General features: G+C 41.5%; 96 protein-coding genes, 7 tRNA genes, 3 rRNA genes and 4 pseudogenes (2 of these 110 running past the window's edge). 50 read left to right on the top strand and 60 right to left on the bottom strand.

Going from position 1 to position 115,343, the window contains the following annotated elements; genetic code table 11:
- The 5 genes from AC4PG5_RS11975 to gldH form a co-directional block, all read left to right on the top strand.
- Positions 1-1,606, top strand: the 3' portion of a protein-coding gene (locus tag AC4PG5_RS11975) for a M60 family metallopeptidase (RefSeq protein ID WP_492029101.1). Its footprint begins 1,172 nt before the window's first position; 1,606 of the gene's 2,778 nt are visible here — the last part of the coding sequence; its start codon lies off the left edge, out of view; its stop codon occupies positions 1,604-1,606.
- Between the two features lie 176 nt (positions 1,607-1,782).
- Positions 1,783-2,736, top strand: coding sequence for a methylenetetrahydrofolate reductase [NAD(P)H] (metF, locus tag AC4PG5_RS11970; RefSeq protein ID WP_492029100.1), 954 nt, complete (start codon positions 1,783-1,785; stop codon positions 2,734-2,736).
- An 18-nt stretch (positions 2,737-2,754) separates the two neighbouring features.
- Entirely contained in the window at positions 2,755-3,879 is a 1,125-nt protein-coding gene (locus tag AC4PG5_RS11965; RefSeq protein WP_492029099.1) for a DNA polymerase III subunit, read from the top strand.
- 36 nt (positions 3,880-3,915) lie between these two features.
- Entirely contained in the window at positions 3,916-5,319 is a 1,404-nt protein-coding gene (locus AC4PG5_RS11960) for a PSP1 domain-containing protein (protein WP_492029098.1), read from the top strand.
- Positions 5,300-5,770, top strand: coding sequence for a gliding motility lipoprotein GldH (gene gldH / locus AC4PG5_RS11955; protein WP_492030755.1), 471 nt, complete (start codon positions 5,300-5,302; stop codon positions 5,768-5,770). The genes AC4PG5_RS11960 and gldH overlap by 20 nt, the downstream gene beginning before the upstream one ends.
- Before the next feature lie 2 nt (positions 5,771-5,772).
- Here gldH and rodA read toward each other — a convergent pair whose 3' ends face one another.
- From rodA to AC4PG5_RS11860, 19 genes are all read right to left on the bottom strand, one after another.
- Complete coding sequence (gene rodA / locus AC4PG5_RS11950) at positions 5,773-7,230, bottom strand: rod shape-determining protein RodA (protein WP_492029097.1); 1,458 nt, start codon at positions 7,228-7,230, stop codon at positions 5,773-5,775.
- Complete coding sequence (gene mrdA / locus AC4PG5_RS11945; protein WP_492029096.1) at positions 7,211-9,064, bottom strand: penicillin-binding protein 2; 1,854 nt, start codon at positions 9,062-9,064, stop codon at positions 7,211-7,213. The genes rodA and mrdA overlap by 20 nt, the downstream gene beginning before the upstream one ends.
- 1 nt (position 9,065) lies before the next feature.
- Positions 9,066-9,563, bottom strand: coding sequence for a rod shape-determining protein MreD (mreD, locus tag AC4PG5_RS11940; protein ID WP_492029095.1), 498 nt, complete (start codon positions 9,561-9,563; stop codon positions 9,066-9,068).
- Entirely contained in the window at positions 9,563-10,405 is an 843-nt protein-coding gene (gene mreC, locus AC4PG5_RS11935; RefSeq protein ID WP_492029094.1) for a rod shape-determining protein MreC, read from the bottom strand. The genes mreD and mreC overlap by 1 nt, the downstream gene beginning before the upstream one ends.
- Positions 10,406-10,503: 98 nt before the next feature.
- A complete protein-coding gene (locus AC4PG5_RS11930; RefSeq protein ID WP_492029093.1) occupies positions 10,504-11,526 on the bottom strand; it encodes a rod shape-determining protein in 1,023 nt (340 codons plus the stop codon).
- Between the two features lie 104 nt (positions 11,527-11,630).
- Positions 11,631-13,154 (bottom strand): bifunctional phosphoribosylaminoimidazolecarboxamide formyltransferase/IMP cyclohydrolase, encoded by a 1,524-nt coding sequence (gene purH, locus AC4PG5_RS11925; RefSeq protein WP_492029092.1) that lies wholly within the window; start codon positions 13,152-13,154, stop codon positions 11,631-11,633.
- 146 nt (positions 13,155-13,300) lie between these two features.
- Positions 13,301-15,337: a M13 family metallopeptidase gene (locus AC4PG5_RS11920; RefSeq protein ID WP_492029091.1), complete on the bottom strand. Its 2,037-nt coding sequence runs from the start codon at positions 15,335-15,337 to the stop codon at positions 13,301-13,303.
- Positions 15,338-15,346: 9 nt separating this feature from the next.
- Positions 15,347-17,311, bottom strand: a complete 1,965-nt coding sequence (abc-f, locus tag AC4PG5_RS11915; RefSeq protein ID WP_492029090.1) for a ribosomal protection-like ABC-F family protein — start codon at positions 17,309-17,311, stop codon at positions 15,347-15,349.
- 215 nt (positions 17,312-17,526) lie between these two features.
- On the bottom strand, positions 17,527-18,210 hold the full coding sequence (locus AC4PG5_RS11910) for an energy transducer TonB (RefSeq protein ID WP_492029089.1): 684 nt from the start codon (positions 18,208-18,210) through the stop codon (positions 17,527-17,529).
- Between the two features lie 274 nt (positions 18,211-18,484).
- Positions 18,485-18,643, bottom strand: a complete 159-nt coding sequence (locus AC4PG5_RS11905; protein WP_492029088.1) for a hypothetical protein — start codon at positions 18,641-18,643, stop codon at positions 18,485-18,487.
- Positions 18,640-18,804, bottom strand: a complete 165-nt coding sequence (locus AC4PG5_RS11900; protein WP_492029087.1) for a hypothetical protein — start codon at positions 18,802-18,804, stop codon at positions 18,640-18,642. Before AC4PG5_RS11900 ends, AC4PG5_RS11905 begins: the two co-directional genes overlap by 4 nt.
- A 336-nt stretch (positions 18,805-19,140) precedes the next feature.
- Positions 19,141-20,046 carry an IS3 family transposase gene (locus AC4PG5_RS11895; RefSeq protein WP_492030658.1) on the bottom strand — a complete coding sequence of 302 codons (906 nt, stop codon included), beginning with the start codon at positions 20,044-20,046 and terminating at the stop codon, positions 19,141-19,143.
- Positions 20,047-20,093: 47 nt separating this feature from the next.
- Positions 20,094-20,483: a transposase gene (locus tag AC4PG5_RS11890; RefSeq protein ID WP_492029086.1), complete on the bottom strand. Its 390-nt coding sequence runs from the start codon at positions 20,481-20,483 to the stop codon at positions 20,094-20,096.
- A gap of 368 nt (positions 20,484-20,851) precedes the next feature.
- Entirely contained in the window at positions 20,852-21,754 is a 903-nt protein-coding gene (locus tag AC4PG5_RS11885; RefSeq protein WP_492029085.1) for a glycosyltransferase family protein, read from the bottom strand.
- A gap of 147 nt (positions 21,755-21,901) precedes the next feature.
- Positions 21,902-24,193 (bottom strand): translocation and assembly module lipoprotein TamL, encoded by a 2,292-nt coding sequence (tamL, locus tag AC4PG5_RS11880; protein ID WP_492030754.1) that lies wholly within the window; start codon positions 24,191-24,193, stop codon positions 21,902-21,904.
- Between the two features lie 97 nt (positions 24,194-24,290).
- On the bottom strand, positions 24,291-28,796 hold the full coding sequence (locus AC4PG5_RS11875) for a translocation/assembly module TamB domain-containing protein (RefSeq protein ID WP_492029084.1): 4,506 nt from the start codon (positions 28,794-28,796) through the stop codon (positions 24,291-24,293).
- Positions 28,797-28,923: 127 nt separating this feature from the next.
- The gene (locus AC4PG5_RS11870; RefSeq protein WP_492030753.1) at positions 28,924-30,267 is read right to left on the bottom strand and encodes an MATE family efflux transporter; all 1,344 of its coding nucleotides are present in this window, start codon (positions 30,265-30,267) and stop codon (positions 28,924-28,926) included.
- 32 nt (positions 30,268-30,299) lie between these two features.
- The gene (locus AC4PG5_RS11865) at positions 30,300-31,535 is read right to left on the bottom strand and encodes a M16 family metallopeptidase (protein ID WP_492029083.1); all 1,236 of its coding nucleotides are present in this window, start codon (positions 31,533-31,535) and stop codon (positions 30,300-30,302) included.
- A gap of 6 nt (positions 31,536-31,541) precedes the next feature.
- On the bottom strand, positions 31,542-32,381 hold the full coding sequence (locus AC4PG5_RS11860) for a peptidylprolyl isomerase (protein ID WP_492029082.1): 840 nt from the start codon (positions 32,379-32,381) through the stop codon (positions 31,542-31,544).
- 223 nt (positions 32,382-32,604) lie between these two features.
- Between AC4PG5_RS11860 and AC4PG5_RS11855 the strand changes: the two genes are divergently transcribed.
- Positions 32,605-32,970 (top strand): BlaI/MecI/CopY family transcriptional regulator, encoded by a 366-nt coding sequence (locus AC4PG5_RS11855; RefSeq protein ID WP_492029081.1) that lies wholly within the window; start codon positions 32,605-32,607, stop codon positions 32,968-32,970.
- Between the two features lie 14 nt (positions 32,971-32,984).
- Entirely contained in the window at positions 32,985-34,709 is a 1,725-nt protein-coding gene (locus tag AC4PG5_RS11850) for a TonB family protein (protein ID WP_492029080.1), read from the top strand.
- A gap of 87 nt (positions 34,710-34,796) precedes the next feature.
- Here AC4PG5_RS11850 and AC4PG5_RS11845 read toward each other — a convergent pair whose 3' ends face one another.
- The 3 genes from AC4PG5_RS11845 to AC4PG5_RS11835 are packed head-to-tail and all read right to left on the bottom strand — an operon-like array spanning position 34,797 to position 36,824.
- A complete protein-coding gene (locus tag AC4PG5_RS11845; RefSeq protein ID WP_492029079.1) occupies positions 34,797-35,468 on the bottom strand; it encodes an RluA family pseudouridine synthase in 672 nt (223 codons plus the stop codon).
- Between the two features lie 7 nt (positions 35,469-35,475).
- Entirely contained in the window at positions 35,476-36,222 is a 747-nt protein-coding gene (gene fabG, locus AC4PG5_RS11840; RefSeq protein ID WP_492029078.1) for a 3-oxoacyl-[acyl-carrier-protein] reductase, read from the bottom strand.
- 11 nt (positions 36,223-36,233) lie between these two features.
- Positions 36,234-36,824 carry a TetR/AcrR family transcriptional regulator gene (locus tag AC4PG5_RS11835; RefSeq protein ID WP_492029077.1) on the bottom strand — a complete coding sequence of 197 codons (591 nt, stop codon included), beginning with the start codon at positions 36,822-36,824 and terminating at the stop codon, positions 36,234-36,236.
- A gap of 232 nt (positions 36,825-37,056) precedes the next feature.
- On the opposite strand from AC4PG5_RS11835, the gene AC4PG5_RS11830 reads away from it, so the two are divergent.
- The 4 genes from AC4PG5_RS11830 (at position 37,057) to AC4PG5_RS11815 (ending at position 38,152) form a co-directional block, all read left to right on the top strand.
- A tRNA-Met gene (locus tag AC4PG5_RS11830) sits at positions 37,057-37,129 on the top strand.
- Positions 37,130-37,268: 139 nt separating this feature from the next.
- Entirely contained in the window at positions 37,269-37,553 is a 285-nt protein-coding gene (locus AC4PG5_RS11825) for an ISAon1 family transposase N-terminal region protein (protein WP_492029076.1), read from the top strand.
- Positions 37,554-37,756: 203 nt separating this feature from the next.
- A complete protein-coding gene (locus AC4PG5_RS11820) occupies positions 37,757-37,885 on the top strand; it encodes a hypothetical protein (protein ID WP_492029075.1) in 129 nt (42 codons plus the stop codon).
- A 12-nt stretch (positions 37,886-37,897) separates the two neighbouring features.
- On the top strand, positions 37,898-38,152 hold the full coding sequence (locus AC4PG5_RS11815; RefSeq protein ID WP_492029074.1) for a transposase: 255 nt from the start codon (positions 37,898-37,900) through the stop codon (positions 38,150-38,152).
- 233 nt (positions 38,153-38,385) lie between these two features.
- Here AC4PG5_RS11815 and rrf read toward each other — a convergent pair.
- The 5 genes from rrf to AC4PG5_RS11790 all read right to left on the bottom strand — a co-directional run bounded on the left by rrf (position 38,386) and on the right by AC4PG5_RS11790 (position 43,443).
- Positions 38,386-38,496 (bottom strand): 5S ribosomal RNA (gene rrf / locus AC4PG5_RS11810).
- Between the two features lie 80 nt (positions 38,497-38,576).
- Positions 38,577-41,458: ribosomal RNA gene (locus AC4PG5_RS11805) — 23S ribosomal RNA — on the bottom strand.
- A 126-nt stretch (positions 41,459-41,584) separates the two neighbouring features.
- Positions 41,585-41,658, bottom strand: a tRNA-Ala gene (locus AC4PG5_RS11800).
- Positions 41,659-41,702: 44 nt separating this feature from the next.
- Positions 41,703-41,776 (bottom strand) — tRNA-Ile (locus AC4PG5_RS11795).
- Positions 41,777-41,919: 143 nt separating this feature from the next.
- Positions 41,920-43,443: ribosomal RNA gene (locus AC4PG5_RS11790) — 16S ribosomal RNA — on the bottom strand.
- Together the 16S, 23S and 5S rRNA genes with 2 tRNA genes alongside form the textbook arrangement of a ribosomal RNA operon.
- Positions 43,444-44,570: 1,127 nt before the next feature.
- Here AC4PG5_RS11790 and AC4PG5_RS11785 point away from each other — a divergent pair.
- The 3 genes and pseudogenes from AC4PG5_RS11785 to AC4PG5_RS11775 form a co-directional block, all read left to right on the top strand.
- Positions 44,571-46,211: pseudogene (locus AC4PG5_RS11785) on the top strand (FAD-dependent oxidoreductase); the annotation flags it as partial.
- An 81-nt stretch (positions 46,212-46,292) separates the two neighbouring features.
- Positions 46,293-47,006, top strand: a pseudogene (locus tag AC4PG5_RS11780) (DsrE/DsrF/DrsH-like family protein); the annotation flags it as partial.
- Between the two features lie 12 nt (positions 47,007-47,018).
- Complete coding sequence (locus tag AC4PG5_RS11775) at positions 47,019-47,372, top strand: transcriptional regulator, SarA/Rot family (RefSeq protein ID WP_492029073.1); 354 nt, start codon at positions 47,019-47,021, stop codon at positions 47,370-47,372.
- 89 nt (positions 47,373-47,461) lie between these two features.
- Here AC4PG5_RS11775 and AC4PG5_RS11770 read toward each other — a convergent pair whose 3' ends face one another.
- The 4 genes from AC4PG5_RS11770 to AC4PG5_RS11755 are packed head-to-tail and all read right to left on the bottom strand — an operon-like array spanning position 47,462 to position 53,506.
- Entirely contained in the window at positions 47,462-48,766 is a 1,305-nt protein-coding gene (locus AC4PG5_RS11770) for a S28 family serine protease (protein ID WP_492029072.1), read from the bottom strand.
- A 24-nt stretch (positions 48,767-48,790) separates the two neighbouring features.
- Entirely contained in the window at positions 48,791-51,859 is a 3,069-nt protein-coding gene (locus tag AC4PG5_RS11765) for a serine hydrolase domain-containing protein (RefSeq protein WP_492029071.1), read from the bottom strand.
- Complete coding sequence (locus AC4PG5_RS11760; RefSeq protein WP_492029070.1) at positions 51,856-52,689, bottom strand: bifunctional metallophosphatase/5'-nucleotidase; 834 nt, start codon at positions 52,687-52,689, stop codon at positions 51,856-51,858. Before AC4PG5_RS11760 ends, AC4PG5_RS11765 begins: the two co-directional genes overlap by 4 nt.
- A gap of 28 nt (positions 52,690-52,717) precedes the next feature.
- Positions 52,718-53,506, bottom strand: coding sequence for a 5'-nucleotidase C-terminal domain-containing protein (locus AC4PG5_RS11755; RefSeq protein ID WP_492029069.1), 789 nt, complete (start codon positions 53,504-53,506; stop codon positions 52,718-52,720).
- Between the two features lie 264 nt (positions 53,507-53,770).
- Between AC4PG5_RS11755 and rplS the strand changes: the two genes are divergently transcribed.
- The gene (rplS, locus tag AC4PG5_RS11750) at positions 53,771-54,124 is read left to right on the top strand and encodes a 50S ribosomal protein L19 (protein ID WP_492029068.1); all 354 of its coding nucleotides are present in this window, start codon (positions 53,771-53,773) and stop codon (positions 54,122-54,124) included.
- Positions 54,125-54,254: 130 nt separating this feature from the next.
- Here rplS and AC4PG5_RS11745 read toward each other — a convergent pair whose 3' ends face one another.
- Positions 54,255-55,229, bottom strand: coding sequence for an ROK family protein (locus tag AC4PG5_RS11745; protein ID WP_492029067.1), 975 nt, complete (start codon positions 55,227-55,229; stop codon positions 54,255-54,257).
- A 175-nt stretch (positions 55,230-55,404) separates the two neighbouring features.
- Here AC4PG5_RS11745 and AC4PG5_RS11740 point away from each other — a divergent pair, with 175 nt between their 5' ends.
- The 6 genes and pseudogenes from AC4PG5_RS11740 to msrA form a co-directional block, all read left to right on the top strand.
- Entirely contained in the window at positions 55,405-56,121 is a 717-nt protein-coding gene (locus tag AC4PG5_RS11740; RefSeq protein WP_492029066.1) for an ABC transporter ATP-binding protein, read from the top strand.
- A gap of 53 nt (positions 56,122-56,174) precedes the next feature.
- A complete protein-coding gene (locus AC4PG5_RS11735; RefSeq protein WP_492029065.1) occupies positions 56,175-57,434 on the top strand; it encodes an ABC transporter permease in 1,260 nt (419 codons plus the stop codon).
- A gap of 4 nt (positions 57,435-57,438) precedes the next feature.
- Entirely contained in the window at positions 57,439-58,680 is a 1,242-nt protein-coding gene (locus AC4PG5_RS11730) for an ABC transporter permease (RefSeq protein ID WP_492029064.1), read from the top strand.
- Positions 58,681-58,746: 66 nt separating this feature from the next.
- Positions 58,747-59,844, top strand: a complete 1,098-nt coding sequence (locus AC4PG5_RS11725) for an efflux RND transporter periplasmic adaptor subunit (RefSeq protein ID WP_492029063.1) — start codon at positions 58,747-58,749, stop codon at positions 59,842-59,844.
- An 11-nt stretch (positions 59,845-59,855) separates the two neighbouring features.
- A complete protein-coding gene (locus AC4PG5_RS11720) occupies positions 59,856-61,190 on the top strand; it encodes a TolC family protein (RefSeq protein WP_492029062.1) in 1,335 nt (444 codons plus the stop codon).
- 158 nt (positions 61,191-61,348) lie between these two features.
- A pseudogene (gene msrA / locus AC4PG5_RS11715) lies at positions 61,349-61,864 on the top strand (peptide-methionine (S)-S-oxide reductase MsrA); the annotation flags it as partial.
- Between the two features lie 152 nt (positions 61,865-62,016).
- On the opposite strand, the gene AC4PG5_RS11710 reads toward msrA, so the two are convergent.
- Positions 62,017-62,475: a DUF3836 domain-containing protein gene (locus tag AC4PG5_RS11710; RefSeq protein WP_492029061.1), complete on the bottom strand. Its 459-nt coding sequence runs from the start codon at positions 62,473-62,475 to the stop codon at positions 62,017-62,019.
- Between the two features lie 204 nt (positions 62,476-62,679).
- Between AC4PG5_RS11710 and AC4PG5_RS11705 the strand changes: the two genes are divergently transcribed.
- Positions 62,680-64,635, top strand: a complete 1,956-nt coding sequence (locus AC4PG5_RS11705; protein ID WP_492029060.1) for a transglycosylase domain-containing protein — start codon at positions 62,680-62,682, stop codon at positions 64,633-64,635.
- A 17-nt stretch (positions 64,636-64,652) separates the two neighbouring features.
- Here the strand turns inward: AC4PG5_RS11705 and AC4PG5_RS11700 are convergent, their stop codons facing one another.
- From AC4PG5_RS11700 to AC4PG5_RS11690, 3 genes are all read right to left on the bottom strand, one after another.
- The gene (locus AC4PG5_RS11700) at positions 64,653-65,558 is read right to left on the bottom strand and encodes a hypothetical protein (protein WP_492029059.1); all 906 of its coding nucleotides are present in this window, start codon (positions 65,556-65,558) and stop codon (positions 64,653-64,655) included.
- 91 nt (positions 65,559-65,649) lie between these two features.
- A complete protein-coding gene (locus tag AC4PG5_RS11695) occupies positions 65,650-65,967 on the bottom strand; it encodes an outer membrane protein assembly factor BamE domain-containing protein (RefSeq protein ID WP_492029058.1) in 318 nt (105 codons plus the stop codon).
- Between the two features lie 105 nt (positions 65,968-66,072).
- On the bottom strand, positions 66,073-66,906 hold the full coding sequence (locus AC4PG5_RS11690; protein ID WP_492029057.1) for a CvfB family protein: 834 nt from the start codon (positions 66,904-66,906) through the stop codon (positions 66,073-66,075).
- A 339-nt stretch (positions 66,907-67,245) separates the two neighbouring features.
- Here AC4PG5_RS11690 and AC4PG5_RS11685 point away from each other — a divergent pair.
- The 7 genes from AC4PG5_RS11685 to AC4PG5_RS11655 all read left to right on the top strand — a co-directional run bounded on the left by AC4PG5_RS11685 (position 67,246) and on the right by AC4PG5_RS11655 (position 72,616).
- Positions 67,246-67,318, top strand: a tRNA-Phe gene (locus AC4PG5_RS11685).
- A gap of 17 nt (positions 67,319-67,335) precedes the next feature.
- Positions 67,336-67,411, top strand: a tRNA-Pro gene (locus AC4PG5_RS11680).
- A 740-nt stretch (positions 67,412-68,151) separates the two neighbouring features.
- Positions 68,152-68,625 (top strand): arginine repressor, encoded by a 474-nt coding sequence (argR, locus tag AC4PG5_RS11675; protein ID WP_492029056.1) that lies wholly within the window; start codon positions 68,152-68,154, stop codon positions 68,623-68,625.
- Positions 68,626-68,650: 25 nt separating this feature from the next.
- Positions 68,651-69,229, top strand: coding sequence for a GNAT family N-acetyltransferase (locus tag AC4PG5_RS11670; RefSeq protein WP_492029055.1), 579 nt, complete (start codon positions 68,651-68,653; stop codon positions 69,227-69,229).
- A 12-nt stretch (positions 69,230-69,241) separates the two neighbouring features.
- The gene (locus AC4PG5_RS11665) at positions 69,242-70,447 is read left to right on the top strand and encodes an argininosuccinate synthase (RefSeq protein ID WP_492029054.1); all 1,206 of its coding nucleotides are present in this window, start codon (positions 69,242-69,244) and stop codon (positions 70,445-70,447) included.
- On the top strand, positions 70,444-71,412 hold the full coding sequence (gene argC, locus AC4PG5_RS11660; protein WP_492029053.1) for an N-acetyl-gamma-glutamyl-phosphate reductase: 969 nt from the start codon (positions 70,444-70,446) through the stop codon (positions 71,410-71,412). The genes AC4PG5_RS11665 and argC overlap by 4 nt, the downstream gene beginning before the upstream one ends.
- 82 nt (positions 71,413-71,494) lie before the next feature.
- On the top strand, positions 71,495-72,616 hold the full coding sequence (locus AC4PG5_RS11655; RefSeq protein ID WP_492029052.1) for an aspartate aminotransferase family protein: 1,122 nt from the start codon (positions 71,495-71,497) through the stop codon (positions 72,614-72,616).
- An 88-nt stretch (positions 72,617-72,704) separates the two neighbouring features.
- Here the strand turns inward: AC4PG5_RS11655 and AC4PG5_RS11650 are convergent, their stop codons facing one another.
- Together AC4PG5_RS11650 and AC4PG5_RS11645 are read right to left on the bottom strand one after the other, a co-directional pair.
- The gene (locus AC4PG5_RS11650) at positions 72,705-73,781 is read right to left on the bottom strand and encodes a TIGR04133 family radical SAM/SPASM protein (RefSeq protein ID WP_492029051.1); all 1,077 of its coding nucleotides are present in this window, start codon (positions 73,779-73,781) and stop codon (positions 72,705-72,707) included.
- Complete coding sequence (locus tag AC4PG5_RS11645; RefSeq protein ID WP_492029050.1) at positions 73,778-74,239, bottom strand: radical SAM-associated putative lipoprotein; 462 nt, start codon at positions 74,237-74,239, stop codon at positions 73,778-73,780. Before AC4PG5_RS11645 ends, AC4PG5_RS11650 begins: the two co-directional genes overlap by 4 nt.
- Positions 74,240-74,775: 536 nt before the next feature.
- Between AC4PG5_RS11645 and proC the strand changes: the two genes are divergently transcribed.
- The 3 genes from proC (at position 74,776) to AC4PG5_RS11630 (ending at position 77,837) form a co-directional block, all read left to right on the top strand.
- Positions 74,776-75,546 carry a pyrroline-5-carboxylate reductase gene (gene proC / locus AC4PG5_RS11640; RefSeq protein WP_492029049.1) on the top strand — a complete coding sequence of 257 codons (771 nt, stop codon included), beginning with the start codon at positions 74,776-74,778 and terminating at the stop codon, positions 75,544-75,546.
- A 71-nt stretch (positions 75,547-75,617) separates the two neighbouring features.
- A complete protein-coding gene (locus AC4PG5_RS11635; protein ID WP_492029048.1) occupies positions 75,618-76,172 on the top strand; it encodes a helix-turn-helix domain-containing protein in 555 nt (184 codons plus the stop codon).
- Positions 76,173-76,181: 9 nt separating this feature from the next.
- Positions 76,182-77,837, top strand: coding sequence for an AMP-binding protein (locus tag AC4PG5_RS11630; protein ID WP_492029047.1), 1,656 nt, complete (start codon positions 76,182-76,184; stop codon positions 77,835-77,837).
- 239 nt (positions 77,838-78,076) lie between these two features.
- On the opposite strand, the gene AC4PG5_RS11625 is transcribed toward AC4PG5_RS11630, so the two are convergent.
- On the bottom strand, positions 78,077-78,580 hold the full coding sequence (locus tag AC4PG5_RS11625) for a hypothetical protein (protein ID WP_492029046.1): 504 nt from the start codon (positions 78,578-78,580) through the stop codon (positions 78,077-78,079).
- Positions 78,581-79,279: 699 nt separating this feature from the next.
- Between AC4PG5_RS11625 and AC4PG5_RS11620 the strand changes: the two are divergent.
- A pseudogene (locus AC4PG5_RS11620) lies at positions 79,280-79,411 on the top strand (transposase); the annotation flags it as partial.
- Between the two features lie 121 nt (positions 79,412-79,532).
- On the opposite strand, the gene AC4PG5_RS11615 reads toward AC4PG5_RS11620, so the two are convergent.
- The 7 genes from AC4PG5_RS11615 to prmC form a co-directional block, all read right to left on the bottom strand.
- A tRNA-Leu gene (locus AC4PG5_RS11615) sits at positions 79,533-79,617 on the bottom strand.
- 15 nt (positions 79,618-79,632) lie between these two features.
- Positions 79,633-79,705, bottom strand: a tRNA-Gly gene (locus AC4PG5_RS11610).
- A gap of 160 nt (positions 79,706-79,865) precedes the next feature.
- Positions 79,866-81,206 (bottom strand): argininosuccinate lyase, encoded by a 1,341-nt coding sequence (gene argH / locus AC4PG5_RS11605; RefSeq protein WP_492029045.1) that lies wholly within the window; start codon positions 81,204-81,206, stop codon positions 79,866-79,868.
- 18 nt (positions 81,207-81,224) lie between these two features.
- Complete coding sequence (locus AC4PG5_RS11600; protein ID WP_492029044.1) at positions 81,225-81,635, bottom strand: SRPBCC family protein; 411 nt, start codon at positions 81,633-81,635, stop codon at positions 81,225-81,227.
- Between the two features lie 87 nt (positions 81,636-81,722).
- The gene (gene pyrE, locus AC4PG5_RS11595; RefSeq protein WP_492029043.1) at positions 81,723-82,361 is read right to left on the bottom strand and encodes an orotate phosphoribosyltransferase; all 639 of its coding nucleotides are present in this window, start codon (positions 82,359-82,361) and stop codon (positions 81,723-81,725) included.
- A gap of 78 nt (positions 82,362-82,439) precedes the next feature.
- The gene (locus AC4PG5_RS11590) at positions 82,440-82,919 is read right to left on the bottom strand and encodes a regulatory protein RecX (protein WP_492029042.1); all 480 of its coding nucleotides are present in this window, start codon (positions 82,917-82,919) and stop codon (positions 82,440-82,442) included.
- 7 nt (positions 82,920-82,926) lie between these two features.
- Positions 82,927-83,763: a peptide chain release factor N(5)-glutamine methyltransferase gene (gene prmC, locus AC4PG5_RS11585; protein ID WP_492029041.1), complete on the bottom strand. Its 837-nt coding sequence runs from the start codon at positions 83,761-83,763 to the stop codon at positions 82,927-82,929.
- A 50-nt stretch (positions 83,764-83,813) separates the two neighbouring features.
- On the opposite strand from prmC, the gene ribD reads away from it, so the two are divergent.
- The 11 genes from ribD (at position 83,814) to AC4PG5_RS11530 (ending at position 95,832) form a co-directional block, all read left to right on the top strand.
- The gene (ribD, locus tag AC4PG5_RS11580) at positions 83,814-84,860 is read left to right on the top strand and encodes a bifunctional diaminohydroxyphosphoribosylaminopyrimidine deaminase/5-amino-6-(5-phosphoribosylamino)uracil reductase RibD (protein ID WP_492029040.1); all 1,047 of its coding nucleotides are present in this window, start codon (positions 83,814-83,816) and stop codon (positions 84,858-84,860) included.
- A 139-nt stretch (positions 84,861-84,999) separates the two neighbouring features.
- Positions 85,000-86,355 (top strand): BamI family beta-barrel-assembly machinery protein, encoded by a 1,356-nt coding sequence (gene bamI / locus AC4PG5_RS11575; RefSeq protein WP_492029039.1) that lies wholly within the window; start codon positions 85,000-85,002, stop codon positions 86,353-86,355.
- Positions 86,356-86,385: 30 nt separating this feature from the next.
- Positions 86,386-87,120, top strand: a complete 735-nt coding sequence (locus tag AC4PG5_RS11570) for an isoprenyl transferase (RefSeq protein ID WP_492029038.1) — start codon at positions 86,386-86,388, stop codon at positions 87,118-87,120.
- A gap of 27 nt (positions 87,121-87,147) precedes the next feature.
- Positions 87,148-89,793: a BamA/OMP85 family outer membrane protein gene (locus AC4PG5_RS11565; protein ID WP_492029037.1), complete on the top strand. Its 2,646-nt coding sequence runs from the start codon at positions 87,148-87,150 to the stop codon at positions 89,791-89,793.
- A 26-nt stretch (positions 89,794-89,819) separates the two neighbouring features.
- Complete coding sequence (locus AC4PG5_RS11560) at positions 89,820-90,335, top strand: OmpH/Skp family outer membrane protein (RefSeq protein ID WP_492029036.1); 516 nt, start codon at positions 89,820-89,822, stop codon at positions 90,333-90,335.
- A 62-nt stretch (positions 90,336-90,397) separates the two neighbouring features.
- Positions 90,398-90,913, top strand: a complete 516-nt coding sequence (locus AC4PG5_RS11555) for an OmpH/Skp family outer membrane protein (protein ID WP_492029035.1) — start codon at positions 90,398-90,400, stop codon at positions 90,911-90,913.
- A gap of 150 nt (positions 90,914-91,063) precedes the next feature.
- Entirely contained in the window at positions 91,064-91,912 is an 849-nt protein-coding gene (gene murI, locus AC4PG5_RS11550) for a glutamate racemase (RefSeq protein WP_492029034.1), read from the top strand.
- A gap of 64 nt (positions 91,913-91,976) precedes the next feature.
- Positions 91,977-92,201, top strand: a complete 225-nt coding sequence (locus AC4PG5_RS11545) for a DUF2007-related protein (protein ID WP_492029033.1) — start codon at positions 91,977-91,979, stop codon at positions 92,199-92,201.
- Positions 92,202-92,377: 176 nt separating this feature from the next.
- Complete coding sequence (proB, locus tag AC4PG5_RS11540) at positions 92,378-93,463, top strand: glutamate 5-kinase (protein ID WP_492029032.1); 1,086 nt, start codon at positions 92,378-92,380, stop codon at positions 93,461-93,463.
- 131 nt (positions 93,464-93,594) lie between these two features.
- A complete protein-coding gene (locus AC4PG5_RS11535) occupies positions 93,595-94,848 on the top strand; it encodes a glutamate-5-semialdehyde dehydrogenase (RefSeq protein ID WP_492029031.1) in 1,254 nt (417 codons plus the stop codon).
- Positions 94,849-94,875: 27 nt separating this feature from the next.
- Complete coding sequence (locus AC4PG5_RS11530) at positions 94,876-95,832, top strand: Rossmann-fold NAD(P)-binding domain-containing protein (RefSeq protein ID WP_492029030.1); 957 nt, start codon at positions 94,876-94,878, stop codon at positions 95,830-95,832.
- A gap of 82 nt (positions 95,833-95,914) precedes the next feature.
- Here the strand turns inward: AC4PG5_RS11530 and AC4PG5_RS11525 are convergent, their stop codons facing one another.
- The 6 genes from AC4PG5_RS11525 to rpmH form a co-directional block, all read right to left on the bottom strand.
- A complete protein-coding gene (locus tag AC4PG5_RS11525; RefSeq protein ID WP_492029029.1) occupies positions 95,915-96,613 on the bottom strand; it encodes a NigD1/NigD2 family lipoprotein in 699 nt (232 codons plus the stop codon).
- Complete coding sequence (locus tag AC4PG5_RS11520; protein WP_492029028.1) at positions 96,610-97,758, bottom strand: acyltransferase; 1,149 nt, start codon at positions 97,756-97,758, stop codon at positions 96,610-96,612. The genes AC4PG5_RS11525 and AC4PG5_RS11520 overlap by 4 nt, the downstream gene beginning before the upstream one ends.
- A gap of 12 nt (positions 97,759-97,770) precedes the next feature.
- Entirely contained in the window at positions 97,771-98,748 is a 978-nt protein-coding gene (locus tag AC4PG5_RS11515) for a D-alanine--D-alanine ligase (protein WP_492029027.1), read from the bottom strand.
- The gene (locus tag AC4PG5_RS11510) at positions 98,745-99,815 is read right to left on the bottom strand and encodes an RluA family pseudouridine synthase (RefSeq protein WP_492029026.1); all 1,071 of its coding nucleotides are present in this window, start codon (positions 99,813-99,815) and stop codon (positions 98,745-98,747) included. Before AC4PG5_RS11510 ends, AC4PG5_RS11515 begins: the two co-directional genes overlap by 4 nt.
- A gap of 29 nt (positions 99,816-99,844) precedes the next feature.
- Positions 99,845-100,507, bottom strand: coding sequence for a PASTA domain-containing protein (locus AC4PG5_RS11505; protein WP_492029025.1), 663 nt, complete (start codon positions 100,505-100,507; stop codon positions 99,845-99,847).
- Between the two features lie 154 nt (positions 100,508-100,661).
- Positions 100,662-100,823, bottom strand: coding sequence for a 50S ribosomal protein L34 (rpmH, locus tag AC4PG5_RS11500; protein ID WP_492029024.1), 162 nt, complete (start codon positions 100,821-100,823; stop codon positions 100,662-100,664).
- A 189-nt stretch (positions 100,824-101,012) separates the two neighbouring features.
- Here rpmH and efp point away from each other — a divergent pair, with 189 nt between their 5' ends.
- Positions 101,013-101,579: an elongation factor P gene (gene efp / locus AC4PG5_RS11495; RefSeq protein WP_492029023.1), complete on the top strand. Its 567-nt coding sequence runs from the start codon at positions 101,013-101,015 to the stop codon at positions 101,577-101,579.
- 176 nt (positions 101,580-101,755) lie between these two features.
- Entirely contained in the window at positions 101,756-103,156 is a 1,401-nt protein-coding gene (locus AC4PG5_RS11490; protein ID WP_492029022.1) for an alkaline phosphatase, read from the top strand.
- A 724-nt stretch (positions 103,157-103,880) separates the two neighbouring features.
- On the opposite strand, the gene AC4PG5_RS11485 is transcribed toward AC4PG5_RS11490, so the two are convergent.
- The 6 genes from AC4PG5_RS11485 to pta form a co-directional block, all read right to left on the bottom strand.
- Positions 103,881-104,648 carry a UDP-2,3-diacylglucosamine diphosphatase gene (locus tag AC4PG5_RS11485; RefSeq protein ID WP_492029021.1) on the bottom strand — a complete coding sequence of 256 codons (768 nt, stop codon included), beginning with the start codon at positions 104,646-104,648 and terminating at the stop codon, positions 103,881-103,883.
- A gap of 58 nt (positions 104,649-104,706) precedes the next feature.
- The gene (locus AC4PG5_RS11480) at positions 104,707-105,018 is read right to left on the bottom strand and encodes an iron-sulfur cluster assembly protein (protein WP_492030752.1); all 312 of its coding nucleotides are present in this window, start codon (positions 105,016-105,018) and stop codon (positions 104,707-104,709) included.
- A gap of 46 nt (positions 105,019-105,064) precedes the next feature.
- Positions 105,065-105,760: a RadC family protein gene (gene radC, locus AC4PG5_RS11475; protein WP_492029020.1), complete on the bottom strand. Its 696-nt coding sequence runs from the start codon at positions 105,758-105,760 to the stop codon at positions 105,065-105,067.
- A gap of 56 nt (positions 105,761-105,816) precedes the next feature.
- A complete protein-coding gene (locus AC4PG5_RS11470; protein ID WP_492029019.1) occupies positions 105,817-106,806 on the bottom strand; it encodes a glycosyltransferase family 2 protein in 990 nt (329 codons plus the stop codon).
- 203 nt (positions 106,807-107,009) lie between these two features.
- A complete protein-coding gene (locus tag AC4PG5_RS11465; RefSeq protein WP_492029018.1) occupies positions 107,010-108,215 on the bottom strand; it encodes an acetate kinase in 1,206 nt (401 codons plus the stop codon).
- A 19-nt stretch (positions 108,216-108,234) separates the two neighbouring features.
- Positions 108,235-109,254: a phosphate acetyltransferase gene (gene pta, locus AC4PG5_RS11460; protein ID WP_492029017.1), complete on the bottom strand. Its 1,020-nt coding sequence runs from the start codon at positions 109,252-109,254 to the stop codon at positions 108,235-108,237.
- A 193-nt stretch (positions 109,255-109,447) separates the two neighbouring features.
- Here pta and AC4PG5_RS11455 point away from each other — a divergent pair, with 193 nt between their 5' ends.
- Genes AC4PG5_RS11455 through AC4PG5_RS11440 form a run of 4 tightly spaced genes read left to right on the top strand, consistent with a single transcriptional unit; the run spans position 109,448 to position 112,465 of the window.
- Positions 109,448-109,786, top strand: a complete 339-nt coding sequence (locus AC4PG5_RS11455) for a CidA/LrgA family protein (RefSeq protein ID WP_492029016.1) — start codon at positions 109,448-109,450, stop codon at positions 109,784-109,786.
- A complete protein-coding gene (locus AC4PG5_RS11450; RefSeq protein ID WP_492029015.1) occupies positions 109,783-110,478 on the top strand; it encodes an LrgB family protein in 696 nt (231 codons plus the stop codon). The genes AC4PG5_RS11455 and AC4PG5_RS11450 overlap by 4 nt, the downstream gene beginning before the upstream one ends.
- A gap of 49 nt (positions 110,479-110,527) precedes the next feature.
- Positions 110,528-111,433: a DUF2156 domain-containing protein gene (locus AC4PG5_RS11445; protein ID WP_492029014.1), complete on the top strand. Its 906-nt coding sequence runs from the start codon at positions 110,528-110,530 to the stop codon at positions 111,431-111,433.
- A gap of 24 nt (positions 111,434-111,457) precedes the next feature.
- Positions 111,458-112,465, top strand: coding sequence for a GNAT family N-acetyltransferase (locus AC4PG5_RS11440; RefSeq protein ID WP_492029013.1), 1,008 nt, complete (start codon positions 111,458-111,460; stop codon positions 112,463-112,465).
- A gap of 118 nt (positions 112,466-112,583) precedes the next feature.
- On the opposite strand, the gene AC4PG5_RS11435 is transcribed toward AC4PG5_RS11440, so the two are convergent.
- Together AC4PG5_RS11435 and AC4PG5_RS11430 are read right to left on the bottom strand one after the other, a co-directional pair.
- Positions 112,584-113,903 carry a TldD/PmbA family protein gene (locus AC4PG5_RS11435; RefSeq protein ID WP_492029012.1) on the bottom strand — a complete coding sequence of 440 codons (1,320 nt, stop codon included), beginning with the start codon at positions 113,901-113,903 and terminating at the stop codon, positions 112,584-112,586.
- A gap of 28 nt (positions 113,904-113,931) precedes the next feature.
- Positions 113,932-115,343, bottom strand: partial view of a TldD/PmbA family protein gene (locus AC4PG5_RS11430; RefSeq protein WP_492029011.1) — the 3' portion only. Its footprint extends 136 nt past the window's final position; the window shows 1,412 of its 1,548 coding nt (coding positions 137-1,548); the start codon falls outside the window, past its right edge; the stop codon is at positions 113,932-113,934.

Raw genomic sequence — 115,343 nt, 5'->3', positions numbered from 1 at the left:
CGACATTGAAAAGTGTCAATCGGCTTTCTTTAAAAACATGGCTTATTACATGTTCCAAGGAAAGTATCCAAAAGCATTTAGAATAGAATCTTACAAAGCATACCCATCACCAGATATACAATCGGCGACCAACAAGACCAACCCTTACAATCTTTTAGATAACCCGACAGGCATCTACGTTGAAGCAAATGATGAACTGATTGTACTCGCCGGAGAAACCCATGGAAGAGCTATCAGCATACGTGTTCAGAATCTTGATCTTCCTGGAGGAGACGGTTTTGGCGGCGATTCATATGCCCTAAAAGAAGGTACGAATAAGATTAGTATACGTAACAAAGGCTTGGTCTATGTCATGTACCACACTCTGAGCCTAGAAGAGAGCGAAGTGGCTCAACCGATCACCCTTCATTTTGCCACTGGGAAGGTAAATGGCTATTTCGATCGAAGCAAACACTCGGCAAGCGACTGGAATGAGTTGTTGAACCAAACCTGCTGTCCCTATTTTGATGTATTAGGGCAATATGCACACCTAACATTCCCGGTAAATAGTTTCAAAACTTACACTAAGAACGGAGTAAATCTTATCGATACCTACGACGAGGTTGTCAGATACGAAATGGAATTTATGGGATTGTTCAAATACAACAAAGTATTCAAGAATCGGATGTATCTACATGTGATGTACCACTCTTATATGTATGCTTCACCCTATCATACAGCATACAACGCCAACACAATGAATTCCATCTGTGACGAAACGAAATTAAGAGCCGGCGAAGTTTGGGGACCGGCACATGAGATCGGACATTGTAATCAAACACGTCCGGGATTAAAATGGCACAGTACGACCGAAGTAACTAACAACATTCTGTCCATGGCTGTACAAACTCATTTCTGCGATAAATATGGTTCGAAGTATATCCGCTTAAGAGATGAGAATATGGGAGAATACAACGACCGGTATGAGAAAGCAATGACTCTACAATTTGTCAACAAACAACCCGATGCTATACGCCCGGATGTTTTCTGCCGACTAGTAACCTTATGGCAACTTCAACTCTATTTTGCTCAAGTCAAAGGACAGACAGATTTCTATAAAGATTTATACGAACTCATCCGTACAGAAAATAATCTAGCCACACCGAGAGAGAATCAATTGGAATTTACAGTTCGAGCAAGCAAGATTGCCCGAACAGATCTAACGGATTTCTTCGATAAATGGGGCTACTACCTACCAATCGACAGAGACATCGATGATTACGGCACAAAGCGCATGACTATCACAGAGGCTCAAATCGAACAGACAAAGAATAAAATAAAGAACTTGAACTTGCCCAAGCCTGATGCGGCTATCGAATATTTGTCGGAGCATAATCTTGCTTGCTATAAAGATAAGCAGAATGTACAAGCGGGAACTGCTTCTCGGAACGGACAAACATTAACCATGAATAATTGGAATCATGTAACTGCATACGAGGTATACAATGGCGATCAGCTCGTTTTCGTTTCCAATCGTCATCAGTTTACCATAAGCACCACTTGGGAAGCTAATTACAAAGTCTATGCCGTATCCTACAAAGGAGACAAAACATTAGTGACTTTCTAAAAGCAACCCTCTGTTGATCAAAAGCTCCGCATGTTATTATCATGCGGAGCTTTTAGGTTTATAATTAATAGTCTGTTTACAAAGAATGATTTTAAATAATTAAGGTAAAATCGTTCTTTTTTCGTATTTTTGTCGCAAAAGGCATATTATCACCAGACGAAACAACGCAAAAAAGAATGAAAGTAATAGATCTTATACATAGCACGCAACACACAGCGTTCTCATTTGAAATACTACCTCCATTAAAAGGGACCAGCATAGAAAAACTGTATCAAACGATTGATGCGCTAAGAGAATTCGACCCTAAGTACATCAATATTACGACCCATCGGAGCGAATATATGTATAGAGACCTTGGTGATGGGTTGTTTCAGCGCAATCGACTCCGTAGACGTCCGGGAACAGTTGCGGTAGCTGCAGCCATTCAAAACAAATATGACATTACAGTAGTACCGCACATCCTATGTAGCGGGTTCAGTCGGGAAGAGACAGAATATGTATTGCTCGACTTACAATTCTTAAACATCACCGATCTATTGGTTCTAAGAGGCGATAAAGCGAAGCATGAATCCATATTCACTCCCGATAAGAATGGATATAGTCATGCCATTGAACTTCAAGAGCAAATCAATAACTTCAATAAAGGAATCTTTGTAGATGGTTCTGAGATGCAGATCACGCAAACACCTTTCTCATATGGTGTAGCTTGTTATCCGGAGAAACATGAAGAATCGCCCAATCTTGAATCGGATATTTATTGGCTGAAGAAGAAAGTGGAAGCCGGAGCGGAATATGCGGTCACTCAACTTTTCTACGACAATCAGAAATATTTTGAGTTTGTACGACGTGCCAGAGAAGCCGGAATCACCATTCCGATTATTCCTGGAATTAAGCCTTTTAAAAAATTATCACAAGTCAGCATGATCCCCAAAACCTTTAAGGTCGATCTTCCCGAAGACCTCATTAAAGAGATCAATAAATGCAAGACAGACAACGATGCCCAACAGGTGGGTACAGAATGGTGTATCAACCAATGCAAAGAACTCATGAAGTATGGCGTACCTAGCATTCATTTCTATACCATTTCGGCAGTAGACAGCATCAGAGAAGTGGCTAAGCAGATTTACTAAGATTTTAAACGAAATATTGTGTTTTTTAAAGATATCATCGGACAAGAAGAGATCAAGAAACGACTAATTGAAGAGGTTAACGAGAGCCGTATACCACATGCCCAACTGATTTGCGGACCAGAGGGTGTAGGAAAAATGGCTCTAGCGATAGCTTATGCGCGTTATATCTGTTGCACCAATAAAAATGAAACAGATGCTTGCGGCATTTGTCCATCCTGCGTCAAATTCAATAAGTTGGTTCACCCCGATGTACACTTTGTCTTCCCAATCATTAAAAATGCAAAATCAAAAAAGGAGGTTTGCGATGATTATCTAGCGGAATGGCGCCCATTTGTCTTAAACCATCCCTATTTTAATCTAAACAATTGGTTAAGCGAGATTAAATCGGAAAATTCTCAAGCCATCATCTATGCTAAAGAAAGTGATGAGATCATCAAAAAACTTAGTTTCAAACCTTTAGAAAGAGGTTATAAAATAACAATCATTTGGCTTCCGGAGAAAATGCACATTGCTTGTGCCAATAAGCTACTCAAGCTTTTAGAAGAGCCTCCGACTCAAACCATATTTATTCTAGTCTCAGAAGCACCCGACCTAATCTTGCCAACGATCTTAAGTCGTACACAACGGATTAACATCCGTCAGATAGAGGAAACAAATATCAGTCGAGCCTTACAAGAAAAATATCAATTAGCAGAACAAGAGAGTTTATCTGTGGCTCATCTAGCTAATGGCAATTTCATCAAGGCACTTGAGACCATTCATCTCAACGAGGAAAAACAATTATTTTTCGACCTGTTTATCAATTTGATGCGTTTATCTTACCAACGAAAAATCAAAGAGATGAAACAATGGAGCGAACAAGTCGCAGAAATGGGACGTGAGCGTCAGAAGAATTTCTTAGAGTATTGCCAACAAATGATCCGTGAAAATTTCATTTATAATTTTCGCCAAGTACAAATGGTATACATGACTCCTGACGAGCAGCAGTTTGCAACCCGCTTTGCGCCATTTATCAACGAACGGAACATTATCGGTCTGATGGATGAACTAAGTGAATGCCAAAAGCATATCGAACAAAACGTAAATGCCAAAATGGTTTTCTTCGATTTCTCACTCAAAATGATTGTTTTATTAAAAAATTAAACTATACTTGACAAATATATCAGAAAACGCATAGGAATGAAATATAAACTACATAATGGGAGTTGCGGTCTTTGTTGCAAAAGCGCTTCCCGACAAGATAATAAACTAAACACCTACGACTGGCTGGCCGACATTCCGGGAAATGCCGTTGAAAGCGATCTCGTTGAGGTGCAATTCAAAAACACGCGTAAAGGTTACTTCCGTAACAGCAATAAGATTCCTCTGGAAAAAGGGGACGTCGTTGCAGTAGAAGCAACTCCGGGACATGATATTGGAGTGGTTACGCTAACCGGACGATTGGTACCGCTTCAAATTAAAAAGGCCAACCTAAAGCCAGATACGGAAATTAAGCGAATCTACCGAAAAGTCAAACCGGTAGATATTGAGAAATACGAAGAGGCTAAAGCGAAAGAACATGACACAATGATCCGCTCTCGCCAAATTGCAGCCAGTCTCAATTTGAACATGAAAATTGGAGACGTGGAGTACCAAGGCGATGGAAATAAAGCCATTTTCTATTACATTGCCGATGAGCGCGTGGACTTCCGACAACTCATTAAGGTTCTAGCAGAAGTGTTTCGTGTTCGTATCGAGATGAAACAAATTGGCGCCCGTCAAGAAGCCGGTCGCATTGGTGGAATTGGTCCTTGTGGACGGGAACTTTGTTGTGCCACATGGATGACAAGCTTCATCTCGGTTTCAACAAGCGCCGCCCGTTACCAAGACATCTCTCTAAACCCACAAAAGTTGGCCGGACAATGCGCCAAGCTGAAGTGTTGTTTGAACTATGAGGTGGACTGTTACGTTGAAGCACAAAAACGTTTACCTTCAAGAGAAATCGAACTAGAAACCAAAGACGGCGTATTCTATTTCTTTAAAGCCGATATATTGAGCAATCAAATCACTTATTCTAGTGATAAGAATATTCCGGCCAATCTTTGTACCATAGCCGGTAAACGAGCTTTCGAGATTATCGGATTAAATAGAAAAGGCATCAGACCGGACAAACTGATAGAAGAAGAGGGTACAAAACCGGAATCTAAAAAGTCGACCGACTTATTAGAGCAAGAAAGCCTCACCCGATTTGACCGCCGTAAAAACAATCGCGAAGAGGGTAATAACCCCAATAGCAATCGCAATAAAAGGAAGAAACGCAATAATCGCCCGCAGGGAGAGAATAATCGTCCGCAGGGAGAGAACAATAAACCTCAAACAGAGGACAACAGACCTCAGACCGAGAGTAACAAGCCAATCCTTCCGAGTCAAAAGGGGAATAACAATGAGGCAAAGAATCAGCGTCCATCGAATAATAACCGGAATTATAAAAAAGGAAACGAAGAAGCTGAGAACAAACGGCCAAGCAGAAGAAATAATCGTCCACAAAACAATGGCGGTAAAAACAGACCAGAAAGAACTCAGAATAATGAGAATATTCAGTAATCTTGTCGTATGCTTATTCTTCGTCTTGACGATGATATCATGTAACAAACAAACAGTGTATCACTCTTATCAATCCCTACCCAATGACGGATGGAAAAAGAGTGATACACTCTCCTTTCAGATAGAAAATACCGATTCGATCCCTCACACTGTTCGCCTCTTTGCAGAGGTTAGGAATAAGAACAATTACCCCTACCAAAACCTATCGTTATCAGTTTATCACAATCTACAAGATTCAACCCATTGGAAACGTGATACCATCAGCTTGAATCTTACAGATAAAGCAGGCAATTGGATCGGCACGGGATGTGGCAACCTCTATCAATCGAGTAAGTTTATAGGATCGATCGTTATCTCACAGAAAGGAAATCACCGAATCAAAGTGATACATCGAATGACGGACGATCGATTGATCGGTTTAAGTGATATCGGTATAAAAGTCTCACGATAAAGTTAAAGTCGACGATCTCTTCCTGCATCAATTCTCAGGAAGATAAACAACAGAATCGTAAATCCCCATAAAGAAGAGCCTCCATAACTAAAAAAAGGAAGAGGAATACCGATCACCGGAGTAAGCCCGAGCACCATTCCTATATTAATAAATAGATGGAATAAGAAAATGCTCAATACGGAGTAACCATACACACGGCCAAACGTCGTCGGCTGTCGCTCAGCCACGACGATCAAGCGTAAAATGAGGCAGAGAAAGCCTAAAAGCACGGCAGAAGATCCAATAAAGCCCTGCTCTTCTCCAACAGTACAGAAGATAAAATCGGTATCCTGCTCAGGTACATATTTAAGTTTCGTCTGTGTTCCGTTCAAAAATCCCTTGCCGGAAAATCCGCCCGATCCGATTGCTATTTTAGACTGGTTGACATTATAGCCGGCTCCGGTCAAATCCTCTTCTAATCCCAGCAATACTTTGATACGTATTTGCTGATGAGGTTCTAATATCTTATCGAAAACATAATCACTAGAGTATAAAAAGCCGATAGAGCCAATGGCAAACAAACCAACCAGCAAATAAGCTTTTTTATGAGAGATCAACGTCAGATAGAATAGATAACCAATGGTCAGTATGCACAACACCACTTGCACAAATACCAAATTAAAAGGCACCAGATATTCAGAGATAAAATACGCTGCAATGATCACAAGTGCATTTACTCCTATAATATTACGTGCAATATCCCACTTGTTTTTATAAACCCCCACCATGGCACCTGCAAAAAACAAGATGAGCGATAAAACCACAAACTCCCCAATAGGAGTCGGCGTCTGAGCGATGTTGACTTGTCCGAAACGAATGCCAATCACAAAATAGGCCACGGCACATAATCCGGAGAAAAGGACAACTCCAGGCATTCCTTCTCGATAAAGCACTAGGAAGAAAGCGAGATAAACCAAAGCCGATCCCGTTTCTTTCTGCCCGATAATTAGAAGCATCGGAAGAAGAATCAAGAAAGCAAGCATAAAAACACTTTTTCTTTTATTGATGACGAAATTATAAGAGTTCATATATTTCGCAAGAGCCAAAGCCGTCGCAAACTTTGCAAATTCGGCCGGCTGTAGACTAACGGGCCCCATAACCAACCAGGAACGCGACCCTTTCGTATCGGGCGCAATAAAGATGGTGACTAGTAGCAAAAGGATCATGCCGGCATAAATAAAATAGGCGAACATGTCGTACATCCGGTCTTCAAGCATGAGTAAAACAAAGCCCAAGCCAAAAGAGCAAATGATCCAAACAAACTGTTTCCCGGCACGAGTTGAGAAATCTAGAAAATCACGATTTCCATAATCGTAACTCGCTCCACAGACACTAAACCACCCACCTATTATTAAAAGCAAATAGATACAAATAGTGATCCAGTCCAACCTCTTCCACAAACTAACGTTCCTTGCTATCATAAAATATCACCCTATTACTAAATTCTTCCGCTTTCGTTTCACTCTCAGGAGAAAGTTTCTTATTCAAATACTGTTCCATCATCAGCGTACCAATAGGCACTCCATATACAGCACCAAAGCCTCCGTTCTCAACATACACCGCTATAGCAATCTTAGGTTTATGCATAGGGGCAAATCCCATAAACACAGAGTGGTCGTGCCCACGGTTCTGTGCCGTTCCGGTCTTTCCGCACATCTCAACATTCGGAAGTATGGTTCCAGCCACCCGACAAGTACCACCGGTGACTGCCGATCGCATTCCCAAGACCACATCCTCATAATATTTTCTCTCGATGCCAGTGTATCTAGGCTCACGATAAAGACTATCCAATGGTGATCCCTGAATTTTTTTCACAATATGAGGCGTAATGAAATGGCCTCTGTTAGCGATCGTAGCACCTAAGTTCGCAATCTGCAATGGGGTCGTCAAAACCTCCCCTTGGCCGATCGCAATACTAATTACCGTCAACCCATTCCAATGTCCGCGATAAGCTTTATCATAGAATTGAGCATTAGGAATTAATCCTCTTTTCTCTCCCGGTAAATCAACCCCTAACTTATAACCGAAACCTTGAGCAACCATATGATCCTTCCAGACCGTGATAGCCTTTTGCGGTCGCCCATATTTCTTATCTCCAAACATTCTGAATAATCCCCAACAAAAATAAGAGTTACACGACGTCGCAATAGCCGGGATCAGTGGTAGAGGAGAAGCATGAGCATGACATCCCACCTTCAAACGCCCATATCGAAATCCATTGGAACATGAAAAAGAGGTCGAAGGCTGAATGATTCCCTCTTCCAAAAAGACCAAACCTTGCGCCGTTTTGAAAGTCGATCCGGGAGGATAAACCCCCATAAGCGCTCGGTTCAATAACGGCTTTTGAATGTCACGTTGAAGCATAAGGTGATTTTTTCCCCGTTGACGCCCAATCATTAAATGTGGATCGTAATTCGGCGAAGAAACCAAACAAAGAATCTCTCCGGTTTCCGGTTCAATAGCAACAATACTACCAATTTTATTCTTCATCAAACGTTCGCCAAGCATCTGCAGATCCACATCAAGGCTCAACGTCAGATTACGACCCGGAATTGCACGGCGATCGCACTTTCCATCCTTATAATGTCCTTGAATCCTTCCATGTGCATCTCTCAACAAGATCTCAACACCTTTCTGCCCTCTTAAATACTTCTCATACGACTTTTCAACTCCTAGCTTACCGATATAATCCCCTTGAATATAGTAATCATCATTTTCAATATCGCGAGTAGAAACCTCACCAATATCCCCTAGCGCATGAGCAGCGGCATTATAAGCATACTGTCGAATCGTACGCCGTTCAACGTAAAAGCCTCTAAACTTAAACAGCTTCTCCTGAAAAATGCCACACTCTTCAGCAGAAAGTTGCGACATAAACATCTGTTCGGTATATTTTGAATAGCCGGGATTACGCCGTCTGTCGGCCATGTCGGTCATCAGACGAATAAACTGCTCCTTCGTGATGTTCAATGATGAGCAAAGATCGAGCGTATCTAGATTTTCAATCTCCCGAGGAACAACTTTAATATCGTAGGCCGGTTGATTAAAAACCAATAGTTTCCCGTTGCGATCATAGATAGCCCCACGTGAAGGATATTGAATCTTATTTAAGAAAGCATTACTATCGGCATTCTTCTTATAATCATCGGTCAATATTTGAAGTAAAAACAAACGAGACAGATAGATCAGAACAATGGAGATGGCAATTCCGCCAACAATAAACTTTCTTTTCTCAAATCTATAATCTTTCGACATACTACTTCCTTATACTTTCAATACCCAAAATACCGACAATCGTTATTGCAGAACAAGCAATCACCCTAAGAAATAGTTGCAAACTACTTGAAAAGGAAAAAGACTCGATGCTCAACAAAATCAAGTTTTGAATACAGACAGCCGATATAATATATTTTACGAACGGCAGATTACCCATACTTTTAAAAGAGGGGACAATACTATCAAGAATATCACGCGGAGTAAATAAGCGCAATAAGAAAGGACGGATAAATGCCAAAAAAACAGTTGCAGCAGCATTCATTCCCGGGGTGTTGGAAAAGATATCGATGGTAAGCCCTAGGAAAAAAGCCCATAACATCTGTTCATGACGAGAAGTGCCCGATTCTAGTTTAAGAATAAAATAAAGATATAAAAAAGGAGTGGCATACCCCCAAAGATGAATCTGGTTTAGGATCAAGACCTGTAATAGTACCAGTCCGACAAACCAAATGATCCTATGTATATAATTGATAATCATTATTCTTGAGTTTCTTTTTCCAGTTGCTTTTGTTCGTCCTGCCCTTCTCTTCCGATCACACGAACATCGCCTAGTTTGGCAAAGTCGCTCGCTAACTTAATTTTAAGCAGATAAGATAAGCCATCATTCGAATCGCACATATCATCAATCGTCCCTACCATAATACCTGCCGGAAAGACCGTTGAATATCCGCTGGTAACCACCGTATCGCCTAAATTAAATTCAGCATGTCTAGGTAAATCTTTCAAATAAGCATAACGAGGATCAGCATTTTCCCATCTCAAATAGCCAAAATATTCACTGCCAACAATCTTACAGCTGATATTCGATTTACTATTCAGAACCGGAAGAACGACCGAATAAGAAGCAGACGTTTTATACACAATACCAATAATACCATTTCCATCAATCACACCCATCTCAGGATATATACCAGCATTTGTCCCCTTATCAAGAGTGATATAATTATTAGACAAATTAATGCTATTGTTAATAACATGCGCCTTGATTAAGTGGTAATCGGTCAACGACTTCCCTTTATAAGTCGGGATGTAAACAGAGTCGGTCGTATACTCACGCAGTCTTTGTTTCAACACCGCCATTTGTTCTTCCAGAAGCATATTCTTGTCCAACAAATCCTCATTCACCGATTTGAGATGAAAGTAAGAAGTGACCCCTCCGGAAAGTTCATAAACCGAACCGGCGACCACATTAGCCGACGTAAAGAAGACGCTCTGCTGGTAATGATTAAAACGGAATAACAAAACAAAACTGGCTACCTCTAACAAAAGAAAGAGGAACCAGTAATTGTATTTTATTAGAAAATTTAATAAATTTCGCATATCACATCAGTCAACGCATGATTACTTGATGCTAAGCCGCATCTCTTCTCCATGTAGAATAATAACAGACTGTGCTCCAATTATATTCCGACGGCCTATTATCTCATCAAGAAAGAGAAGCGATCGACATTTTTCAAAGCGACTCCTGTGCCTTTTGCCACTGCATGCAAAGGATCCTCAGCGATATGAAACGGAATATTAATTTTATCAGTCAAACGTTTGTCAAGTCCGCGAAGCAACGCTCCACCACCTGCCAAATAGATACCATTATGCACGATGTCGGCATAAAGTTCAGGAGGTGTATTCTCTAATGCACTCAAGATGGCAGTCTCAATTTTAGAGATCGATTTCTCTAAACAGTGAGCCACTTCCTGATAGCAAACCGGAACTTCCATTGGCAAAGCCGTAATACGATTAGGACCATGAACAATATAGTCATCCGGAGCATCTTCACCTAATTCAGTCAATGCCGCTCCAACATGAATCTTAATACGTTCAGCCATACGTTCGCTGACCTTAACATTATGTTGACGGCTCATATATTCTTGAATATCCGCAGTCAAGTCATCCCCGGCAATACGAATAGAGTTGTTAGAAACAATACCACCTAGAGAAATCACAGCGATCTCAGTCGATCCACCACCTATATCCACAATCATATTACCTTCAGGAGCCTCAACATCGATACCGATACCAATTGCTGCAGCCATTGGTTCGAAGATCAAGTAAACGTCCCGACCACCGGCATGTTCAGCAGAGTCACGTACTGCACGAAGTTCAACCTCCGTACTGCCTGAGGGCACCCCAATGACCATTCTAAGAGACGCTGAAAATAAATGATTACGGGTATTTACCTGTTTGATCAACCCACGCATCATCTGCTCACAAGCATAGAAATCAGCAATCACACCATCACGCAAGGGACGTATGGTCCGGATGTTTTCGTGCGTCTTTTCATGCATCATTTTAGCTTTATCACCTACGGCAATCATCTTATCCGTACGTCGATCGAGTGCAACGACAGAAGGTTCATCAACCACGATTTTCCCATTACTGATGATAATGGTATTGGCTGTACCAAGGTCCATTGCTATTTCTTGTGTAAATGAAAACAATCCCATTTAAATTAACAATTTTACAAATTATGATTTACAATAAAAATCTCTTAAAGAGGCGAACGGAAGACTCTCTGTTTAAAAGCATCCGCACCCTCCCTTATATTTAATTAATGCTTAAAGTGACGAATACCGGTAACCACCATAGCCATGCCATGCGCGTTACAATAATCGAACGACAATTCGTCTTTCACAGAGCCACCAGGTTGAATCACCGCAGTCACCCCCTCTTTATCCGCGATCTCCACACAATCAGGGAATGGGAAGAAAGCATCTGAAGCCATCACCGCACCATTCAAGTCGAATTCGAATGTTTTTGCTTTTTCAATAGCTTGTTTCAAAGCATCCACACGTGATGTTTGTCCCACGCCACTAGCCAATAGCTGTTTGTTTTTAGCCAAGACGATAGCATTCGACTTACTATTTTTCACAATCTTATTCGCAAACAACAAGTCCTGAGTTTCTTGATCGGTTGGTTCTTTTTCTGTCACCGTCTTCAAGTCAGCCACGGTCTCAATGTTCAAATCTTTGTCCTGTACCAAGACCCCGTTCAACAACGAACGATATTGTTTCTTAGGTAACTTAGCCTCTTTACGAACCAAGATGATACGATTCTTCTTTTGACCCAAGATCTCAAGAGCATCCACATCATAATCCGGTGCAATGATCACCTCAAAGAAAATCTTATTGATCTCCTCAGCAGTCGCCTTATCGATAACAGCATTAGTCACCAACACTCCTCCAAATGCAGAAACCGGGTCACCGGCTAATGCCTCTTTCCAAGCTTCAAGAATGGTTGGACGAGAAGCAAGACCACAAGCATTGTTATGTTTAAGCACCGCAAAAGTCACCTCATCGAACTCATCAATCAAATCAACAGCTGCATTAATATCCAGCAAGTTGTTGTAAGAGATCTCCTTACCATGGATCTGGTCGAACATCGCTTCCAAATCACCATAGAAGAACCCTTTTTGATGAGGATTCTCGCCATAACGCAACATTTTCTGATCGTTCATAGAACAGCGGAAGGCCGATCCTTCACCACCATCGAAATAGTTGTATATCGCAGAGTCATAATGAGAAGAAACCGCAAACGCTTCCTTAGCAAACCAACGGCGTTCTTCTACAGACGTATTTGCTCCATGCTCCATAAGCATGTCTAGCAACGGCTTATATTGGTGTTGTGAAGCCACAATCACCACATCGTTAAAATTCTTAGCAGCAGCACGAATCAATGAGATACCGCCAATATCGATCTTTTCAATAATTGCAGATTCCTCAGCTCCGGAAGCCACAGTGGCTTCAAACGGATAAAGGTCGACAATCACTAAGTCGATCTCAGGAATTTCATATTTAGCGATTTGTTGAATATCTTGTTCTAAATTACGGCGACACAAAATACCTCCGAAAACTTTTGGATGCAATGTTTTCACTCTACCTCCAAGAATAGAAGGATAAGTGGTCAAATCTTCTACAGCTTTGCAGGGATATCCCAACGACTCAATAAATTGTCGTGTACCTCCTGTCGACAAAAATTCTACTCCTTCTTCATGAAGCTTAGTGATAATCTCATCTAAGCCTTCCTTGTGATAAACAGATACCAGTGCGGTTTTTATTCTTTTAGACTCTGACATTGAATTGCTTATTAAGTATTTAAGGCACAAAGTTACGAAATTATGTTGATCACGTGCAATAAATAACCCGGTTTTAAATAAAAAAAAGCGTTAACCCATTTTTTTATGAGTTAACGCCTTTCTAAAGCCTATTGGAAGGTATTTGATTACCAAATAGAAGCCCGTTTATCTTGAGGGATAAACATCGGATCTTTATCTGTAATATTAAACGCTTCATACCAAGCATTGATGTGTGGAAGAGCACCGTCTACACGCCATTTGCCCAAGGAGTGAGGGTCAAGTTTTGTACGACGTAACACCTCTTCAGGACGGATATTTCCAGCCCAAACATTCGCATAAGCCAAGAAGAAACGTTGTTCCGGCGTAAAGCCATCGACCGTCTTCAAAGGAGCTGCTGCCATCACCTTTTTCAATGCATTGAAAGAGACCTGCAAACCACCGTGATCGGCAATATTTTCACCTAAAGTGAATCGTCCGTTAGCATGCACACCCGGAGCCACTTGAATGCTATCGAAGAAGTTCACCAATACAGAAGCACGTTCCGTGAAATTCTTAGCATCAGTAGCGGTCCACCAATCCTTCAAGTTACCATCTTTATCGTATTGACGGCCTTGATCATCAAATCCATGAGTCATTTCATGTCCGATCACCACGCCAATAGCACCATAGTTAAAGGCATCATCCGCCTTCATATCGAAGAATGGATACTGCAAGATACCTGCAGGGAAACAGATTTCGTTCGTTGTTGGGTTGTAGTAAGCATTCACCGTTTGAGGAGTCATATGCCATTCCTCCTTATCAACCGGTTGGCCAGCCTTAGCAATCATCTCGTTATATCCCCAAAGGTTAGCCCGTTCGATGTTTGCCCAATACGAGTCGTTTTTAATATCGAGTGACGAGTAGTCTTTCCATTTATCCGGATAACCGATCTTCACATGGAAAGTCGCCAATTTCTCTTGAGCTTTCAATTTGGTTTCATCGCTCATCCAAACGAGATTCTGAATACGCTCGCCCAACGATGTTTGAAGATTCTTCACCAAAGTCACCATGCGTTCTTTAGCCTCAGCAGGGAAGAACTTCTCAACATACATCTGTCCAACAGCTTCTCCCAACGAACCATCCACCGTGCCAACCGCACGTTTCCAGCGTGGTTTCATCTCTTTTGTACCCGACATCGTCTTACCATAGAATTCGAAATTCTGAGCCACAAAATCATCACTCAAGTAACCGGCAGCTTGGTCGATCAAATGCCATTGCAAGTAATATTTTTGATCTTGAAGATTAGCCGAGTTGATCACCGCACACACCTCCTTAATAAAGTCAGGTTGTCCGATATTCACCTCTTTAGCCTCTTTCAATCCGGCAGCAGTAAAGAAAGCGTCCCAATCAAACGAAGCAAACTCTTTCTTCAAGGTTGCCCTGTCTTTCTTATTATAGTTCGCATGAGGATCACGCAATTCAATTTGCGAGCGTGAAGCTTTAGCCAAACGATTCTCGATACCCATCACTGCTTTCACCGCTTTTTGAGCCGTTGCTTCATCGTATCCGGCCAAAGCAAACATCTTAGCCACGTGTTCTTGATATTTGGCACGGATTTCTTTGGTCTTCTCATCGTTCTCCAAATAATAATCACGTTCACCCATACCAAGTCCGGCTTGATAAGTCTGAATCAAGTTCATTGAGCTGTTCATGTCATCAGCAGAGATGTACATCACAAAATAAGGATAAACTCCTTTTTTATACAGTTCTGGGATCAAAGCATAAATTTCCGCTTTATCTTTTAAAGCAGCCAATTGATCCAATTCAGCTTTAATCGGTGCAGCACCCTCTTTATTCAGTGTTACACTATCCATAGCCATATTATACAAATCACCAATTTTCTGAGCCACGCTACCCGGAGCATTGTCCTTCTTTGCAGCAATTTCCTCAATCAATCCGCGCAATTGTTTTTTGTTGTTTTCGGCTAAAAGATCGAACGATCCCAAACGAGAATACTCGTCAGTTAACGGATGCGTTTTCATCCAACCGCCACAAGCATACTGATAGAAGTCAGTCCCCACAAGGGCTGTAGTGTCAAGATTAGCAAGATCGATGCCCGATGTCAACACCGCGTCTTTCTTGCTATTGCAACCTGTTGTCATAAGGCAAAGGGCAAGGATAGGTAAATACTTTGTTACTTTCATAAAATTATACTAAAATGAGTTGTTTAAATCGTCAAGTTCCAACGAGGCTGTTTCCCAATCTTCGACAATCTGATCCAGTTGTTGCTTAAACTGTTGATGTTGCTCGTAGAGCGACATATCCGATGCTCCTTCGGGAGTAGCCATTTGAGCCTCCAATGCAGCGATCTCCTCCTCCTTTTTCTCAATACTCGCTTCACAGTCGGCAATCTGTTTTTCCAATCGTCGCACCTTCTTGTTCAGCTCTTTTTGAGCCTCATAAGAGAGCTTATTGTCCGACAGATCCTTATCGGCAGCCTCTGTCGTCGCTTTCCCGGAGGGACTACCCACCGATGAGAGCGAAGGAGTTTTTTGCAGTTCATTCAAACTATCCATCTTCTTTTTCTGAAGGAACTCATAGATACCTCCCAGATGCTCGCGAACCACTCCGCCACCGAACTCATATACTTTAGTCGCAAGTCCATCTAAAAAATCACGATCGTGACTCACAATTATTACTGTTCCGTCAAATTCACGAATCGCATCCTTCAAAACATCCTTCGAGCGCAGATCCAAATGGTTGGTCGGCTCATCGAGAATCAGCAAGTTCACCGGCTCAAGCAACAGCTTGATCATGGCCAGACGCGTGCGTTCCCCACCCGAGAGCACCTTTACTTTTTTATCCGAAGCTTCCCCTCCAAACATAAATGCCCCAAGGATATCGCGAATCTTCAACCGAATATCCCCGGTTGCCACTCGGTCGATCGTATCGAACACTGTCAGATTATCATCGAGCATCTGCGCCTGATTTTGGGCAAAATAACCCATTTGCACATTATGACCGATAGTCAGCTTACCGTCGTACCCAATCTCATCCATGATACACTTCACCAAAGTCGATTTTCCTTCCCCGTTCTTACCCACGAAAGCCACCTTCTCTCCACGGTTAATGGTCAGATCGACGTTATGGAACACCACATGATCGCCATACGATTTAGCCACGTTCTCACAGATCACCGGATAATTACCACTACGGCTAGCCGGGGCAAACTTCAGACGTAAAGCCGAATTGTCCTCCTCATCAACTTCCACACGTTCGATACGCTCAAGTTGTTTGATACGACTTTGCACCTGTATGGCCTTAGTCGCTTTATAACGAAAACGTTCGATGAAATCCTCCGTATCTTGAATCTGCTTTTGCTGATTCTCGAAAGCGCGCATTTGCTGTTCACGACGTTCTTGACGAAGCACCACAAACTCATCGTACTTCACTTTATAATCATAGATCCGCCCACACGTAATTTCAATCGTACGAGTGGTCACATTATTTAGAAACGCTCTATCGTGGCTGACTAACACCACCGCATTGGCACGAGTCGACAAGAAGTTCTCCAGCCACTGAATACTCTCAATATCCAAGTGGTTGGTCGGCTCATCGAGTAAAAGTACATCGGGACGACGCAACAACAACTTCGCCAGTTCGATACGCATACGCCATCCTCCCGAAAATTCGGAAGTCGATCGGTCGAAGTCTTCACGACTAAATCCCAATCCCAACAAGGTGCGTTCAATCTCCGCTTGGAAATTCGTACCGCCCATCATCAAAAAGCGATCGTTTTCACGCGTAAAGCGATCGATCAGCTGATGATAGTCCTCTGATTCATAATCCGTCCGTTCGCTCAGCGCTTGGTTCAATCGCTCGATAGTTGCTTGCAACTCGAAGATGTGTTCAAAAGCCAGCTCAGCCTCAGCCATCACGGTACGATTATCGGCCAATACCATCACCTGAGGTAAATAACCAATCGTTATATCTTTAGGTAATGCCACCACCCCACGAGTTGGCTGTTGTAATCCGGCCAAGATCTTAAGCATCGTCGACTTTCCTGCACCATTCTTACCAACGAGTGCAATACGGTCTTTCTTGTTGATGACATAACTCACCTCATCAAAAAGCGGTGTCGCATTAAATTCTACAGTTAGTCCTTCTACTGAAATCACGTTATTTTTCTTATTTATCGTTTTCTATAAAGGTGCAAACTTACGCAAAAAAACTCGGTTATACGTACGATCGACTAAATTCGAAGCCGTTAGTCCTCGAAATGAGCCATTAAACAGTCAGTAGTCAGCTATTCAACAATCATAAGGCAACGACCAAACAATAATCGGGGGTACTCGATCACTCAAGTACCCCCGATATTCGTTAAGGATCAACATTATTGAAGTCGGAAAACGACCGGAACAGTGTATTTCACCCTTACTTTTTTACCATTTTGCATCCCAGCTTTCCACTTAGGCATCGAACGGAGAACGCGAAGAGCTTCTTTGTCTAAATAGGGATCAACGCCACGAAGAACCTCCAAATTAATGATTGAACCGTCTTTGTCGACCACAAATTGAACAATAACTTTTCCTTGCGAACCGACTTCTTGAGAAGGAGTAGGATACTTGATGTGAGTACTAAGGTACTTCAGTAAAGCAGCCGATCCACCTGGAAATTCAGGCATCTCTTGTGCGGTCACAAAGATCACATCTTCTTCAACTTTCTTCTCTTCGATAACCGGTGGAACCCAAACGACCGGACTTGCTAAGCCTTCATCTTCCGATCCGGCAACCACAGTCTCATCTACATCCAAATCATTCTTAACAATCTCGATCCATTCGGCGGGTTTAGATTCGGGTAGCGGAGGTGGTTCTAGTTTCTTCTCGGAGTAAGTCACCGGAACAAGCTCAATCTCAAAGATGGGGTCATGAGCCGACCAGCTTGTTGACGAATTCACCCCATGCTGTGTCCATTCGAACGAAACAAACATGAAGGAAAGCGCAACGACGACACCCATCAACAACCAAGAACCTCTGCGGTTCTCAATTGTAGCCTTTTTTGTCTTTTTGGCTTCCATAAAAAAAAGTTTAAGTAATTAATAATAAAAAAATGAAAGTATATATCTACTTTGCTTTTACTCTTTTTCTTCTTACTTAAATCGCTCGCTTGCTGTACTAAATATAACAATTCTTCTTATGAAAGGTGCACCTCGATTAGTTTTTTTAAGACACCAGATGTTTATTTCTTTTTCTTTAAGCCATAACAGACAAATGTATACATTTATTAACACCGTGAATAGACTTCCATCTTCAATAAAACAAGTTCAACCTGTAAATCTCAGTTTCTAAGCTTCACTCTGCAAGCTGAACGTACACAGTTCCCCCTTTTCCTTCTCCTAGAGTTATTTTTTGAATAGGATCTGCAACCTGCAACCCATAGATCGTTAAGTTGCTGATCTTCAAACCCGAATAAGTGTTGCAGATCGGTGTTGCAGATGGGTGACAGATCATTGATCTGCCACCTTTTGGATGAGTGTTTTGCGGGCCATTACCAGAGTTTCGCTGAAGTCATTCCAAGGATAAGACACCGGCTTTTTTTTTGTTTTCGAGGCAAAACTCCAAGTTTCAGAGCTTACCATTTTAGTTTTCCCCTTTTGGAAATTTATTTTCATACGTTGAAACTTTTGTTTCGTCGGTATGAAAATAAATTTTCCACCGTATGAAACTTTATTGTTCACCGCATGAAACTGACTTTTACTGAATTGAGTAGACAGTTTTTATTCTTTCAAACTTAAAAGGTAGACTGTTTTGTTTTTCCTTGCCTGATTTCATTTACAGTTTTAATCTTTAGGATCTGAAAAGCTAGACAGCTCCTTTTCTTTTACACTGGTTTTGTTTACACAATTAGATTTCAATCTCTAAAAGTATGGACAATCCAGAGCTGGGCTTGTTGTTGGGTAAGAATGAGAGGTATTCGATGTACCTCTCGTTCTTGCTCTACTGATGGTTTAAACCGTCACTAGAGCTTGTTGTTGGGTTTGCAAATCTATAAAAATGTCAGGGTTTTCAGTTACCTTTTTCTTATAAATTTTATTCTTCCACATTTTATATTGTGATCCGGATTGTTCATGTGTGCAATTTGGCGTTTGCATACCTATGCTCATATGCGGTCTCTTTTCATTATAAAAGCGTATAAATTTACCGATAAGTTCTTCTGCTTCTTTGTCATTCTTAAAACGGTCTATTCTATAAATTAATTCTTGCTTAATGATGCCGTTCATACGCTCAGCAATAGCATTGTCGGTCGGTTTGTAATCTTCCGTCATACTAATACTGATATTTCTGCATTTAAGCTCTTCTACATAAGCATTGCAGCAGTATTGACTACCGCGGTCTGAATGATGAATCAGTCCTTTGAGATCTTCTTTCCCCGTACCTTTAATTGCTTCTTGTAAAGCACCCAATGTATGAATGGCTTTAAGTGAATTAGACAATTTCCATCCGATTATTTTATGGGAATATGCATCGGTTATCAGGTGAAGATAAAGGCATCCCACTTGGGTGTCTATGTAAGTGATATCACTCACCCACAACTGATTGGGCGCACTGGGTACAAATCCACGTATGAGATTCTTATATTTATGATAACGATGATTAGAGTTGGTCGTATGACGAGTCCTGGGCACAGGAAGCATCAACCTTTTTCTACGTAATAAATAGAGGAAGCGATCTCGACCTGGCATGTTTTCCCGACCGAAAATTGAAACTAACATAATATAAAGTTTAAGGCCACCGATACCAGGGTCTTCAGTACGCTGTTCTTTGACAGCAGAAAGAATACGTTCTTGTTGACTACATTCCTCTATATAGTTGGTTTTTAGTTGATAATAAGCCTGTCTACAATGGCCAAACAGTCTACAAGCAGTACTAACGGACAGGCCATGCTGCTTGCAAAGTGTAGTTACTGCTTGGCCCCAGATTTTTTTCTGATGGGAATGCCTACTTCTTTTTCTGCTATATCAATCAAAACATTTAAAGCACGAGTTTCTAACTGAGAGTAAGCAAGAGCTTTCTCTAAAGCTTTAATGCGCTTTTCTAAAGCTTCTTTTGAATCAATAGAGGATAAATCATCCGGTTTTTTTTCGGTCATAAGCAAGTCGGTATGTAAATTGTCCAAATATACCGAATACTCTTCAATTGGGTAACTTTTTATCCAACGATTTAATAAAGCAGTACCGCAAAGAAAATACTTCTTTACAATGAAACTTTTTGACTCACAACTGCTGTAATAATCACGAAGAATAGATAACTTTTCACTCTCTGTGTAACGACGAATTTGTTGATCTCTCATAAAACACTATTTTTTAGTTACTAATAGTGTCTACCTATATCAGTTTAAGTCAAACTGAGAGCAAGACGTAAGTTAATTGTTTTTCAGCTATTTACGTAGAATTTCACTGATTTAGGTAGACCGCTTTTATTCTATCACTCTGAAAAAAGCGACTGTTTTGTTTTTCCTATCCTGATATCGTAGACACCTTTAATCCTTCATCTCTGGGAAACTAGACCGTTCTTTTTTTACACTGAAGTGGTTTACACCGTTCGATTTTCAGACCTAAAAGATAGACCTTTCCTATCCTCTATGCTGGACGGGTTAAAAAAAAGAGCATCCTCATTAGGATGCTCTTTCTCATATAATAATCAGTCTATATGATCAGATTAAAACAGTTTTGCAGGATACTCACCGGCATCTACCAAAGCCTGAATTTTATCGACTACACCTTGACGATCGGCAGCATAAGTCACGCCAAACCATTTGCTAGTCGTATCCAACACTTTCACACGTGCAGTTCCCTCATTCACCAATTTATTAACCATCAACGGAATGAAGTATTCACATTTCAAGTTCGACATATTTTCTGCCAAGAATTCTTTGAAGTACTCTTCCGAATAAGCAAAATAGTCAGGAGTGAATCCCCACATATTCATTGATACCGGAGTATTGTCGCCGATGCTTTGCATCACGCCATCCTCATCTTTGAAAGACACTTTGCCATCGATACGTTCGATCGCTGTGCGTTCAACAACAGTCGTCAAGAAACCATCGTTATTGGTTCCACAAACACCACGAGCCACCGATCCACTTTCAGAGAGGGTGTTTCCAATACGATAACCCACCATGCAGTAGTCGTTCTTCTTACCTTCCATTTCACTCAATGCAGCACCTAATACGGCGAAGCTATCACGACCATAAAAATCATCAGCATTGATCACCGCAAACGGTTCATTGATCACCTCTTTACCCATCAATACAGCATGATTTGTTCCCCATGGCTTAACGCGATCGGCCGGACAAGTAAAACCTTCTGGCAAATGATCTAATTCTTGGTAAACCAATTCCACCGGAATATGATTCTCGTATTTACTTAAAATCTTATCGCGAAAATCTTGTTCGAAATCACGACGAATAACAAAGACCACTTTGCCGAATCCTCCGCGAATAGCGTCAAAGATTGAATAATCCATAATTGTCTCACCGCTAGGACCTAGACCGTCTAATTGCTTCAAGCCACCATAACGACTGCCCATACCGGCTGCCAATACAAATAAAGTTGGTTTCATAAAAATGTATGTTTAAAGATTAGTAATTTTGTCCGCATCTCATTGCCATGCAAAAATACAAAAATTACAAATGAAAAAGGGAAATTATGTTCCATTCTTTTCCATTATCGTACAAAATGAAGAAAAGACAAGACAGCCTGATGACAATCAGAACGGATAACCAATAGCAAAATGATAACCTAGATGATTAAAGAATCCACCCGTGGCATTATAATATCCGGATCTACCCGTCGAATAAGGATAGTGCAAAGGCACTCCGACATCGAAACGGAAAACTAAGATATCCATATCGTATCGTAAACCTAAACCGGTCCCCAAAGCAATCTGTTTTGCAAAGGTTTTCATCCGCAACTGGGAATCGGGACGGTTCACATCTTTGCGCAATAGCCACACATTACCGGCATCAAGAAACGTTGCTCCCCAAAAACTCTTATAGAGTCGGAAACGATACTCCAAGTTGGCCTCAAAGCGGAAAGTTCCGGTTTCGTCCCAAAACGAAATCCGACTATCTTCGTTATGAAAGCCCCCCGGTCCGATACTTCGAACCGTGAATGCACGAATACTGTTTGCTCCTCCCACATAAAACTGTTCATTGAAAGGAGGAACGACAGAGTTACCGTAAGCAAAGATCGCTCCAACACCTACCCGAGCAGCCAAAGAGTTATTCTTATCAATATGCCGGGAATATCGCAGTTCGCTGTTCAGCTTCATAAACTGCGCAAAGGGGACTTTCCACAATTTTTTATTTTGTTCATCGAACCTCTGACCGAACAGACGATAAACGCAAGACGTCACGTTACCGGCAGAGACAATGGTCGACTGCCACCAAATGGGATGCTTCACACTACGCCGAGAAGAGTTGTCGTACGTATACGTATACTCCATGGCCGGTATAAATTGATCTTGCAGACTGATGTACAGCACCGGATTTTCATTGGCCACATCAGCAAAAGCTTGAGTATAGCTTTGCAGCACATTGAAAGTGAGTCGGAACGGCGTCACACTATGCCGACTGACACGCGTCGGTTGAAAGTCGTAAGTGGCGTTTCCTCCAAACGAGAGAAACTTATAATACTTTGCTCGGTTGAGTTGGTTCACATACACCTTAAAGGTTGTCGTTGCGGGGAAATCGTACTCCCTATCGCCAAAGCGAGGGAAGACCACTCGTGGGAAAATCAACGAACTTGAGCTACCCACTTCCCAACTGTTTAATAACGAGTTCTGCCCGTCTCCTCCCGTTTGCCATTCATACGACCCGTTCAGCTTGACATTCCAACTCTCGCCTCCACCAAACACATTGTGTTTAGTCACCCCAAACGAAAGACCCGGGCCGGTTTGGTTATTGCTTTTAGTCGTGACACTAAGAGAGAGCTCGGCATCTAGCGGTTTGTCTAAAGCGGCTCTGATCTTTAAATCGAGCGTATCACACAACGCAGCACTATCACGAGGCATATACTCTAGGTCGATCATTTTAAAGATCCCCAGTTGATTGAGTTTTTCTTGAATCCGCTCCTGTTGACGTTGGGTATACAACCGCGAACGACTATCAGCAGTCGTATTCGACTTCCGGACATACCCTTGATAGTTCAACCATCGATAAAGCATGTTGGGGCGCACTCGCAACTTATCATGATAGTAAATCTTCAAATCCTTGTACCACAAACTATCGTTAGCCGCCTCACCATTCTTACCTTCAAGAGAGAAAGACGTTTGTCCCAGATAATAAGGCTTCTGAGCCGCTGCGGGTAATCCCGGAATCGGGATCAAACGTAAGCTGACTTGTCCATTCCCCACTCGCGTGGTATCTGCCTGATATTTCATATAATCCGGACGAAAATAGAAATAACCTCTATTCCTTAAAAGTTCGCTAATCCGCTTACGCTCCTCATCCAGATCGGCAATATTGAATTGTCGTTTAGCCGTTAAATAGGAGAAGCGCCTGCCGCGATCGAGCAAACGGGCGGTTTGTGTATTAAAATGGTGGTAATAAACGGTGTCTATCACATAAGGAGTATTCATCTTGACGCGATAGATCAAAGACGCTTTTAAGCTATCTTTTCGGTCGGGCACCAGCTCATAATCGACTTCTCCGTTAAAATAGCCATAATCGTGTAATAAGTTCGTAGCGACTTTGGCTCGCACTTTGGGATTGACCGTAGAGATAAAAACCGGTGGGTTTGCCGCAAACCGGTTAAAGATCCATTTTCCGACTCCCTTTTCATAGTTCACAAAACCGGTATACATCCACATCTTAAAAGGAATCGGCAAAATCCCGAACATCTTCGTACTCGGTTCCTTATCGAGTGCAGCGCTAACTTCAGCCTCAGCAATCTGTCCGATCTTCGTATGGGTCCGGTCGGTAATGATGGTTTTCTGTCCGGTATATAAGACCTCGCCCTCAGGGAGATTTCGAGTTAATGAACATCCCATTAATCCCATCACACCTAAGACCAATATGCCCCATCTATATCCTTTCAAGAGTCGATATCCTTTATGTTTTTGTGTGTACAATGCCATACCTTTTTATCCAAATGATTTATCGTTTCTTTTTCTTCCTAAAAATAAACAATTCGCTCAGCTTGTCGAGTTTCTTACGCAAAACGACACCTACGCCGGCTTCGGTAATCTCTCCTTCCAACAAACTTTCAAAATTCTTATCGTAGAACAAACGAACGTATCGAGTGCCGGAGCCATCTAAGCGATATTCCAATGAGACATTATCAATAAACGATTCGGCCGTATTTGTTGCATTCGTTCCGGTAGAGACCTTCCCACCAAGTACAATCTGGAACCGATCATTAAAGAAACGTTGAGAATAACGGAAACTGTAATCCGTGCTCCGATTACCGGACTCCGCCTCCTGATGTTCTTCAACGCCAAACGATAGATTGGCATTCTTCAGATTACCCACCAATGAGTTAATCTGACTCGTCAAAACAGAGTTTAAGGCCGAGCCCATATTTAGATTTAAACCCTTGTTTCCGCTGTTGCCAAGGCCATTTCCCAAATAGGAGCCTGTGACCATTAAAGCAATGGCTTGCTTACCTCGCTCCTCCGCTCCCATCACGGCCAATTGGTTTTGTAACGACACATCTTCCGGAGCCTCCAAGTCGAAAGCCAAAAACAAATCGTCCAATTTCTGCTTAATCAAAACCGAGACATCAAAGCTAACCATACGCGACGGTCCGTCTTCTGTATCCGAGACAGAGGCTCTCATGCGTTCGGTTGCTTTCAAATTCAAGGTTGGATTCATGGCATTCCCGGACCATTCGACGTAACTCCCTTCATTGATCTTAAATTCTTTCAACGGGATAACCGGTAACGCATACTTGATCATTCCCCCCGAGAGTTGGTAGCGACCGGCAAGTGACAAGTCACCTTGTGGCGTATATTTCAACAAGAGATCCCCTCCGCCTTCAAGCTCGATTCGGTTACTACGATCGGCACTCAAATCGGCCCTTAATCGTACAGACGGATCGATATGCATCGTCATGGCAATATCCATTCCTCCCAAAGAAACAGAAGCTACATTTTTCAGATCTTCAGGCACGGAATCATTAAACGAGGTAAAAGTCACCAAGCTCCCCAAACGATCCTGCACCGTCAACGGCGAATCGGTCATCACATAAGTCAAGTCGGTGCTCCCCAAAACATTCATGTTTCCACGCATCTTCAAATCATCAAACGACCCTCGAATGGTCGATTTAAAATCCACCAAGACCTTGCCATAAGCTAAACTTTCACGCGTACGCTTGGCATTCAGCAGAAGATAGTTCTCCGCTAGAAGGTCAAAATGAGCCATCGGGCGACTGAGTTGGCGGAAGTCAACATACCCATCGATCGTAAATGGATTCTCCCCAACCGTATAAATGGCAAATCGGTCGAACAGCAACTTATTATTCTTCATCACGACCGGACGGTTATCGAAAGTAAACTTCGCTCCTGTCTGTCGAGAGAAGATTGAGACACTATCCAATTTAAGTTCCCCATTCAGCAAAGGTCGGTTCACATCCCCGGTGACTCCCAATTCTCCGTCGATATCTCCAGAGAATTTCACCACCTCGTTCGGCACAAGAGCATCTGCTATTGAAAGAGGGAAATGAGAGAATTGCGTACTAATGGCAATACTATCTTTCCCATACGCATTCAAAGTTAACGAGCCATCGGCGGTCATGACTTCTTCTCCTTCATGGGTCAGGTAAGTCGATAAATACTGTTTTCCGGATTCTCCAGGCAACCACGTCGCTCCTAAGGAAACGTCTCCGATGCGATGCCGTTCATAAGACAACTCATCGATGGTGGCTTCGGCAGAAAGCTGCAACGTTTTATCCGTTTGAATATAATGCATATCGGCAGAGAACAACCCGGAAACTTCCGGTAAGTAAGGTAACACCTTACTAAGCTCTCTCAGTCGGACACGTGTCAACTCCATGTTGATGTTTTGCAGAGACAAGGTATCTTCAAGAACAGAATGTGCCCTAAAGCCCATGCCTTCATCGCTCAGCATATCTATTCCGGCATAAATACGATTATTATAATGCCAATAGAGCCAGTTGTTTTTCTCTTTAAAATGAAACTTCCGAAAAGCAATAATAGGCTCTTCCGGCAACAATCTTAATAAAAGTCCCCCATGTTTTGCCTTCTTTCCGGTGAAAGGAGTCATCTTCACTCCAAGCAAAATCCCCGTTTCACCTTTGCCATTAAGATAGTTGAGCATCAATTGAGCGTCTTGACTATTAAGCTCACCGGTTAGAGTCGACCGGAACGATAATTGCGGATTCTTCGACACATTCACAACCCCGCTATACAACTGTAACTTGGTGCTATCTTGTGATAAGTTAAAGAAAATGGTATCAAGCTGCAAAGTATCGATCTGCAAACCATAAAGTCCAACTTTCCCATGAATACCCGTCTGAGCATTCAAGTTCGCTTTCAAAGACAGTTCCTTGAAACGCACCTGCCGACTTTCATAATAATGAGCCAACGGGTTACGCCTACCCACCACCACTGAGACATCCGCCGCAGGTAGTTTTTCACGAATCAACTGATGATTGAGTTGCTTATGATCCACCTGTTTCAACAATTCTTCGATCCAGAGATTGGTTTGACTGATCAAAGGCTGAACCCCTAACGGAGAATTTAATTCAGCAACCATATCACCCGACTTCAGAATAGCTTGTACCTTTTTAGAGCGAACTTCAACCATCAAGTTGAACGCAAAGTCATCTTCCAAAGGTTCACGGATCAATCCCAGAGCATATAGATTCAGTCGACGGACATTCATATTGATCTTCCCGTCGGGATAGTTATAATTTAGATGATACTCTCCATCTGAATGCATTCTCAACAACGAGTTATGGCTGTCTAATGTAAACTTCAACAGTCCGCCGGAAAGTATTCCATGGCAAGAAACATCAGAGATAGGATAAGTCTTATAATTCAAATAATTCAGCGTGCACTTGGCCTCAAGCGTCGATTTCAAATTTGTCACATCAAACCCACGCCCTTTTACCGAGGCAGATAATCCCAGTTCATAAATAGAGTCTTGAGGTAAAAAGTGATCGATCGAGAGACTATCGACGTGCAATTCAACATTGAAGCGTTCATCGTTTAGATTACAATCGGCTTGAGCCTTCAACGATCCCAGTCTTTCCTGTCCTTCAAGATTCAAAGAGAGTCGAGAGCCCTCAATTTCCAAACGAGCATGTGCTTGAATACTATCGGGAATTGCGATATCTTTTCCATCTTCCGACTCCCATAAAGGCTCTAAGAAATTCAACGTTTGCGTTTGTAATTTGAGATCCAAAAAGCCCGAACGACTGACACTATCTGCCACATGGTCAACTCTTCCCTGACCCGACAAATTAAAAGCACCCGGTAAGGTAATCTCTAAGGTTGATAGTTCCACACGGTTCAAGTCGCCTTCTGCTAGCGCCCGAATCGTTAAAGGTCGGAATGGATAAGCTGTTTTAAACGATGATGGAAGTTGTCCTTTTAAGAGGAACAGATCTTCTTTGCCAAGATAGGCCCTTACCTGAGCTCTAGCCTTTGAAAGGTAAAGCAAAGAATCCCAATTAGCTGTGGCTGCAACGTCAATTTCCGAATGCGGAGTATGTAGCTTAATCTGCGATAGTTCTATGCCGTGAGCATCCGAATGCAAACGGCCCGTTAGAGAGGTTATGCTCAATCCAGATCGTTCAAGAAGCATCAGTCGTTTAAGAGACGCATTCATTTTCCGTCCTTCAAGATTAAACGAATCAAGTTCCAGATGAATATTTTTCAAGGCAAGGTGAGAGGGGTCAAAACCGTCCATCGGCTTAGATGCAATCTTGTGATACATAGAAGAAGCATTGATCAAAAAGAGCTTCTTTAAAGAATAGGCTTGTTTCTTGAGATCAATTTTGGCTTGAAACAGCTTTGCCTTTCCAAAATGTGCCGAGGTGTTGAGAGAATCAGAAGGTAGTTGTAGGCTAAATGATACATTTTTAAGATTCATCTGCCCCAGTTCTATCTTCCAATCCAAAGGCGGCTCGGTCTTCGTTGTATCACTGGAAGTCGTATCGTTTAATAAAATGCTTAGGTGGGTGTTAGATAAGTCCAATTCATTCACAGCCACCAATCGACGAGAAAGATCGACCCCTTTGCTCGTAAAGAAGAAAGCACCAACCACGCCTTTAAGCCGAGTCTCTTTCAATAAATCATGAGAATCGACGATAGCATTAACAAGAGTCGCATTGTCAACATCGATCCGTCCCCTAAATAAAGGCAAGAGTTCAACACGCACATTAAGTTCATCTAAGGAAAGAATATTCTCCGATTGACGGGTGATTTTCACGTCATCAACCAATAAGTTCAATGGAAAGCGAAGATTAATTCGCCCGATAGCCACATCCAGACCGGTCGACTTTGAGACATAAGCAGCAACCTCCCCACGCAAATAGTTCTGCACAGGAGGAAGATAAAGCAAGATCATTGCTGTTAGAAATAACAAAATGGGGCTAATGAATAGCCAAACCAATCTCTTAATCCACTTACGTTCCATTTTGAAAACTCTGACTTAATAATGCACTACAAAATAAACAATTTATTTTATAAACTGTTGAATTGAGGTAAAGAATCTATATTAAATAGGACTTTTAGGCATAAATGGGCTCATGGGCTTCGACCAATTACTTCCGCAACTTCGTTTGTTGACGAAAGCGGAGCCAAAGCATCAATCCCGCGCTAGTAAGGCCAAAAGGAAAGGCCATCCAGATACCAACTGCCCCCCAGCCTAAAACAAAACCTCCGATATACCCAACAGGTAGCGAAATCAAAAAATAGGCGATAAAAGCAATAAACATCATGGGCTTCACATCAGAAATTCCACGGAGTGCATTCGCAAAATTAATCTGAAGCCCATCACCAAATTGATAAATCAATAAAGGAATAACCAACAACGTGACCAGTTCCTCAACCTCTCTATTATCGGTAAACCATCCTCCTAAAGAATGGCGGAGAAAAAAGATGATTAAAGATAGAACGATTCCCAAGACTAGAATCATATGAAACCCAGCATAAGCCGAACGGCGAACATTAACGATGTCCTCCTTCCCTTTATAATTACTCACTCGCACGGCAACTGCCGCTCCCATCCCGTAAAACATCATAAAGGTAAATTGCGAAATCGCGCACATGATCTGATGGGACGCCAAGGCAATAGTACCCAGCCACCCGACCATGACGGCACTTAAACTGAATGAAGCGGTTTCCATTCCCATTTGCAAGGCAACAGGCCATCCTAAGGCATGAAGTTGACGATTCACTTTCTTGGACCATCCTAAACGGTAAAAACCTATTTTATAGCGCAGAAAGCGAGGAGAACGGAAAAAGACAAGGGCAAAGACAAGTACCATAACTATTCGTGAGACGAGTGTGCTGATCCCTGCACCAAGCAGTCCCAGTTCGGGAAAACCCAATTTTCCATTGATGAGAATATAATTCCCTATAATATTCAAGCCATTACCCGCCAACAGAATCCACATGCCCGTTTGAGTATCCGTAATCCCATCAGCGAACTGTTTAAAGCCATTAAATAATAAGATAAAAACTAGAGAAGCCAATAAGACCAAATAATAAGGCTTCATCAGTGGAAGGAGTTCTGTCGGCTGCCCCAGGTTCTCAATATTTAAATAGACCACAGACATGAGTAAAGTCAACAGTAAGCCAACTCCCAAGTTGGCCACTAAACTACAACGCAAGGCTTGCCCAACCTGAGTAAATTGCCGAGCCCCATATAGTCCGCCAACAATAGGTGTCAATCCATAAGAGAAACCGGTACTAAAGATAATTGCCAGATTAAAAACATTGTTGACGAACGAAGCTGCACCTAGCTCTGCAGTACTATGATGTCCAATCATTAGAGTATCGGCAAAGCCAAGCACAATAAGTCCAACTTGCCCTACCACAATGGGAACTCCTAAAAAAAACAGCGCTTTATAATGGTTATAATAAGTCTCATAAAAAGTTCGTATCCACTTCATCATGTTCTTTCCTAACAATAATCCTATTCCGATTTTCTATAATGCAAAACGACACTATTATCGTCCTTAAAGGCTTGTTGTGCAACAACTCTCAATTGCTCAGCCGATACAGCACGATAACGCTCTACTTCTCTATCAATATCTTCCGCTTGACCAATCAACTCAAACCAAGCTAAGTTAGTGGCAACGTTCAGATAGTTTATATTACCAAATATCTGGGTCGATTCAAACTTATTCTTGACCTTCTCGAGCTCTTCCTCTCCAACAAGTTCTGTTTGTAAAAGTGCGAGTTCTCTTTTTACAGCAGTTTCTGCTTCTTCAAGTGAGACCCCCGCGGAAGGTTTGCCACAAATATGAAATAGCCCTTCATCAATACTGCCTGAGATATAAGCATCAATACTAGAAAAGATCGGTTGCTCATGCACCAAACGACGAGTCAAACGACTTGAAGTTCCATTACTTAAGATGTCCGATAAGATATCGAAGGCATAATAATCCGCATGATTCCGGTCACACATATGAAAAGCCATAAATAGAGCATCTAAAGGAACATTACGTTGAACACTCATTCGTCGCTCAACCTCTTGCATAGGCTCTTTTTCCAGACAACGGCTCACGACCTCTCGTCTCGGTATCGAACCAAACCATTTTTCAGTGAGCCTTACCGACTCTTCAAAGGTGATATTTCCTGTAACCGCCAATATCGCATTATTAGGAGCATAATGGTGAAAGAAGAACGATTTAACATCATCTAAAGTGGCATCAGCAATATGAGCAAGCTCTTTACCAATCGTTGGCCATTGATAAGGGTGTACACGATAAGCCAACGGTCGAATCAAGTGACTAACATCACCATAGGGTTGATTCAAACAACGTTGTTTAAACTCTTCCATCACTACACCGCGTTGCACATCAAGGCTCTTCTGACTAAAATCCAAACCTAACATGCGGTCGGATTCTAGCCAAAAGCCTATTTCTACATTCTGACGAGGTACAGTCAGATAGTAATTTGTAATATCATTATTTGTCCAAGCATTATTCTCACCACCAGCCAACTGCAAAGGCGTATCGTAGTCGGGAATATGAACCGAACCACCAAACATTAAGTGTTCAAACAAATGGGCAAAGCCGGTCTGCTCAGGGTGTTCGTCCCGAGCTCCAACATTATAAAGAATATTAAGAGCAACCATCTGAGTACTCTCATCTTGATAATGCACCAAGCGAAGTCCATTATTAAGAATATGCTTGTTTATCTTCATTCTATCTTAATCAATCACCGTCATTTTTAAAATCTTCACATCTTCTTCCGGGCGATCACTGCGGTCTGTTTTTACCTTCTGAATCAGATCAACAATGTCAAGTCCCTCGGTCACTTCTCCAAACACCGTGTATTCTCCATCGAGATGAGGAGTTCCTCCAACAGTGGTATAAGCTTCTATTTGCTCAGGAGTAAAATGGAATTCAGGTTGCTTAGCCGCTTCTGTTTGAGCTTCGGCAAACAACTTCTCTTGAAGTTCGTATAATCCATCTTCATCATTCGCTTTACGCATCTTATAGATCTCTTTCATGTGCTTTTGAGCAAGTGCGTTAAAGACCACATTGACTTTATTTTCATTGATTTGTTGCTCCATAGACAGTAACGTCGAGTCTTTAAAGACTTTTCCGGTCACGATATAAAACTGACAACCTGAAGATTCTTTGTTTGGATTAACGTTATCTCCTTGACGAGCTGCAGATAAAGCACCTTTCTTATGAAAATAACGTGGATAAACGAATTCAGCAGGAATAGTATACCCAACATCGCCAGAACCTAACATTTTGTCCTTAGGTGCATTTTTCGACTCAGGGTCACCAGCTTGAATCATAAAGTCCTTAATCACGCGATGAAACAACGTACCTTCATAGGTTCCTTCATTGACTAATTTAATGAAGTTATCGCGGTGCTTTGGTGTTTCATTATACAACTTAATCGTAATATCTCCCTTTGTCGTTTCTATTTTCACGACGGTCTCATTATTCATGTTTCCTCCTTTTTTTGGGCCAGATTTGCAACCTGTAAGTCCACAAACCAGCATCATTAGAATTATCAGTAATTTAGTTTTCATAGTTTTCCATTTATTCGTTTGCAAATATACACTTTTTACCCTTAATAACCTTTCTAACACCTTCTAATATAAGACAAAACCTAAAAGATGAGATGGATCTTTCAACACAATATTATTGTATTTCATTACAAACCAGCAGACTTTTAGTATAATTAACAGTCTATCTATTTGTTTATTACGAAACTTTCGTAGATTTGCGAAAAAGTCGTAAAACTATTGCATCATGGAAAAACTAACTAGACAAGAAGAAGAAGTTATGATCTGTATCTGGAAACTTAATAGTTGCGTTGTCAAAGACATTGTAGCTAAATATCCCGAACCAACCCCTCCGTATACAACGATAGCTTCTATTGTGAAAAATCTGGAACGCAAGGGATATATCAACAGCCAGCGTATCGGAAATACTTATCAATACACGGCCAACATTAAGGAGAGTGATTACAAACGTAATTACATGAGTAAAATTGTTGGCAATTACTTTGAAAATTCTTATAAAGAAATGGTGACTTTCTTTGCTAAAGACAGAAAAATATCCGCTTCTGATTTAAAAGAAATCATTGATCTGATTGAGAAAGGAAGAGAAAATTAATAAAAATAGTACATATGAGTCCAGAACTAGTTTATTTTCTAAAAGTTAACATCGGGATTATACTATTGTATGGTTTTTATCGGATGTTCCTTTATAAAGATACCTTTTTTAGTTGGAGACGTACCATCCTTATCGGCTCTCTCCTCCTCTCTTTATGCTATCCACTATTGAACATCGAAGATTGGATAAAGAATCAAGAACAAATGTCGGCAGTCGTACAAATCTATGCAACAAATATGCTTCCGGAATATGTCGTCAGTGCCAATCAGAGCTTTATAAACTGGGAATACATCACGACACATATTCCTTTCATCCTTTACGGTATCGTCACATCAATACTACTTTTAAGGTTCTTTATACAGTTCGCTAGCATTCTAAAACTGCATTTCTATTGTAAACGGACGATCATCAATGGAGTCAATGTTCATCTATTAGAGAAAGATGCCAGTCCTTTTTCCTTTTTCCATTGGATATTCATACACAAAGACTCCAAAAATCATGCTAATATCAATGAGATCCTTATACACGAACAGGCACATGCCAATCAATGCCATTCTATTGATGTCATAACTTGTGAACTCATGTCTATTTTCTTCTGGTATAATCCATTTATTTGGTTGATAAGACGTGAGATCCGCGAAAACCTAGAGTTCTTAGCAGACAACCAAGTTCTTGAGTCTGGCTATAATTCAAAGGCCTATCAATACAATCTTTTAAAACTATCTGATCATAATAAGACTGCAGTAAATTTATTAAATAATTTCAATGTATTATCCTTAAAAAAAAGAATCAAAATGATGAACAAGAAAAGAACAAAGAAGATAGGAATGACTAAGTATCTGATGTTTATTCCTATGGCAATAGCCTTAATGGTTATTAGCAATATTGAATCGGTTGCCAGAACGACCAAACATTTGACTCAAGACTTCGTGAAGGAGGTTAGCTCACCTATTTTGTCTAACGATCGTCCACAAGATAAAAACAAGCAACAATCTTCTCAACAAGACAAAGTTGTATTTGAGGTTGTGGAAGAAATGCCAATATATCCGGGAGGACAGAAGGGGTTAATGAAATATTTGGCAGAAAACATCAAATATCCAGCAACAGCTGTTGAGAAAAACATAGAAGGAAGAGTCATTGTACAATTTGTTGTTGAAAGCGATGGGCATATTAGTAACGCCAAGGTGGCTCGAAGCATAGATCCCTCTTTAGATGCAGAAGCCGTACGTGTGATCAATGCTATGAATAAATGGACTCCGGGTAAGCAAAAAGGGAAAAACGTCGCTGTCAGATACGCACTACCAATCATGTTTAGGATACCTGAAAAACAATTAAAGCAAGAAAACCCCCAAGACATTGAAAACCTAAAAAAGAGAGAAGTCGTTGTTGTTGGCTATAATGATCCTACAGCAAAACAGCCTCAGACCGTTTTTAAAGTAGTAGACAAAATGCCTCAATATCCAGGAGGTGAAGCTGAACTATTGAAGTATCTCTCGCGATCTGTTAAGTATCCAGAACTAGCCAAAAAAAACAAAGAAACAGGAACCGTTTTTGTACGAATGGTCATTGACAAAAATGGAAACCTATCAAACGTTAAAATTACAAAAAGTGCCTCTGCAGCATTAGATGCCGAAGCGGTTAGAGTAATTAGCAGCATGCCAAAATGGGAGCCAGGTACACAAAAAGGTCAAGCTGTAGCAGTAGAATATACCATACCTATATCATTCAGGTTACAGTAATCCATAAAGTTCCAAGTAACTTATTATAAACAAAAAGCTGATCCTAAAAGATCAGCTTTTTGTTTATAATTCAATCTGAATATTTTATCAAATCATATCAAAACCATTCCACAAACTATCGTTCGGGACAGGCGCTGAAACTTCAATAAGTTCTTTCGAAACAGGATGTATAAATCTCACATAACGTGCATGTAGACTAATACTACCATCTGGATTCGAACGCGAAAAGCCGTATTTTAAGTCTCCTTTAATAGGGCACCCCATCTTCGCCAATTGACACCGGATTTGATGATGTCTGCCCGTTTTCAAGTCAACCTCAAGCAAATAGTAATTTTGAGATTTTCCGATCAAGCGATAGTTCAATATAGCTTTTTTACTATTAGTTACCTCTTTATCATACGCATAACTCTTATTCTGCTTTTCATTACGAACTAAGAAATGCGTTAATTCAGCCTCAGTCTCTCTAGGAGCATTCTTCACAATAGCCCAATAAGTCTTTTTAACCTCGCTATTCTTGAACATTTCATTCAAACGAGACAGAGCTTTACTTGTCTTAGCAAAAATAACGAGTCCGCTAACAGGACGATCAAGACGATGAGTGACTCCAACAAAAACGTTCCCGGGTTTCTGATATTTATCCTTTAAATAGTCCTTAACGATATCTGCTAAAGGCTTATCGCCTGTTTTATCGCCTTGAACAATCTCCGAAGAAGCTTTATTGACTATAATGATATGATTATCTTCGTAAACGACAGTCATTCCTCGGTTACATATTCATACCACCATCAACCTGAATCACTTGACCTGATACGTAAGCTGACATTTCAGAAGCCAAGAATGTAGCAATATTAGCCACATCTTCAGGTGTACCACCACGACGCAAAGGAATTTTATTAGCCCATTCCTTCTTAACTTCTTCAGGTAATCCAGCTGTCATCTCTGTCATAATAAATCCAGGAGCAATAGCATTAGCACGAATACCACGTGAACCTAGTTCTTGTGCAATAGATTTTGCTAAAGCGATCATACCTGCTTTAGAAGCTGAATAGTTAGCCTGACCAGCATTACCATGAACACCCACAACAGATGCCATATTAATAATACTACCAGCTTTCTGACGCATCATAATCGGTGTACAAGCATGAACAAAGTTAAATGCTGATTTTAAGTTAACATTAATCACCATATCCCATTGTTGTTCACTCATACGCATCATCAAACCATCACGAGTAATACCTGCATTATTAACTAATACATCTATACGTCCAAAGTCTTTATGAATCTCACCTACAACCTTTGCAGTATCTTCAAAATTAGCAGCATTTGAAGCATAACCTTTTGCTTTTACTCCCATTGCCTCTAACTCTTTTACAGTTTGCTCAGCATTCTCATCAATTACAAGATCCGTAAATGCAATATTAGCTCCTTCAGAAGCAAATTTCAATGCAATAGCTTTACCAATACCACGAGCAGCACCAGTTACAATAGCTGTTTTTCCGTCTAATAGTTTCATACTAAAAGTTATTATTTAATAATTTTATGCAGTGCACCAAACACAATGTTTGCTACATATTCTTTTCGTTGTTCATTCTCTAAATGCGCCCCGATCTGTCCTCGAATATAAGGCACTTCGATACCTTTTAAGCAATAATGCAAAAGTTCGCCTGTCATATCAGGATCATCAATCTGAAAAACTCCCTTAGCGACACCTTCCTTCAAAACATTTTTAAACATCTGAATTTCTTTAGCATCAAACTTCTTGCGGACTTTTTCAACATGCCAAATGTCTCTAAAGAAGTTAGCCCGTAACGTCCCATTACGAAAAACGACTTCCTTTACAGCATCCAACCTCGTATAGATCAACTCCATTATTTTTTGATCGGGCAAAATATCTTTATTGGCAACCCGCTTCATGACATCCGATAGGATCTCTAGTTCAGATTCAACTACAGCCAAATAGATCTCGTCCTTGTTCTTAAAATAGGTATAAAGTGTTCTTCTACCTTTTTTAGAAGCAAGAGCAATATCATTCATAGTAGTATTTTCCACTCCCATTTTTGCAAAAAGCTGACGAGCGACATCTACTAATTTAGTTCTAGTTTTTGATACGGCCATAATCTAAAAATTGCACAATGCTGAATATTTTGAGCAAAAGTAATTCTTTTCTTGCTACCATACAAGAAAACAAAAGCTTTATTAATGTTAGTCATTACTTTGATAAAAGAAATAAAGACGTTCGACATCTTTAACCAAACAAATAGTTCCTTTTAGTCGATTAAATAACAAAATAAGCAAACGATTGTTTGTTATTAAGAAAAAAAGCATTACCTTTGCACCCATTAAACATCGCGGAGTGGAGCAGTTGGTAGCTCGTTGGGCTCATAACCCAAAGGTCGTCTGTTCGAGTCAGGCCTCCGCAACTATAAAGAGAATATGTTTTTAGAACATGTTCTCTTTTTTTATATAGTATCACTTACTTATGGATCGCTATAATTTAGGATCATACCGAAATCCTGAGGGATTTTCAATTGATAATATTTGTCTTCGCCGCAAAAACTAATGAATTACGATAGTTTCCTTCGTTTTATCTTTCCTAATGGCATGTTTGATGACTTCGAGATGATTCGTTTCAATGAGCTTTCCAATAAAGTTGAAATTTATTTTGAAAAGAAAAATAATCCTCCTGAAGAATATCAACAGGATAAGCTTGAGAGTAAAGGATTCTATGAAGAAGTTCGTATGCATGATTACCCCATGCGTGGACGCAGCTGTATTCTCTACATAAAGAAATGCAGGTGGTATAACCACACCCAAGAAAATATGTATCCTGTAACTGGTTATTAATAGCTCAAGGCACGCAAATTTCTTATGAATTTACGTCCTTTTTTTAAGCTATGGACGACTCTCTCCTAGCATCAGTTCCATAGGCCGATCACTATGGTTTAGAGGCCAATCAACTTGGATCACAGTATAAGAATCATTTGAGTAATTACAGGTGCTGAGATCAACTTCCCCATGCGAAGGATTGGATCTTGTTTGAAAAAACCATGAGGGCTCATGTGGGACTGGATGAAACAAGCCTTTCCCGTAGAGAGCTGTACACTATCCTTATCAATAAGGAAGCCAAAGGTAAGAAAGGAAGCATTATTGCCATGATTAAAGGAACATATCTGTAAACAGTCTCGACTGTGTTGCTTCAACTATCACGCAGACGTCGTTTTCAGGTTCGTGAGATCACTTTAAACATGGTCTCGAACATACATCAGATTGCCCGTGCATGTTTCCACAGAGCCAAGCAAGTGGTGGATCGTTTTCATCTACAGCAATTGGCTTTTGAAGACATACAAGAAATACTTATTAAAGCATGTTGGGAGGCTATGGATAAAGAGAATATAGAGAGATTAGCCACGCTAAAGCTCGTGAAATGCAGTACAAGCCATTAGTATTCAGAGCACAACTCGGAGGAGTCAGGGATGTGGCATTCTTCTTATTCAGATTATCTAAAATTTATGCTTAACAGGACAATCCCTCAGGATTTAGGTATGATCCACCACAAGACAAGACGGTATCAAAGGGTATTCGTGGCAACAAACGACCCAGATCGATACCAGAGAACAGCACGGCAGGGCACAAAAAAAAGACCCTTCGAAACATTACTGAATCGAAGGGTCAATCAAAATGGCGGCTACCTACTCTCCCACTGTTACGCAGTACCATCGGCGTGACGAGGCTTAACTTCTCTGTTCGGAATGGGAAGAGGTGGAACCCTCGTGCTATAACCACCTAAAAAGGTTATGACATGTGTACAGTAAAAATTTAGACTCCTAAAAAGGATAGCTAAATGGATATAACAAACAACGCGCGTTTGTAAGAAAGTGCACGGGCAATTAGTAACGCTCGGCTTTGATGTTGCCACCTTTACACCTGCGTCCTATCAACGTCATCGTCTATAACGACCCTAAGAAATCTAATCTTGTGGCCGGCTTCGTACTTAGATGCTTTCAGCACTTATCCGATCCCGACTTAGATACCCAGCGATGCACCTGGCGGCACAACTGGTAAACCAGAGGTCAGTCCAACACGGTCCTCTCGTACTAGTGTCAGAGCCACGCAAATTTCATACGCCCACGATAGATAGAGACCGAACTGTCTCACGACGTTCTGAACCCAGCTCGCGTGCCACTTTAATGGGCGAACAGCCCAACCCTTGGGACCTTCTCCAGCCCCAGGATGTGACGAGCCGACATCGAGGTGCCAAACCCCTCCGTCGATATGAGCTCTTGGGAGGGATCAGCCTGTTATCCCCGGAGTACCTTTTATCCTTTGAGCGATGTCCCTTCCATGCGGAAACACCGGATCACTATGCTCTAGTTTCCTACCTGATCGACTTGTCTGTCTCCCAGTCAAGCACCCTTATGCCATTACACTCTACGGACGGTTACCAATCGTCCTGAGGGTACCTTTAGAAGCCTCCGTTACACTTTTGGAGGCGACCACCCCAGTCAAACTACCCACCAAACAATGTCCTCGCAAAAGCGAGTTAGAACTCAAACAATCAAAGGGTCGTATTTCAACAGCGACTCCACAAATACTAGCGTACCTGCTTCAAAGTCTCCGACCTATCCTACACATCAATGGCCCAAATTCAATGTTAAGCTATAGTAAAGGTTCACGGGGTCTTTTCGTCCCATCGCGGGTAATCGGCATCTTCACCGATACTACAATTTCACTGAGCTCACGGTTGAGACAGTGTCCAGATCATTACACCATTCGTGCAGGTCGGAACTTACCCGACAAGGAATTTCGCTACCTTAGGACCGTTATAGTTACGGCCGCCGTTTACTGGGGCTTCAATTCAATGCTTCTCTTGCGATGACATCTCCTCTTAACCTTCCAGCACCGGGCAGGTGTCAGGCTGTATACTTCATCTTTCGATTTTGCACAGCCCTGTGTTTTTGTTAAACAGTTGCCTGGACCTATTCTCTGCGCCCACATCGCTGTGGGACCCTTTATCCCGAAGTTACAGGGTCAATTTGCCTAGTTCCTTAACCGTGATTCACTCAAGCGCCTGAGTATATTCAACCCAACTACGTGTGTCCGTTTACGGTACGGGTACCTCAAAGATTATGTTTAGCGGATTTTCTTGGGAGTATGGTTACATGCGCTATTGAATTGTTCCGAAGAACGCTCCATACTATCAGGTTCGACTCTCGATACGGATTTGCCTGTATCGATCAACATCTACACCCTTTAACGAACATCCGTCTGTTCGCGGCATTGTCACTCCTCCGTCCCCACGTCACTCTTAAAGGTAGTACAGGAATATTAACCTGTTCTGCCATCGGCATCACCTGTCGGCTGAGCCTTAGGACCCGACTAACCCTGATCCGATTAGCGTTGATCAGGAAACCTTAGTCTTTCGGCGAGGGGGTTTCTCACCCCCTTTATCGTTACTTATACCTACATTTGCTTTTCCACAAGCTCCAGACAAGCTTACGCTTGGCCTTCAACGCGTAGTGGAATGCTCCCCTACCGATATTTACATATCCCACAGCTTCGGTAATACACTTAATGCCCGATTATTATCCACGCCAAACTCCTCGACTAGTGAGCTGTTACGCACTCTTTAAATGAATGGCTGCTTCCAAGCCAACATCCTAGCTGTCTTAGCAATCTGACTTCGTTAGTTCAACTTAGTGTATATTTGGGGACCTTAGCTGGTGGTCCGGATTCTTCTCCTTTAGGACATGGACCTTAGCACCCATGCCCTCACTCCCGTGATTAAACTAATGCGCATTCGGAGTTTATCAAGACTTGATAGGCGGCGAAGCCCTCGCATCTTATCAGTCGCTCTACCTCACATTAGTAACTCACGAGGCTGCACCTAAATGCATTTCGGGGAGTACGAGCTATCTCCAAGTTTGATTAGCCTTTCACCCCCACCCTCAACTCATCCAGAAGCTTTTCAACGCTTATTGGTTCGGTCCTCCAGCTAGTGTTACCTAGCCTTCAACCTGGTCAAGGGTAGATCACTTGGTTTCGCGTCTACTCCTACCGACTATACGCCCTATTCAGACTCGCTTTCGCTTCGGCTGCAGATCTCAAGATCCTTAACCTGGCCGGTAAAAGTAACTCGTAGGTTCATTATGCAAAAGGCACGCCGTCACAGCATAAAGCTGCTCCGACCGCTTGTAGGCGCACGGTTTCAGGGACTATTTCACTCTTCTATTCGAAGTGCTTTTCACCTTTCCTTCACAGTACTGGTTCGCTATCGGTCTCTCGGGAGTATTTAGCCTTACCGGATGGTCCCGGCAGATTCAGACAGGATTTCACGTGTCCCGCCCTACTCAGGATACCACTAGGATCTTTTAAACTTCGAATACGCAACTATCATGCGCTATGGTTGAACTTTCCAGATCATTCTTCTCATTTAAACAGATTCCACAACGTGGTCCTACAACCCCATCACATGCCGTAACATGGATGGTTTGGGCTGTTCCCCGTTCGCTCGCCACTACTAGGGGAATCATTATTATTTTCTTTTCCTACAGGTACTAAGATGTTTCAGTTCCCTGCGTTAGCCTCCTGACATAATCAGGATGATATTTCTTCAAAATATCAGGTTGTCCCATTCGGAAATCCGCGGATCAAAGGTTATTTGCACCTACCCGCAGCTTATCGCAGCTTATCACGTCCTTCATCGCCTCCGAGAGCCAAGGCATCCGCCATGCGCCCTTATTTACTTTCTTACAAACGTTCACTGTTACTATAAAAGTAACATGCGTAAAGTTTGATATATACTTTTAGCTCTTACTAAATTTTTACTTTTTGTACAACATGTCAAAGATCGTTTTTCTTATGTCTCAAAGAAAAGGTGGAGAATAACGGATTCGAACCGTTGACCCCCTGCGTGCAAGGCAGGTGCTCTAGCCAGCTGAGCTAATCCCCCGAAGTAACAAAAAAAGAGATGGTCATCCAAATCTCGTACATCGGTAGTCCCAGGCAGAGTTGAACTGCCGACCTCTACATTATCAGTGTAGCGCTCTAACCAACTGAGCTATAGGACTGTCAGTACACTCGTGCCTAAAATAGGCCCGGCTTCTTTTTATCTCTTGTTTATCCTTATTAAAGATCTATATCTTAAATAAACAAGTACCAGTAGTACAAAAACCAAGAACCATTAATCGTCATTTGAACGGTATCGCTCCAGAAAGGAGGTGTTCCAGCCGCACCTTCCGGTACGGCTACCTTGTTACGACTTAGCCCCAATTACCAGTTTTACCCTAGGACGCTCCTTACGGTTACGTACTTCAGGTACCCCCGGCTTTCATGGCTTGACGGGCGGTGTGTACAAGGCCCGGGAACGTATTCACCGCGCCGTGGCTGATGCGCGATTACTAGCGAATCCAGCTTCATGGAGTCGGGTTGCAGACTCCAATCCGAACTGAGAGAGGTTTTGGGGATTAGCATCACGTCGCCGTGTAGCTGCCTGTTGTACCTCCCATTGTAACACGTGTGTAGCCCCGGACGTAAGGGCCGTGCTGATTTGACGTCATCCCCACCTTCCTCACATCTTACGACGGCAGTCTCTCTAGAGTCCTCAGCATGACCTGTTAGTAACTAAAGATAAGGGTTGCGCTCGTTATGGCACTTAAGCCGACACCTCACGGCACGAGCTGACGACAACCATGCAGCACCTTCACAAATGCCTTGCGGCTATAATCTTTCAACTATATTCATTTGCAATTTAAGCCCGGGTAAGGTTCCTCGCGTATCATCGAATTAAACCACATGTTCCTCCGCTTGTGCGGGCCCCCGTCAATTCCTTTGAGTTTCACCGTTGCCGGCGTACTCCCCAGGTGGAATACTTAACGCTTTCGCTTGGCCGCTTACTGTATATCGCAAACAGCGAGTATTCATCGTTTACTGTGTGGACTACCAGGGTATCTAATCCTGTTTGATACCCACACTTTCGAGCATCAGTGTCAGTAACAGTCTAGTCAGCTGCCTTCGCAATTGGAGTTCTTCGTGATATCTAAGCATTTCACCGCTACACCACGAATTCCGCTAACCTCTACTGTACTCAAGACTGACAGTATCAACTGCAATTTTACGGTTGAGCCGCAAACTTTCACAGCTGACTTACCAGCCCACCTACGCTCCCTTTAAACCCAATAAATCCGGATAACGCTCGCATCCTCCGTATTACCGCGGCTGCTGGCACGGAGTTAGCCGATGCTTATTCATAATGGTACATACAAAACACCACACGTGGCGCACTTTATTCCCATATAAAAGAAGTTTACAACCCATAGGGCAGTCATCCTTCACGCTACTTGGCTGGTTCAGACTTCCGTCCATTGACCAATATTCCTCACTGCTGCCTCCCGTAGGAGTTTGGACCGTGTCTCAGTTCCAATGTGGGGGACCTTCCTCTCAGAACCCCTATCCATCGTAGGTTTGGTGGGCCGTTACCCCGCCAACTGCCTAATGGAACGCATTCCCATCGATAACCGAAATTCTTTAATATTTTCAACATGCGAAGAAAATATACTATCGAGTATTAATCTTTCTTTCGAAAGGCTATCCCCGAGTTATCGGAAGGTTGAATACGTGTTACTCACCCGTGCGCCGGTCGCCAGCAGATTATTGCTAATCCCTGATGCCCCTCGACTTGCATGTGTTAAGCCTGTAGCTAGCGTTCATCCTGAGCCAGGATCAAACTCTTCATTGTAATAATATTGTTTGAATATTAACTCTTATATAAATAAAAGCCAATACCTTTTTAGCTCTGTTCAGGATACCGTAAAAATTTATTGACGATCTAATAATACCTAATAATAAGTATTGACGGTTCTTGTTTTTTACTTGTACTACTTGTATTGTTTATCAATATTTCAAAGAACGTGGCTTCTGATCAAATCTTCGATTCAAAAGCGGGTGCAAAGGTAAAACTCTTTAAGCAAACCACCAAACGTTTTGGAAAGTTTTTTTTCAGAATTATTTTTTCAGCAAATCTAAAATCAACACAAAGTGATCTTAAAAAAGAATATCCTCGCAACCATTAGCGATCAAACCAAAGCAACATTTCAATCAAAAGGCTTTGTCTCTCTTGCAAAGCGAATGCAAAAATAGAGCATTAAACACCAATACGCAAATACTTAGAAAAGTTTTTTGAAAGGTTTTTGAATAAAAAAACGTAATCAACTGGATAACAGATGTGTTATAAAGCATGTTTTCAAAGCAAAAAAGACAGAGGAAACAAAATCAACACAGAAAGAACACCATATAATATTACACGCACATGTACGTCTGCGGGCGAACGCGCAATTGCGGGCGAGGGCGCGAGCACACACAATAAAAATGAAGATCGAAGTGAGCCTAGATATAAGAATAGATATATTAGCATATATATGCAAACATGGACATAGATGCATTACCAATGGCCGAAACTAATATTGGGTGAGGCGAGAATAAATCTGAGGACGGACGAAAGTTTCATAAACCCTAGAAAGAACCATTTAAGCTAGAATGAATTCGATCGGCCTCCTTCGCAATTGAAGTTCAATGAACTCCAATTGCGAAGGAGGCCGAATCAAAAGACTTTTATCGTTTAACTGTAGTCAAACAATGTTTTTCTATTTAATCTATAATATTATAGACTATAAAAACAAATTATCAGCAATCAGAGGTCTGGCAAACAGACAAATAAAAAAGAACAAAAAAACAGCTAGTCAAAAAATCACACTTCAAAAAACCGACTATTAAAAATATAAAAAATGCAAAAAGTATTTTTTATTCGAATGATTTTATTTCATTTGCATTTAATTTCCAATGGAAAATATCAACAACGTTACATATATGAAAATCGTTATCATCGGAGGAGTTGCAGGAGGTGCAACGACAGCAGCAAGAATTAGACGAATGGATGAATCTGTAGAGATTATCCTTTTAGAAAAAGGGAAGTATATTTCCTACGCCAATTGTGGTTTACCTTACTATATTGGCGACGTTATCAAAGAACGAGAGAAGCTTTTTGTCCAAACCCCTCAAGCCTTCTCTACTCGCTTCAATGTTGATGTACGCACAGAAAACGAAGTTGTCTTCATCGATCGGAAAAAGAAAACAGTTTCGGTAAGAAAAGTAAGTGGACAAACCTATGAAGAATCTTATGACAAGTTGCTAATATCAACCGGAGCAACTCCAGTTCGCCCCCCCATCCCAGGAATTGAGTCTGAAGGGATCTTTACACTAAGAAATGTCTCGGACACAGACCAAATCAAAACCTACTTAAACACACATCGCTGTCAGAAAGCAGTTGTTGTTGGCGCCGGATTTATCGGGCTAGAAATGGCCGAAAACCTTCATCATCTTGGACTGGATGTTTCTATTGTTGAGATGGGAAATCAAGTCATGGCACCGATCGATTTCTCGATGGCTTCATTGATTCACCAGCATCTTATTGATAAAGGAGTGCATCTTTATCTAGAACAGACCGTAGCCTCTTTTGAGCCTAGCAATAAAAGCATAAATGTCGTTTTCAAAAGCGGCCGCTCAATCGAAGCCGACTTAATCATCCTCTCAATAGGAGTACGCCCAGAAAGCACATTAGCTCGCTCAGCCGAACTCACAATCGGCACAACAGGTGGAATATCAGTGAATAACCAGTTGCAGACATCCGATGAATCAATCTATGCCATTGGAGACGTGATTGAATACCCTCACCCGATTACAGGAAAACCTTGGTTAAACTACCTTGCAGGTCCGGCAAATCGCCAAGGCCGTATCGTAGCAGATAATATCTTAGGCGCTCAGATCAAATATGAAGGCTCTATCGGTACATCAATAGCTAAAGTTTTTGACATGACCGTAGCTTCTACCGGTTTACCTGCAAAACGCTTAAAGCAAGAAGGAATAGAGTTTGTTTCATCAACCATACATCCAAATTCACATGCCGGATATTACCCCGATGCCTTACAAATGAGCATCAAGATTACTTTTGACAAGAATACAGGTAAACTCTATGGTGCACAAATCGTAGGGTATGATGGAGCAGACAAACGCATCGACCAGTTTGCCCAAGCCATTAAGCGCCAAGGAACAATCTATGATCTGATGGAAACCGAACAAGCTTACGCACCACCATTTTCTTCAGCTAAAGATCCGGTAGCCATAGCAGCCTATGTTGCCGAAGATATCATCAAAGAAAGAGTCAAAACAATCTATTGGAGAGATATGCAGGACACCGAAAAAGAAGATAAGTTCTACCTCGACGTACGCACTCTTGAAGAATTTGAGCTTGGTTCTATTCCTGGAGCTGTAAATATCCCACTTGACGAACTTCGACAAAGAATCAACGAGATCCCCAATAATAAGATAATTTATGTATTCTGTGCTGTCGGACTAAGAGGTTATCTTGCCAGCCGAGTCCTCATGCAATCCGGCTTTAAAGATGTACGCAATCTATCCGGAGGATTAAAAACGTATAAGGCCGCCACTGCCACTCACACACCTATATCAACAGAAATGTATTCAAAATTAGAAAAAAACACAAACCCAATAGAAAGCATTGCTGCTTTCGAAATTGACGCTTGCGGCTTACAATGCCCAGGACCAATCCTCAAACTCAAAAAGACCATTGACACGCTTAACATAGGACAGCAACTTCGCATTTCGGCAACCGACCCGGGTTTTCCTAGAGACGCCGCCGCATGGTGTAAATCGACAGGCAATCATTTCATAGGACAAGAAAGTTCACAAGGAAAAACAGTCGTAACCATTGAGAAAGGTGAACCAAAATCGTGTAACTTGGTCACTTCTTGCGAAGGAAAAGGCAAAACATTCATCATGTTCAGTGACGACCTCGATAAGGCACTCGCCACATTCGTCTTAGCTAATGGTGCGGCAGCAACAGGACAAAAAGTAACAATCTTCTTTACGTTCTGGGGACTCAATGTCATCAAGAAGGTCAAAAAACCAAAAGTTAGTAAAGACATCTTCGGAAAAATGTTCGGCATGATGTTGCCTGCTCACACCAAAAAGCTTAAACTTTCAAAGATGAGCATGCTAGGCATAGGCGACAACATGATGCGTTACATCATGAAAAATAAAGGAATCGATTCTTTAGAATCCCTACGTCAACAAGCTCTGGAAAGTGGAGTTGAGTTCATCGCTTGTCAAATGTCAATGGATGTGATGGGGGTAAAAGCTGAAGAGTTATTAGATGAAGTGACTTTAGGTGGGGTAGCAACCTACATGGAACGGGCAGACGAAGCGAATATCAACCTATTCATTTAAACGAAAGGCTGTATGAAAACGATTTGTATGATGAGAGAAGTCTTCAAAGCTATTGGTGCTTTCGAAGAGGAGTTTCAACAAACCTACGATTTATCGCTCAATGAAGCCATGATTTTGTGTGCACTCAATGAGACAGGCACTCCCATGACTTCAACAGCTCTATCAAAGCGGACAGAGTTACGTCCATCGCATACCTCCAAAACGATTCGTTCACTTGAAAATAAAACCTTGATAAAACGCACACTTAGTGATACAGACAAACGACTAATGTACTTTAGTTTATCGAAAACCGGTAAGGATAAAATCGAAAACCTCAGCTTAGAGCAAGTTGAGGTGCCAGATCTTTTAAAGCCATTATTCGAATAAACGATTTCTTTAAGACAACTTCTACCCAAAAGCATGCTATTGCAAAGAATATTCCTCATCAATAGCATGCTTATTTTATATCTATCGATTTACTCCAACCACTTTGTTAACAGTTCTACAACTTCTTCCTTCATCCCGTTGGGAAGTGTCTTAATCCGAGCAAGATGGCTTCCACCCGGCTGAACATATACATGAATATTTCGCTTTCCCTTTAACCAAGTCACCCCTGCTGCCGTCCATGGGTCATTCTGTCCATAAATAAAAATCATCTTAGGGTCATTTGATTTTAAGAATTTAGTAATTTTCCGACTAAGCGTAGAATCAAAATCCATGGTTTGAAGTTTCTCTGGAAGCATCAGTCTCTGCAAGTAATTTTTTGTCGTCCTAATCGACAAGAAAGGCTTAAATGACTTGGTATCATAGCCATAATATCCAAGCTCGCGCGCCGCCTGAACAAAAAATGAAAGATTAGGATTGTCTATCTGAAAATAAGAAGGATCACTAATTGAAATGAGATGTTTAAACAAGATGCTATCAGAAGAAGCAGTCGATGGAATCTGACTTATATCAATCCCCCATTGCCAAACAGAAAATGAGTATTCTAAAACACAATAATCGAAGATTTCATCACATGACGCCCTAAATATATAACGATTCTGATTACAAAATTCCTCAAAAACAGGCATTAAAGTTGCCCTTCTCTTCAACACTTCAAGCTGAAAATTCTTAACTTTATTTCGTTCTTCAACAGCCGAAACGGATTGAATAAAAGGCTCATGACGTCCATCCTCACGAGCACGACAAAGAGGAGCCACATAAGGGACAGAAACCGCTACATCATCCGGATAAAATGTCCGATACAATAAGGCCGTTTGTCCCCCCTTACTAATACCAGTACTCACCCACTTTTTCGAATAAAGTGCCTTGAAAGCCATATTAACAGCATGCAAATCGTTTGCTGAATTTTCGGCTGTCAGATACTTCCAATCACAAGTTTTCGGAGTTGATTTCAAGAAATAACGATGTTCTACAAAAATCATATTAGCATTGAACAATCGAGAGATTTCTTCTCTATACCCCGGACGTAAAGCATAAGCCGCGCCATAACCTTCAGTGACCATTACTGTTGGTCGATCAAAATCACTATGTCCAACAATCACTCGTTGAGAAAAATGTCCTAACTCAGGATGTTTATGATCAATAGGCTGTCGGAAGTAAACCACATACTTTTCTGCAAACTCTGTGGTTTGAAGTTGTTCGACTTTTTCGACCGTAGACATAGCTTTCAACTGTTCAAGAAGAGTTTTCTCTGCTCCAAGCACATTCGACGGCTGCATGATCCATAAAAGGATCAGCAGGTTAAAAAGATTCTTTTGAAAAATGGTGTGTTTCATAATTAGTATATCATTAAATAAGGATTACTTATCGATGAGTGCATCATAAATGGTTTGCTGAATCTGTTCACGAATCTTCAAAGACATTAATTTATAATTTGTCACATTCGGATAAATCCGATTACTCAAGAAGACATAGACCAACTGATTTTCAGGATCAGCCCATGCACAAGTTCCGGTGAACCCAGTATGCCCAAAGACGGTTGTAGGTACTCCAATAGCACAAGGTCCTTTTTCAGGATTTGAACGGTCAGGATGATCAAAACCAAGGCCCCTTCGACTAATTTTAGAAACAGAGGTCGTAAACAGTTCGCAAGTCTCCTTACTCAGATAATGTTTTCCATTCCACTCTCCCCCATTTAAAATCATTTGAAAAATAGAAGCAACCTCCTCAGCCGTAGAGAATAACCCGGCATTTCCGGACACACCTCCTTGAAAAGCAGCTGCCTCATCGTGTGCAAAACCATCCAAAACAGTTTTTCTTAAAAAGCCATCAATAGATGAAGGGACAATCTCGTTCTTAGAGAGACGCCTTAAAGGTAAATATCCCGTACGGTTTAGCCACATCGGCTTATAAAACTCCTTCTCCAAGTATTCATCCATAGACATTCCTGCCAAAGCCTCAACAACCCATTTTAATAAAACAAAACCTACATCACTGTATCGATAGGCTTTAGATTGAATAGGTGCCTTTACAACCACGTCCTCCATCACTTTTTTAAATGATTGATTCAGCCATAAACTATCAGTGATTTGCCAGATAAAATCTCCATGTTTAAACGTAGAGATCATAGTCGGATCAAACCTAAAACGAGGATTTCCCCAAGTACGTGACCCAATTCGAATGGGATGCTTAGCGTCCAGACGTGGAGCAAACAGCCGTCCTGAATAACTTTTCTCATCTATTGCTCGAGTATAAAACAATAAGCTCGAAGGTAAGCCAGATTGATGATATAGAAGTTCTTGGATGGTCAGATTTTGTTTGTTGGTATGCCTTAAGAATGGCAAGTAAGTCGAGACTTTGTCCGTCAAACTGAAACGTCCTTTATCATAAAGTTTCATCAAAGCCAGAAGAGTCCCTGTGACCTTAGACAATGAAGCCAGATCATAACAGTCGGTCATTTTCACAAGCTGAGAGCCATTGCCGTCATGTGTCCCAAAAGCCTTTTTATACATCACATGCCCATCCTTCATCACCAAAACCTGGCATCCGGGATAAGCCTCATGGATAATTCCATTCATAGCCAAAGAATCAATCCGGTTCAAAATATCTGACGATAACCCATATTCTTCCGGGATAAAATGCAGGGGCGTTTCTGGGGTAATGGTTACCCCATCTCCTAACCGATACAGCCCGCCGACATCACTAGCAAGACGGCCATCAACGACAGTTTTACCAAACAGCACATCAGCAACGTGAGACTGAACATCCGAGCTACCGGAATGTGCCAAGACAACAGCAGAAGCTTTCGAAGCCCCACGTTGCATTTGAATAATCATTTTATCTGGAACAAAGAAAGAATAAATCACGGGAGATGTGGTCGTCAGCTTTGCAAAGAACTCACGATAAGGCAACAATCGAAGTTGACTAATACCTACAACGATTCGTTGAAAACCGTCTAATGAATCCATCAATTGACGGCTTTCTGTTTCCGACAAATTAGGACGTAACCTAAAACGTTCTACCGTAACATAACGGGACAGCTGTTCGGAAAAAGGATCAAGTTCTCTTTCATCCGCTACCTCAATCAAAGCGATTCTCTTTTTAGTTTCAGCAAATAAAGGTAATACTGAGTTTTCATTCTTCACCACTGTGACAGCAGCTAATTTCAATCGCCGAATTAAATCACGAGTTTGAGGTGTATTAATACGATACTCTAAACCAGAAAGGTTAATGTGTGGCTTTTTATTTAGTCCAAGAGCATATTTATAGGTTAGCACCTTCAAGCATTTTGCATCAATCTCATCTTCGGATATCTCTTTGTTGCGCACCGCCTTTACGACAGCTTGCAACTCTCCCTTCAAATTACGAGGTGCAAGAACCATATCATTCCCAGCTTTCAATGCTTGCAAACAAACATGAGCATTACCAGAGACCCCCCTCATAGCCAAAGCATCTGTAAAGATTAATCCTTTAAAAGCTAATTCTTCGGTAAGAAGATTATAAACAACATTACGCGATAATGACGAAGGTAAGTCCCCCACAGGTTCAATAACAGGTACCTGTAAATGACCAACCATCATGCCACTCACTCCGGCATGAATCGCTTTCTTAAAAGGATAAAGCTCGACATGATTTAGTCGTTCCCGTGAAAATGGAATAATTGGTAAAGCTTTGTGTGAATCAATATCTGTATCTCCATGTCCCGGGAAATGCTTACAAACAGAAAGTATCCCTCCGGTTTCCAATCCTCTCGAATAGGCAATCACTTTATCGCTCACCCTCACCGGATCTTTACCAAACGAGCGAGTGCCAATCACCGGATTCTTGGGGTTAATATTAACATCCGCAACAGGGGCAAAATTAACCTGGACGCCAATAGCCTTACATTGTCTAGCCATCTCACGCCCATACTCATAAATTAAATCATTATCTTTAATACAACCCAGAGTCGCATTTTTAGGAAAGACCGGCATACCACGCAATCGCATTGAGAGTCCCCATTCTCCGTCGAACGTAATCATTAAGGGGATACTTGCCTGCTTTTGCGCTCGATTAGTTAGACTAACCTGATTCTCCAATTTCCCTCCTGAGAATAAGAGTCCACCAACCTTATAAACACTTACAGCATCATGTAAAAGCGTCCTATTTTGTTTCGTATCTATTGGCGATAATGTATAAATAAATAATTGCCCTACCTTTTCCTCAAGACTTAACTTCACCATCACACCTTTAGCCCATGACAAAGCCTCTTCTCGTTTTAAGCTATCACTAAGTAATATGGGATATTCAGCAGATTCTTCAGCTTCCTTTGGGTCATTTGAAGCAGACAAACAAGCCGTCAATCGATCATCCGGCAACTCTCTTCCCAAATTTAACGATAAAGAAAAAGCTAATAAAAAAAGAGTTAGGAAAGAGGTTATTATTCTCATTTCTTTTTAAATTTCAAATCCATCTGTCCGACATAAATTCCACTTTTCCCTGAATGCAACACAAAGACCTTCCGTCCCTCCATATTCAGATAAGTCTTAGGTGTTTTCATAAAAGTATGCGAATGTCCACCCAAAACAACGTCAATGCCGGCCGTCTTGCCTACTAAATATTCATCGTACTGAATACCCAAATGAGATAAGCAGATAATTAAATCACATCCTTTTTTTTTCAGAATCCTAGCCGTCTGATTAGCCACCTTAACTGAGTTTTGATAAACAACACCGATACATTTCTGGGCTTGTATCAACCCTTCCGGCTTAGGAGCCAAGCCAAACACGCCTATTCTTAGACCATACTTCTCAATAATAATATAAGGTTTGACTAAATCTTTAAGCACAGTCGATTGAAGATCATAATTAGAACAAACAATCGGGAATGTCGCCATTTTAAACAAGCGAGCCATGTTATCCAATCCAAAGTCGAACTCGTGATTTCCGATAGTCATAGCGTCATACCCCATCTCGTTCATCAGTTTAATCTCAACTTCACCACGAAACATATTATAATAAGGCGTCCCTTGAGAAACATCCCCGCAATCAAAAAGCAAGATCTCTTTATGATTTTTACGAAACTCCTTCAAAAAAGCTGATCGACGGACAAATCCCCCTTGATCGAAATAAGAATCGCCTCTCTGATTTATCGGTTCGATGCGACTATGCACATCACTCGTGTGCAGTAACGTTAGGTTTATATCTTCCTGTCCGAATACTGAGATCGATAAATTTAAAAAGATCAATCCCAATAACAGAATATTTTTTCTAATTTTCATTTTCAATTCCATTTAAAAGCTCTAAATATTATTTCACAGTCACTCTTCCATCAATATGAGACGTTATATTCCGACCTGCGGCAGTCTCTTTTCTAACATATTCCAAAAACAGGTCACGCAAGATAGCTCCATCCGGACATTCTCTCTTCACCGCTTGTAACAAAGCGGTCATATCTCCATTTCCGTCAGCTAGATAATCAATAGTAGCAACCGTATAAATATTCTCTTCTTTGATCGGTTGCCCGTTCACTGTTGCTTCTAGCAAGCGTCCATCTTTCGAGATAATCAATCGAGCACCGCTAATGCCTTCACCATGCCGTGAGGCAATCGCTTCCAAAAGGCGATTCACATCGCTTCCCTTAAGAGTTAACACACATAAAGAATTCTCAAAAGGAAGAATCTCAAAAACAGTTCCCACAGTAATTTCGCCTTGAGGGAGAATATTTCGCAAACCTCCCATGTTTACAAGTCCAAAATCTGCAGGACGACCGATAACCCGTTCGGCCGAAAGTCGAAGCACCTCCGCCACCAAATTTGACAACAAACTCTCTGGCGCTCCCTTATCCATTGTCAAATCACTCTTCCCAATGACCTCATACATCATTTGATCGACTTGATCTTTATAAGGCTTTAACACAGTAACAATGTTCTGATCACCCTCTTTATCCCAAGTTTGATCCATTCGATTCATCACCCCTCCGACCTTATCAATTTGATAATGAGAATTCTTAATCTCATAACCTGAGCGACAAGAAGTTAAAAACAACATTCCTAATAGGAATATGCCACAAGAAAATTTCATATGCATTTGTTTCATTCCTTTTTTTTATTCAGTTCCACAAACTTACAGAAAAATATTTATATATAAACTCTATGCAAATAAATAAAACAAAGAAAACCACTCCTATAATGAAACCAGCAAAGAAAAAGTAATCGCCAATACAACCATGCAAAATTCCAAAAACATTTGGCTATCTGATAAATAATTCGTTATTTTGCACCGCTTTCGCGCAATCGCTGTCAAGATAAGAGTTACTTGATATGTTGCGTTGTAACGATAAACAATTTAATAAAAGGAACAATGGATTTAATTAAAATTGCAGAAGAAGCATTTGCTACAGGCAAACAGCACCCAAGCTTCAAAGCAGGTGACACCGTTACCGTAGCTTATCGTATCGTGGAAGGTAGCAAAGAACGTGTACAGTTGTACCGTGGAGTTGTTATCAAAATCTCAGGTCATGGAGACAAGAAACGTTTTACAGTTCGTAAAATGTCTGGAACAGTTGGAGTAGAAAGAATTTTCCCTATTGAATCACCTGCAATCGACAAAATTGAAGTGAACAAAGTTGGTAAAGTTCGTCGTGCTAAATTGTATTATTTACGCGCTCTTACTGGTAAAAAGGCGAGAATTAAAGAAAAACGAGTTATCGGTTAATTCAGTATATTCTCCGGTTCGAGATAAAAAGAGTGCTTTTAAAAGCACTCTTTTTTTTATACCTACTAGTCTACAAATAAAAAAGGTTGATTGTTTCCAATCAACCTTTTTATATTCTTTATATTAGGAATTATTCTTTCAATTCCCAAGCTAATGCGCTAGCACCCAAAACTGCTGCATCAGAATCTTTCAACTCAGAAACCAACAATTTAGTCTTACCTTTATAGATATTAAGTACATTATTATCAATCGCTTTTTGAATAGGCTTCATAATATAGTCACCAGATTTAGCTAATCCACCGAACAATACAATTGCTTCAGGACTAGAGAATGCAATAGCATCAGCCAAGGCCTCTCCTAAGATAGCACCGGTAAATTCAAAAATCTCTTGACCAAGTTTATCACCTTGTACTGCAGCATCATAAACATCCTTAGATGTGATACTTTCAGCTGGAATATTACGCAATAAACTCTCATCAGTACGAGCAGCCAAGAATTCACGAGCAGTACGTGCAACACCTGTTGCCGAGCAATAAGTTTCAAGACATCCCTTACGACCACAACCACAAAGACGTCCATTATCGCGACGAACAATAACGTGTCCAAGTTCACCGGCAAAACCGTCATGTCCATATACCATCTGTCCATTAACAACAATACCACTACCAACCCCAGTTCCTAAGGTAATCATGATAAAGTCTTTCATTCCACGAGCCGCACCATAAGTCATTTCACCAATAGCAGCAGCATTAGCATCATTTGTAAGTGCAGTAGGAATTCCTAATCTTTCTTCGAACATTGCTGCCAAAGGTAGAATGCCCTTCCATGGTAAATTAGGTGCAAACTCAATAGTTCCTGTATAGTAGTTACCATTTGGAGCACCAATGCCAATCCCTCTTACTTTACTTACACCGCCATTAGCAGCGATTAATGGAAGCAAGTGTTTGCAAACTTCATCTGCATATTCTTCTACTGTTGGATAAACGCCTGTCTTCACCGAGCTACTCGCAATGATTGTGCCACGAGCATCAACAATACCAAAAACAGTATTTGTACCACCTATATCAATACCTACCACATAGGGTCTCTCCATAGTTGAATTCATGATATTTTTTCTTTTAATGGGTTAGTTATTTTAGTTCTTGCATACAAATTACGGAAAGAAGATTGAGTCTACAAAATCTTTTTAAAAAAAAATGCAGTCCATTTGCAACTTTTCATATCTTTCAGTCGTCTAATATTTTAAAATCATAAAATCAAGAAACTAAACTTAGAAAAACGTGATACATTTAACAAACATCAATAAAACGTACAATAACGGTGCGCCATTGCATGTGCTTAAGGGCATTGATCTTAACATAAAAAAGGGAGAGTTTGTTGCCATCATGGGAGCCTCAGGATCTGGGAAGTCTACCTTGTTGAATATTTTAGGGATCTTAGATAATTATGACAGGGGAGAATACTATCTAAATGGAACCATCATAAAAGGCTTAAGCGAAACCCAAGCTGCAGAATATCGTAACCGCAAAATTGGCTTTATCTTTCAGTCCTTCAACCTTATCGCTTTCAAAAACGCCGTTGAGAATGTTGCTTTACCTCTATTTTACCAAGGCATTAGCAGAAAGAAGAGAAATCAATTAGCTTTAGAATATCTCGATAAACTCGGATTAAAAGACTGGGCCCATCACATGCCTAATGAAATGAGTGGAGGACAAAAACAACGTGTAGCCATAGCAAGAGCTTTAATCACTCAACCTGAAATCATATTAGCTGACGAACCAACCGGAGCATTAGACAGCAAAACCTCAGTGGAAGTCATGCAGATTTTAAAGGATCTTCATCGATCAGGCATGACTATTGTCGTAGTGACTCATGAGAGTGGAGTTGCTAACCAAACCGATAAAATCATTCATATCAAAGACGGATTAATAGAATCGATTGAGGAGAATCTAGACCATGATGCCTCTCCATTTGGTCAAAACGGTTTCATGAAGTAACCTTATAAACCCTTAACTTTCATTCTCATGTTATTCATATAAATCCAAAGCAAATGATTGATATTTGGCAAGAAATATATAGTACTATTAGACGCAACAAACTTAGAACCTTCCTAACCGGGTTTGCTGTAGCATGGGGTATCTTCATGCTTATTGTTCTTCTTGGAGCAGGAAACGGCTTAATACACGCTTTCGATCAATCCGCATCAGAGCGTGCGATGAACGTCATGAAAATCTATCCGGGGCGAACCACAAAATCGTACGACGGTTTAAAAGAAGGACGATTTATTCAACTGGATAATAAAGACCTAGCCATTTCAGAACAACAATTTCCAAAACACATCATTAATGCAGGAGCCACAGTCTGGCAAAGTGATATTAATGTGAGTTTTCAATCGGAATATGTCAACATTAGTCTCACTGGAGTATTCCAGAACCACACAGCAGTGGAAGCTGTAAAACTTTACAGAGGGCGGTTCATAAACAACATCGACATTAAAGAGAGAAGAAAAGTGATCGTTCTTCATAAAAAGACAGCAGAAATCTTGTTTAACAGAACACACACCCAGCCAATAGGGCAGTTTATTAACGCAGGAAATGTGGTTTATCAGGTGGTAGGACTCTACAACGACAAAGGTGACAGTGGCGATCGCCCGGCTTTCATCCCATTCACAACCTTGCAAACCATCTATAACAAAGGAGATAAGCTTAGCAACATTGTTATAACGACTAAAGATCTAGAATCGGAGAAATCGAATGAAGCATTTGAAGAAAGCTATCGAAACCAACTTGGTAAAAATCATCGATTCGATCCAACTGATAAAAGTGCGATTTGGATTTGGAATCGGTTTACGGATTTTTTAAGTCAACAAAAAGGGATGGGTATTCTTCGAACAGCAATCTGGATTATAGGTATCTTCACCTTATTAAGTGGGATTGTGGGCATCTCAAATATCATGCTCATCACCGTAAAAGAGCGTACACGTGAATTTGGCATACGAAAAGCGTTAGGAGCAAAACCAAAATCAATTTTATTTTTAATCATCATTGAGAGTATCACGATTACAACTATTTTTGGATATATCGGCCTATTTTTGGGTATCGCAACTACCGAATGGATGAATAAATCATTTGGCACCCAAACCATGGATGCAGGAATGTTTTCAGAAACGGTCTTTTTAAATCCTACAGTAGACATTCAAATCGCGATTCAAGCCACGCTCACTCTCATTATTGCAGGAACACTCGCTGGACTTTTCCCTGCAATAAAAGCAGTCAGAATACGTCCAATAGAAGCACTTAGAGCAGAATAAGATTATGAAAATAGACATTGATTCATGTGAGGAAATCCTCATCACAATAACAAGAAATAAGACTCGAAGCCTACTCACCGCTTTTGGAGTCTTCTGGGGAATTTTTATGCTTGTAGCACTCATTGGAGGAGGAAAAGGAATGCAAGAAATGATGAAAAAAAACTTCGAAGGTTTCGCTACAAATTCCGGTTTCCTTGTATCTCAAAAGACAAGTGAACCTTATAAAGGATTCAGAAAAGGCCGTTGGTGGGATTTAGAGATACAAGATATTGACCGTCTGAAAAATAAAGTACAGGGATTAGACATCATTACCCCTTCTGTTGCCAAATGGGGAGCTAGTGCGGTCTATGGAGATAAAAAATACGATTGCAGCGTAAAAGGTTTATATCCAAATTACACCGAGATCGAGACACAAAAAATGGCTTATGGCCGTTTCATTAATGATGTTGACATAAAAGAAGCTAGAAAAGTATGTGTAATCGGTAAACGAGTTTATGAAGCTTTATTCAAAGCGGGTGAAAATCCTTGTGGGAAATTTGTCAGAGTTAATGGCGTTTATTACCGGATTATAGGTATGTCTGCCTCAGAAGGAAACATGAACATACAAGGCCGTTCATCAGAATCTGTCACATTGCCCTTCACCACCATGCAGCAAACGTTCAATCTAGGAAATGAAATTCATGTTATTTGTTTCACGGTAAAAAAAGGAGTAAAAGTCAGCGACATTCAGCCCGATTTAGAGAAGATTGTAAAAAAGGCTCATTATATTGCACCAGATGACAAACAAGCGGTTATGTTACTGAATGCTGAAGCCATGTTCTCTATGGTCGATAATTTATTTAAAGGCATACGAATTCTGATTTGGATGGTCGGATTAGGTACCCTATTTGCAGGTGCAATTGGTGTTTCCAACATCATGATGGTAACCGTTAAAGAACGAACCACAGAAATAGGCATACGAAGAGCTATTGGAGCTAAACCCAAAGACATACTACAGCAAATACTTTCGGAAAGTGTGGTACTAACGACTATCGCGGGATTATGTGGCATTTCTTTCTCCGTTCTCGTCCTTCAAGTTGCAGAAGTTGGAATTAATGCAAGTGGCACTTCAGCACATTTTCAGATTTCGTTCTGGTTAGCCATAGGCACTTGTGCATTACTCATCGCACTCGGTATGTTAGCCGGATTAGCCCCAGCCTATCGGGCAATGGCAATTAAACCAATAGAAGCCATAAGGGACGAATAAAATTCGTCTAGGCGAGAATCTTAAAACAAATAATAAAACAGTTAATAATCAAATCAGATATATCATATGAAAAAGATTTTTAAAATTACCGTGTTAGTGCTTTTGGCTCTAGGTTTTATCTTCACCTTTGTCTTTCTTTACCAGAAGTCAAGACCAAAAGTTATTGTATACGAGACATTAGCAGCAGAAATCGCCGACTTAGAGAAAACGACAGTCGCTACAGGTAAAGTTGAACCAAGAGACGAAGTCTTAATCAAACCTCAGATTTCAGGGATTATTGAAGAGCTTTACAAAGAAGCCGGCCAAAAGATAAAAAAAGGAGAGGTCATAGCCAAAGTAAAAGTGATCCCCGAACTTGGACAATTGAACGCAGCAGAAAGCCGCGTTCGACTAGCAGACATTAATTTCAAACAGGCTCAAACCGATTTCTCTCGCATCAAGAAACTTTATGAGAAAAGCTTGATCAGCCGCGAAGATTATGAAAAAGGTCAGATCGCTTTCAAACAAGCTAACGAAGAAGCACAGACCTCAAAAGACAACCTGCAAATTGTCAAAGAAGGGATTACTAAAAACAGCGCTTCGTTCAGTAGCACTCTAATTCGTTCAACCATCGACGGATTAATACTCGATATCCCCGTAAAAAGAGGCAACTCAGTGATTATGAGCAACTCTTTTAACGACGGAACAACCATTGCTACTATTGCCAACATGAACGACTTAATCTTCCGTGGAAATATCGACGAGACAGAGGTCGGCCGAATTCATGAAGGAATGCCTGTAAAACTCACTATCGGTGCTTTACAACAACTCTCGTTCAACGCTGTGCTTGAGTACATCTCACCCAAAGGCGTTGAAAACAATGGTGCCAATCAGTTCGAGATCAAAGCAGCCATCACCGTGCCCGACTCCGTACAAATACGTTCTGGTTATTCGGCCAATGCGGAGATCGTACTCCAGAAAGCTAAAAAGATCATCGCTATTCCGGAAAGTACTGTTGAGTTTAAAGACGACTCCACCTTTGTCTATATATTGACCGATTCCATTCCTGAACAAAAGTTCAAACGTCAACAAGTCACCCTAGGGATGAGTGACGGGATAAAAGTCGAAATCAAGAAAGGACTCCAAGCCAAGCAAAAAGTACGCGGAGCTGAAATTAACAAATAAAAAAGGAATAGATGATGAAACTTAAAATAGCCACACTCTTAGTTCTTGGAACATTAGGATGCAGTGCGCAGGCTCAAACACAAGAATCAAATGTTTGGAGTTTACGTCAATGCATTGACTACGCTATAGAACATAATATAGACATACAACGTGCAAAGAATCTCACCGATCAAAGCACAGTGGATGTCAACACCGCCAAATGGAGCAGACTACCTAATGTAAACGGAAGTGCCAGCCAGAACTGGAGTTGGGGAAGAGGGACCTCTCCTAAAGACAATACGATAAAAGATAATATCAACAGTTCCCAATTAGGATTCGGTGCGCAAACCGATATCCCAATTTTCACCGGATTTCGTTTGCCAAATCAATACAGCTTGTCGAAATTAAACTTAAAAGCATCCATCGAAGATCTCAATAAAGCCAAAGAAGATCTATCGATAAACGTCGCATCGACCTACTTGCAAGCCTTATTAGACTTAGAGTTGCGGAACATCGCACAAAAGCAGACCGAAATTAGCAAAGCACAGTGGAACAGATTAAAGGAGTTGTTCAACGAAGGTAAAGCCTCTACAGCCGAAGTTGTAGAAGCGGAAGCAAGAGTTTCTCAAGACGAAATGAATGCAGTTAAAGCCGAAAACGCCTACAAGCTTTCATTACTCAATCTCAGTCAGCTCCTCGAGTTACCAAACCCGGAAAAGATCGAATTAGAAGCTCCAGTGGACGAAGTTGTTTTCACCTCACTAAGTCCCATCGACGATATTTACCTACAGTCCATCAATAACAAGCCAGTGGTTAAAGCCGCTCAATATCGATTAAGCGGAAGCGATAAAGAAATCAAGATTGCTCAAAGCGGATATTATCCGGAGTTAAATCTCAACGCCGGGCTCTCCACAGGTTACTATTCTATTGACGGTATTGCCTCGGAAGGCTTCAAGACCCAGTTGAAAAGCAATCTCAGAAAATATGTCGGATTAAGCCTAAACATTCCAATCTTCAACCGCTTTGAAACTCGAAATAGGATACGAAAAGCGAAGCTGCAGAAGATCGGACAAGCCTTAATCTTAGACAACACAAAGAAGGCGCTCTACAAAGAGATCCAACAAGCGTGGTATAATGCGCTGACAGCCGAAAGCAAATACAACGCTAGCCTCTCATCGGTAGAAGCCAACCAAAAATCGTTTCAGCTCATCAGTGAGAAATATGCCAACGGCAAAGCCACATCAATAGAGTATAACGAAGCCAAGTTTAATCTCACGAAAGCTCAATCGGAGAAAGTACAATCGAAATACAACTATCTATTCTCGTCCAAGATTATCAACTTCTATAAAGGCATACCTATAGAATAAATCCTCGAGCATCGAGTAATTGTTAAAGATCAAAAATAAGATAAACATCCCCGTCTTCTCATTGGTTTTACCAAACAGCGAGAAGACGGAGATGTTTTTTTATACTAGGATTTTTATCTTAATCACTTTTATCACCTTAATACATAGATACATCAACAATGAACAATCAATCTGAAATTTACTTAGCCGGTGGATGCTTTTGGGGAACCGAACATTTCATCAAACAAATTGACGGGATCGAACAAACCGAAGTTGGATATGCCAATAGTAACATACCTCAGCCCACCTACGAGCAAGTTTGTACGGGAGCCACCCATGCCGCAGAAACCGTTAAAGTAGTTTATAACTCCGGAAGTTCGGATCTTTTGACTTTATTAGATTTATTCTTTAAAACCATTGACCCAACAATTTTAGATCGCCAAGGCAACGACATCGGATCACAATACCGAACAGGAATCTATTATACCCAACTGACCGATCGACCGATCATCGATGAAGCTTTAAAAAAGTTGGCAGCCAATTACGAAAGTCCCATTGTAGTAGAAGTGAAACCGCTAGAGAACTTTTATGCAGCCGAGCTCTATCACCAAGATTATTTAGACAAAAACCCCAACGGTTATTGCCACATCCATCCGGCACTATTTAATCTCGCCAAGAAAAGCAATATCAAAAAGCAGTAACTTCAAATCCCATAGGGCCTTTACCCACTAAGGTTATAAAATAGATTGCCCTTGCTACATCACTTATAGCAAGGGCAATTCTCATCTTACACTCTTAAACGACCTATGATTAAAAGTCGTAAGACGGCGAATATAATCATTACTTATCATTTCATGACCAAGTCATTTGCAGTAGCCTTACCCACATTGTAGTTAACGCAAGCGACAGGCATATTAGCTTCATTCAATTCGTACACACTCTTCTGAACCGACTCATCATAAGCTTCACTCTTATCACTCCAACGGGCGTATTCTAATACAATCTGATTAGCAGTATAAGTGTACGTCATCTTGAAGTAAGGCGCCCATTTCTCACTCACTCCGTCCCATTTAAAGGCGACCTTCTCTGTCATCCTTTTCTGATCATCATAAGCGAAATCGTATTTCATGTGTCGGTAAAGCGAACCGTCCATACGATAAATCACTTTCGAGACGACTAGATCTCCCACTCTCTCTTCATTGGTTACGAACTGAGGTTCACCTGTTGCTTTTAAGTTAGAAGAGAAAAACAAAACGAATGCCATTGCTATCAAGCCTGCGATTCTAAACATTTTAGTTGCTTTCATAATTATGGTTTTAAATTAAAATTTAGGTTCTTATTTTATCTATTAGACGTTGACACTTCCCCATTCGTTGCATGAGGGATGCATTTTATTCCATTAATAAGTTTAAATGATGTTAAAGGCTTTTCGCTCGAAAAAACGAAGTCAGATGAGACGGCGAACCGATTATTGTCTACCTTTGCATTCAGGAAAAATATATCCAAAGAAATGAAGACGATTCAGAACAAACGATTATTGCTTTATTTAGTGATAGGATCATTCCTATTGGCATTAAGCACGTTATACCTCTGTCGCAACCAATTACTTCAAATGGTTGTCAGCAAAAAAATAAGTACCATTCAACGCACCTATCATCTGGACATCGCCTACCAAACCCTTAAGATGAAAGGACTCCATAGCCTTTCAATGGAAGCGTTCACCATTGTGCCCCAACATAAAGACACCCTAGTCCAATTAAAGTCGCTCGATCTGGAAATCGATCTCTGGTCGATATTCAAGGGAGATCTAAAAATAGATCAAGTTAACCTAAGTCACCTTCGCTGCACATTTATAAAACGAGGAGATTCTTCCAATTACGACTTTCTATTCATCAACCCCCAAGAAAAGAATCGCTCCACCTCACAAGTCGACTACGCCAGAAAGATAAAGAACAGTTTAGGGATCATATTCAACTTACTCCCAAAGAATGGCTCTTTGAAAGAAATCAGTATTACACAACAAAAAGACAATCGTTCCACTTCCATCTACATTCACCAGTTTGATATTCTCCAAAGCCACTTTAATGGCTTAATCGAAATAGAAGAAGATTCATTAACCCAACACTTAAAAGTCAACGGAGAACTAGACAAAGGAGACAAACGACTTCAAGTCAAACTTTACGGTCTCGATCAAACAAAAGTCAACTTGCCTTATATCACCCGTCGTTTTGAAGCCAACATTGCCTTCGACACCTTATCGTACGACTTAAATCTAAAGCCAGGCATCGACGCCCACTCCATCACCCTAAAAGGGAAAGCAGCCATTTGCGGTCTCACGATCTTTCATAAATCCCTGTCCCCCGACCCAATCTGCTTAGATCGTGGACAGTTAGATTATCACCTTAACATCAACCGTAACACCCTAGAGCTAGACAGTACTTCGACCGTCTTATTCAACAAACTACAGTTTCACCCCTATCTAAGAGCAGAGAAAAAGCAACATTGGCATCTGACCGCCTCAACCCACAAAGAATGGTTCCCGTCAGATCACCTATTCAGTTCCTTACCCAAAGGGTTGTTTACTAACCTCGAAGGACTAAAAACCAGCGGAGAATTGAGTTATCAATTCTTTACCGACATCGATTTTTCACAGCTCGACAGTTTAAAATTCCAGTCCGATCTCAAGTCACGTCAATTCAAGATACAAAAATTCGGAGCCACCAACTTAAGAAAGATGTCGGAAGAATTCCTATACACCGCTTATGAGAACGGACGCCCCCTACGAAGCTTCCTTATCGGACCGTCGTACGAACACTTCACCCCGCTCGACAGTATCTCGCCATTACTACAGATGGCTGTGCTTCAGAGCGAAGATGGCGGATTCTTCTATCACCGCGGCTTCTTACCCGATGCTATACAAGAGGCCTTGATCTACGACTTGAAAGTGAAGAAATTTGCACGAGGCGGAAGTACCATCAGCATGCAACTCGTGAAGAACGTCTTTCTCAATAAGAATAAAAACTTCATGAGAAAACTAGAAGAGGCCCTTTTAGTCTGGCTCATTGAGAACCAACACCTCACCTCTAAAGAACGAATGTACGAGGTCTATCTCAATATTGCAGAATGGGCACCGATGGTTTACGGCGTTCAAGAGGCGGCCCATTTCTACTTCAATAAACGTCCGTCGGAACTCAACACAGAAGAATCGATATTCTTGGCTTCCATTATTCCCAAACCCAAGCATTTCAGAAATTCTTTCCAGATGGACGGGAACTTAAAGGCCAATCTTGAAGGCTATTATCGCCTCATTGCCAAAAGATTGGCCAAAAAGGGATTGATCGATGAAGTAACAGCCGATAGCATCAAGCCGGATATAAAATTATCAGGCGAATCTCTACATGTCATCATGAATAGAGAAACGCCTGAAACAAAACCATCAATCCTAAAAAATAGTGAAGAGAAATAATAGAAATATAGTTAAGGTTATCGTCTACTAGAACCTCTGATCTCCGAACGTGATCTATCCGATCCCTCTGATCGGGAAGAAGAACTGCCGGACCTCGAATTGGAATAAGAGGTGGTTTGAAGGACTGTTCGTCCGCGGGAATCATTATAGCCCCGAGAATTCGACTCGCGACGATGATGATCATTCCCATTTGATTTCTGATAATTATGATCTCGTGAACTGCCATTGTCTCGAGAGTTGCGATTATCTCGGTAAATACGGTTATCTCGCGAGTGACGATGATGATCGGTGTCATACCTATACGATGGTCTACGAGAAGGTGGCGTCACATGGATCACCGTTCTTCCAAAATCAGAACGACAATAGGAGTCGTAAGAACGATGTCCCCGAATGCGATAAACTTCAGAATAGTGTCCCAAGTGAGGATGTCTGCCCCTGTAGTGACTCGCACAGTGAATCGTTCTCCGGTAGTGTTCCCCACAATAAGTCAGATAATGAGTCGGCCTGCCCCAATAGAAGAAATCGGGATTCGTATATGCCACATAGACTCTAAAGGCCCATCTGCCATTGTTCACATACAACGGACGGCAAAAATAATCGATTCCAATAAATCGGCGGAACTGATTACCGCTCAACACAAAGCGAAGGTCATCATTACGAAGGTCTAACGCCTCATAGTAGTCGTCTAAAGCCCACGCCTCATCCCGTTCCATATTATCAAGCAGCCCTCCTATCGAAGAGATAAAGTCATAGTTGATCTCATAAATATCGTTGTACTGCGCTACATTCAGGTTAAGCTCATAAGCCATCTTATCCGTAAGGAAACGAGTCTCTGCACGCAACCGGGTATTACTCATTCGTGCATTCACCGTTGCACAACCAACCAGACCTATCAATGCTATAAAAGTAAATATTCGTTTCATAATCATTTCATTTTAAATTTCCTATTCTAAAACCAACTCTCAAACCCATTCCCCTCAGTTAGTCGGAGGAAGAGCTTTTTAAACCCAATCATCAGTGATGGGAACAAGACGAAGACGATTCATAAACCCTCAGCTCCTCATGCGTATCCATCCGATTAACGGCATTATCAAGAAAGTAGACCGTAACCACTGATGTATTTCCACTCGCCAATAGCGTTCTGAATTCCCAAATTTCGAGTTCCTCATCAAAACTCCGGTAACTTGGTTTTCCAAGATGCTTTAGCACCTCATCTTTACTCATTCCTTTCTCTATAGCCATCATACTTTTAATAGGTGTGTTCATACTGATACAACTTCCCATCACTAGAATGACGAACATCAAACCGATTATCACACTTATCTTTTTCATATGCTTAGAGATTAAATTATTTTTAATACCACAAAAATAGGGTGAGGAATCTCCCCACCCTTATGATTTTCTCTTTTCGTAAATAGGGATTTCCCTATTCTAAACTTAAGATCGTATAATCTGGTTTTCTTTCAAGACAATCAGTCGTTTCTTATAAAGATCACCGACCGCTTTCTTAAAGGTCTTCTTACTCACCCCGAACACGTCATAAATCTCCTCAGCAGGACTCTTATCCGTGATCGAGATCTTTCCGCCGTGCTCCTCGATATAATCCAATAATTGTTTCGAGAAATCCTCGACTTTCTCAAACCCCGGTTTCTGAAGGATCAAATCAATCTTACCATCTTCGCGTACCTGTTTAATATAAGCCTTCACCTTCACACCGGTATGCAAAGAAGAAAAGACTTCATTCTCATAAATCAGTCCACTATATTTATGGTCAACAATTGCCTTGAATCCCAATTCTGTTTTTTGCCAGATCAACACATCCACCTCATCGCCAACTTCATATTCGGGCATTTCTTTAGAAAGGTAGCGTTCCACTTTAGCCGAAGCCACGATACGGAAGCTTTCATCATCCAAATGAGCGTGAATAATGTATCGATTACCCACCTGCATTTTCATTTTCTGTTCACTAAAAGGAACAAACAAGTCTTTCATGAGCCCCCAATTTAAAAAAGCTCCATATTGATTAACCCAAGCAACCTCCAAATAGGCAAACTGTCCCACCTGAACCAAAGGAGTCAATGTCGTCGCGATCAATCGCTCCTCATTATCCAGATATAAGAAAACGTTTAAATAATCGCCAATCTCCCAAACATCAGGGACATACCGATTAGGCAAAAGGATTTCTCCCTCTTCGCCACCGTCAAGGTATAAACCAAAATCAACTTGTTTGACAATCTCTAATGCATTAAACTTTCCTAATTCTATAGTCATAGATTTTTCTATTTATTCTTATTACTGACAAATATAAAGCATATCTATGAGATCTCTCCCGCATCGTCCATTTTTTTATCAATGCAGCCCTACATTTACACTAAAAACGAATGACGCGGCTAAAAGTTCCGAAGCTCATCAAAAAGAAGAAAAAACAAATCCAACCGTTTACAAGACCAAACAAACGAGCAATCGATTGTGACACTGACAAATAAGTATTTATTAAAGCCTCATCTCCTTAATCATGGCTCTTTTAACCTCAAAAACCTTAAACAAATTTTTCAGGATATCATTGCGATATTAAAAAGAATAATTATCTTTGCACCCGCAAACAAAGTTGGTGCCATAGCTCAGTTGGTAGAGCAAAGGACTGAAAATCCTTGTGTCCCCGGTTCGATTCCTGGTGGCACCACTTTTTGTATAATGAATCGGAATGTAGCGCAGTTGGTAGCGCACTACGTTCGGGACGTAGGGGTCGGGCGTTCGAATCGCCTCATTCCGACCAACAATAGGCTAACTTGTTATTTAAATGCAAGTTAGCCTATTGTTTTTAAAGCTACCGGGACGAAATCGGGACAACAGTTTACAGAAACAGATCATCCCTCCAATTAAAAACAAACTCCATTTATCTTACACCTCCCACACTGAAATTTACGAAAGGGTTTATTCATCAGGGTTTAAACGACGTGTGGGATACTTTCCTTTAGAGGTTATCCCACACTAAACCCACACTATCCTACACTATTCCATACCAAACAAACGACTTACATCATTAACATCCCATAGTAAAAAAGCCATAATACAAGGGTGTTAATTATTTACGAGGACTTAATTAACCACTATTCAAGTCCAATTAAGCCATTGCGATGATTCCATTAATGAATTTATAAATTCAATAAGTTGAGCCCTCGAAGGTGGGCTCTTCAGCCCTCGTTCGAGGGCTCAACAAATCGAGCTTAAAGAGCATCTAAAGAAACGACAAGAAAGATTAATAAAACGGCAAGAGAGACTAAAGAAGCCACAAGAAAAACTAAAGACAACTAAAAAAAAGATTAACGACAAAGTATAAAACAACAAATCACCCAAACAGGATGTTAATATAAGAGTCACCCCAAAAAGCATTATTTGAGTATTAAAATGCATAAAACAACTTTTTTTGTATAAAACAGGAGAAAAAAAGAGCTTAAATTGCATTTTAATTGAAATTAATGCATAAATTTGCACAATCAAAAGAATAATTATACAATGAAAAAGAAAGCAAACCGGTTAGATACCATCAAGATGATTATCTCAAGCAAGGAAGTTGGCTCACAAGAAGAACTTTTGCAAGAGTTGAACCATGAAGGATTCAATTTAACTCAAGCCACGCTCTCACGCGACTTGAAGCAATTGAAAGTAGCCAAAGCTGCAAGCATGAACGGCAAATACGTCTATGTACTTCCTAATAATGTCATGTATAAACGTTCTAACGAACAAACCGCTAGCGACATGTTGACAAACGATGGATTTATCTCCATTGAGTTTTCGGGCAACATAGCTGTTATCAAAACACGACCCGGATATGCCAGTAGAATGGCATATGATATCGACAACCAAGAACTAAATGAAGTATTGGGTACAGTAGCCGGAGATGATACCATTATGTTAGTCCTACGAGAAGGAGTTACCGCCAATCAACTACGCAAAACGCTATCGTATATCATTCCAAACATACATTAAACATTTTGATACTGTAAGAAAATCAATGGATACTAAGCAAATTGATGTTATGGTAGCCGACGCCTCACACGAGATTTACGTTGACACTATCTTGGAAACAATAAAAAATGCTGCTGCCGTCAGAGGAACGGGAATCGCTGAGCGGACTCACGATTATGTAGCTACAAAAATGAAAGAGGGTAAAGCCATTATTGCACTTTGTGGTGACGATTTTGCAGGGTTTACCTATATTGAGTCGTGGGGCAACAAGCAGTATGTCGCGACTTCAGGTCTTATTGTTCATCCAAACTATCGGGGACTTGGCTTAGCCAAGCGAATTAAACAAGCTTCTTTTCAGTTAGCACGACTCAGATGGCCAAAGGCTAAAATCTTCAGTCTAACGTCAGGAGCTGCCGTCATGAAGATGAATACTGAACTCGGATACGTCCCCGTGACGTTCAATGAGCTGACCGACGATGAGTCCTTCTGGAAAGGCTGCGAAGGCTGTACCAATCATGACATCTTAGTCGCAAAGAACAGGAAGTTCTGTATCTGTACCGCCATGTTGTACGATCCGGAAGATCCAAAGAACAAGAAAAAAGAAGAAGAAAGAAATAGCATTTAAAGGAAGTAAGAGATGGAACAAAAAAAGAAAGTTGTTGTCGCATTTAGTGGTGGACTAGACACCTCGTACACCGTGATGTATCTAGCTAAAGAAAAAGGCTATGAAGTTTATGCTGCTTGTGCAAACACAGGTGGGTTCAGTGCCGAACAGCTGAAGCAAAACGAAGAAAATGCTTACAAGCTAGGAGCAGTTGGTTATGTAACGATCGACGTCACAGAAGAGTATTATGAAAAGAGCTTGAAATATATGATCTTCGGAAATGTGCTCCGCAACGGTACTTATCCGGTATCTGTAAGCTCGGAACGTATCTTCCAAGCTTTGGCTATCGCCCGCTATGCAAATGAGATTGGTGCAGATGCTATCGCTCATGGTTCAACCGGTGCAGGAAACGATCAGATCCGCTTCGACATGACCTTCCTCGTACTTGCCCCTAATGTAGAAATTATCACCCTAACACGCGATATGACTCTAAGTCGCCAAGAAGAGATTGATTACCTTAATCAGAATGGATTCTTTGCCGATTTTACCAAACTAAAATATTCTTATAACGTTGGCTTATGGGGAACTTCCATTTGTGGCGGTGAGATCTTGGATTCGGCACAGGGACTTCCTGAATCAGCTTATCTGAAACATGTTCAGAAAGAGGGCTCAGAGCAGCTGCGCCTCGAATTCAAACAAGGCGAACTTCATGCGGTCAACGGAGAAGTCTTCGACGATAAGATCAAAGCGATTCAAAAGGTCGAAGAGATCGGTGCGGCTTATGGCATCGGACGCGACATGCACGTTGGAGATACCATCATCGGTATCAAAGGACGAGTAGGCTTTGAAGCTGCTGCTCCTATGCTGATCATCGGTGCACACCGCTTCCTAGAAAAATATACTTTGAGCAAATGGCAACAATACTGGAAAGACCAAGTGGCCAACTGGTATGGTATGTTCTTGCACGAGAGTCAATACTTAGAACCTGTGATGCGCGACATCGAAGCCATGTTGTCGGAAAGCCAACGTAACGTGAATGGTACGGCCATTCTCGAACTTCGCCCACTCTCTTTCTCAACCATCGGTGTGGAATCGGAAGATGACTTGGTAAAATCGAAGTTAGGTGAATACGGAGAGATGCAGAAGGGATGGACGGCAGAAGATGCCAAAGGGTTTATCAAGGTCACTTCTACTCCACTACGCGTCTATTACGGTAACCATAAAGATGAAAAGATATGATAAAAGTAGGAATCATTGGAGGCGCCGGTTATACGGCAGGTGAATTGATCAGACTGCTGATCAACCATCCTGAAGCTGAAATCGTATTTATACATAGCAATAGTAGTGCCGGACGTCCGATCACAGATGTTCACGAAGGATTATATGGCGATACGGAGCTGACTTTTACCGATCAGTTGGCATTGGACGACATCGATGTTCTGTTCTTCTGTACAGCTCATGGCGACACGAAGAAATTCATCGAGAGCCACAACCTTCCGGAAGAGTTGAGGATTATCGACCTTTCCATGGACTATCGCATCAAGAGTGAGGAGCACGACTTCATCTATGGTCTTCCAGAGCTGAATCGTAGAGCAACTTGCACCTCAAAACATGTGGCCAACCCCGGATGCTTTGCAACGTGTATCGAACTGGGACTATTACCATTGGCCAAACATCTGATGCTGAATAGCGACATTACGATCAATGCCATCACCGGAAGCACGGGAGCCGGAGTGAAACCTCAGGCCACCAGCCATTTCAGTTGGCGCGACAACAACATGAGTGTTTATAAACCGTTCGAACACCAACATTTGGCAGAAATTGAACAATCGCTCAAGCAGTTGCAGAACAGCTTCAACGCCGAAATCAATTTCATCCCTTATCGTGGTAATTTCCCTCGCGGCATCTTTGCAACGATGATGATAAAAACAAAAGTCGCTCTCGACGAGATCATCCCTCTATATCAGGAGTATTATTCGAAAGATTCTTTTGTACACATCGTCGACAAGAATATCGATCTAAAGCAGGTGGTCAACACCAACAAATGCCTCATTCATTTAGAGAAGCATGGCGATAAACTATTGATCATCTCTTGTATCGACAACCTTTTAAAAGGAGCAAGCGGACAAGCCGTACACAACATGAACCTCATGTTCAACCTCGCAGAGACGGTCGGCTTACAGTTAAAGCCGTCTGCTTTCTAACACAAAACTTCATTTACTGAACATAGCAACCGACTCCACCGCATTAAAGTGAAGTCGGTTGCCCATAAACGAATCCCCAATTATGAATTTATTTGATGTCTATCCGTTGTTCGATATCAACATTGTTAAAGGCCAAGTTTGCCGGGTATGGGACGACCATGGAACAGAGTATTTAGACCTCTATGGTGGACACGCCGTGATCTCTATCGGTCACGCCCACCCACACTATGTTGAGCAAATCAGTCGCCAAGTGGCTACGCTCGGTTTCTATTCTAACTCGGTCATCAACAAATTGCAAGAAGAAGTTGCTCTGCGTTTAGGCAAGCTCTCGGGATATGAAGATTATGCTTTATTCCTGATCAACAGTGGCGCTGAGGCCAACGAGAATGCCTTAAAACTAGCTTCATTCCACAACGAGCGTACTAGAGTGGTTGCTTTCAACAAGGCCTTTCACGGACGGACGTCGTTGGCGGTAGAAGCCACCGACAATCCAAAAATCATTGCACCGATTAATGCCAATCAGCACGTGACTTACTTGCCCCTAAACGATATCGAGCAGATGCGTCGGGAGCTATCGAAAGGCGATGTTTGCGCGGTCATCATTGAAGGTATTCAAGGTGTCGGAGGGGTACAACTTCCCGATACGGCGTTTATGCAAGCCCTTCGAGAAAGCTGTACGGAACATCAAACCGTCTTGATTCTCGATGAGATACAGAGTGGTTACGGAAGAAGCGGAAAATTCTTCGCTCATCAATATCATGATATAAAACCAGATTTGATTACCGTAGCCAAAGGAATAGCCAATGGCTTCCCAATGGGCGGAGTGTTCATCAGTCCGATGTTCACCCCGATATTTGGTCAGCTAGGTACCACTTTCGGGGGAAACCACTTAGCGTGTAGTGCAGCATTAGCGGTGATGGATGTGATAGAAGAGGAACACCTGATTGAAAACGCAGAAAAAGTCGGCCGTTATTTATTAAAAGAACTGCAAGGCCTACCCGGAATTAAAGAGGTTCGGGGTCGCGGACTAATGATCGGTATTGAGTGCTTCGAGCCGGTTAAGGAACTCCGTCAACGTTTGATTCACGAACAACACATCTTTACCGGGGCTAGCGGTACTCACGTGATCCGCCTACTCCCTCCGCTATGCTTAAAGATGGAAGAGGCCGATGAGTTCTTAAGCAAATTCAAGAAATTACTCTAAACGAACGTCAGTTCGACGAGCACTCTTAACATAAAGTAAGCTGATGATCTTGTAAATCATCAGCTTACTTTATGTTAAAAGGCATCGCTTATTTCACGATCCGCTGATAATGGCAAACAAGTAACCGACCTGTTTCATCGTGAAGATGCATGCCGTTGCCCTCACAATAACGAAAAAGAGAGCATTGCGCACACTGTCCCGAACGAAGCCATTCACGTTCTCTAAATATCTGATAACGGTTCTCCCATACATCCATGAAATTATCTTTGTAGATGTTTCCCTGCGAAAAGTTACTGCGAATACTGGGACAAGCACTGATAGAGCCGTCGACCAATACCGATGCCACGCTAATACCGGCATTGCAACTATAAAAAGAATCGCGTACTTCGGCTTCGTAACCGCCTAGAAATCCCTCGCAGGCAAAGTTCAGTCGAATGTTTTTTTCCTTACGCGTTTGTTTTATAAACTCCAATAAGTCCGTAAAGTCGGCATCGCTCAATTGAAGCTCCGGATGTTCAGCTGCCCGTCCAACAGGGAAGATGATGAATATTCGCCATTCTTTCACTCCCAAGTCTATGAGGTATTCCTTAAAACGAGACAAGTCTTTGAAGTTAAGCCTATTAACACAAGTTACCACATCCCAACGTAATGCTTTTTCTCCAGACAACAGACGAATGGCCTCACTCGCTCGACTAAAACTTTGTGGATGACCACGAAGCCAATTATGTGCTTCTTCAAAACCGTCTAGACTAATAGTGATGGCGTGTATGCCGGCAGCCAAAAGGGAATCTAATCGACGACGGGTAAGGAGTAGCCCATTAGACACAATACCCCACGGGAACTCACGTTTATAAAGCTCCATTCCCACAGTCTCCAAATCTTGACGAACCAATGGTTCGCCGCCGGTAATAATGATGCTGACTTTGTGCTTCTCTACAAGCGGAGCGATGGAATCAATTACAGCAAGAAAATCTTCCGCAGGCATATCTTTCTGAACAACATTTTGTTTGCAATCGCTTCCGCAATGCTTGCACGACAAATTGCAACGGTGCGTACACTCCCAAAACAATTGCCGCAACGGATGCTGTTTCTTATGGTTTTCCCTTATTTTTCTGGCTAGTTCTAGCCCAATGCGTTTTCTTAATGAGATAGAAGCCGCACTCATTTAACTTCATCCTTTTGAAGAGTAATCACAATATCGTCTTTTGAAGTGGTACCTTGAAACCAACTTCCATCTCCACCCGATGGTTTGTCCATTGTTATATCTATCGAATCTGATTTGAAAGAGCCATTTGCAGCGCCGTCCACATCACGGGCCACCAATCTGAATTTTTCTTCAGCGCCAAGATCTCCCTTAAAAGCGAACTCTCCAGAAGCATTCGTTTTCAATGGTTCTGCTCGATTGTAGGAAAGAGTATTGCGCACACCCTTTAACTCTACTTCTATATCACGAATAGGTTGTCTTTGTGCATCAATCACCTTTCCTTTTAAGCTATAAGTCGCATAAGGTGTACCATACATCTGCGGCTCGTTATTATCACAAGAAGAAAAGCCGAGTAGCAAGAGAATAGAATTCAGCAACGAAGCCGAAATACGAAGCCAGAAATTGTTTGCCTTTTTCATATGGAAGATATTTAAAGAAATCTTGTATCACTATATACACAGAAAACAAAGTTATTAAAAGGTTCTAGTTATCAAATGATTTCTGTCTATTTTTATTTTCTTTTGGGAAGATACTCATTAAAATCAAAAGTAATTCCTCAAAAGCAAAGAAACCATTGTTAGTCCAAGATATCGAAAGCTGAAGCTATGATACATTTGCAGCATTTCCCCCCCCAGTATCATACAACCGCTTCGTAGAACTGAAAAAAAGTATGGCATTACTGCATATGGTTTCTTTCCAGAGAAGCCGATCATTAATATCAAAAGAATACCAGATAACCAGTCCACTCCATTTTAATCGTTTTCGTCAGACTAACGTTAAAACAGGTCAAACGCCCTTAGAGTCATTCTACCAACAAGCAACTTGATTGAGGTATTCTCTATCAAGTTGCTTGTTTTTTATTCTTTTAGCCTATAAAATAACAGCAAGAAAACCTCATTTTTCATTTTTAAAAACTACCTTTGTCAGAGCCATAACCCTTTAAAGTTAGAAAAAGATGAAAGTAGCTATCATTGGTGCCGGTAATATGGGAGGAGCCATTGCACGCGGACTGGCACAAAGCAGATTGATTGAAACTGCCAACATCGTTGTCTCCAATCCGAGCAACGATAAACTCCTTAGATTAAAAGTCGAGCATCCGGAACTACAGACCACAACGAGTAATACGGAAGCGGCCACCAACGCCAACCTCATCATCCTTGCTGTGAAACCTTGGTTGGTCGAAGAGGTTCTTCACGCTTTAAAACTGAAGAAAGGACAACTCTTGATCTCACTGGCTGCCGGCGTGAGTTTCGAACGTTTAGCTCATATCGTCGGTTCCGAAACCATCATGTTTCGCGTGATTCCAAACACGGCAATCAGCGAACGTGCCAGCATGACGCTCGTCGCTTCACGCAATGCTTCAATCGAAGAGGAAGAAGGCATCGTGCAACTATTCAATGAGCTTGGACAAACCATGCTAATCCCCGAAAGTCAGATAGAGGCGGCCACCGCTCTGTCATCCTGTGGTATCGCTTTCGTCTTGAAATATGTGCAAGCAGCCATGCAAGCGGGCGTTGAAATGGGCATACGCCCCAAGGAGGCCATGACGATGGTGGCACAATCACTCGAAGGGGCAGCACAACTACTCTTGAATAACGAAACTCATCCTAGTGTGGAAATCGACAAAGTCACCACCCCGGGAGGGATCACAATCAAAGGTCTCAATCAACTAGAACATGACGGATTTTCATCGGCTGTGATCAAAGCCATGAAAGCTTCCCAATAAACTTTACAAAAAGGTCGCGCATAAGAAATTCACTGCACGACCTTTTATTCATCAAAAAAACAAGATTCACAATGGACGAACAAATCAAACTCATAGCCGAACGCCTTAGAGGCCTTCGAGATGTTTTAGAACTGTCACCCGAGGAAATCGCAAACGACTGCGGATTATCGCTGAAAGAGTATGAAGCTGCCGAAAGTGGCGAGAGTGATATCTCTGTAAGCATGTTACAAAAGATCTCTCGTCAATATGGCATTGCCCTCGACGCCCTTATGTTTGGTGAAGAACCTCGAATGAGTGCCTACTTTATCACTCGTGCCGGAAAAGGAATAAGTATAGAGCGCACCAAAGCTTATAAATATCAATCGCTCGCCGCGGGGTTCATCAATCGCTTGGCCGATCCGTTTATCGTAACCGTTGAACCTAAACCCGAAGATGAGCCCATGCAGATGAATAGTCATAGCGGACAAGAGTTCAACTATGTCTTAGAAGGAAGTATGATGCTCAACATCAACGGCAAAGAAGTCATACTTCACGAAGGCGACAGCCTATTTTTTAACTCCAAACTTCCACATGGCATGAGAGCGCTTAACGGTAAAAACGTGCGCTTCTTAGCTGTAATCATGTAGTTTTAGCATATGGTAGAAAGATTTCTTAAACAAACACAGTTTGTCTCACAAGAGGATTTTATTCAGAATTTCAAGATCAACGTACCCGATGTATTCAACTTCGGATACGATGTCGTTGACGCTTGGGCAGAAGAATGCCCCGATAAAAAGGCTTTATTATGGACGAATGATAAAGGCGAACATCGTCAGTTCACGTTCAAGGAGATGAAAGAGTATACCGACCAAACCGCCTCTTATTTCCAACAATTGGGAATTGGACGTGGCGATATGGTAATGCTCATCTTGAAACGTCGTTACGAATTTTGGTTTAGCATTATTGCCCTTCACAAATTGGGGGCAACGGCCATCCCGGCTACCCACTTATTAACCAAGAAAGATATTATCTATCGTTGTCAAGCAGCCGACATTAAGATGATTGTAGCCGCGGGCGAAGAGGTGATCACCACGCACATCAGTGACGCTATACCTCAATGCCCAACCATCAAGCAACTAGTTTCGGTAGGTCCTTATATTCCGGAGGGATTTCATGATTTCCACAGCGAATTCGAACAAGCCCCACCATTCGTTCGACCTGAACAGGCAAATACGAACGATGACCTCTCGCTCATGTATTTCACTTCGGGTACCACCGGAGAACCTAAAATGGTCGCACACGACTTCACCTACCCATTGGGACATATTGCCACCGGTTCTTTCTGGCATAACCTCAGTGAAGAAAGCCTTCATCTGACCATCGCCGATACCGGATGGGGAAAAGCGGTTTGGGGAAAGCTCTATGGACAATGGATCGCCGGAGCTAATATCTTCGTCTACGATCACGAGAAGTTCACACCGGCCGATATCTTAAGTAAGATACACGACTATCATATCACTTCGCTTTGTGCACCTCCAACGATCTTCCGCTTCCTTATTCGCGAGGATCTGACTCAATATGATCTCTCTTCACTACAATACTGCACCATTGCAGGGGAGGCTCTCAATCCGGCAGTATACGACACCTTTAAACGGCTAACCGGCATCAAACTCATGGAGGGATTCGGACAAACCGAAACCACCTTGACTGTAGCTACGATGCCTTGGATGACTCCAAAGCCGGGAAGTATGGGATTACCTAATCCACAATATGATGTCGATTTGATTGACAACAACGGTCGTTCGGTAGAAGCCGGCGAACAAGGGCAAATCGTTATCCGCACGGATAAAGGCAAACCTTTAGGATTGTTCAAGGAGTATTACCGCGACAGCAAACGAACGTACGAGGCTTGGCACGACGACGTCTACTACACCGGTGATGTCGCTTGGAAGGACGAGGATGGCTATCTTTGGTTCGTGGGACGTGCTGATGATGTGATTAAAAGTTCAGGCTACCGTATCGGCCCGTTCGAAGTTGAAAGTGCCTTAATGACCCACCCAGCCGTAGTGGAATGTGCCATTACAGGAGTACCCGACGAAATCAGAGGCCAAGTGGTGAAAGCAACAGTCATCTTAGCCAATGAATACAAAGCTCAAGCAGACGAGAATCTAATCAAAGAGCTACAAAATCACGTCAAGAAGGTGACAGCACCCTACAAATATCCACGTATCATTGAGTTTGTAGAAGAATTGCCTAAGACGATTAGTGGCAAAATTAGACGTGTAGAGATCCGCCAAAACGATAAAACATAAAAAGATCTATCGTTTACAAAGAAATAATAGATAAAACATTTAGATAGGCTCGTATAATAAAAGTTTCAATCTATTATGCAACTTTAGGTTCAAACTTGTGAGAGCTACAAAAAAGTATCCCTTTATTCTATGGATTCCTAATTAACCAAGAATAAAGGGATTACTTATCATTTCATTTTTATCATAGCCCCAATTGTCTTTACAAGACAGTCAATAATATTTTCTGCTATAATAAAAGCCTATTTCGACTTTTGAGTGTCTTCTTTGCTAATTAAGACAAGGTGATCTTTCATTGAACTAGGCAAAGAGTTAATATCAATAATTGCTGTTTCACCCGTTTTTGCTAATCCAACATCGATCGATTCAGTATCAAGTTTATACATTGCACCTGTTGCCGGGTCAACAATAATCATACCCACGAGACCACCAAACAAAATGTTTCCCCAATACCAACCATCAATTTTTGAATTAATCTGGCGAGTTACTGTTTCATAACCGTCACGCTGAAAAACTAATGTATAATTTTCTCCCGAGAAGAAACCAGAACTAGCTTTCAACTTAACCAATGCAGGAGTATTACCTTCATATACCGTTTCTCCCTTCTTATTGGTTATTTTAACTTTAGCACTAACTGGAGAAGTATTAAGTGTTATAGGGTATGTGCTTTTTGATAAAATAGAAGCACAACTAGATAAAACTATGACAAGAGTCATAAACAAAACTAAATTCTTTAGGTTTTTCATAATCAGTATAAATATTTGAATTAAAATATATCCTTTTTAGATAAAAAAACATATTATCTCGTATAATATCAAAAATAATCAGCAAACTATAAAGGTTTATTTTTAAAATAAATAACAGATGCAAAAGTAATCTTTTTTTATTATAAAATATAATAATTAATTCAATTTTTATAAATAATATTGTAAAGATGAAAATGAGAACTTTATCGTATTCTAGACCAAAATCCAGATAGGGGAACATTCTAAATTATTTTATTTTCGTAAAGCACATTAATACATCGATATCTATTCTCACCTTATCTCAACCCAAAGACTATTTGATTACTTTAAGAGATAAAATTAAATAGACACTCTGATAAAACAGAATTTGACTTTTTTTTAAAAAAAATAGCTTTCTTGAAAACATCACGAGATTAATTCAAGAACAAGAAACTCCAAAAGAGAGTTTAAACTCATAGAAAGCTACAAGCAAAGAAACATAGGATTAGGAATCAGTCACACTAGGACTTATGAAGTATAAGATAAGTCCATCACAATAAGGAATATTAAAACAAGAAGCATGTTATTTAAGTCTATACACTTAGTACTAAATATCATAATCAACATATCAGCCGCAAACTTAACCAAACTGGCGCATTAGTACGACAAGGTTGCAAATCAGGACCTTTATTTTTTGCTACAATAACAAGAATCGTAGCTTTCTTCAAGAATCGTGCAACTAATGCGGCCAGCGAATCTTTTAATGCAAAAATAAAGCAGTTCAGGGCACAACTCAGAGGAGTCAGGGATGTGGCATTCTTCTTATTCAGACTATCTAAAATTTATGCTTAACAGGACAATCCCTCAGAATTTCGGTATGATCCGGTATGATCCTGAATTGATCCTATTTAAGAGAAAAGGAGACATAAAAAAAGCGCTAATCATCTTAAAATAAGATATTAGCGCTTTTTTGTACTCGAAGGGGGACTTGAACCCCCACAGCTGCAATAGCCAAGGGATTTTAAGTCCCTCGTGTCTACCGATTCCACCATTCGAGCATCCTTTCAAAGAAGAGCGGAAAACGAGACTCGAACTCGCGACCCTAACCTTGGCAAGGTTATGCTCTACCAACTGAGCTATTTCCGCGTTTTTTTAACGGATGCAAAGATAAGGACTTTGTATCATTTCACCAAACTTTTTCAAAGAAAAATGCGGCAATAATTTATTTTTCGTCGACAAAAAAGCCCAACATCCTCTTTATCAGCAGAAAAGAAAATATCGGGCCATTCGGATATTATACGGCTGCTCAACGTAGAAGTAAAGCCTTCTCAGCAGCAACCATCTCATCAAAGGCAAAGCCATCAACGGTCTTTTGCATTAATGCCGTAATCTGGTCATTACACAAGCGACCAATACTACCTTCGTGAGTATGATCTACTTTTTTATTATGAGTGAATTGTCCGGCTTCAATATCAAGTCCAACTTTTTTATAAGCGTCGCGGAACGGCATTCCTTCACGAGCCAAGCGGTTGACCTCTTCAACACTAAAGATCAGAAGGTATTTGTCATCATCAAGTATATGCTCGTTCACCTTTATTTCATTCATAATATAGGTCGTCATGTTCAAGCAATCTTTCAATTCATCAAAAGCGGGCAAGAACACTTCCTTGATGATTTGCAGATCACGGAAGTAACCTGAAGGCAGATTATTCGCGATCATCATGATTTGTTGAGGAAGCGACTGTATTTTATTACATTTGGCACGAGTCAGTTCAAAAACATCGGGATTCTTCTTATGAGGCATAATACTCGAACCCGTGGTACATTCATCAGGAAGCTTCACAAATCCAAAGTTCTGGCTATTGAACAAACAGGCATCAAAAGCGAGCTTAGAAATTGTTCCGGCAATAGAAGCCAAAGCAAAGGCTACATTACGCTCCATCTTTCCACGCCCCATCTGCGCGTAAACCACATTATGATTTAACCCGTCAAAACCTAACAATTCGGTCGTCATCGTTCGATTCAAAGGAAAAGAAGAGCCATATCCTGCGGCAGAGCCTAAAGGATTACGGTTACACATTTTAAATGCAGCTTGAAGAAATAACATATCGTCGACCAAGCTTTCAGCATAAGCTCCAAACCATAAACCAAACGAAGAAGGCATTGCTATTTGCAAATGCGTATATCCCGGCATTAGCACCTGTTTATAAGCCTCACTTTGCTTAATGAGCACCGCAAACAGATCCTCGACCATCTCTGCAACCTCTTTAAGCTGAGTGCGCGTAAAGAGTTTAAGGTCGAGTAGAACCTGATCATTACGAGAACGACCGCTATGAATTTTCTTACCGACATCTCCCAGACGGCGAGTCAACATTAACTCGACTTGCGAGTGAACATCTTCCACCCCATCTTCAATTATAAACTCACCGCGTTCAGCCGAAGCATATATCTCCCGCATTTCAGCGAGTAATTGTTCTAGCTCGAGTGAAGTCAGCAATCCGATACTTTCCAGCATCGTAATATGAGCCATAGACCCTAGTACATCGTGCTTCGCCAAATAAAGATCCATCTCACGATCACGGCCGACCGTAAATTTCTCAATATCTTGATTCACTTGAACAGATTTTTCCCAAAGTTTCTGTGCCATAATTATTGATCTTATCGATTAATACTGTATCATCGAAAGCATATCCGCCATCTTTTCAAGGCCTTCTTGAAGAGGTTTCTGAACCATCGCTTTCATAAAAGGATTAACTTCAACGCCGATAGTAATCTTCAGCTTACATTCTTCATCAGATGCCGGAACCAACTGTATCCACATATTAAAAGGCAGAGGCGACTTAACCGCTTCTAACTTAATACACTTTGGGGATTCACGTTCAATAATTTTCAGAGTCAAGTCTCCTACCGGTGACACATTAATAGACAAACTATCAGAATCAAAGCTAAGATTCTTGATTTTATCTTGCGGTAACCGATCTTTTATCGACTCTAGGTTATTCAAATCAGAGAGCTTGTCATACACACGCTCTTGATTAAAAGGGATCACTTTTACGCTACTTTCAAACTTTACCATATCGATTTTATATGAAAAGAAGGATTATTCGAACTGCAAGCAGCCCAAACACCCCTTCTTCATTATACCTAGTTGTAAAAATATTACTTATTTATCAATATCCCAATGAGCAGGATCTTTACGCCATTCATTTAAAGTCGCAATATCTCCTTCTTCAATATATGCCGTACGAAGAGCTACATCCAACACAGCCTCGTAATTAGTCAATGTAACCAAAGATACTTTAGCATCCTTGAATGCCTTTTCTGCTACCGGGAATCCATAAGTGAAAGCAGCAACCATACCAATAACATCACAGCCATCACGACGAATCGCTTCTACAGCCTTAAGACTGCTTCCGCCAGTAGAGATCAAGTCTTCCACCACTACAACTTTCATACCAGGGCGAAGTTCACCTTCAATAAGGTTTTCTAAACCATGATCTTTAGGAGTAGAACGTACATATACAAAAGGTAGATTTAAAGCATCAGCGACCAATGCTCCTTGCGGAATAGCCCCTGTAGCAACACCTGCGATGGCATCTACCTCACCAAATTCTTCTAAAATAAGACGTGTTATTTCTACCTTAACAAAATTACGAAGAGAAGGATACGACAGAGTCTTACGATTATCACAGTAGAATGGAGATTTCCATCCTGACGCCCAAGTAAACGGATTATTCGGCTGGATCTTTATCGCCTTAATCTTCAACAATTTCTCTGCAAACAGTCTCTCTAAGTTTTTCATAACCAAACTAACTATTAATGATTTGCTGCAAAAATACGGAAATAGTACGAGAATATAAAAAAAGGAATTATTTATTTTTTAGAGATTCTCTTCATCGTAGTCGACCTCAACATCAAGACAACGCTTAATATCTTTGAATTCGAAACCGCGACTTAAAGCGAAACGTATTAGTTTTTGGTTTAAGTCATAGTCATCCTTAGCAGATATACTTTTGCGTTTACTAGTTATTAAGGAACGTAACACCTCTAAGTAATCCGATTCGTCGAGTGCCGATAAATGCCGCCAAGCCATTTCTGAGGGAATCTTCTTCATATAAAGTCCCTGAGCTATTTTTTGCTTCCCCCACTTGGAAAAACGAAACTTATCATTTACAAATGCGCGACAATAGCGTTCATCATCAAGGAACCGTTCTTTCACTAAATAATCAAGAATACGTCGTACCCCGTCGTAAGGCAGCCCCCAGCGCTGAAGTCTTTCCTGTACATCAGCTTTACAACGCTCAGCCGACGAACAATAGGCCGCTATCTTGCACAATGCATTTTCTTCTGTTATCTCCATACCTGATCTATTTTTTTGCTACAACAATCCGATCATTTCCATAAAAGTCTTTAATCAAACGAAGATCAATATATTCAAAATGCCGCAACATTTCAATCGTAGCTTCTCCATAAACTTGATTAATCTCAAAATAGAGTTCTCCGTCATCAACTAAAAGAGATCGCCCCAACTGCGCTATCGTGCGATAAAAGATCAAAGGATCGTTATCGGGGACGAACAGAGCTCCATTGGGTTCCCATTCAGTTACATTAGCCTCCATATTTCCTCTCTCGCTTTCAGCAATATAGGGCGGATTACTGACTATAACATGATATATGGGTCGATCACTAGGCAATGCCTGAAGCACATCTTGACAAACAAATCGAACTTGCCCACCTAACACTTGATTATTCTCTTCAGCAACAGCCAAAGCTTGATTTGAAATATCCCAAGCCTCCACTTCCGCTCCCGGTAAATCCAAATCTAAAGAAATAGCGATGCATCCGCTACCAGTACCAATGTCTAAAATCCGAGAGTTACCCGGATGTTCTTGTTCAATCAGGCTCACTAGCTCGTGAGTTTCAGGGCGCGGTATAAGTACATCAGGCGTGACTTTAAACTGACGTCCACCAAACATTGCAGACCCAAAGATATATTGTATAGGCTCTTTTTTTTGCAAGCGCAAAAGAATGTTTTCCAATTCCCCATATTCGCTTTCAGATAATTTAATATCTTTGCCCATATAAAGATCTGTTGCATTCAACCCAAAGCGGTCACAGCAAATCATCATTGATAAAGCTTTAACCTCCGCAGATGAATAATAAGGCTCTAATGCCTGACGAATCTGTAATAATATAGGATGCATAATCTATAATTTTTCATGCAAAAATAGAAAGAATTAATCTAAGGCTAAGAATGAAAGAAGAAAAATATATGAAGCGGTGCATACAACTGGCTCGCAATGGAAAAGGTTTCGTAGAACCTAACCCAATGGTCGGCGCCGTCATTGTTTGCAACGATCGCATAATCGGAGAAGGGTATCACAGGCATTACGGCGAAGCACATGCCGAGGTTAATGCCATCAATTCAGTCACCGATCAGACTTTATTAAAACAATCGACCATATACGTTAGTTTAGAGCCTTGCTCTCACTACGGCAAAACCCCGCCTTGCGTTGACTTAATTATAAAAAAGGGAATTCCGAGAATCGTAATTGGTTGTCAGGATCCATTTCCGGAAGTTGCTGGCAGAGGGATCAAAAAGCTTAAAGATGCAGGCAAAGAGGTCATTGTGGGAGTTCTCGAAAAAGAATGCAAAGAACTAATCCGTGAATTCATCACCTTCAACACCCTAAGACGTCCTTATATCACGTTAAAGTGGGCCGAATCGGCAGATCATTTTATGGATCTCAATCGAACAGAGGGATCACCCGTTATCTTATCATCTCCACTAACAGCAATGCTGGTGCATAAAAAACGCTCTGAATCAGCCGCCATCATGGTAGGTACCCGTACGGCTTTACTCGACAACCCTCAGCTCACCGTTCGTCATTGGGCAGGGAAAAATCCGACACGCATTGTGATCGATCGTTATCTGTCTCTTCCCAAAACGTTAAGTCTATTTGACGACACCACACCTACAATTGTTTTTACAGAACAAACAAGTGGCATTAACACCTCAAGAACATCCTATATCACGTTGGATTATACCAAACTAGTATTGCCACAAGTCATCCACCATCTCTATCAATTAAAATTGCAAACGCTATTTGTTGAAGGAGGCAGCCAATTGCTGCAGTCGTTCATAGATAGCAATCTGTGGGATGAAATTTATATAGAGCGATCGCCAATCAAGCTCCATTCCGGGGTTAAGTCACCCGAAATGATTAAAGCCCCCGATGCAACGACTGATTCCTACTTCGGGCGAGAGATCTGGCATTTTCATAACAACAATGGAGAATAAAACAGGGCAAAAAACGCATTTTGTGGTTTTAAAACCCTATTATTATCTATAATTTTATATAAATCTTCACAGTAATCTTCTATTTAGGAAAAATTGTTTCTATTTTTGCAACTTGTAAATAACACACAATCATCTAAAAATGAGAATAAAATTTCTATCATTAATCGCCGGCCTTTTCATGAGCTCAGCATTCATGACATCATGCCTTAATAATGACACCGAGATTAGCTATAGTCCTGATGCTACTATAAAAGGATTCGAACTAGATTCCGTACATCACGTTTCTTATGAGTTTACGATCGACCAATTAAAAGGCGAAATTTACAACATCGACTCTATGCCGGCACACGCCGATACTATTATTGATAGGATCTTAATTAAAAAAATAACAACTGCATCTAGTGTCATCACAGTAAAAAGCAGTGATGGGCAAAGAGATTCCATTATAAACATCAACGACTCTATCGATTTTAGAGGTACTATGGAAACCCCCATGAAAATTACAGTATGGGCACCTGATATGCAGAACAAGAAAGATTATAGAATAAGCGTTAGAGTACACCAACAAGATCCGGATTCTTTAAATTGGGGAACAACGCCTATGGCAGTAGCTCCCATTAACGGACCTCAAAAAGCGATCATCCTAAATGATAAAATCATTATCTTTTCCTCAGATAACCAAAAGATCTACAGTTCGATGATTTCTGATGGACATACTTGGACAGCTCAATCCTTGACAGGTATGCCAACCAACTTTAAGCTATCATCGATCATTGCTTTTGGCGAAAAGCTCTATACAGTAACTGAAACAGGAGAAGTTTATCAATCAGATGCAGCAGGACTTGTTTGGAGCAAACATGAAGGATTAAGCCAACATAAAGTAAACAGCCTTATTGCTATTTTCCCAATCTTAGAAGGGGCTTCAGGTTCTGCAGAACTGGGTATCGCCGGTATTATTAATGAAGAAGGAACGTTCAAATTTAACAGAACGAATTCAACCGCGACGCTTTGGAGTGAATCGATGGGAGAAAGCGTTCCGGAAGACTTTCCAATCAATCACTATTCATCAGATGTCTTTTTGACTAAGACCAAAACGCTTAATGTCGCGCTAGTCGGAAATACCAGAAGCGGTTTAGAGAATGACACGACAACAATCGTCTGGACTTCAGAAAACGGCAAGGCTTGGTATCCGATGCGCATTTCCGGCAATAAGACTTGTCCCAAATTTGAAAGTCCTTCTGTAATGCAGTATAATAATAAATTTTATATCTTTGGAAAAGGTTTTGAAACGTTCTATGAGTCAACAACTCTTTTATATTGGAATGAAGTAACTGAAAAATTTTTGTTCCCTAAATGGACGTTAACCCCAGAAAGTGTAAAACCAGACTATTCAATGGTTGTTGATCGCAACCACTTTATTTGGCTAATGACTGGACAACCGTTAAATGAGGTTTGGAGAGGAAGAGTCAACAAACTTGGATTCATCAGACAATAAACGAAGTTCTAACAAGTGGATCTCAGAAAGATGTCTTATACAGAACAAATAGATAAAAACAGAATACCTCAGCATATTGCCATCATAATGGATGGCAATGGGCGTTGGGCAAAACAGCGAGGCCATGAACGAAGTTACGGACACCAAGCCGGTGCTCAGACCGTTCACACGATCGCAGAAGAGGCTGCAAACCTCGGCGTTAAATATTTAACATTATATACGTTCTCAACAGAAAATTGGAACCGTCCGTCGGATGAGATAGAAGCGCTAATGAACCTCCTACTCGATTCAATAGAAGAAGAAACATTTATAAAGAATAATATTAGCTTTCGAGTGATTGGAGATATTAAAAAATTACCAATCAATGTACAGCAGCGCTTAGACAGTTGCATAAACAATACTAAAGGTAACACAGGTATGTGTTTGGTTTTAGCCCTTAGTTACTCTTCTCATTGGGAAATCACGGAAGCTGTGCGCCAGATTGCAACAAAAGTCAAAACAGGAGAACTGGAACCTGAAGCCATCACCGACAATTGTGTAAAAGCGCATTTGTCGACACATTTCATGTCCGATCCGGATTTATTGATCCGTACCGGCGGTGAAATACGCCTAAGCAATTATTTGTTATGGCAAGCAGCTTATTCAGAACTCTATTTCTGCGAGACTTTTTGGCCGGATTTTGATAAAGAAGAGCTATTGAAAGCAATAGCTGATTATCAAGCCAGAGAACGCCGATTTGGAAAAACTAGTGAACAAGTAAGTTAAAAACTCAACATCTAATATATAACATAAATGCATAACCGTATTAACTTTATATTCGCATCACTAATTTGTCTCTTTGCATTCAGCACTCCAAGCATAGCACAAGAGGACAATACAGAAAAAGACAAGCCAGTAATTTTATATTCGGGAACTCCTCGAAAATATGAAATTGCAGATATCAAAGTAGAAGGCGTAAAAAACTATGAAGACTATGTACTCATTGGATTGTCAGGCCTATCTGTAGGGCAAACAATTTCAGTACCAGGAGATGAGATTACAGGTGCCATCAAACGATATTGGAGACATGGATTGTTTTCTAATGTACAGATTACTGCTGAGAAAATAGAAGGCACTAAGATATGGTTAAAGATCAATCTGACTCAACGCCCTAGAATTTCTGAGGTACGTTATCATGGGATAAAGAAGTCAGAGCGGACGGACCTGGAAAATAAACTTGGGATGGTAAAAGGAATGCAAATAACACCTAACACCATCGATCGTTCCAAAACACTGATCAAAAGATACTTTGACGATAAAGGCTTTAAAAATGCAGACGTTATTATTTCTCAGAAGGATGATCCTAACAATGAGAATCAAGTGATAGTAGATGTAGACATTGATAAAAAAGAAAAGATTAAAGTCCATCAAATCACCATTGATGGCAATCAAGCCATTAAAACTTCTAAGTTAAAACGAGTGATGAAAAAGACCAACGAAAAAAACAAATTGGTCAATATCTTCCGTGCAAAGAAATTCGTCACTGAGAACTTCGATGCCGATAAGCAATTGATTATAGATAAATATAATGAACTTGGATATCGCGATGCTGTAATCTTAAAAGACAGCATCTCACAATACGACGAGAAGTCAATCGATATCTATATGAAAATAGACGAAGGACAGAAATATTACTTACGCAATGTCACCTGGGTAGGAAATACGCTCTATCCATCAGAACAGCTAGACTATATGCTTCGCATGAAGAAAGGTGATGTTTATAATCAAAAGCTACTGAATGATCGCATCACCACCGACGATGATGCTATCGGTAACCTTTATTACAATAATGGTTACCTATTCTACAACCTAGATCCAGTTGAGGTAAATATCGTAGGAGACTCTATTGACCTTGAGATGAGAATCTTTGAGGGCAGACAAGCCACAATCAATAAGATTAATATTAGCGGAAATGATCGATTGTACGAGAACGTCATTCGCCGTGAGTTAAGAATACGCCCCGGACAACTCTTCAGTAAAGAAGACCTTATGCGTTCTATGCGTGAAATCCAACAAATGGGACACTTTGACCCAGAAAAGATACAACCGGATATCCAACCGGATCCAAACAATGGTACAGTAGATATTAGCCTACCATTAACCTCAAAAGCGAATGACCAAGTCGAATTCTCAGCAGGATGGGGACAAACCGGTATCATTGGTAAGTTAAGCTTAAAGTTTACAAACTTTTCTGTAGCCAACTTGCTACACCCAGGTGAAAACTATCGTGGCATCTTACCACAAGGTGACGGTCAGACTCTAACCATTAGCGGACAAACCAATGCTAAATACTATCAATCTTATAGCATTTCATTCTTTGACCCTTGGTTTGGAGGAAAACGCCCGAACTCATTCTCTGTATCAGCATTCTATTCCGTTCAAACAGATATTAGTAGCCAATACTACAATTCTAATTACTTTAATAACTACTATAATAGCATGTATAGCGGATATGGAGGATATGGAATGTACAACTACGGCAATTACAACAACTATGAGAATTACTACGACCCTGACAAGTCCATCAAGATGTGGGGATTGTCAATTGGTTGGGGTAAACGTTTGAACTGGCCGGACGACTATTTCACTTTATCAACTGAATTGTCATTCCAACGCTATATGCTAAAAGATTGGAAATATTTCCCGGTAACCAATGGTAATTGTAACGACTTAAATTTCAGTTTAACTTTAGCTCGAAACTCTATAGACAACCCGATCTTCCCAAGATCAGGATCGGATATCTCCTTGTCAGTACAGTTCACCCCACCATACTCATTATTTGACGGCAAAGATTATAAAGGTTATTATAATGAAGATGGATCGATCACACAAGATAATATGAACCGTCTCCATCGATTTATCGAATATCACAAATGGAAATTCAAGGCTAAAACCTATACTCCATTAATGGATATGGTTGCTCATCCAAAATGTCTCGTATTAATGACTCGTACGGACCTTGGTTTAGTCGGACATTATAACAAATACAAAAAGTCGCCATTTGGCACATTCGACGTTGGAGGAGATGGTATGACTGGCTACTCAAGTTATGCAACGGAAAGTATTGCTTTACGTGGATATGAGAATAGCGCATTAACCCCATACGGACAAGAAGGCTATGCATATGCCCGTTTAGGATTAGAGCTTCGTTATCCATTGATGCTAGAAACTAGTACCAACATTTATGTATTGGGATTCCTTGAAGCAGGTAATGCTTGGCATGATATTAGTAAATTCAATCCATTCGAACTTAAACGCTCAGCTGGTGTTGGTGTCCGTATCTTCTTACCAATGATTGGTATGATGGGTATCGACTGGGCTTACGGATTTGACAAAATAAACGGTTCAAAAAGCCAAAGCGGAAGTCAGTTCCACTTTATCTTAGGACAAGAATTCTAGAATGTTTTACCTAAAGCAAGATGATTATGAAAAAAGTTATTTTTAGTTTATTGCTTTTATTCACAGTGAGTTTAACATCTAATGCACAGAAATTTGCACTGATTGATATGGAATATATTTTAAATAACATTCCAGAGTATAATCAAGCAAATGAAGAAATTCAGAAAGCAACAAAAGAGTATCAAAACAAAGTCGAAGCCGTCATCAAAGAAGCGCAAGTTCTATTTAAAGATTATCAAGCACAAGCTTCAAAGTTCTCGGCTGTACAAAAGACACAAAAAGAAGATCAAATTGTAGCTAAAGAGAAAGAAGCTGCAGAACTAAAAAAACAATATTTCGGACCGGAAGGCGAACTAGTCAAGATGCGTGAAAAGCTTATGCAACCCATTCAAGACAATATTTATGCAGTCGTAAAACAACTGTCTGAGCAATACAACTACAGCATCGTTCTTGATAGAGCATCAGCTTCGAGCATTATCTTTGCCTCTCCTAAAATAGACATCAGCAATGAAGTTTTAGCAAAACTAGGATATTCAAATTAATTTCCTACATTTGCACATGAGAACCATTAAACAGTAATCTTTAAAAATTAAATTATAAAACTATGCTTAAAAAAATTGCGCTGATCATTTTGTTTGCACTTCCAGTAGGAGCCTTTGCACAAAATCTTAAATTTGGTCATATCAATGCCCAAGAAATTATTACGGTAATGCCGGAATATACTAAGGCTATTGCAGATCTTCAGGCTTTGGAAAAGAAATACACTGCCGAACTAGAAAGAACTCAAGGTGAATTCAATAAAAAATATCAAGAATTCCAACAAGCAATGGCGAAAGATTCATTGCCAGCTAACATTGCAGAAAGAAGACAAAAAGAATTGCAGGACATGGCTCAAAGACAAGAGCAATTCCAACAAGAGGCTTCTCAAGGTATGCAGAAAGCACAAGGAGAAATGATGGCTCCTATCTATAAGAAGTTGGACGATGCGATCAAAGCTGTAGGAGCTGCAGAAGGTGTTGTTTACATTTTCGACTTAGCAAGAACTCAGATTCCTTACATCAACGAAGCACTAAGCATCAACCTAACTACAAAGGTAAAAACTCATCTCGGTATTAAATAAAAAGGAATACAAGAGATAACCTTATACACAAAAGGATAAAGAAATTTTTTTCTTTATCCTTTTTTTATTTACAGCCCATCTATTTGTTTTACAGTAATCGGCCGTATTTCATTTTTTTTATCTAAGTTTGCAGTATTCAAACTAGGTATTATGACAGCAAATAAAAGGTTACCTCAGCAGCCAGGTCCCATCGGAGTATTCGACTCCGGATATGGAGGACTAACCATTCTCAGCAAGATTAGAGAAACATTACCACAATATGATTATATCTATTTAGGAGACAATGCCCGTACCCCATATGGCACACGCTCGTTCGAGGTCGTCTATGAGTTCACCCTTCAAGCTGTGAAAAAGCTCTTCGAGATGGGATGCCATCTAGTCATCTTAGCCTGTAACACAGCTTCAGCAAAAGCGTTGCGAAGCATACAAATGAATAATCTACCAGAGCTTGATCCCCAACGACGCGTGTTAGGTGTTATCCGTCCAACCGTAGAGTGTATCGGACAGATCACTCAAAGTGGGCATGTCGGTGTATTGGCAACCTCCGGTACCATTAAATCTGACTCCTATCCATTAGAGATTAAAAAGCTTTACCCCCAAATGGAAATAACCGGCGAGGCTTGTCCAATGTGGGTCCCTTTAGTTGAGAACAATGAAGCCGAACACGAAGGAGCTGATTATTTTATTCAAAAACATATCCACCAATTGCTAAGTAGAGATCCTAAAATTGATACGATCATTTTAGGTTGCACACACTACCCTTTGCTATTGCCCAAAATTCGAAGATACGTTCCAAACGACGTCGCAATTATAGCACAAGGTGAATACGTGGCCCATAGCCTGGAAGACTATCTGGCTCGTCACCCTGAGATAAAAGAACGATGCACGCAAGGGGGACAATGCCGATTCTTAACCACAGAGTCGGAGGATAAATTTATCGAGTCTGCCTCCACCTTCTTAAACGAATCGATCACCGTAGAACGCATCACACTCGAATAAGTAGACTCAACAAAGTCGCATCAAGTTCTGTTATATAAAGACTAACATTTTAATACAATAAATTATGAATAAGACCGATCAATCAAAATCCGTAGAAGTATTTTCCGGTTCCTCATGGGAAGCCGAGATCATTAAAGGGTTGTTAGAGAGTAATGGTATACGTTCGGTAGTAAAAGATGGCATCTTAGGCACCTTAGCCCCATATATTGCGCCGGCTGTATCCCTTTTAGTTACAGAAGAAGATTATGAAGAGGCCAAAAAAATCATAAGCGAAAAGGATACTGAATAATTTTCATCCAAGAAGCGGAACATCAACAATGATCAGGTCATCCCAATCCCATGGAGTGATCTGATGTTTTTTTATCACAAAACGAGCCCAATTTATAGACAAGAGACAACTATTAATCCAATTATCAGACTTCATATAAACAATTTTGTATATTTGCCAATCTAATTGATAAAACAATGAATTCATCTTTTACACGTATCACCATAAAGATTGGTAGCAATGTACTGACTCGTCAAGACGGTACGCTAGACATCACGCGTATGTCGGCACTTGTCGATCAGATTGCCGCACTCCATCGTAAAGGTATAGAAGTCTTATTGATCTCATCAGGTGCCGTTGCATCCGGACGGAGTGAAATGCAACAAACCACAAAACTCGACCATGTGGACCAACGCCAATTGTTCTCTGCCATCGGGCAGGTCAAACTGATCAATCGCTATTACGAACTGTTCAGAGAATATGGCATTCCGGTTGGGCAAGTCCTCACCACAAAAGAAAATTTTAGCACCCGCCAACACTACCTCACCCAGAAGAACTGCATGTCGGTCATGCTAGCCAATGGCGTCATCCCGATCATCAATGAGAACGACACCATTTCGATCAGTGAGCTCATGTTTACCGACAACGACGAACTCTCGGGACTTATCGCTTCTATGATGAATGCCCAACTCCTGATCATTCTAAGCAACATTGACGGCATATATAATGGGACGCCCGCCGACCCAAATAGTCAAGTCATCCGAACCATCAAACCCGGAGAAGACCTAACCGCTTATATCCAGACCAACAAATCCTCATTCGGACGAGGAGGCATGCTGACTAAAACCCGCATTGCAGGGAAAGTGGCCGACGAAGGTATTGCGGTGATCGTCGCCAATGGAAAACGTGAACACATCTTGACGGATCTGCTCAACCACCCAGAAAACACCATCTGCACCCACTTCCAACCTTCCGATCACCCGGTATCGAACATCAAGAAATGGATTGCACATAGTGACGGCTTTGCGAAAGGACGAATTTACATCAACGAAGAAGCCACAAACATTATCACCGATCCGAACAAAGCGATAAGCATACTTCCCATAGGCATTACGCGTATTGAAGGAGAATTTGAGAAAGACGATATTGTTCGCATCATCAACTTCAACAATGAACCCATCGGAGTGGGAAAAGTGGACTGCAGTTCCGAGCAAGCCAAAAAGGTGATTGGGAAACGCGGAAAGAAAGCCATTATCCACTACGACTACCTCTATATTGAATAGAAACAGTATAAGTATCAGCTTTTAACGTTTTTAAAAGCCTTAGAAACAATTATCTATAATGAGATCCGCTTTTTCAAGCAGATTTCATTATTTTTGTATTTACAACTTTCATTTTTTATTTATCACTGATCATGGAAACTCAGTTAAACTCTATATTTGAAAAGGTACAAGTCGCCAGTCGAACCTTGATTGATTTAAGCGATCAACAGATTCGAACAATCTTGCATGCCATAGCCGACCGTACAGAAGCCAGCCTCTCAAACCTCCTATCAGAGAATGAGAAGGACCTCAAACAGATGGAGCGCACGAACCCCAAGTACGATCGATTAAAGTTAACGGAAGAGCGACTCAAAGAGATTGCAAATGGCTTGCGTCACGTCGCTTCACTACCCAATCCATTAGATCGAGTCCTAAAAGAGGAGACTCGCCCCAATGGGATGCGTTTAAAGCAAGTCACCGTTCCGTTTGGTGTGATCGGTATCATCTATGAAGCTCGCCCGAATGTCAGTTTCGATGTTTTTGCTCTTTGCTTAAAAAGCGGAAACGCCTGCATACTGAAAGGAGGAAGCGACGCCGAACATTCCAATCGCGCCATCATCGCCTTGATCCACGACGTTCTCACAAAACATGCCGTCGATCCCAGCATTGTGGAGCTACTCCCTTCCGACCGTTTAGCCACAGAAGCGTTATTACGAGCCACCGGGAAAGTAGACCTCATCATACCTAGAGGAAGCAGTCAACTGATCCAGTTCGTTCGCGAACATTCCATCATCCCGGTCATTGAGACAGGGGCAGGAATTTGCCATACCTACTTTGACGAACAAGGTGACCTCGCCAAAGGAACCGCGATCATCGCCAATGCAAAAACCCGTCGGGTCAGTGTTTGCAATGCACTCGACTGCCTCATTATTCATAAGAAACGATTAAGTGATCTTCCACAGCTTTGTGCGCCGCTACAAGAAAAAAACGTGTTCATCTACGCCGATTCTGAAGCTTATCAACAGTTAGCTGACCACTATCCGACCAACCTTCTGCAAGAAGCCACTTCAGAACATTTCGGCACAGAGTTTCTGGACTACAAGATGGCTATTAAAACCGTATCCGGATTGGACGAAGCGCTAGATCACATCCGTCGCTACAGCTCGAAGCATAGCGAATGTATCCTCACCGAGGATCAGGCCACAGCCAACCGTTTTATGAGAGCCGTAGATGCAGCTTGCGTATACACCAATGTTTCTACCGCCTTTACCGATGGAGCCCAGTTCGGTCTAGGAGCAGAGATTGGTATCAGCACTCAAAAGCTACATGCCCGAGGCCCTATGGGACTCGAAGAGCTGACCTCCTATAAATGGATTATAGAAGGAAACGGACAAATCAGAAATTAATTCAAAAAACATCATAACTCGAAAATTATGAAGAAATTTACATGCGTACAAGATATCGGCAATCTACAAACAGCCCTTGCCGATGCCTTTGAGATTAAGAACGATCGCTTCAAATACGTCGAACTCGGACGTAACAAAACGTTGATGATGATCTTCTTCAACTCGAGTTTGCGTACCAGATTAAGCACCCAAAAGGCTGCACAAAATTTGGGAATGAATGTCATTGTACTCGACATTAATCAAGGTGCATGGCAGTTAGAGACCGAGCGAGGAGTCATCATGGACGGAGACAAACCCGAACACCTCCTCGAGGCCATTCCTGTGATGGGATGCTATTGCGACGTGATCGGCGTTCGTTCATTCGCTCGTTTCGAAAGCCGTGAGTACGATTATCAAGAAGTGATTATTAACCAATTCATTCAATACTCCGGACGTCCCGTCTTCTCGATGGAAGCTGCAACTCGTCACCCCCTTCAGAGTTTCGCCGACCTCATCACCATTGAAGAGTATAAAAAAACAGCTCGCCCTAAAGTCGTACTCACCTGGGCTCCACATCCTAAAGCATTGCCACAAGCCGTGCCTAATTCTTTTGCAGAATGGATGAATGCTACCGACTACGACTTTGTGATTACCCATCCGGAAGGTTACGAACTCGATCCCATGTTTGCCGGTAACGCTCGAATTGAATATGATCAGATGAAAGCCTTCGAAGGCGCAGATTTCATTTATGCCAAGAACTGGGCGGCCTATCAAGGCGATCATTATGGGAAAGTTCTATCGTCCGATCGATCTTGGACTGTTAGCGACCGACAGATGGCGGTGACCAATGAGGCTTATTTCATGCACTGCTTACCCGTGAGACGAAACATGATTGTGACCGATGATGTCATCGAAAGCCCACAGTCGATTGTCATCCCACAAGCTGCCAATCGGGAGATCTCGGCAACCGTTGTTCTTAAACGACTCTTAGAAGAGCTCAAATAGTCTTAAAACAACGCTCCCCTCACGACTTCTGTAAAATGAAATCACGAGGGGAGCACTGTTTATGATCGTTATTTAATACAGCTCAATCCTTATTCGGTATATATTCAAACCCCGGGTTTGCATAACGGCTCTCCTTTACAAGCGCACCCGATCTATCCCGACGATAATATTCAAAGCCCACCAACAGTTTTTTAGTACCAATATCCACCAAATACTTTCTTAACGGAATAGAAAGATAAGCCCGCTTAGAAAAGGCCTCCATATCGCCATCAGCATCATGGTAGAGCAGGATTTTAACCATTCGAGAATCGGCATCCTCACTCACTTGTTCTTCAATAAAATGGAACCGATGAATCCGATCCTTTGCCATTAAAGAGAGAATGATATTTAAGTATTCCCGTCCCGTCCAAATGCTCACCACCTCTGCCGGGTCCGTTTTTACTCCATTCTCCAAACTCGAAGCTAATACCGGATCCAAAGAAAGGGTTTCTCTTAAAGCATATACACGAGCCGATGCTCCGCCATTGTCGGGCAGCACCTCATAGTTCGCAATGATACGCACCTCTTTATCAGCCACGCCTTGAAAACCCGTCCGATCCTCAGTCACCTCATATTGTTCCCCCCGATCGGTTAAAATCGTGCTCAGCCGTCCGTCGTTCCCAACCTTAGCGGTTAGAAATTCCAACGCTACCGGAGGATACACATAGTCCTCCTTACGGCTACATCCCATTAAAATCATTAAAGAGAGTAACAATATGCCTAGTGACCCTTTTCTACTCATTGAATAGCCTGTAAATGATTGATTAACGGATTAGCATACATCGTCAACAACCGTTCGCGTAAGAAAGCTTCATCCTTATTCGGAATGACAATCTTCTCAAGCTGACCAGTCAGATACGATTCAAATTTAGTTTGTTCCTCATCCGAGTAATGCTCCGCAAAAGTCGCCCCACCGTTCAGTAAGTCGTAAGCCACATAATTTCCCGGATAAATGCGATAATTTGCATGAATACGTCGGTCGATCAGAGTCGAGATACGTGTAAACAAATCGACTTTCGACAGCGATCGGTCCATCTTCTCCAGTTCGTCATTAATGCAAGTGGCCACCTGAAAGTGCACCTGTCCTTTATAGCCGAACAGCCCCGTTTCCATATTCATCAAATCATCCTGAGTACTCTTCTTGTATCCCTCAACGTCGCGTTTCAACTGAAACTCTTGAGCTTTAAGATAATCACAAGGATCATACTCATATGAGATCGCCAACGGCGCAATATTCATTTCCAGTAATCGGTCGACCACGTCACCCGTACCTCCCATAGCGATCATCTTCAAGATGCTATCCTGCGTACGGTCGTTCGAGTCTTTCGCGCGTCCTTCACGTTGAGCGATCCAAATCGATTGTTTCTTCTCGCCAATGGTAAAATGCATATAACGAGACATCCGAGCCGATGATTCCAACATCTGGCGCATCGTCAATGCCCGTTGTACAATAAACGATTTATTCACCCGTACCAGTTTATTGATCCAAGGATAAATCAACAGATTATCGCCAATCGCAATCTCCACCGTATCCAATCCCTTATCGACCAATAAAATCGAAAGGAACCCGGAATCCAAGATGATATCCCGATGATTAGAAATATACGTGTATGCTTTCGAAAGATCATTATCGGGCGAGAACGCCATATCCAATCCATCGGTATGTGCACCGGCCAATTTCCATAAGAGTCTATAGCAAAACATCTTTTGAAAATCCAGTTTAGTTTTACACGATCTAATCATTCCCTCCAAAACAGAAAAAGGAACATCCGGCATCACGACACGAGACGCCTCTTGAAATGCCGGATCAGCGATCAATTCCTCAAAGACTTGAGGAAGCTCCTCATCATGATAAGGACGAATCTCGTCAAATTCAGTACTAGTCATTCTTACAACCTCTTAATTAAACTTATTCTCAATGATATCGGTCATCACCTCCTGAATATCCAGACCAGCCGCTCTCACTTGTTGCGGGATAAAGCTAGTAGCCGTCATTCCCGGAGTTGTGTTCACTTCAAGAAGATTTATTTTCTCACCGGCTGTCACGATATAATCCACACGGATAATACCCGAACAGCCCAATATATCATAAATGGCAGAAGTCAAAGCCTGTACCCGTTGCGTCAATTCCGGAGAAATACGAGCCGGGGTGATTTCATCAACCTCTCCATTATATTTAGCGTCATAATCAAAAAACTCATTATGCGTCACCACTTCCGTTGGCGGGAAAAGTACCGCTTTATCCTTCGTCTTATAGCAACCGCAGGTCAGTTCCATGCCATCCATAAAAGCTTCAACGATCACCTCATCGGCTTCTTCGAACGCTTTGTGAATAGCCGGTTGGATCGCTGTGCGCTCCTTAACCTTAGTCACCCCAAAGCTCGATCCGCCAAGACTCGGCTTGATGAAACAAGGTAAGCCCACGGTTTCCACCACCTGGTCATCGGTAGCCGATTGTCCGCGACGTAGCATCAGTGATTCCGCGATGCGAATACCAAAGGCCTTGAGGTACTGATTACAAGCGAACTTATCGTATGTAATAGCCGCCGGTAAAACGCCACAGCAAGAATATGGAATACGTAACAGGTCGAAATAGCCCTGTAATCGTCCATCCTCCCCCGGCGTTCCGTGTATGGTAATATAAGCAAAGTCGAACACGACCTTTCGTCCATTACACACAAAACTGAAGTCGTTTCGGTCGATTGGAGCCTTGCCACCATCCGGAAGTTCTACCTCCCAGCGTAAGCCCTCCATCTCAACAATATACAACTCATATTTATCCTTATCAATGAAGGAATAAATTCCCTGTGCACTACGCAGGGAAACATGAAACTCAGAGGTGTCCCCTCCGGCTACAATAGCAATAATGCGTTTCATTCTAAATCTCGATTACTAATATAACCCCTCCACTTCTCGATCAACTGTGTCATATCATCAGGCATCTCAGAAGTAAAAAACATTTCCTTCCCGGTAACCGGATGCACAAAGCCCAATGTCATCGCATGTAAGGCTTGTCGCGGACAAGTCGCAAAGCAGTTATTCACAAATTGTTTATATTTACTAAAATGAGTTCCTTTAAGAATTTCGTGTCCACCATAGCGTTCATCATTGAACAACACATGGCCGATATGCTTCATGTGCACCCTAATCTGATGCGTACGTCCGGTTTCCAGACGACATTCAACTAAAGTCACATAACCCAAGCGTTCCAACACCCGATAGTGCGTAACGGCAGGCTTACCAACTTCTGGGTCGCTCATCACCGCCATCTGCATTCGGTCTTTAGGGTTACGGGCAATATTCCCGACAATGGTTCCTTCATCCTGTTCAACTGTTCCCCAAACCAAAGCACGGTATTGGCGCTTCGTGGTCTTATTAAAGAACTGAAGTCCCAGATGAGTCTTCGCATCCGGCGTTTTGGCAATCACCAATAAACCGGAAGTATCTTTATCGATACGATGCACTAGTCCCACATGCGGATCATTCGCATCATAACCGGGTACCTCTTTCAGGTGCCAAGCTAACGCATTGACCAACGTCCCGTGATAGTTCCCATGTCCGGGATGCACCACTAGTCCCGCCGGTTTATTCACCACCATCAACGTATCATCCTCATAGACAATATTCAGAGGAATGTCCTCCGGAATAATCTCATTCTCATAGCGTGGACGATCCATCATCACCGTGATCACATCACACGGCTTCACCTTATAGCTACTCTTCACCGGTTTGCCATTCGCCATGACAAACCCTCCATCTGCCGCTTTTTGAATCCGATTTCGGGAAGCATTAATGATCCGTTCGAACAAATATTTATCCACCCGCACCATCGATTGTCCCTTATCTACAACAACGCGAAAATGTTCATAAAGTTCGCCGTTGTCGTTCAGCGGTTCTATTTCGTCAATCTCATTATCTATATCGTCAGAAAACTCTTCAATCATTCGTCAATCCTGCTTACTCATGAAAAAAATTAAAACCAATTCTCTTCTTCTGTATTTTTAGTCGTTGTTGAAGTCGGTTGTTCTACCGCTCCTTCGGTCTCGTCGATCGCCAACGAATCTTCACTGGCAGACTTTTCACCGGTACCATCACCAACCATCAACACCAAAGTCGCTCCAGCCGGCACCTTATCGCCGGTGATCAACTGGCGTCCTCTATATTTCACACCATACACCCAATCCTGCTCACCGTTGACCAATTCAGTCGGTCCTAACTTGAAACCTAGAGCCAACAATTTAGCTTCAGCTTCACGGAATGAGCTATTATCGCCCACATCAGGAACCACTTTCAACGGCACATTCATGGCATTAATGGTCAGATAAATCATACGTCCTTCTTTCACCTTCTGTCCGGCTTCAGGAGTCATCTCCAGCACCACGCCTGCGGCTTTATTCTTGACATAAGCCGAATCAGACACCACGCACTCCAGACCCTGGTTACGGAATATTTTGACGACCTCTTCCATCTTTAGACCTTTAACATCGGGCACTGCCACGGCTTCACCGTGACGGGTATAAACGTCGAGTATTTTCAACGTTACAAACAACAAAATACCGGCGACTACAATCATTGCCGCAATATTTACCCAGAAAAACTTATTAGTCTTAATCGAAAAGAAATCTTTTATAGTCATATGCTCTCAAGTTTATTCGCCTCAAAGATACTATAATTTCATTGAAAATACCTATCTCTTCCCTCTTAGTTAAAGGGGGTTGTGATAGAAACAAAAAAAGCAGAGCCAATGCATGCTCTGCTTTTTTTATGTTGTTTAAAACAAACGCTAATTACTAGGCTTTTTTGCCATTGTATTCGTCAGAAACAGTCAGTTTCTTTCTGCCTTTAGCACGACGAGATGCCAATACTCTGCGGCCGTTAGCTGTAGCCATTCTCTCACGGAAACCGTGTTTGTTCTTTCTCTTTCTGTTAGAGGGTTGAAATGTTCTTTTCATTACTGTATACTGTTTTATGTTATTATTCTACGTAATCGGGCTGCAAAAATAGGCACTTTTTTTAAATAAACCAAGAGATAACTCATTTTTGCTCAAAAGATTTTGTGATTTCTAACGAATTAAATTACTTTTGCAATCGGAAAAGCAGAGAAAAGGAAATAACTATATAAATAAAAATAACATCGCAATATGATTAATTCACAAGACATCAAAAACGGAACTTGCATCCGTATGGACGGAAAGCTCTATTTCTGTATCGAATTCCTTCATGTAAAACCGGGAAAAGGTAACACATTTATGCGTACCAAATTGAAAGACGTTATTAGCGGATACGTTCTCGAACGTCGTTTCAACATCGGTGAGAAGTTGGAAGATGTACGTGTAGAACGCCGCCCATACCAATTCCTATATAAAGAAGGTGAAGACTACATCTTCATGAATCAAGAAACATTCGATCAACACCCTATCGCTCACGATTTGATCAACGGTGTCGATTTTCTTCTTGAAGGAATGGTATTGGAAGTGGTGTCTGACTCTTCAACAGAAACTGTTCTTTACGCTGATATGCCAGTTAAAGTACAGATGAAGATTACTTACACAGAACCAGGTTTAAGAGGCGATACTGCAACTAACACCTTGAAGCCGGCTACCGTTGAATCAGGTGCAACAGTGCGTGTTCCGTTATTCATCAACGAAGGCGAGACTATCGAAATCGACACACGCGACGGTTCATACGTTGGCCGTGTGAAAGCTTAATATAAGATTTCCATCACACATACAAAGACAGCCCATATTAATGGGCTGTCTTTTTTTTGAAACATAGGTATTAAAAAAACTCTATTTTTTTTAATTCTTAGTTCATTCCTCGCCACCTTACCGTTTAACTATTATCTTTGTGTTTAAAATCTAAACAACAAAAAAATAGATAAACAATGAGACGAATGATTTATGCCCTCCTTTTTGTCCTGATTTCTATCGCGGCAAATGGGCAAGCGAAGTATGTATTTTATTTTATCGGGGATGGAATGGGAGTCAACCAAGTCAATGGTACTGAAATGTATAGAGCCGAACAACAGAACGGTCAAATCGGCACTCTGCCCCTACTCTTCACTCAATTTCCAATAGCCGGTATGGCCACGACTTTCTCCAAGACCAATTCAGTCACCGACTCGGCAGCTGCGGGTACGGCGCTAGCAACCGGAACAAAGACTTACAACCATGCCATCGGAGTTGGCGTAGACAAGAACGCACTCGAGAGTGTTGCCGAGAAGGCACATAAATCGGGGAAAAAAGTCGGCGTTGCGACTTCTGTAAGTATCGACCACGCCACACCGGCCGCTTTTTACGCCCATCAGGCGGATCGCGGAATGGCTTACGAGATCGCACTCGATCTACCGAAAGCCAATTTCGATTTTTATGCCGGAGCAGGATTTGTAAGCCCCACTACCACTAGCGCAAAGAAAGAAGCACCAAGCATTTTCCCAATCTTCGAAAAAGCAGGCTACACCCTCTCACGTGGTCATGCAGACTACAAAGCAAAAGCCGGGAAAGCCCAAAAGATGATCTTAATGCAAAAAGAGGATAAATCAGTATACGCCCTTCCTTATGCAATCGACCGAAAGAGTGACGATTTAACCTTGGAACAAATCACCGAGAGCGCCATCAACTTCTTAACCAAAGGAAAAAACAACGGATTCTTCCTCATGGTAGAAGGGGGTAAAATAGACTGGGCTTGCCACGGCAATGACGCGGCTACAGTGTTCAATGAAGTAGTCGACATGGACAACGCCATCAAAATAGCCTATGAATTCTACAAAAAGCACCCTAAAGAAACTCTGATTGTTGTCACAGCCGACCATGAAACAGGGGGCATCGCTTTAGGCACAGGCGACTACGCTTTAAACCTAAAAGTACTTCAATATCAGAAACATTCGGTCGACGAGCTATCGGCTGAGATCAGTAAGCTACGTCGTTCAAAAGGCAACAAAGTGACTTGGGAAGAGATGAAAACCTTCTTGGGCGAGACTATGGGATTCTGGAAAGAGGTTCCTGTAACTTGGGAACAAGAGAAGAAGCTTCACGACGAATATGAAAAATCGTTTGTCAAGAATAAAGTCGAACTTTCAGAAAGCTTATATGCCAAGAGTGAGCCAATGGCAGCTCGTGCTAAAGAAGTGTTGAATGAAATCGCCATGGTAAGCTGGGCTAGTGGAAGCCACTCAGCCGGATATGTTCCGGTATACGCTGTTGGTAAAGGTGCCGAATTATTCATTGGTAAAATGGATAACACCGACATCCCCAAGCGTATTGCTAAAGCCGGTCAATACAAATAATAGACCCTAACGATCGATAAATGAAAAGGAAGACTTAAATGAAGTCTTCCTTTTTTTAGTTCTACGACCGCCCTCTCAAAAATCAAAAAAAGAGGACATTACAAATTATCTAAAGTCAAATAAGATCTTTAGGCATTCATACAAACGAAGCAAGAGCAAAGGAAAAATCAAAGGAAATATGGGCGCAAATTAATCCCCAATAATAGCGCGATCAGTTTCAAAGGGTGAAACAAAAAGTTGCATTGTAGGACACTTTAGTCTCATACAACCGAAAACGAAGTTTCAAACAAGGAAAACTAAAGTTTCAAAGGTGAATCTCTCAGTTCCCGAATTTGGAAATAAATCCGCTTTCGTCTGAAAATAATTTTCAACTAGGAATAAAAATAAAAATAGACAACAAAAAGAGTACTCCGAATTACCTTATGAGAACCATATATCGGTGGCAGATCTTTGATCTGCAATATGATCTGCAACACCATCTGCAACCCTTATTACCAACTCGTAATCAAGCTATTAGAGAGACTAGGTGGTAGCGTTGCAGATAAATCTCATAAAAACATCTATGGGGAGAAATGAATCGGCTTATCAACCAACGAAGAAGTCAGTGAATAAGTCGGTAAATTGTTTTAATCGAAAGAAACCAAAAATCTAGCTAACAACGATTTAACCTGTTAATAACATTGTTAATAACTCACGGAGGTTTAAATCGGCCCTATCTTTCTGTTTAGCACGGTACCGTCTCCCCCTCAATAAAAGACTCAAGGAAAAGGTGCTCACCATCAAAAACAGCATAAGTGAAGAAGTTGATCCAATCGCCTAAAATCAGCACACGGGATGTTGACGACAACATCAGATCGAGTTCGATGTGTCGATGCCCAAACATAAAAAAGTTGATGCTGGGGTGATTCTTTAAATAGTCTTTAGCATAAAGAACCAAATATTCTTTATGTTCGCCCATATACTCCGGATCCTTTCCATCGATCCGTTTTAGGCGACTTTGTTTGGCCCAGGACAAGCCGAGCTCCACACTCCAACGAGGATGTAAGGCTGAGAATAGACGTTGCAGAGTGGCACTGTGAAACATTCGACGCAACAGTTTAAATTTCTTGTCCGGATCGCCCAACCCATCACCATGGGCTAAATAAAACTCCTGACCTTGAAGCTCGATCGTCAACGGCTCACGATGAATGGTCACCCCACACTCTGTGGCCAGATAATCACCACACCACAAGTCGTGATTACCCGTAAAGAAATGCACCTCTACGCCAAGATCAGTCAGTTCGGAGAGTTTACCCAAGAAGCGGGTATACCCTTTAGGAACTACCAAGCGAAATTCGTACCAGAAATCGAACATATCCCCCAGTAGATAAACAGCCGAGGCTTTATGCTTTATACTCTCTAGAAAGTTCACCAACCGACGCTCGTGTGTCCGGCCGTGTTCAATCGCACGCGACCCCAGATGAGCATCGGAAAGGAAATAAACATTCTTCATGAACGGTCAGTTTTAAAAGATACCAGTATTATTCGTCAGATGATAAGAGACGCCCCCATTATAAGAACCCTAATTCGAGTTTGGCCTCTTCGGACATCATATCCTTATCCCATGTCGGTTCAAAGACCAAGTTGATCGTAGCCGAAGTTACGCCCTCTACCGATTCCACCTTCATGCGAACATCTTCCATAATAAAATCGGCAGCCGGACAGTTCGGTGCCGTTAGCGTCATATCCAAAGACAACTCACCCGATTCAGCAACATCAATTTTATAAATCAACCCAAGATCGTAAACATTCACCGGGATCTCCGGGTCGTATACCGTCTTAAGCACTTCTACTATCTTTTCTTCTATTTCAAATTTATTCATCATGATACGTCTCGTTTGTTTTTGCAAATATAAGAATAAAATTCACTCAGATCAGTCCCTCGTCGGCAAAACTGAAATAAGAACTCTCACAAACAATAACGTGATCAATCAGTCGGATGTTCATCGTCGCAGCGGCCTTTTGAATATGAGCGGTCAGGTTTCGGTCCTCAACACTCGGACGATGGTTGCCCGAAGGGTGATTGTGGATCAAGGCCAGTTGTGTGGCCCGATGCAGGAGAGCTTCCCGTAAAACAAAGCGTACATCGGTATACGTACCATCTATTCCCCCGGTACTCACGCGTACCTTATCGATCAATCGATTCGCTTGATTCAAGAGCAACACCCAGAATTCTTCCCGATCGAGATCGCACATCAACGGTTGGAACAATTGGTAAATAGCAGTCGAACAAAGAAGTTGGGGACGCTCCACGGCTTTTTGTAAATTTCGTCGCCGTCCAAGTTCCAGAGCCGCCATAATGGTTAGACTCTTGGCCGACCCCATGCCCTTAAAAGTCGAGAAATCGGCCACCTCCCACTTAGCCAGCGTATTCAGATTATTATCGCACGCTTGAAGCAGACGTTTCATCAGCGACACGGCACTCTCTTCAGTATTACCCGAGCCGATCAGGATAGCCAACAGCTCGGCATCGCTCAATGCTTCGGCCCCTTTGGTGAGCATCTTCTCACGGGGACGATCTTGAGACGCCCAATGATTAATCGTTAGTTTTGTTTTAACCTCCATACTTCGTTTTTGATCTTCTTTCCAGTCAGATCGCAACGAGCAGGGGCGGGAAAGGGTTATTTATAAAAGTTCTTCCGAAAAGCCTCAAACTCATCTCGTCCCAACACGCAACGCTCCCACCAAGCTCTCCAAAAGCCGGTTCCGTATCCCACTAATTGCACAAATGCGGCGCCGATGGAATAAAGGCCGATACGAAGACTCTTGTTTTGAACGGTCGAATCGAGACCAACCAACACGGCATAAAGCAACAATGGAAGTAAGCTATAGAGACAGAACAAGCTGCCTACCAAGAAAAAGGCCACTCCCAGAGTAAATAGCCCGGGCAATAAGTGAACCGGTTTCAGCGAACCCGGATATTTCTTATATAAATTGATACGGGCAATGCCCGAATTGTGTACTTGCTTGAAAAACTTCCTCAGATCGGTACGACGTTTGTGGTAGACCCATGCATCAGGAAATAACCGACATTGATAACCGTCGGCAAAGATACGAATACTGAAATCGATATCTTCACCAAAACGCATGTTGGAGAATCCGTTTAAAGCCTTGTAAACAGTCGAACGAACGCCCATATTGAAACTCCGCGGATAGAACTTATCCATTTTCTTCTTTCCTCCACGAATACCACCGGTGGTAAAAAAGGAGGTCATCGAATAATTGATCGCTTTCTGAACCGGGGTAAACGAATCGTGTGCCCGATCGGGACCTCCAAACGCATCCGCGTCGGCTGTTGCCAACTCTTTCTCAATGGCTTCGAAGTAACCTTGCGGTATAATCACGTCGGAGTCTAGAATCAAAAGATAGTCGCCTTGGCTCCGTTCAGCGCCATAATTACGAGTCTGGCCCGGACCAGAGTTCGGCTTCTCAAAATAATGGATCTGCAAACGTTCTGCATAACGATCGACTACCGCCTTACAAGGCACAGACGATCCGTCCTCCAAAATGATGACTTCAAAATCCTTAAAGGTCTGGTTGAGCAGACTTTGCAGTAACTCCTCGACCTCATCGGGACGATTATAAACCGGTACAATAACAGAATAGCGCATAAATAAATCGGATCTGGTTTTAGTATTCAGAAACAAAATAACAGAAAAAAAATGAAAGAACGCTTAAAACGGGTTACCTTTTTAGAATCATACGATTTCTAGAGCACATGAAATAGAAAAAGCTCCACAACGTTTACAGAAGAAACGTTGCAGAGCCTTTTATTTATCGGAAAACCGTCACCCGACAAGGCGGGAGAGGTTGATTAATCCTTCTTCAACAAGATATCCATGGTATCAGAAGCGATCAACAGCTCTTCGTCTGTAGGAATCACAACCACTTTAACTTTTGAGTTCGGTGTAGAAATCACCGTTTCTTTACCACGAATCTTATCGTTCAATTCGTAGTTCAACTCGATACCCAAATAGCCTAATGCTTTACAAACATCACGACGCATTTCGAACTGATTTTCACCAACACCACCGGTAAACAACAAAATATCGACTCCGTCAAGTACAGCAGCAAAAGCTCCAATATACTTCTTAATGCGGTAGTAGTACATCTTTTCAGCAAGGATTGCTTTTTCATTGCCTTCTTCGCAGGCAGCCAAAAGTTCACGCATATCACTTGATACACCAGAGATACCGAGTACACCACTCTTTTGGTTCAATAAGTTTGAAACCCCACTTGGAGTCAAGCCTTCTTTTTCCATGATGAAAGTCACAGCACCGGCATCAATATCACCAGAACGAGTACCCATGATCAATCCTTCGAGTGGAGTCAATCCCATGGTGGTATCCACACATTTACCATCTTTAATAGCAGCAATCGAACCTCCGTTACCAATATGGCAAGTGATGATTTTTTGACCTTCCGGTTTAACGCCTAAGAAGTCACATACACGTTGCGATACATAACGATGAGACGTTCCGTGGAAGCCGTAACGACGAATACCATATTTCTCATACAATTCGTAAGGGATACCATATAAATAAGCATAATTAGGCATCGTCTGATGGAAAGCTGTATCGAACACACCCACTTGAGGTACGTTAGGAAGGATCGAAGAAATGGCATTTACACCCTTCAAGTTAGCAGGGTTATGCAAAGGAGCCAAGTCGTTACAAGCCGTAAAGACATCCAAAACTTCCTTGTTCAACAATACAGATTCACTGAAGCGTTCGCCACCGTGTACCATACGATGTCCTACAGCATTAATTTCATCCAATGAGCTGATTGCTCCGAATTCCGGATGAATTAATGTTTTTAATATAAATTCCACACCTACAGTGTGTTCAGGAATATCTTTTTCTAAAACTTTTTTCTCACCGCTAGGTAAAGTTAGTTTCAAGAACGACCCTTTCAAGCCGATCTTCTCAATGCCACCTTGAGCAATTACATCCTTGTTCGCCATATCGAACAATTTGTATTTAATGGATGAACTACCGCAATTTAATACTAAAACTTTCATTTTGATCTATATTTAAAGGTTAACAATTTGTTTTTGCAGCAATAGCTTGATTAGCTGTAATAGCAATCATGCGATAAACGTCTTCGATAGAACAACCGCGAGACAAGTCGTTTACCGGACGAGCAATACCTTGCAATACCGGACCTACCGCATCGGCATGACCTAAACGTTGAACGAGCTTATAAGCAATGTTACCAACTTCCAAACTTGGTACAATCAAAACGTTAGCTTCACCTGCTACAGTTGACCCCGGTGCTTTTCCGGCAGCAACCTCAGGTACTAGAGCAGCATCAGCCTGCAATTCTCCATCGATGTTGATTGAAGGTGCCATCTGCTGTGCCAATTTTGTAGCCTCAACGACTTTGTCCACAACTTCATGTTTTGCAGAACCCTTGGTAGAGAAGCTTAATAAAGCCACTTTAGGATCTTCAATACCGGCAACAGCCTTTGCTGTTTGAGCCGTACATACTGCAATCTGAGCTAACTGATTAGCATCCGGAACCGGAGTTACAGCAACATCACCAACCACAAGCACTCCGTTTTGTCCACACTCAGGGGCGTGAGTCAATAACAACATGGCTCCTGAAACACAAGAAATACCCGGAGCAGTTTTAATAATCTGCAAAGCCGGACGAAGCACATTACCAGTCGTATTACGAGCACCGGCCAACTGACCATCAGCGTCGCCGTTCTTGATCATCAAACAACCATAATACAACGGATCATTCACAAGTTTACGGGCTTCCTCAATAGTCATCCCCTTTTTCTTACGAATATCGCACAACAATTGAGCATATTCTTCATGTTTAGGTGAGGTCTCAGGATCAATAATCGTTGCCTTACCAATATTTCCTAAACCAAGTTTAACTGCCAAGTCACCAATTTCTTGAGGTTTACCCAATAAAATCAAATCGGCTACTTCATCAGTCAAAATCTGATTAGCTGCTTTCAAAGTGCGTTCTTCCGTTCCTTCTGGAAGTACGATGCGCTGGCGATCGGCTTTTGCACGCGCCACAATCTGGTTAATTAAATTAAGCATAAAATTACGTAGTATGTAGGTATATAATATAGATAGTCTATGACTAATTGCGATGCAAAAATAGACAATTTTGTAATATCCACATTGCAAAATGGACTATTTTTCGCTCTTCAACCTAAAATATTATAATATTTAACACTATCCTTCGATTTTTCGTACCTTTGCAACGTTTTCAATAATAAAAGGTAAATATATGATTCGTCAGTGCACCATCTTATTTGGCTGTTTAGCCTTGGGTGAACTGCTTGTTTTTCTGACAGGTATCAAGCTCCCCTCAAGCATCATTGGTATGCTTCTTCTCACTCTTTTTCTGAAATTGGGCTGGATCAAGCTACACTGGATCCAAGGAATGTCCGACTTTCTAGTTGCTAATCTGGGATTCTTTTTTATCCCACCAGGCGTTGCGTTAATGCTGTATTTCGACATTATCGCCGCTCAATTTTGGCCGATTGTCATTGCAACATTAGTCAGTACGATTCTGGTCCTTGTGGTTACCGGATGGATTCATCAACTAACACGTAAATTCAAATGAGCTATATCGAAAATCCCTTTTTCCTGCTGACCATGACTTTTGGTCTCTTCTTTTTAGCAAAGCTCTTACAGCAGAAGATCGGATGGGTTCTACTGAATCCAATCCTTCTCACCATTGCTGCCCTCATCGGCTTTCTCAAGTTGTTCGACATCAGCTATGAGACGTATAACGAGAGTGGACACCTCATCGAGTTTTGGTTGAAGCCTGCCGTCGTTGCTCTTGGAGTGCCCCTTTACTTGCAACTAGAGACCATCAGGAAACAACTCATTCCGATTCTGCTTTCACAACTAGCCGGCTGTGTCGTTGGCGTCATCTCAGTGGTACTCATTGCTAAGTGGCTAGGAGCCTCACCCGACGTAATCCTATCACTGGCTCCCAAATCAGTAACCACCCCTATTGCCATGGAAGTTACCAAGACGCTTGGAGGTATTCCTTCCTTAACGGCTGCCGTCGTGGTTTGCGTTGGACTCATCGGAGCGGTATGTGGTTTCAAAGCCATGAAGGTGATGCGTGTAGGAAGCCCTATCGCACAAGGTTTATCGATGGGAACAGCCGCCCACGCGGTTGGCACCTCGACTGCCATGGACATCAGCAGTAAGTATGGCGCATACGCCAGCTTGGGCCTGACCCTAAACGGCATACTCACGGCACTCCTGACTCCAACCATTTTAAGGTTATTAGGAATAATCTAACAACAAAAAATAAGAATTGCTCGTTAATATGAATAAACGAGCAATTCTTATGATAAATTTTAAAGAGATTCAACTAGAAGACAAAACTCTGATTACTTCTTTTACTGCTAATGGACACCGCAGAAACTGCGATCTTTCTTTCTCAAACTTATGTAGCTGGAAGTTTCTATACCATACCCAAGTCGCTTTAATCGACGGCTTTTTAGCCTTCAAGTTTTGGGTGAACGGCAAACTTTTTTATATGATGCCATTAGGAGAAGGATTCATCAAACCAGTTGTACAACGTTTAATGCAAGACGCCCAACAAGAACAACAATCTTTTTGTATGCTTGGCGTTTGCGAACGAACACGTACGGAGCTGGAAGAGTTATTCCCCGATACTTTTTCATTCAGCAGCGATCGCAATTATTCGGATTATCTCTATTTGCGAACCGACCTATCCACATTATCAGGAAAAAAGTACCAATCTAAACGAAATCATGTCAATCGGTTCCGGAACACTAATCCGGATTACGAATATGTGCCTATTACGTCGGAACGAATTGAAGAATGTTTAGAATTAGAAGCCAAATGGTGCAAAGTAAACAACTGCGATCAGATGGAAGGAGTAGGCAATGAACGTCAGTCGCTGACTTATGCTCTGACTCATTTTCAAGAGTTAGGTCTGCAAGGTGGACTATTGCGCGTTAATGGTGTAATTGTCGCCTTTACCTATGGCATGCCGATCAATGGAGACACCTTCTGTGTACACGCCGAAAAAGCCGATACGACAGTCGATGGGGCTTATGCCATGATTAACTATGAATTTGCCAATCATATTCCGGAACACTATCTCTATATCAACCGGGAAGAAGACTTGGGAATCGAAGGGTTACGCAAAGCCAAATTATCTTATCAGCCGACTATTATCCTTGATAAATACATGGCCTGTGTCAAGGACTCGGATTCGCTTTAACCCTAAATGTAACGGCATCACACCATGAAAGAAGCATTTAAATCACTATGGCGACTCTGTTTCAATGACAGTGAAACATTCATTGAATTGTATTTTCGTTTGCGATATCGGGAAGAAGAGATGGTCGCCATAAGAAAGGATCATCAGATCGTATCGGCTCTGCAGATGATCCCCTATCCGATGACATACGGAACACATTTGCTTCAAATGGCTTATATCTCCGGTGCATGCACACATCCGCAATATCGCAAACAAGGTTTGATGGAGCAAGTGCTGACCGATAGTTTTCAGGAGATGTACCGAGAAGGTGTTGATCTAACGACACTGATTCCGGCCAACGCCTCACTATTCGATTATTATGCTCGTATGGGATACGCCACTGTTTTCTACCAATCGACAGAGCAGATCAATGAAGAAGTGTTATTGACAAGTCACGTTAAGATTGAGCATACGACCACAAACGAAGAGGGAGTCTATGATTATCTCTCTACTCACTTAGCAAAACGAACGTGTTGTGTACAACACACGTCATCGGATTTTGAGATCATCTTAAGCGATTTGGCATTAGGCAGCGGAACGCTATTCTATGCAACGGAAGCTCATCAGATAAAAGGCGTAGCCATCGTTTACAATAATGGTGAAGTCCTTCATATCGAAGAGTTGGTTGCGGATCATAAGGTCATTGAGTTAGCTCTAACACAAGCTATTAAACAAAAGAATACATCTGCGACCTTACAAATAAAGCGTCCTGCACAAAACAGAGAAAGCTCTATTCCATTTGCTATGGCTCGTATTATTCATGCGAAATCAATGCTAGAAGTTTATGCCGAGACCTATCCAACAGAAGCCTTTAAGATTAAGCTTACAGACAGCTTATTGCCTGATAATAACGGATATTATGAAGTCAGAAACGGTCAGCTAATCCATCAACCTGATTCGGGAAACTCTGATTATGAGGATATGGACATCGCCACACTGACCCGAAAGCTGCTACAGCGACTAAACCCTTATATGAGCTTAATGATGAACTAAACGCCTCACTAAAGGCAAAAGCATAAACAAGCCATCTATGTCGACCTTACAGTAACGACATAAATGGCTTTCTTTATTTATTGGGCGCCTAAGAATAAGGCGATAAACGACTAATCGGTTATAATCCGCTAAAGTCCACACCTTCAAAAACCAAAGACGGAATGCGCCAAGAGGAATCCAAACGTGGATCGTTGCCCATAGCAACAAGCGATGACCAAAGAGTTAACATGTTACCTGTGATGTTCATTTCTGTTATCGGCTGTGTCAACTTTCCGTTTTCAATTAAAAAGCCTTCGATACCATATGAGAAATCACCAGATGTGCTATTACTATTACCCCCATTAAAACCAGTCACTAAAATACCTTTATCAACGTCAGCTATCAGCCCTTGAAGGTCCTTATTTCCTGACTGCATCACTAACAACGACGGAGAACTAATTGTCGGATCAACTCCCATCTTTTGACTATTATACGTATCAATGAAATAGGTATTCAGGACTCCTTTGTCAAATACTGGACGACGAACAGTAGCGACCCCTTCGTTATCGAAATAACGCGCACCCGACGATTTAACCAGATGAGGTTCATCTATTAACGTGAACAGATCACTAGCTACTTTTTGGTTCAGTTTATCGAGCAAAAAGGAATTTTTTTGTTGCAAAGACGAACCATAAAGGGCATCAAGCACCGGAGATAACAGACGTCGACCATTCATAGCATCTACAACCATTGTATATTTACCAGAGGCAACTTTCTTCTGTCCAAGTTTCCGCAACACTCTCTCTAAAGCCTTACGGCCAATATTCTGCGTCTTCAAATCACCATAAAAAAGTGAAGACTCATACCAATAGGAAGAAGGGCGAGCTTCGCCTTCCCCTTTAATAGCCACATCACTCGACAATGAGAACCAAGTCCGCTTAGACTCACCCTCAAAACCATTACTCGTGATGCCATAAGAGAAGTTTTCACCGTCCCCATACGATGAACTCACAGAAATAATCCGACTGTCTTTACCTAAGATTTCTTCAGCTACAGCTTTAGCTAAATCAACTTTCTCATCAGGATTGATTCCATTCAACTTATCGTCAAACAATTGCAAGTCGGGTTTTCCACCCTTGTAGTATCTAGAAGGATCTGGCAAAACACGAGCCTCATCTTTAGCTAAATATCGCGTAGAGTCGATGCCGTTCTTTATAAAAGTTTCCAATTCCTTACGATCCAACCGATTGGTCGAGAAGTTACCATATCGTCCGTCTACATATAAAGAGATGCTCATTCCTCCCTCAGAGGCCTGCTGCAATTTATCCATCTTCGCATCACGCAAATCAAAAGAGGTATTCGAGCTAGCGTAAAGTACAACCTTTGCCGATTGACAGCCATTCTTCAACGCAAAATCCATTGCCCATTGAGCTAACTTCTTATTATTATCTGATATCATAATCATTCGGATTTTAAAATGTTAGAACTTAATTTTCACCACCTACGGTTAGTTTACTTACCAATGCGGAAGGCATGCCACAAGTCACCGGACAAGATTGTCCATCCTTGCCACATGTCCATGTGCCGTTATCGATCTTGTCATTATCGGCCACCATCGTAATATCGGCAAGAGCCTTAGGTCCATTTCCAATGATATTAATATCTTTAATAGGTTGAGTCAACTTTCCGTCCTCAATCAGATAACCCGATTTTACAAAGAAAGTGAAATCTCCAGCTCCAATTTGCACTTGGCCATTAGTGAAGTTATCCACATAAATACCTTGTTTTACAGAAGCAATGATATCCGATTCTTTCATATTACCCGGATCCATATAGGTCGCACGCATACGTGGAATAGGCATTGCCCGGAAAGATTCCCGTCGCCCGTTACCAGTCGGCGATACTCCATAATGCTTAGCACTGATACGATCGTGAATATAACTAGTCAAGACTCCATTCTTCACTAAATAAGTTTTTTGCCCTTCAATACCCTCATCGTCAAAATTGACCGATCCTCTATTAAAAGGAATGGTACCATCATCGATCACACTAACATGCTCATTACAGATTTTTTTATTCAATTGATCGGAGAATATCGAAGTATTTTTGCGATTAAAATCAGCTTCAAAAGCATGCCCAATAGCTTCATGCAACAAGATACCCGATCCACCGGCTCCCATTACTACAGGCATTTCACCTCCTTTAGGTTTTATGGCCTTAAACATGATAGACGTCTGGTCGACTGCCTCACGAGCAATCACTTCAACAACATCGTCCGACAAGAATTCAAATCCTTTACGATAAGCACGAGCTGAATATCCGTTTTCGACCTTTCCGTTTTCCTGCATAATACAGAGAGCTCCTAACGTAACCATCGGTCTATAATCGTAAAACATCACTCCTTCTGAGTTACAGAAGAAAATGTGTGATGTCGTGTCGCTCTGAGAAGCTTGCACCTTCTGCACACGAGAGTCAAGTGCAAAAATCTTATCATTCAATTTCTGCAGATATGGCATTTTATCTTTAAGGCTAGTCTCCTCCCACGAAGAAGAAACCTTATAATAGTTCTGTTTTAAATCTTTTGCCGTCAAATTCACGGGCTGTTTACCTTTATTTGACGAAGCAATACGAGCAGCGGTACGTGCCGCTTTTAGCATCTCGTCCAACGTAATATTCTCAACATAGGCGTATCCACTCTGATCGCCAGACAACACACGAACCCCCATTCCAAAATCAATATTAGAATAAGATCGGTTCACTGCACCATCCATCAAGCTGATACTGTTACTCAACGTGTGTTCAAAAAATAGATCAGCATAATCACCCCCTTTCTCAAGAGCAGCAGCAAGAATCTTTTTTAGATCCCCCTCACTTACTCCAAAGTGGTTCATTGCAGCAA

The organism is Bacteroides sp. QWL-09 (genome assembly GCF_058683585.1).
The sequence above is the reverse complement of the archived record's forward strand: the minus strand, read 5'-3'. Positions and strand labels throughout refer to the sequence as shown.

Bases quoted from the DNA above. Each gene is read 5' to 3' on its own strand.
- prmC (WP_492029041.1), bottom strand. From the start codon at position 83,763: ATGCATCCTATATTATTACAGATTCGTCAGGCATTAGAGCCTTATTAT.
- AC4PG5_RS11545 (WP_492029033.1), top strand. From the start codon at position 91,977: ATGAATAAGACCGATCAATCAAAATCCGTAGAAGTATTTTCCGGTTCC.
- pyrE (WP_492029043.1), bottom strand. From the start codon at position 82,361: ATGAAAAACTTAGAGAGACTGTTTGCAGAGAAATTGTTGAAGATTAAG.
- AC4PG5_RS11905 (WP_492029088.1), bottom strand. From the start codon at position 18,643: ATGATCTGTCACCCATCTGCAACACCGATCTGCAACACTTATTCGGGT.
- AC4PG5_RS11645 (WP_492029050.1), bottom strand. From the start codon at position 74,239: ATGAAAAAGGCAAACAATTTCTGGCTTCGTATTTCGGCTTCGTTGCTG.
- AC4PG5_RS11590 (WP_492029042.1), bottom strand. From the start codon at position 82,919: ATGGAGATAACAGAAGAAAATGCATTGTGCAAGATAGCGGCCTATTGT.
- bamI (WP_492029039.1), top strand. From the start codon at position 85,000: ATGAGAATAAAATTTCTATCATTAATCGCCGGCCTTTTCATGAGCTCA.
- AC4PG5_RS11635 (WP_492029048.1), top strand. From the start codon at position 75,618: ATGGACGAACAAATCAAACTCATAGCCGAACGCCTTAGAGGCCTTCGA.
- AC4PG5_RS11450 (WP_492029015.1), top strand. From the start codon at position 109,783: ATGAGCTATATCGAAAATCCCTTTTTCCTGCTGACCATGACTTTTGGT.
- metF (WP_492029100.1), top strand. From the start codon at position 1,783: ATGAAAGTAATAGATCTTATACATAGCACGCAACACACAGCGTTCTCA.
- rpmH (WP_492029024.1), bottom strand. From the start codon at position 100,823: ATGAAAAGAACATTTCAACCCTCTAACAGAAAGAGAAAGAACAAACAC.
- AC4PG5_RS11670 (WP_492029055.1), top strand. From the start codon at position 68,651: ATGGATACTAAGCAAATTGATGTTATGGTAGCCGACGCCTCACACGAG.
- AC4PG5_RS11650 (WP_492029051.1), bottom strand. From the start codon at position 73,781: ATGAGTGCGGCTTCTATCTCATTAAGAAAACGCATTGGGCTAGAACTA.
- argR (WP_492029056.1), top strand. From the start codon at position 68,152: ATGAAAAAGAAAGCAAACCGGTTAGATACCATCAAGATGATTATCTCA.
- AC4PG5_RS11505 (WP_492029025.1), bottom strand. From the start codon at position 100,507: ATGACTATAAAAGATTTCTTTTCGATTAAGACTAATAAGTTTTTCTGG.
- AC4PG5_RS11440 (WP_492029013.1), top strand. From the start codon at position 111,458: ATGAAAGAAGCATTTAAATCACTATGGCGACTCTGTTTCAATGACAGT.
- AC4PG5_RS11600 (WP_492029044.1), bottom strand. From the start codon at position 81,635: ATGGTAAAGTTTGAAAGTAGCGTAAAAGTGATCCCTTTTAATCAAGAG.
- AC4PG5_RS11560 (WP_492029036.1), top strand. From the start codon at position 89,820: ATGAAAAAAGTTATTTTTAGTTTATTGCTTTTATTCACAGTGAGTTTA.
- AC4PG5_RS11510 (WP_492029026.1), bottom strand. From the start codon at position 99,815: ATGATTGAAGAGTTTTCTGACGATATAGATAATGAGATTGACGAAATA.
- AC4PG5_RS11710 (WP_492029061.1), bottom strand. From the start codon at position 62,475: ATGAAAGCAACTAAAATGTTTAGAATCGCAGGCTTGATAGCAATGGCA.
- AC4PG5_RS11745 (WP_492029067.1), bottom strand. From the start codon at position 55,229: ATGAATTCAACTATGGAGAGACCCTATGTGGTAGGTATTGATATAGGT.
- AC4PG5_RS11520 (WP_492029028.1), bottom strand. From the start codon at position 97,758: ATGACTAGTACTGAATTTGACGAGATTCGTCCTTATCATGATGAGGAG.
- AC4PG5_RS11470 (WP_492029019.1), bottom strand. From the start codon at position 106,806: ATGCGCTATTCTGTTATTGTACCGGTTTATAATCGTCCCGATGAGGTC.
- AC4PG5_RS11855 (WP_492029081.1), top strand. From the start codon at position 32,605: ATGGAAAAACTAACTAGACAAGAAGAAGAAGTTATGATCTGTATCTGG.
- argC (WP_492029053.1), top strand. From the start codon at position 70,444: ATGATAAAAGTAGGAATCATTGGAGGCGCCGGTTATACGGCAGGTGAA.
- argH (WP_492029045.1), bottom strand. From the start codon at position 81,206: ATGGCACAGAAACTTTGGGAAAAATCTGTTCAAGTGAATCAAGATATT.
- AC4PG5_RS11865 (WP_492029083.1), bottom strand. From the start codon at position 31,535: ATGAAGATAAACAAGCATATTCTTAATAATGGACTTCGCTTGGTGCAT.
- AC4PG5_RS11890 (WP_492029086.1), bottom strand. From the start codon at position 20,483: ATGAGAGATCAACAAATTCGTCGTTACACAGAGAGTGAAAAGTTATCT.
- AC4PG5_RS11690 (WP_492029057.1), bottom strand. From the start codon at position 66,906: ATGACTATAGAATTAGGAAAGTTTAATGCATTAGAGATTGTCAAACAA.
- murI (WP_492029034.1), top strand. From the start codon at position 91,064: ATGACAGCAAATAAAAGGTTACCTCAGCAGCCAGGTCCCATCGGAGTA.
- AC4PG5_RS11725 (WP_492029063.1), top strand. From the start codon at position 58,747: ATGAAAAAGATTTTTAAAATTACCGTGTTAGTGCTTTTGGCTCTAGGT.
- AC4PG5_RS11490 (WP_492029022.1), top strand. From the start codon at position 101,756: ATGAGACGAATGATTTATGCCCTCCTTTTTGTCCTGATTTCTATCGCG.
- AC4PG5_RS11820 (WP_492029075.1), top strand. From the start codon at position 37,757: ATGAGGGCTCATGTGGGACTGGATGAAACAAGCCTTTCCCGTAGAGAG.
- AC4PG5_RS11770 (WP_492029072.1), bottom strand. From the start codon at position 48,766: ATGAAACACACCATTTTTCAAAAGAATCTTTTTAACCTGCTGATCCTT.
- AC4PG5_RS11835 (WP_492029077.1), bottom strand. From the start codon at position 36,824: ATGGCCGTATCAAAAACTAGAACTAAATTAGTAGATGTCGCTCGTCAG.
- AC4PG5_RS11705 (WP_492029060.1), top strand. From the start codon at position 62,680: ATGAAGACGATTCAGAACAAACGATTATTGCTTTATTTAGTGATAGGA.
- proB (WP_492029032.1), top strand. From the start codon at position 92,378: ATGAATTCATCTTTTACACGTATCACCATAAAGATTGGTAGCAATGTA.
- ribD (WP_492029040.1), top strand. From the start codon at position 83,814: ATGAAAGAAGAAAAATATATGAAGCGGTGCATACAACTGGCTCGCAAT.
- AC4PG5_RS11850 (WP_492029080.1), top strand. From the start codon at position 32,985: ATGAGTCCAGAACTAGTTTATTTTCTAAAAGTTAACATCGGGATTATA.
- AC4PG5_RS11525 (WP_492029029.1), bottom strand. From the start codon at position 96,613: ATGAGTAGAAAAGGGTCACTAGGCATATTGTTACTCTCTTTAATGATT.
- AC4PG5_RS11655 (WP_492029052.1), top strand. From the start codon at position 71,495: ATGAATTTATTTGATGTCTATCCGTTGTTCGATATCAACATTGTTAAA.
- AC4PG5_RS11555 (WP_492029035.1), top strand. From the start codon at position 90,398: ATGCTTAAAAAAATTGCGCTGATCATTTTGTTTGCACTTCCAGTAGGA.
- pta (WP_492029017.1), bottom strand. From the start codon at position 109,254: ATGCTTAATTTAATTAACCAGATTGTGGCGCGTGCAAAAGCCGATCGC.
- AC4PG5_RS11630 (WP_492029047.1), top strand. From the start codon at position 76,182: ATGGTAGAAAGATTTCTTAAACAAACACAGTTTGTCTCACAAGAGGAT.
- AC4PG5_RS11775 (WP_492029073.1), top strand. From the start codon at position 47,019: ATGAAAACGATTTGTATGATGAGAGAAGTCTTCAAAGCTATTGGTGCT.
- AC4PG5_RS11535 (WP_492029031.1), top strand. From the start codon at position 93,595: ATGGAAACTCAGTTAAACTCTATATTTGAAAAGGTACAAGTCGCCAGT.
- AC4PG5_RS11875 (WP_492029084.1), bottom strand. From the start codon at position 28,796: ATGGAACGTAAGTGGATTAAGAGATTGGTTTGGCTATTCATTAGCCCC.
- AC4PG5_RS11920 (WP_492029091.1), bottom strand. From the start codon at position 15,337: ATGAAAGTAACAAAGTATTTACCTATCCTTGCCCTTTGCCTTATGACA.
- AC4PG5_RS11665 (WP_492029054.1), top strand. From the start codon at position 69,242: ATGGAACAAAAAAAGAAAGTTGTTGTCGCATTTAGTGGTGGACTAGAC.
- AC4PG5_RS11570 (WP_492029038.1), top strand. From the start codon at position 86,386: ATGTCTTATACAGAACAAATAGATAAAAACAGAATACCTCAGCATATT.
- AC4PG5_RS11960 (WP_492029098.1), top strand. From the start codon at position 3,916: ATGAAATATAAACTACATAATGGGAGTTGCGGTCTTTGTTGCAAAAGC.
- rodA (WP_492029097.1), bottom strand. From the start codon at position 7,230: ATGATAGCAAGGAACGTTAGTTTGTGGAAGAGGTTGGACTGGATCACT.
- AC4PG5_RS11755 (WP_492029069.1), bottom strand. From the start codon at position 53,506: ATGAAACAAATGCATATGAAATTTTCTTGTGGCATATTCCTATTAGGA.
- AC4PG5_RS11435 (WP_492029012.1), bottom strand. From the start codon at position 113,903: ATGATATCAGATAATAATAAGAAGTTAGCTCAATGGGCAATGGATTTT.
- radC (WP_492029020.1), bottom strand. From the start codon at position 105,760: ATGGAGGTTAAAACAAAACTAACGATTAATCATTGGGCGTCTCAAGAT.
- AC4PG5_RS11760 (WP_492029070.1), bottom strand. From the start codon at position 52,689: ATGAAAATTAGAAAAAATATTCTGTTATTGGGATTGATCTTTTTAAAT.
- AC4PG5_RS11530 (WP_492029030.1), top strand. From the start codon at position 94,876: ATGAAGAAATTTACATGCGTACAAGATATCGGCAATCTACAAACAGCC.
- AC4PG5_RS11485 (WP_492029021.1), bottom strand. From the start codon at position 104,648: ATGAAGAATGTTTATTTCCTTTCCGATGCTCATCTGGGGTCGCGTGCG.
- AC4PG5_RS11465 (WP_492029018.1), bottom strand. From the start codon at position 108,215: ATGAAAGTTTTAGTATTAAATTGCGGTAGTTCATCCATTAAATACAAA.
- proC (WP_492029049.1), top strand. From the start codon at position 74,776: ATGAAAGTAGCTATCATTGGTGCCGGTAATATGGGAGGAGCCATTGCA.
- AC4PG5_RS11845 (WP_492029079.1), bottom strand. From the start codon at position 35,468: ATGACTGTCGTTTACGAAGATAATCATATCATTATAGTCAATAAAGCT.
- AC4PG5_RS11565 (WP_492029037.1), top strand. From the start codon at position 87,148: ATGCATAACCGTATTAACTTTATATTCGCATCACTAATTTGTCTCTTT.
- AC4PG5_RS11695 (WP_492029058.1), bottom strand. From the start codon at position 65,967: ATGAAAAAGATAAGTGTGATAATCGGTTTGATGTTCGTCATTCTAGTG.
- AC4PG5_RS11720 (WP_492029062.1), top strand. From the start codon at position 59,856: ATGATGAAACTTAAAATAGCCACACTCTTAGTTCTTGGAACATTAGGA.
- purH (WP_492029092.1), bottom strand. From the start codon at position 13,154: ATGTCAGAGTCTAAAAGAATAAAAACCGCACTGGTATCTGTTTATCAC.
- AC4PG5_RS11515 (WP_492029027.1), bottom strand. From the start codon at position 98,748: ATGAAACGCATTATTGCTATTGTAGCCGGAGGGGACACCTCTGAGTTT.
- AC4PG5_RS11735 (WP_492029065.1), top strand. From the start codon at position 56,175: ATGATTGATATTTGGCAAGAAATATATAGTACTATTAGACGCAACAAA.
- AC4PG5_RS11910 (WP_492029089.1), bottom strand. From the start codon at position 18,210: ATGGAAGCCAAAAAGACAAAAAAGGCTACAATTGAGAACCGCAGAGGT.
- tamL (WP_492030754.1), bottom strand. From the start codon at position 24,193: ATGGGATTAATGGGATGTTCATTAACTCGAAATCTCCCTGAGGGCGAG.
- AC4PG5_RS11455 (WP_492029016.1), top strand. From the start codon at position 109,448: ATGATTCGTCAGTGCACCATCTTATTTGGCTGTTTAGCCTTGGGTGAA.
- AC4PG5_RS11860 (WP_492029082.1), bottom strand. From the start codon at position 32,381: ATGAAAACTAAATTACTGATAATTCTAATGATGCTGGTTTGTGGACTT.
- fabG (WP_492029078.1), bottom strand. From the start codon at position 36,222: ATGAAACTATTAGACGGAAAAACAGCTATTGTAACTGGTGCTGCTCGT.
- rplS (WP_492029068.1), top strand. From the start codon at position 53,771: ATGGATTTAATTAAAATTGCAGAAGAAGCATTTGCTACAGGCAAACAG.
- AC4PG5_RS11700 (WP_492029059.1), bottom strand. From the start codon at position 65,558: ATGAAACGAATATTTACTTTTATAGCATTGATAGGTCTGGTTGGTTGT.
- mrdA (WP_492029096.1), bottom strand. From the start codon at position 9,064: ATGTCGAAAGATTATAGATTTGAGAAAAGAAAGTTTATTGTTGGCGGA.
- AC4PG5_RS11900 (WP_492029087.1), bottom strand. From the start codon at position 18,804: ATGAAAATAAATTTCCAAAAGGGGAAAACTAAAATGGTAAGCTCTGAA.
- AC4PG5_RS11765 (WP_492029071.1), bottom strand. From the start codon at position 51,859: ATGAGAATAATAACCTCTTTCCTAACTCTTTTTTTATTAGCTTTTTCT.
- mreD (WP_492029095.1), bottom strand. From the start codon at position 9,563: ATGATTATCAATTATATACATAGGATCATTTGGTTTGTCGGACTGGTA.
- mreC (WP_492029094.1), bottom strand. From the start codon at position 10,405: ATGCGAAATTTATTAAATTTTCTAATAAAATACAATTACTGGTTCCTC.
- AC4PG5_RS11885 (WP_492029085.1), bottom strand. From the start codon at position 21,754: ATGAAACCAACTTTATTTGTATTGGCAGCCGGTATGGGCAGTCGTTAT.
- AC4PG5_RS11480 (WP_492030752.1), bottom strand. From the start codon at position 105,018: ATGAATAAATTTGAAATAGAAGAAAAGATAGTAGAAGTGCTTAAGACG.
- AC4PG5_RS11625 (WP_492029046.1), bottom strand. From the start codon at position 78,580: ATGAAAAACCTAAAGAATTTAGTTTTGTTTATGACTCTTGTCATAGTT.
- AC4PG5_RS11730 (WP_492029064.1), top strand. From the start codon at position 57,439: ATGAAAATAGACATTGATTCATGTGAGGAAATCCTCATCACAATAACA.
- AC4PG5_RS11930 (WP_492029093.1), bottom strand. From the start codon at position 11,526: ATGGGATTGTTTTCATTTACACAAGAAATAGCAATGGACCTTGGTACA.
- AC4PG5_RS11445 (WP_492029014.1), top strand. From the start codon at position 110,528: ATGATAAATTTTAAAGAGATTCAACTAGAAGACAAAACTCTGATTACT.
- AC4PG5_RS11825 (WP_492029076.1), top strand. From the start codon at position 37,269: ATGAATTACGATAGTTTCCTTCGTTTTATCTTTCCTAATGGCATGTTT.
- efp (WP_492029023.1), top strand. From the start codon at position 101,013: ATGATTAATTCACAAGACATCAAAAACGGAACTTGCATCCGTATGGAC.